Origin of the sequence: Hungatella sp. SL.1.14 (assembly GCF_024460495.1) — a bacterium.
GTDB lineage: Bacteria > Bacillota > Clostridia > Lachnospirales > Lachnospiraceae > Hungatella > Hungatella hathewayi.
In genome coordinates this window covers 1-102,338 of sequence record NZ_JANFYJ010000027.1, presented here as the reverse complement: position 1 = coordinate 102,338, position 102,338 = coordinate 1, and the positions used below count along the sequence as shown (strand labels likewise).

The 102,338-nt window shown below is 48.5% G+C and carries 87 protein-coding genes, 3 pseudogenes and 1 riboswitch; of the genes and pseudogenes, 17 read left to right on the top strand and 73 right to left on the bottom strand.

The features are described from left to right. Positions 1-277, top strand: a pseudogene (locus tag NE473_RS24390) (IS1634 family transposase); the annotation flags it as partial. A gap of 208 nt (positions 278-485) precedes the next feature. On the opposite strand, the gene nox reads toward NE473_RS24390, so the two are convergent. The 3 genes from nox to NE473_RS24375 all read right to left on the bottom strand — a co-directional run bounded on the left by nox (position 486) and on the right by NE473_RS24375 (position 4,330). After that, complete coding sequence (nox, locus tag NE473_RS24385) at positions 486-1,823, bottom strand: H2O-forming NADH oxidase (protein WP_006771004.1); 1,338 nt, start codon at positions 1,821-1,823, stop codon at positions 486-488. A gap of 302 nt (positions 1,824-2,125) precedes the next feature. Continuing rightward, entirely contained in the window at positions 2,126-2,944 is an 819-nt protein-coding gene (locus tag NE473_RS24380; protein ID WP_006771002.1) for an alpha/beta hydrolase, read from the bottom strand. A gap of 21 nt (positions 2,945-2,965) precedes the next feature. After that, complete coding sequence (locus NE473_RS24375; RefSeq protein ID WP_055651301.1) at positions 2,966-4,330, bottom strand: GntP family permease; 1,365 nt, start codon at positions 4,328-4,330, stop codon at positions 2,966-2,968. Between the two features lie 306 nt (positions 4,331-4,636). On the opposite strand from NE473_RS24375, the gene NE473_RS24370 reads away from it, so the two are divergent. Together NE473_RS24370 and ilvD are read left to right on the top strand one after the other, a co-directional pair. Beyond that, positions 4,637-5,347 (top strand): FadR/GntR family transcriptional regulator, encoded by a 711-nt coding sequence (locus NE473_RS24370; RefSeq protein ID WP_006770999.1) that lies wholly within the window; start codon positions 4,637-4,639, stop codon positions 5,345-5,347. A 161-nt stretch (positions 5,348-5,508) separates the two neighbouring features. After that, positions 5,509-7,230 (top strand): dihydroxy-acid dehydratase, encoded by a 1,722-nt coding sequence (gene ilvD, locus NE473_RS24365; protein WP_055651260.1) that lies wholly within the window; start codon positions 5,509-5,511, stop codon positions 7,228-7,230. A 281-nt stretch (positions 7,231-7,511) separates the two neighbouring features. Here ilvD and NE473_RS24360 read toward each other — a convergent pair whose 3' ends face one another. The 8 genes from NE473_RS24360 to NE473_RS24325 all read right to left on the bottom strand — a co-directional run bounded on the left by NE473_RS24360 (position 7,512) and on the right by NE473_RS24325 (position 17,565). Beyond that, positions 7,512-9,176 carry a DUF4091 domain-containing protein gene (locus NE473_RS24360; RefSeq protein WP_055651261.1) on the bottom strand — a complete coding sequence of 555 codons (1,665 nt, stop codon included), beginning with the start codon at positions 9,174-9,176 and terminating at the stop codon, positions 7,512-7,514. A 13-nt stretch (positions 9,177-9,189) separates the two neighbouring features. After that, positions 9,190-10,005 (bottom strand): carbohydrate ABC transporter permease, encoded by an 816-nt coding sequence (locus NE473_RS24355; protein WP_006770996.1) that lies wholly within the window; start codon positions 10,003-10,005, stop codon positions 9,190-9,192. Positions 10,006-10,007: 2 nt separating this feature from the next. Further along, positions 10,008-10,892 carry a carbohydrate ABC transporter permease gene (locus tag NE473_RS24350; protein ID WP_022031291.1) on the bottom strand — a complete coding sequence of 295 codons (885 nt, stop codon included), beginning with the start codon at positions 10,890-10,892 and terminating at the stop codon, positions 10,008-10,010. Positions 10,893-10,973: 81 nt separating this feature from the next. Continuing rightward, complete coding sequence (locus tag NE473_RS24345; RefSeq protein ID WP_055651262.1) at positions 10,974-12,335, bottom strand: ABC transporter substrate-binding protein; 1,362 nt, start codon at positions 12,333-12,335, stop codon at positions 10,974-10,976. 225 nt (positions 12,336-12,560) lie between these two features. Next, positions 12,561-14,783: a helix-turn-helix domain-containing protein gene (locus tag NE473_RS24340; RefSeq protein WP_055651263.1), complete on the bottom strand. Its 2,223-nt coding sequence runs from the start codon at positions 14,781-14,783 to the stop codon at positions 12,561-12,563. 21 nt (positions 14,784-14,804) lie between these two features. Further along, positions 14,805-15,260, bottom strand: a complete 456-nt coding sequence (rpiB, locus tag NE473_RS24335; protein WP_006770992.1) for a ribose 5-phosphate isomerase B — start codon at positions 15,258-15,260, stop codon at positions 14,805-14,807. 33 nt (positions 15,261-15,293) lie between these two features. After that, positions 15,294-16,412 (bottom strand): chorismate synthase, encoded by a 1,119-nt coding sequence (gene aroC / locus NE473_RS24330; protein ID WP_055651264.1) that lies wholly within the window; start codon positions 16,410-16,412, stop codon positions 15,294-15,296. Between the two features lie 94 nt (positions 16,413-16,506). Then, positions 16,507-17,565 carry a lactonase family protein gene (locus tag NE473_RS24325; protein ID WP_055651265.1) on the bottom strand — a complete coding sequence of 353 codons (1,059 nt, stop codon included), beginning with the start codon at positions 17,563-17,565 and terminating at the stop codon, positions 16,507-16,509. 209 nt (positions 17,566-17,774) lie between these two features. Here NE473_RS24325 and NE473_RS24320 point away from each other — a divergent pair, with 209 nt between their 5' ends. Genes NE473_RS24320 through NE473_RS24295 form a run of 6 tightly spaced genes read left to right on the top strand, consistent with a single transcriptional unit; the run spans position 17,775 to position 22,496 of the window. Next, complete coding sequence (locus tag NE473_RS24320) at positions 17,775-18,308, top strand: helix-turn-helix domain-containing protein (protein WP_006770989.1); 534 nt, start codon at positions 17,775-17,777, stop codon at positions 18,306-18,308. A gap of 21 nt (positions 18,309-18,329) precedes the next feature. Beyond that, positions 18,330-19,406 (top strand): ABC transporter ATP-binding protein, encoded by a 1,077-nt coding sequence (locus NE473_RS24315; protein ID WP_006770988.1) that lies wholly within the window; start codon positions 18,330-18,332, stop codon positions 19,404-19,406. After that, positions 19,399-20,211, top strand: coding sequence for an ABC transporter permease (locus NE473_RS24310; RefSeq protein WP_022031296.1), 813 nt, complete (start codon positions 19,399-19,401; stop codon positions 20,209-20,211). The genes NE473_RS24315 and NE473_RS24310 overlap by 8 nt, the downstream gene beginning before the upstream one ends. Next, positions 20,208-21,002, top strand: coding sequence for an ABC transporter permease (locus NE473_RS24305; RefSeq protein WP_006774396.1), 795 nt, complete (start codon positions 20,208-20,210; stop codon positions 21,000-21,002). The genes NE473_RS24310 and NE473_RS24305 overlap by 4 nt, the downstream gene beginning before the upstream one ends. 24 nt (positions 21,003-21,026) lie before the next feature. Then, positions 21,027-22,124, top strand: a complete 1,098-nt coding sequence (locus NE473_RS24300; RefSeq protein ID WP_022031297.1) for an ABC transporter substrate-binding protein — start codon at positions 21,027-21,029, stop codon at positions 22,122-22,124. Positions 22,125-22,175: 51 nt separating this feature from the next. Next, positions 22,176-22,496 carry a DUF1622 domain-containing protein gene (locus NE473_RS24295; RefSeq protein ID WP_006774394.1) on the top strand — a complete coding sequence of 107 codons (321 nt, stop codon included), beginning with the start codon at positions 22,176-22,178 and terminating at the stop codon, positions 22,494-22,496. A 108-nt stretch (positions 22,497-22,604) separates the two neighbouring features. On the opposite strand, the gene NE473_RS24290 is transcribed toward NE473_RS24295, so the two are convergent. The 19 genes and pseudogenes from NE473_RS24290 to NE473_RS24200 form a co-directional block, all read right to left on the bottom strand. Further along, positions 22,605-23,372 carry a GntR family transcriptional regulator gene (locus tag NE473_RS24290; RefSeq protein WP_022031298.1) on the bottom strand — a complete coding sequence of 256 codons (768 nt, stop codon included), beginning with the start codon at positions 23,370-23,372 and terminating at the stop codon, positions 22,605-22,607. 51 nt (positions 23,373-23,423) lie between these two features. Beyond that, positions 23,424-24,716, bottom strand: a complete 1,293-nt coding sequence (locus tag NE473_RS24285; protein WP_006774392.1) for a uracil-xanthine permease family protein — start codon at positions 24,714-24,716, stop codon at positions 23,424-23,426. A 14-nt stretch (positions 24,717-24,730) separates the two neighbouring features. Beyond that, a complete protein-coding gene (locus tag NE473_RS24280; protein WP_006774391.1) occupies positions 24,731-25,213 on the bottom strand; it encodes a nucleoside deaminase in 483 nt (160 codons plus the stop codon). A 316-nt stretch (positions 25,214-25,529) separates the two neighbouring features. Beyond that, on the bottom strand, positions 25,530-26,231 hold the full coding sequence (locus tag NE473_RS24275) for a hypothetical protein (RefSeq protein WP_155560963.1): 702 nt from the start codon (positions 26,229-26,231) through the stop codon (positions 25,530-25,532). 27 nt (positions 26,232-26,258) lie between these two features. Beyond that, the gene (locus tag NE473_RS24270; RefSeq protein WP_055651266.1) at positions 26,259-26,978 is read right to left on the bottom strand and encodes a DUF5058 family protein; all 720 of its coding nucleotides are present in this window, start codon (positions 26,976-26,978) and stop codon (positions 26,259-26,261) included. Between the two features lie 41 nt (positions 26,979-27,019). Next, the gene (locus tag NE473_RS24265) at positions 27,020-28,453 is read right to left on the bottom strand and encodes an amidohydrolase (RefSeq protein ID WP_055651267.1); all 1,434 of its coding nucleotides are present in this window, start codon (positions 28,451-28,453) and stop codon (positions 27,020-27,022) included. 172 nt (positions 28,454-28,625) lie between these two features. After that, on the bottom strand, positions 28,626-29,516 hold the full coding sequence (locus NE473_RS24260; RefSeq protein ID WP_006774386.1) for a LysR family transcriptional regulator: 891 nt from the start codon (positions 29,514-29,516) through the stop codon (positions 28,626-28,628). Positions 29,517-29,529: 13 nt separating this feature from the next. Continuing rightward, positions 29,530-32,730: an alpha-mannosidase gene (locus tag NE473_RS24255; RefSeq protein WP_055651268.1), complete on the bottom strand. Its 3,201-nt coding sequence runs from the start codon at positions 32,728-32,730 to the stop codon at positions 29,530-29,532. Positions 32,731-32,849: 119 nt separating this feature from the next. Further along, the gene (locus NE473_RS24250; protein ID WP_006774383.1) at positions 32,850-33,866 is read right to left on the bottom strand and encodes a LacI family DNA-binding transcriptional regulator; all 1,017 of its coding nucleotides are present in this window, start codon (positions 33,864-33,866) and stop codon (positions 32,850-32,852) included. Further along, on the bottom strand, positions 33,863-34,957 hold the full coding sequence (locus NE473_RS24245) for an aldose epimerase family protein (RefSeq protein ID WP_055651304.1): 1,095 nt from the start codon (positions 34,955-34,957) through the stop codon (positions 33,863-33,865). The genes NE473_RS24250 and NE473_RS24245 overlap by 4 nt, the downstream gene beginning before the upstream one ends. A 57-nt stretch (positions 34,958-35,014) precedes the next feature. Then, positions 35,015-35,287 (bottom strand): annotated as a pseudogene (locus NE473_RS24240) (PD-(D/E)XK nuclease domain-containing protein); the annotation flags it as partial. Positions 35,288-35,566: 279 nt separating this feature from the next. Then, positions 35,567-35,770 carry a 2-hydroxymuconate tautomerase gene (gene thmT / locus NE473_RS24235; RefSeq protein ID WP_006774379.1) on the bottom strand — a complete coding sequence of 68 codons (204 nt, stop codon included), beginning with the start codon at positions 35,768-35,770 and terminating at the stop codon, positions 35,567-35,569. A gap of 2 nt (positions 35,771-35,772) precedes the next feature. Beyond that, entirely contained in the window at positions 35,773-36,480 is a 708-nt protein-coding gene (locus NE473_RS24230; protein WP_055651269.1) for an RraA family protein, read from the bottom strand. A 2-nt stretch (positions 36,481-36,482) separates the two neighbouring features. Then, positions 36,483-38,357 carry a TRAP transporter permease gene (locus NE473_RS24225; RefSeq protein WP_055651270.1) on the bottom strand — a complete coding sequence of 625 codons (1,875 nt, stop codon included), beginning with the start codon at positions 38,355-38,357 and terminating at the stop codon, positions 36,483-36,485. 27 nt (positions 38,358-38,384) lie between these two features. After that, entirely contained in the window at positions 38,385-39,413 is a 1,029-nt protein-coding gene (locus NE473_RS24220) for a TAXI family TRAP transporter solute-binding subunit (RefSeq protein ID WP_006774376.1), read from the bottom strand. Positions 39,414-39,460: 47 nt separating this feature from the next. Next, positions 39,461-40,357, bottom strand: coding sequence for a DUF6282 family protein (locus tag NE473_RS24215; RefSeq protein ID WP_006774375.1), 897 nt, complete (start codon positions 40,355-40,357; stop codon positions 39,461-39,463). 115 nt (positions 40,358-40,472) lie between these two features. Then, entirely contained in the window at positions 40,473-41,339 is an 867-nt protein-coding gene (locus NE473_RS24210) for a fumarate hydratase (protein WP_055651271.1), read from the bottom strand. 9 nt (positions 41,340-41,348) lie between these two features. Continuing rightward, positions 41,349-41,864, bottom strand: a complete 516-nt coding sequence (locus NE473_RS24205) for a fumarate hydratase C-terminal domain-containing protein (protein WP_006774373.1) — start codon at positions 41,862-41,864, stop codon at positions 41,349-41,351. Positions 41,865-41,895: 31 nt separating this feature from the next. Beyond that, entirely contained in the window at positions 41,896-42,765 is an 870-nt protein-coding gene (locus NE473_RS24200; protein ID WP_006774372.1) for an NAD(P)-dependent oxidoreductase, read from the bottom strand. Between the two features lie 143 nt (positions 42,766-42,908). Here NE473_RS24200 and NE473_RS24195 point away from each other — a divergent pair, with 143 nt between their 5' ends. Further along, positions 42,909-43,892, top strand: coding sequence for a LysR family transcriptional regulator (locus tag NE473_RS24195; protein WP_055651272.1), 984 nt, complete (start codon positions 42,909-42,911; stop codon positions 43,890-43,892). Between the two features lie 284 nt (positions 43,893-44,176). Here the strand turns inward: NE473_RS24195 and arfA are convergent, their stop codons facing one another. The 5 genes from arfA to NE473_RS24170 all read right to left on the bottom strand — a co-directional run bounded on the left by arfA (position 44,177) and on the right by NE473_RS24170 (position 51,392). After that, positions 44,177-45,682 (bottom strand): arabinosylfuranosidase ArfA, encoded by a 1,506-nt coding sequence (gene arfA / locus NE473_RS24190; protein ID WP_055651273.1) that lies wholly within the window; start codon positions 45,680-45,682, stop codon positions 44,177-44,179. Positions 45,683-45,685: 3 nt separating this feature from the next. Next, entirely contained in the window at positions 45,686-47,665 is a 1,980-nt protein-coding gene (locus tag NE473_RS24185) for a glutaminase domain-containing protein (protein ID WP_055651274.1), read from the bottom strand. A 28-nt stretch (positions 47,666-47,693) separates the two neighbouring features. Further along, positions 47,694-48,581 (bottom strand): carbohydrate ABC transporter permease, encoded by an 888-nt coding sequence (locus NE473_RS24180; RefSeq protein ID WP_006773455.1) that lies wholly within the window; start codon positions 48,579-48,581, stop codon positions 47,694-47,696. Positions 48,582-48,593: 12 nt separating this feature from the next. Beyond that, a complete protein-coding gene (locus NE473_RS24175) occupies positions 48,594-49,535 on the bottom strand; it encodes an ABC transporter permease (protein WP_256265401.1) in 942 nt (313 codons plus the stop codon). A gap of 114 nt (positions 49,536-49,649) precedes the next feature. Further along, positions 49,650-51,392 (bottom strand): type 2 periplasmic-binding domain-containing protein, encoded by a 1,743-nt coding sequence (locus NE473_RS24170; protein WP_256265400.1) that lies wholly within the window; start codon positions 51,390-51,392, stop codon positions 49,650-49,652. 223 nt (positions 51,393-51,615) lie between these two features. Here NE473_RS24170 and NE473_RS24165 point away from each other — a divergent pair, with 223 nt between their 5' ends. Both NE473_RS24165 and NE473_RS24160 read left to right on the top strand, forming a co-directional pair. After that, the gene (locus tag NE473_RS24165; protein ID WP_039891554.1) at positions 51,616-53,103 is read left to right on the top strand and encodes a helix-turn-helix domain-containing protein; all 1,488 of its coding nucleotides are present in this window, start codon (positions 51,616-51,618) and stop codon (positions 53,101-53,103) included. Further along, on the top strand, positions 53,103-54,854 hold the full coding sequence (locus tag NE473_RS24160; protein WP_055651275.1) for a sensor histidine kinase: 1,752 nt from the start codon (positions 53,103-53,105) through the stop codon (positions 54,852-54,854). Before NE473_RS24165 ends, NE473_RS24160 begins: the two co-directional genes overlap by 1 nt. A 29-nt stretch (positions 54,855-54,883) precedes the next feature. Here the strand turns inward: NE473_RS24160 and NE473_RS24155 are convergent, their stop codons facing one another. The 5 genes from NE473_RS24155 to NE473_RS24135 form a co-directional block, all read right to left on the bottom strand. Next, on the bottom strand, positions 54,884-56,965 hold the full coding sequence (locus NE473_RS24155; RefSeq protein ID WP_055651276.1) for a pyruvate formate lyase family protein: 2,082 nt from the start codon (positions 56,963-56,965) through the stop codon (positions 54,884-54,886). Next, entirely contained in the window at positions 56,962-57,807 is an 846-nt protein-coding gene (locus NE473_RS24150) for a glycyl-radical enzyme activating protein (protein ID WP_055651277.1), read from the bottom strand. Before NE473_RS24150 ends, NE473_RS24155 begins: the two co-directional genes overlap by 4 nt. Positions 57,808-57,944: 137 nt before the next feature. Beyond that, positions 57,945-58,814 carry a Dam family site-specific DNA-(adenine-N6)-methyltransferase gene (locus tag NE473_RS24145; RefSeq protein WP_055651278.1) on the bottom strand — a complete coding sequence of 290 codons (870 nt, stop codon included), beginning with the start codon at positions 58,812-58,814 and terminating at the stop codon, positions 57,945-57,947. Beyond that, complete coding sequence (locus tag NE473_RS24140) at positions 58,805-59,854, bottom strand: DNA adenine methylase (RefSeq protein WP_055651279.1); 1,050 nt, start codon at positions 59,852-59,854, stop codon at positions 58,805-58,807. The genes NE473_RS24145 and NE473_RS24140 overlap by 10 nt, the downstream gene beginning before the upstream one ends. Before the next feature lie 299 nt (positions 59,855-60,153). After that, the gene (locus tag NE473_RS24135) at positions 60,154-60,657 is read right to left on the bottom strand and encodes a CarD family transcriptional regulator (RefSeq protein WP_022031409.1); all 504 of its coding nucleotides are present in this window, start codon (positions 60,655-60,657) and stop codon (positions 60,154-60,156) included. 370 nt (positions 60,658-61,027) lie between these two features. Between NE473_RS24135 and NE473_RS24130 the strand changes: the two are divergent. Beyond that, positions 61,028-61,585: pseudogene (locus tag NE473_RS24130) on the top strand (thioester domain-containing protein); the annotation flags it as partial. 553 nt (positions 61,586-62,138) lie between these two features. Here the strand turns inward: NE473_RS24130 and NE473_RS24125 are convergent. The 23 genes from NE473_RS24125 to NE473_RS24015 all read right to left on the bottom strand — a co-directional run bounded on the left by NE473_RS24125 (position 62,139) and on the right by NE473_RS24015 (position 86,358). Beyond that, a complete protein-coding gene (locus NE473_RS24125) occupies positions 62,139-62,864 on the bottom strand; it encodes a hypothetical protein (protein ID WP_055651282.1) in 726 nt (241 codons plus the stop codon). A 264-nt stretch (positions 62,865-63,128) separates the two neighbouring features. After that, positions 63,129-63,368, bottom strand: coding sequence for a hypothetical protein (locus NE473_RS24120; protein WP_006773439.1), 240 nt, complete (start codon positions 63,366-63,368; stop codon positions 63,129-63,131). Between the two features lie 186 nt (positions 63,369-63,554). After that, the gene (locus tag NE473_RS24115) at positions 63,555-64,943 is read right to left on the bottom strand and encodes an L-fucose/L-arabinose isomerase family protein (RefSeq protein ID WP_055651283.1); all 1,389 of its coding nucleotides are present in this window, start codon (positions 64,941-64,943) and stop codon (positions 63,555-63,557) included. A 9-nt stretch (positions 64,944-64,952) separates the two neighbouring features. Then, positions 64,953-65,456 (bottom strand): ureidoglycolate lyase, encoded by a 504-nt coding sequence (locus tag NE473_RS24110; RefSeq protein ID WP_006773437.1) that lies wholly within the window; start codon positions 65,454-65,456, stop codon positions 64,953-64,955. Positions 65,457-65,469: 13 nt separating this feature from the next. Continuing rightward, positions 65,470-66,603, bottom strand: a complete 1,134-nt coding sequence (locus NE473_RS24105; protein WP_055651284.1) for an alpha/beta hydrolase — start codon at positions 66,601-66,603, stop codon at positions 65,470-65,472. A 14-nt stretch (positions 66,604-66,617) separates the two neighbouring features. Continuing rightward, positions 66,618-67,010 (bottom strand): VOC family protein, encoded by a 393-nt coding sequence (locus NE473_RS24100; RefSeq protein ID WP_055651285.1) that lies wholly within the window; start codon positions 67,008-67,010, stop codon positions 66,618-66,620. A gap of 12 nt (positions 67,011-67,022) precedes the next feature. Next, a complete protein-coding gene (locus NE473_RS24095; RefSeq protein WP_055651286.1) occupies positions 67,023-67,994 on the bottom strand; it encodes a carbohydrate kinase family protein in 972 nt (323 codons plus the stop codon). 12 nt (positions 67,995-68,006) lie between these two features. Next, on the bottom strand, positions 68,007-68,852 hold the full coding sequence (locus NE473_RS24090; protein ID WP_055651287.1) for a class II fructose-bisphosphate aldolase: 846 nt from the start codon (positions 68,850-68,852) through the stop codon (positions 68,007-68,009). Positions 68,853-68,871: 19 nt separating this feature from the next. Continuing rightward, positions 68,872-70,362: an L-fucose/L-arabinose isomerase family protein gene (locus NE473_RS24085; RefSeq protein ID WP_055651305.1), complete on the bottom strand. Its 1,491-nt coding sequence runs from the start codon at positions 70,360-70,362 to the stop codon at positions 68,872-68,874. A gap of 60 nt (positions 70,363-70,422) precedes the next feature. Beyond that, entirely contained in the window at positions 70,423-71,424 is a 1,002-nt protein-coding gene (gene mglC / locus NE473_RS24080) for a galactose/methyl galactoside ABC transporter permease MglC (protein ID WP_022031231.1), read from the bottom strand. Between the two features lie 63 nt (positions 71,425-71,487). Next, positions 71,488-73,002, bottom strand: a complete 1,515-nt coding sequence (locus NE473_RS24075; protein ID WP_022031232.1) for a sugar ABC transporter ATP-binding protein — start codon at positions 73,000-73,002, stop codon at positions 71,488-71,490. Between the two features lie 159 nt (positions 73,003-73,161). Then, positions 73,162-74,280 carry a galactose ABC transporter substrate-binding protein gene (locus NE473_RS24070; protein ID WP_022031233.1) on the bottom strand — a complete coding sequence of 373 codons (1,119 nt, stop codon included), beginning with the start codon at positions 74,278-74,280 and terminating at the stop codon, positions 73,162-73,164. Positions 74,281-74,295: 15 nt separating this feature from the next. Then, on the bottom strand, positions 74,296-75,249 hold the full coding sequence (locus tag NE473_RS24065; protein WP_055651288.1) for an aldo/keto reductase: 954 nt from the start codon (positions 75,247-75,249) through the stop codon (positions 74,296-74,298). A 56-nt stretch (positions 75,250-75,305) separates the two neighbouring features. Further along, entirely contained in the window at positions 75,306-76,571 is a 1,266-nt protein-coding gene (locus tag NE473_RS24060) for an ROK family transcriptional regulator (protein ID WP_055651289.1), read from the bottom strand. 17 nt (positions 76,572-76,588) lie between these two features. Beyond that, complete coding sequence (locus tag NE473_RS24055) at positions 76,589-77,623, bottom strand: aldose epimerase family protein (protein WP_055651290.1); 1,035 nt, start codon at positions 77,621-77,623, stop codon at positions 76,589-76,591. Position 77,624: 1 nt separating this feature from the next. After that, positions 77,625-78,791 (bottom strand): MFS transporter, encoded by a 1,167-nt coding sequence (locus tag NE473_RS24050; RefSeq protein ID WP_055651291.1) that lies wholly within the window; start codon positions 78,789-78,791, stop codon positions 77,625-77,627. Between the two features lie 130 nt (positions 78,792-78,921). Next, positions 78,922-79,623: a LytR/AlgR family response regulator transcription factor gene (locus tag NE473_RS24045; protein ID WP_006774635.1), complete on the bottom strand. Its 702-nt coding sequence runs from the start codon at positions 79,621-79,623 to the stop codon at positions 78,922-78,924. Beyond that, positions 79,601-79,996: a hypothetical protein gene (locus tag NE473_RS24040; RefSeq protein WP_006774636.1), complete on the bottom strand. Its 396-nt coding sequence runs from the start codon at positions 79,994-79,996 to the stop codon at positions 79,601-79,603. Before NE473_RS24040 ends, NE473_RS24045 begins: the two co-directional genes overlap by 23 nt. A 501-nt stretch (positions 79,997-80,497) precedes the next feature. Beyond that, on the bottom strand, positions 80,498-81,808 hold the full coding sequence (locus NE473_RS24035) for an MFS transporter (RefSeq protein ID WP_055651292.1): 1,311 nt from the start codon (positions 81,806-81,808) through the stop codon (positions 80,498-80,500). A gap of 88 nt (positions 81,809-81,896) precedes the next feature. Next, a complete protein-coding gene (locus NE473_RS24030) occupies positions 81,897-82,796 on the bottom strand; it encodes a phosphate acyltransferase (RefSeq protein WP_055651293.1) in 900 nt (299 codons plus the stop codon). Positions 82,797-82,808: 12 nt separating this feature from the next. Next, on the bottom strand, positions 82,809-84,260 hold the full coding sequence (gene nhaC / locus NE473_RS24025; RefSeq protein WP_242866197.1) for a Na+/H+ antiporter NhaC: 1,452 nt from the start codon (positions 84,258-84,260) through the stop codon (positions 82,809-82,811). Positions 84,261-84,281: 21 nt separating this feature from the next. After that, positions 84,282-85,343 carry a butyrate kinase gene (buk, locus tag NE473_RS24020; protein WP_055651306.1) on the bottom strand — a complete coding sequence of 354 codons (1,062 nt, stop codon included), beginning with the start codon at positions 85,341-85,343 and terminating at the stop codon, positions 84,282-84,284. Positions 85,344-85,593: 250 nt separating this feature from the next. Further along, positions 85,594-86,358 carry an IclR family transcriptional regulator gene (locus tag NE473_RS24015; RefSeq protein ID WP_055651295.1) on the bottom strand — a complete coding sequence of 255 codons (765 nt, stop codon included), beginning with the start codon at positions 86,356-86,358 and terminating at the stop codon, positions 85,594-85,596. Between the two features lie 303 nt (positions 86,359-86,661). Between NE473_RS24015 and NE473_RS24010 the strand changes: the two genes are divergently transcribed. Genes NE473_RS24010 through NE473_RS23995 form a run of 4 tightly spaced genes read left to right on the top strand, consistent with a single transcriptional unit; the run spans position 86,662 to position 89,263 of the window. Then, positions 86,662-86,880 carry a 4Fe-4S dicluster domain-containing protein gene (locus NE473_RS24010; RefSeq protein ID WP_006774643.1) on the top strand — a complete coding sequence of 73 codons (219 nt, stop codon included), beginning with the start codon at positions 86,662-86,664 and terminating at the stop codon, positions 86,878-86,880. A gap of 1 nt (position 86,881) precedes the next feature. Further along, positions 86,882-87,943, top strand: coding sequence for a keto/oxoacid ferredoxin oxidoreductase subunit beta (locus NE473_RS24005; protein WP_022031242.1), 1,062 nt, complete (start codon positions 86,882-86,884; stop codon positions 87,941-87,943). 1 nt (position 87,944) lies between these two features. Next, on the top strand, positions 87,945-88,697 hold the full coding sequence (locus tag NE473_RS24000; protein WP_022031243.1) for a thiamine pyrophosphate-dependent enzyme: 753 nt from the start codon (positions 87,945-87,947) through the stop codon (positions 88,695-88,697). A gap of 2 nt (positions 88,698-88,699) precedes the next feature. Beyond that, positions 88,700-89,263: a 2-oxoacid:ferredoxin oxidoreductase subunit gamma family protein gene (locus NE473_RS23995; protein ID WP_006774646.1), complete on the top strand. Its 564-nt coding sequence runs from the start codon at positions 88,700-88,702 to the stop codon at positions 89,261-89,263. Positions 89,264-89,434: 171 nt separating this feature from the next. Here the strand turns inward: NE473_RS23995 and NE473_RS23990 are convergent, their stop codons facing one another. The 10 genes from NE473_RS23990 to NE473_RS23945 all read right to left on the bottom strand — a co-directional run bounded on the left by NE473_RS23990 (position 89,435) and on the right by NE473_RS23945 (position 102,180). Next, a complete protein-coding gene (locus NE473_RS23990) occupies positions 89,435-91,237 on the bottom strand; it encodes an ABC transporter ATP-binding protein (RefSeq protein WP_055651296.1) in 1,803 nt (600 codons plus the stop codon). Then, a complete protein-coding gene (locus NE473_RS23985) occupies positions 91,234-92,964 on the bottom strand; it encodes an ABC transporter ATP-binding protein (protein ID WP_006774648.1) in 1,731 nt (576 codons plus the stop codon). The genes NE473_RS23990 and NE473_RS23985 overlap by 4 nt, the downstream gene beginning before the upstream one ends. Positions 92,965-93,009: 45 nt before the next feature. Beyond that, complete coding sequence (locus tag NE473_RS23980) at positions 93,010-93,438, bottom strand: MarR family winged helix-turn-helix transcriptional regulator (RefSeq protein ID WP_022031246.1); 429 nt, start codon at positions 93,436-93,438, stop codon at positions 93,010-93,012. Positions 93,439-93,625: 187 nt separating this feature from the next. Further along, positions 93,626-94,810, bottom strand: coding sequence for a cation:proton antiporter (locus NE473_RS23975; protein WP_039892014.1), 1,185 nt, complete (start codon positions 94,808-94,810; stop codon positions 93,626-93,628). An 81-nt stretch (positions 94,811-94,891) separates the two neighbouring features. Next, positions 94,892-94,973: riboswitch (Fluoride riboswitch) on the bottom strand. A gap of 41 nt (positions 94,974-95,014) precedes the next feature. After that, entirely contained in the window at positions 95,015-96,352 is a 1,338-nt protein-coding gene (locus tag NE473_RS23970; protein ID WP_055651297.1) for a sulfatase family protein, read from the bottom strand. 10 nt (positions 96,353-96,362) lie between these two features. Further along, on the bottom strand, positions 96,363-97,196 hold the full coding sequence (locus tag NE473_RS23965; RefSeq protein WP_006771279.1) for a carbohydrate ABC transporter permease: 834 nt from the start codon (positions 97,194-97,196) through the stop codon (positions 96,363-96,365). Positions 97,197-97,207: 11 nt separating this feature from the next. Then, on the bottom strand, positions 97,208-98,095 hold the full coding sequence (locus tag NE473_RS23960; protein ID WP_006771278.1) for a carbohydrate ABC transporter permease: 888 nt from the start codon (positions 98,093-98,095) through the stop codon (positions 97,208-97,210). Positions 98,096-98,221: 126 nt separating this feature from the next. Beyond that, complete coding sequence (locus NE473_RS23955; protein WP_055651298.1) at positions 98,222-99,607, bottom strand: ABC transporter substrate-binding protein; 1,386 nt, start codon at positions 99,605-99,607, stop codon at positions 98,222-98,224. 157 nt (positions 99,608-99,764) lie between these two features. Then, positions 99,765-100,481, bottom strand: a complete 717-nt coding sequence (locus NE473_RS23950; protein WP_055651299.1) for a response regulator transcription factor — start codon at positions 100,479-100,481, stop codon at positions 99,765-99,767. Beyond that, the gene (locus NE473_RS23945; protein ID WP_055651300.1) at positions 100,459-102,180 is read right to left on the bottom strand and encodes a sensor histidine kinase; all 1,722 of its coding nucleotides are present in this window, start codon (positions 102,178-102,180) and stop codon (positions 100,459-100,461) included. Before NE473_RS23945 ends, NE473_RS23950 begins: the two co-directional genes overlap by 23 nt. Positions 102,181-102,338: the final 158 nt, after the last annotated feature.

The window sequence follows — 102,338 nt, the reverse complement described above, 5'->3', positions numbered from 1 at the left end:
GGACCGGATCAAAGCCCATTTCCTAATCTGCTTCATATCGCTGCTGGTCTACCGTCTGTTAGAAAAGAAACTGGAAAAGAAATATACCTGCAGCGAGATTCTGGAAACGCTCAGAAAATTTCAATTTACAGATGTTGGCGGACAAGGATTCATGCCACTGTACAAAAGGACAAAGCTGACGGATGCGCTCCATAGTACCAGCGGGATTGAGACAGACTTTGAATTCATCACAAAGAGCAAAATGAAGGAGATCCAGAAGAAAAGCAAACTTAGATAAGCTGCCAATTGAGATGGGACAGCGCTGGTACAAGAATTTAACTGCAAATGGCTAGAAACCAGGAAAATACCAAACTTTAAAACGAAGCAACACCGCTGTGAAACCCGCATAGAATCGGACTTTCAGCGGTGTTTTATTTTGTTTGACTGTCAAAGACGGGATTTTAACACGAGCCATGTCTGTTGTAAATTCCGGATTTTCAGTTCTCTTACTTCGCGCCCAGCGCCGCCATGGTAATATAGTTGTAAGGTTTATTAAAGTGGGGAAGGAAAAATGCATCAAACAGCTTCAGCTTATCGATGGTCACCTGCTCTTCAATCGCCATCGAGAATAAGTGGATAACCATGGAAATATCGTAGTCGGAACTGAGCTGTGCGCCCAGGATCACCCTCGTGTTCTTATCATAAACAATGCGCAGCTTCACCTTATAATTTCCATTTTCCATGAACTCTGCCTTCTGCCAGTCCTCAAAATCTGTCACAAGCGCATCAATTCCCAGCTTTTCGGCTTTGGCCAGGCTGATTCCCGTGCTCACCATGTTAAGCCCCCAGATGCTGATGCCGTTGGAGCCCTGGACACCCACGGATTCCAGCTTCGTACCGCAGGCATTGTGAGCCGCAATAATCCCGGAGCGGACTGCGTTTGTAGCCAGCGCAATATAGTCCGTAGCCTGAATGGCATTATTGTAAACCGTTGCACAGTCGCCAACCGCATAGACTCCCGGAACGCTTGTCTCCTGACACAAATCCGTTAAAAACGCACCATTCCGGAACAGCTTAATCCGGTCTCCGCCCAGTGCGGTATTGGGTTTAAAGCCGATTCCAAACACTACCATGTCGGCATCATAGCTTCCCTTATCCGTAATCACCTTCTGTACGCGAACGGAACCCTCCAGCTTTTTCACGGTCTCTCCAAAAGCCAGGGTAACTCCGTGCTCTTTTAAATGATCCGCCATCTGATCGGAGAATTCTCTGTCATAATAGCCTGCAAGGCAGGTATCCGCACAGTCGATCAGCACCACTTCTCTGCCGTTTCTCTTAAATGCCTCTGCCAGCTCCACACCGATATAACCGGCGCCGACCACTGCGACCCGCTTTACGCTTTCATCCTTCAGGCGTTCGATCACATCCTGAGCATTCTGGAACAGCTTTACAAACTGCACATTTTCCAGATCCATCCCCTCGATGGCCGGACGAATCGGAAGCGAACCGGTTGCCAGAATCAGTTTGTCGAAGTGCTGCTCATACGTATTCCCCTCGCGGTCGGATGCATAGACGATCTTTTTGTCGTAATCGACAGAAGTCACCGGTGTCTCCATGTATATTTTGGCGCCCTTTGCCTCAAAGGCCGCCTTGTCGGAGTAAAACAGTCCTTCCGGTCCCGATATCTGTCTGCCGATCCAGAGCGCCATCCCGCAGCCCAGGAAGCTGATGTTGCTGTTGGAATCAAAGGCGATTACCTCTTTATCCTTATAATTATCCAGGATGGTGTTAAGCGCCGCCGTTCCAGCATGATTTGCCCCGATTACTACAATAGTTTCTTTCATGTGAATATCCTCCTATCATGATTTGGCTGAGTAAATCCCAGTTCTTAAAATATGCTGCAGATAACTAGAGTATTTCCAAGATGGTCTCATTATATCACACTGTTAAACTAATAACAATAACTATTATTAAAAAATTAATAATTTTTTCACAATCCATGACAGGCTCCTATTATCCTTAATTAAGCGGACAGGTCCGCGTCTTCGGCCGGCGGCTGGCCATGAACGCAAAATGAGAGTATCCAAGCGCCGGCTGCCGCTAAATTGGGCTATCGCGCTTGGATACTCTCATTTCAATTTGACGTTCAGGTGCCAGACTTGTCCTGGCTGGCCGGAATCAGCCCGAAATATTCCAGTATACATTTCAGCTGGGGATTCCAGAAGCCCCAATTGTGACTGCCGTCGCATTCACAGTAATGGTAATCCAGCTCCGGGCACTCCGTTTCCATAAACTGCTTAAATTCCACATTCAGGCCGTATAGCGGATCCTGTTTTCCACAGCTGTGATAGATCTTCAGCCCGCTTCCTGCGGACGATGCCGCCTGCTTTGCCAGATACTCCAGATCCTCCTTGGACCCCTTATACTCCGCCTCGTCACCGAAAATCCGGTACACATTGTCCATAAAGTCCGGAACAGAGAACATCGGTCCCGCCGCCTTCATGGCTCCAAACGGGCTGTTGGCCGCCGACATTGCAGCCACTCCGGCATACTGTTCCGGGCAGGACAGCGCCGCCTTCAGCGCGCCATAGCCGCCCATGGACAAGCCTCCGATGTAGGTGTCCTCCCTCCTGGCAGATGCCGGGAAGAAATTGCCCACAATGACAGGAAGCTCCTTTGTAATGTAATCAAAATACAGATGGCCGTACCTGCCGTTTGTGTAAAAGCTTCTGTGTGCCGACGGCATGACAACGATGAGATCGTGATCCCTGACCAGCAGCTCTAAATCACTCTTTCTGATCCATGCGGTGTTGTCGTCCGCATGACCGTGCAGCAGGTAGAGCACGGGATACTTTTTGTCAGGAGCCGCCTCCGGCTTTCTCCCTCTTTTTTCGGGAAGAAGAACGGTCAGAGGGGAATCCATACCGAGATAATATGAGTAAAAATCTACATTTAAAAGTGCCATATGTATACTCCTTTCTAAATCTTATGCCCAGATAAAGCTGATGGCATATAAGACAATAAATGACAGGATGGAGCAGAAGCCTCCATACAGGGTCCAGGATTTAAACGCCGTCTTTAAATCAATTCCCATATACTCTTTTGTCAGCCAGAAACCGGAATCGTTGACATGGGAGAAGCTGGTCGCTCCGAACATGGCAGACATACCGATACAGGCCAGATACATCGGAGAGTAGGTGGATATCTGAGGAAATGAAGCAACAATTCCCAAAGTCATCGTCAGCGCTACCGTGGTGGAGCCCACGCCGATTCTCATCAGTGTGGAAATAATATAAGCCACAAGAATGATGGAGAGATTGGCATTCTGCAGGGCATTGCCGATTAACGTACCCATTCCGGAATAGTCCAGAACGTAGCGCAGCACTCCGCCGGCCGAGGTAACCAGGACAATCATGGCTACAGGCTGAAGGGATTTCGCAAGAACGGATTCCACCGTCTCCATGGTAATTCCCTTGCGCACACATAAGAATATGATTCCTGCCACATTGGCAATGATCAGCGCAAGATAAGGCTGACCGATAAACACACAGAAATCCAGAAAATTCTGCATGCCGGCGCTGTCCGCTGTCATCATACCTGCCGACGCACTGACCAGAATCAAAAGAATCGGCAGAAGCACAATGGAGATAACCAGACCAAAGGAGGGCCCGCCCGCAGCGCCTTCTTTCTTCTCAGGAGCCAACACTGCATTTTCGGGAACCGGAACATAAAGCCTCTTTGCAAATGGTACCGCTACCGCATAACTGATCAGATATTTCGGGATAACAAGCACGAGAGCCAGGATAGTGACCGTTCCCAGGTCTACAGGGAGACTTCCCGTGATCAGCATGGGAGCCGGTGTCGGAGGAATGGCGGATCCGATGCCGAGACCTGCAGTCATTGGAAGCACATAATACAGTAAAGATTTATTTGTCTTTTTGGCTATGGAGTAAACAATCGGCATAAGAATGATGAAAGCCGGATCGAAGAACACCGGAATACCGATGATAACGCCTGCAAGCCCCAGGGCAAACGCAGAATTCTTTTCGCCGAATACCTTGACCAGCTTGTCAGCAATCGCCTGCGCCGCACCGCTTACCTCCAGGATTCCTCCAAACATGGAACCGAGTCCGACGATCAGCGCGATCCCCTTTAACGTGTTGCCCATGCCGTCTGTAACCGCCTGAGTGACAAGCGAAAACGGCATTCCGCTTCCGACTCCGATGATGACTCCCGCGATAAGAACCGAAAGAAGCGCATGAAGCCTCAGCTTAATAATCAGGAACAAAAGCACCACAAACCCTACCAGTGTGGCAGTTATCAACTGCGCCGGATTAGCTACATAATCCATAATAAAAATACCTCCCTGTTTCATTTTTTCATCTCTTCATAATACGTATGATGTCTTTTCTCCTATAAATTATCATTACTGCCGATATATGTCAAGTATTATTCCTATATTTTCATCTTTTGCACAAATACAGCAATACCGTTTTGTGCAATTTTGCCCAATATACGTATGATCTATTTCGATCTTGTGTTTTTTATGACATCTGTACGCCCCCAATTGCCTTTTGCTTCATTTTCCGTGTCCATCTGGTGACAAACGACCGGCAATGTGTTAAAATAAATTCAATTCAGCAGGGAGGTAGAAAGCTTGAACAGTTTAGAGTTTTATAACGGGAAACCGCTGGCGGAGCAGGTCGCCGATTACATTTTAAACTATATTATTGATAACAGTCTGGAAGTAGGAGCCAAGATTCCCAATGAATTTGAGCTCGGCAAGATGATAAACGTCAGTCGTACGACCATTCGCGAGGCTATCAAGATCCTGGTATCCCGGCAGATCCTGGAGATCCGGCGCGGAGCCGGCACCTTTGTCTCCGAGAGGCAGGGGATCACCGACGATCCGCTTGGCCTTACCTTTGTAAAAGACAAGACCAAGCTGGCGCTGGATTTAGTCAGCGTACGTCTGATGTTAGAACCGGAGATCGCCATGATGGCGGCAGACCACGCGACGCCGGAACAGATCGAGGAGATGAGGCTCCAGTGCAGCCAGATCGAAGAACTGATCCAATCCGGCCGGGATCATATGGAAGCAGACATCCGCCTTCATACACTGATTGCCTCCTGCAGCGGCAACAGCGTGGTGGAAAAGCTGGTTCCGGTCATCAACTCTTCCATCGCCGTATTTGTCGATGTCACCAACCGGGCGCTGGGCCAGGAAACCATCGAGACCCACCGCGAGATCGTAAACTGCATCGCAGAGCGCGACGCGGAAGGCGCTAAATGCGCGATGTACATGCATTTAATCTATAACCGGAGAGTCTTCCGGCAGCTTGAGAAAGAGGAGAAGACACTCCGTTAGAGCTGCAATGTGCGGCGAACCGCAGCTCCGGGCAGGGGCACCTGATATATTTTTCCAATGGCTTGTTGACTTTGCGCTGTGAGTATGGTATTTTGTACTTATAAAATACATCATACGTATTATGCCTTTGTTCGAAAAATATAAAATCAGGAGGAACCGCAATGAAACTGAAAAGTCAGGAAGTCCGTGCGCTGGCGCCGGAGATGGATCCGCTGCGCATGGGAATGGGCTGGAAAGCAGAGGATCTGTCAAAGCCTCAGATTATAGTAGAAAGCACATTTGGAGACAGCCATCCGGGCAGCGCTCATTTATTAGGGCTCGTAGAAGAGTCTGTGAAAGGAATTAATCACAGCGGAGGCAAGGGAGCGCGGTATTTTGCCACGGACATCTGCGACGGCATGGCTCAGGGCCACGACGGAATCAACTACTCTCTCGCCTCCCGCGACACCATATGCAGCATGATCGAAATTCACGCAAACGCCACCACCTTCGACGCCGGTGTTTTTATTGCCAGCTGCGACAAAGCAGTTCCGGCTCATTTAATGGCAATCGGCAGACTGAAGATTCCGTCAATCGTCGTGACCGGAGGCGTCATGGATGCCGGCCCCGATCTCCTCACCCTGGAACAGATCGGAATGTACAGCGCCAAATGCCAGAGAGGCGAAATCACAGAGGAACAGCTGACCTGGTACAAACAGCACGCCTGTCCTTCCTGCGGCGCCTGCTCTTTTATGGGAACGGCTTCCACCATGCAGATTATGGCGGAGGCGCTGGGACTGATGCTTCCGGGCACCGCCCTGATGCCGGCCACCTGCGAAGATTTGAAGAAGGCGGCCTATGACGCCGGAGTACAGTCGGTAAAGCTGGCGCAGACGGGGCTGAAATCCACCGATATTGTAACGATGAAGTCCTTTGAAAATGCCATCATGGTGCACGCTGCCATATCCGGATCCAGCAATTCCCTGCTTCACATTCCGGCCGCAGCCCATGAGTTCGGTTATGAACTCGATGCGGACTATTTCGACCGTATGCACCGGAATGCCCACTATCTGCTGGACATCCGGCCCGCAGGCAAATGGCCGGCCCAGTATTTCTATTACGCCGGCGGGGTTCCCAGAATTATGGAAGAGATTAAGAGCATGCTTCATCTCGACGTCTTAACCGTCACCGGCAAGACGCTGGGAGAGAATCTGGAAGACTTAAAGAGCAGCGGTTACTATGAGAAATGTGATGAATATCTGGCAAAGGCCGGCCGGAAATGCACCGACATTATTCGAAGCTTCCAGACTCCCATCGGAGACAACGGCACCATCGCAGTTCTTCGCGGCAATCTGGCTCCCGAGGGCGCAGAGGTGAAGCATTCCGCCGTTCCAAAGGAAATGTTCCAGGCTGTGTTAAAGGCGAAGCCCTTCGACTGTGAGGAAGAAGCCATTGCAGCCGTATTAAACAAAACCATCCGGCCCGGCGACGCCGTTATCATCCGCTATGAAGGGCCAAAGGGAAGCGGTATGCCGGAGATGTTCTACACCACGGAGGCCATCTCCTCCGATGAGGAGCTGTCGAAGAGCATTGCCCTCATCACTGACGGACGTTTTTCCGGTGCTTCCAAAGGGCCTGCCATCGGCCATGTATCGCCCGAAGCCGCAGACGGCGGACCGATCGCCCTGATTGAAGAGGATGACTTAATAGAAATCGATATTCCCGCGAGAATTCTGCGGATTGTCGGAGTCCGGGGAGAGAGAAAAACAGCGGACGAAATCGACGCCATACTGGCCGGGCGCCGGAAGAACTGGACGCCGAAGCCTGCAAAGTATACCTCCGGCGTGCTGAAGATCTTCTCTGAACATGCCGTATCGCCGATGAAGGGCGGATATATGGAATAAAAGACAGGAAAACCGGGTGCCTCATAAATTTGAGGTTCTTTCTCGGCTCTGGGTGTGGGGCCGTGCCGAAGGGCTTGATATCCCAGTGTGCCGCCATCTGGATACGAACCGCAAAAATGAACGTGACTGGCGAACACATGGGCTTTGTGTCCGACAGTCACGTTCATTTCTGTGGTGAGTAGGAAGCCAGGCGGACACGGGATATCAAGCCCTTCGGCACGGCCCCACACCCAGAGCCGAGGAAGAACCGAATTTGAGATACCCGGTTTTCCTGTCTTTTTCTAATGGTTCATCCTCTCATCAATCGCCCGGTTCACCTTTTCCCTCAGGCGCAGCAGATATTCGGCTTCTTTCGGATACTTCTTAAACGTAATCCGATACTCCAGCCCCTCATGAATCAGGCGCTCTGTGTAATCCCGGCCGGCCAGTTCCTCCAGCCTTTCCAATGCCCTTAAATCATACATTGCCTCTGTAAGAACCATAAAGCGCAGCGAGTCATGGGGAGTCCCGTCTTCCGACGGATAGACGACAAACGGATCCCCCGACGGAAAGCCGCCGCCTGCATCTGTGACCAGATACGGATTAACCGCCGATACGGAATGCTGGGAGTTATAAAAATTATATCCCCAGTGAAGGAATCCCTTTATGTGGTACAAATACAGCTGAACTCCCAGAATCCTGTTTCTGGCGGAAGGCATGGCCATAAACTGATTGCTCACCTCGTATCCCTGAACGCAGCAGTAATACGTCCAGAGATCTTTAACTCCGGCTTCAAGAAACGGTTCCAGGCAGTCACTGCAGACAATGGGGTGTTCCACCACCCCCGCCTGGTAGATGAAAAAGCTGCTCAGGGCGTCAATTACGCGGCAGTCGGCCAGCAAGGACCGGATACTCTCCTTCGCCGCGCGGTAGCTTTCCATCTGTTCCCCGTGAGGTTCATCGGAAATATGAAAATACGTCTGTTCAAACATGTCCTCTTCCTTAAGAACGCGTTTCAGCTCCGGCAGAAAAGCGCTTAAGAATCCGCGATATGCCTCCCCCGCCGCCTCTGTATCCCAGCCAAAGATCTGTCTTTCTTCCCCGTCCACGAGGGCGATCACTTTGGGGGCATGCTTGGCACCCCACTGGGTAAACAGATGGGAAATTTCCAGATATTTGATCCCATTTCTCCTGCACACGGCAATGAAACGGCGCAGAAGCGAAAAATCAAAGGTATAACCGCTTTCCTCTTTCTTGACGCCCACCAGCTGTACTGTGGTCCTCTCGCCGCCCACCTTCGTATCCAGAGGCGGGGTAAAGACCGGAGTTAAAAGCATGTTCACCCCATGCTCCGCCGCCGTATGGATGAACCGCTCCAGAATCTCCCAGTGCGTTTCTGAAAATGGTTTCACCCTGTAATAATCCGCCAGGCAGTCCGCGTGCAGCCATTCCGTGTAGATCAGCCGCTGCTCCGGCAGAACGCTGCGAACCACCTTAAGCGTAACAGTCTCAGACCAGAGAAGCTCCGTCCCTCTTTTTACAGCCACAGTGACCGGATAAGAGCCACCGCACATTTCCGGAGTGACCGAAAGATCGATCCACGCGGCTCTCCACTGGGAGGCGTAGGGCCTCAGAATCCCTCCCTGCACCGGCGTCAGAAGGTCCGGACAGAGGCACGGATCCGTGAATAAATAATTGTCATCCAGCTGTTCCCGATACGCTGCCAGCGCAGCCGGTACCAGGTCAACCCTTCTCATACGGATGCGGTCTGCCACAGCCGAGTCAAAGGTAACCGTAATCTCCTGTTCGTTCAGTTCGCAGCCATCGTACTCCATATAATAAGCCAGCTGCAGGGAAATCCGCTCTCCGCCCAGAGCGCTGATCGTTTTGCAAAGACGCCGTTTGGGCCGTCTGCCCGGAAACACCTTTTCCAGGCTGTCTGTCAGTATAAATTCGTAATTCTCCATAGATTTTCCTTTCTCAGCCCTTCACGCCGCTCAGGGCAATTCCTTCTACAAACTCCTTCTGAAGGAAGATATACAGAATAAAGGGCGGCATAAATGTCAGGGTGGCCCCCGCCATGACCAGGCCGTAATTCGTTGCATAATTCCCCTGAAGGGAAGCCAGCGCCAGCGTCAGGGTACTCCGGTTCGTATTCGTAATGGCAATTAACGGCCACACAAAGTCATTCCAGGTGGTGATAAATGTAAACACGGTCAGCGATACCAGAACCGGTTTGATGAGCGGAACGACGATGGAGTAAAAGATCCGGAATTCTCTGCAGCCGTCGATCCGCGCGGCTTCAATGAGGTCATCCGGCACGCTGGTGATAAACTGCCGGATCAGGAACACGCCAAAGGCATTGACCACCGGAAGCGCCAGAATTAAATAGGTGTTAAGCAGATGGAGCTTCTGTGCAATCCGGAATAACGGGATTAAGATTACCTGGGAGGGCACCATGAGAGTGGCCAGATAGACGGCAAAGAGAAGCTCACTTCCCACAAATTTCTTTTTTTCAAAACCATAGGCAGCCGCAGAGGAGATCACCGCATTGAGAACGCAGGCAATGACCACGACAGACACACTGTTGTATAAATATTTTCCAAATTCAAAATTTTTGAAAATGGTCGAATAGTTTCTAAGATTTAGTCCCGACAGCCCCAGATTCAGTTCCATCGAATACGTCTGACGCATGGATGTCAGTATCATATATACGAACGGGAACAAGGCAGCCAGTGCAAGCACTGCAAGGAGAACCGTCTCGGCCCAGAGGACAGGCTGTATTTTCTTTTCCATTTTTACTCTCCTCCTTTTCCACTGAACACCTTCTTCTGAAGGATCGAGATCAGAATGACAATCAGGAACAGAACAAACGCCATGGCGCTGGCATACCCCATCTTATACTGCTTAAATCCGGACTGATAGATGGACATAACCATGGTGATCGTCGCCGTTCCGGGACCGCCTCCGGTCATGGTGTAAACCAGGTCGAACACCTGGAAGGACCAGATGGTCCCCAGCGTTACCACCAGGTACGTAATCGGCTTCAGCGCCGGGACCGTAATATAGAAAAACTGCTGAAGGGAAGACGCGCCGTCCACTTTTGCGGCCTCGTAATGACTCCTCGGCACATCCATAAGCCCTGCATAATAGATAACCAGGAAGTAACCTACATTTTTCCAGATCGCCACAATACTGACACTGATCAGCGCCAGATTATATCTTCCCAGCCAGTTTACCTTTCCAATCCCCACAAGGGCCAGAATGTTATTGATGATTCCTCCTTCTGTGGCAAGCATGAACTTCCAGACCGTGCCGACCAGAACCATGGATGAGATGACCGGGATAAACAGGGTACTCTTAAAAAAGTTGCCGAGCTTCCCCCGGAACCGGGAGGCCAGCAGATTGGCAATCACCAGTGACAGTACGGTCTGTATCGGAACCGTAACAAGCGTATAGATTACCGTATTGCGGATTGCCGGACGGAAAAACGGATCGCCGGCCATGCTTTTATAATTATCCAGACCGATCCACACCGGCGGCTTCAGCACGCTGTATTCCGTAAAGCTGAAGTATCCGGTCATGCACAGCGGAATCAGAGAAAACAGCACCAGCAGCAGAAAGCTGGGCAGCACATATAAAAAACCATTGTTCTTTTTGATAAATTCCTGTATCCCCTTCAAACAGATGATCCCCTTTCTAAAACGATGCCGCGGAACATGTTCCTGGGAATGGTTCTGCGGCACCGTGACGTTTTTCTTTACTTACTTATTCTGCGACAGCGTATTATTCGCATAGTCAGCTGCATTTTTCAATGCCTCCTCAGGCGTCATCTGCCCAAGCATCATAAGCTGAAGGTTCTTGTATAAATTATCATAGACGGCTGCGGATCCCTGAACGGCGGGAAGCGTAATGAGAGCATCCTGATTGTCCTCATATACCGCTTTAAACGCCGGGTCGTCGTGGTACTCCTCATCCTTTGCTACAGGCGGAAATGCCGCCATCTCATGGAACTTTGTCATAGAGGGACCGCTCAGCATATATTTCACCATTTTCACCGCCAGGTCTTTGTTCTTGCTGGCGCTGATCAGCACCAGGGAATCGGCTGACGCAAATGTTCCCATTCTCTGATCTTTCAGTGAGGTGAAAAAGCCCCAGTCGATACCGGCCTCTTTAAATGCACTTCCCTGATTCGTGGGACTTACGACAAACGCCGTATTACCCGCCTTAAATTCTGCAAACACCTGATCCTCTGACATGGAGGTGATGGATTCCGGCATAATTCCATCCTTAAACCGTAAATCCGCCAGGAACTGGGCCGCCTTAACGCCTGCTTCACTGTCAAATGCCGCTTTTGTACCATCTTCGCTGAAGATTTCTCCGCCTGCCTGCCATAAATACGGGAAGAAGATGGAATTCATGGCACCCTTGGACTTGTCTCCCCACTGCTGAAGCATCGGAGTCTTGCCGATGGCCGCCACCTTCCGGCATGCGTCTTCAAATTCCTCCCACGTCTGAGGAACCGTTTCTACGCCGGCTTCTTTTAATATTGCCTTGTTATAGAACATCACACGGGCGCTTCCTACTACAATCGGCATGGCGTACTGTTTTCCGTCGATGACGCCTTTATCAAGATAGTAGTAATTATCCCTGTCTTCCGCCGTAAGATACTCATCGAACGGTGTGATGGCACCTGCTTTTATGTAGTCGTTGATCATTTCCATATACATATAGCCAACATCAGGCCCCTGCCCCGAGGAAATTCCGGTCAGATACTTTTCTTCGTAATTACTCCACGGAATAATCTCTATGGAAACCTGGGCGTTATTCTCCTCCTCAAACGGCTTTAAGATCTCTCCCCACACTTCCTTATCAAGGGACTCTTCCGTTCCAAACGGCGGCATCCAGAGCACCAGCTTCGTTTTCTCCCCTCCGGCTGTCTCCCCTCCCGCTTTCTGTTCAGCGGCATCACTGATACCGGTCTCCTTTGCGGTTCCTGTTGTCCCACTGCCGTCTCCGGCGGCCGTTCCTTCCTTCCCTCCGTTTGCTCCGCAGCCTGTGGCCAGCATCCCGGCCATCGCCCCTGCAAGCACAAGACTCAGACATTTCTTCATTCTCTTTTTCATTGTTTTTGCCTCCTTTTCCTATCTGTTTGGTGATGGCCTTATCATAGCATTGAAACCCCCGTCCTGTATATTTTCTATTTTTGTGCTGTTTTTCTAATTTGCAAATACATAATATTGATATTTCGAGGCACTGTGATATACATTTTTTTCACTGATTTTCAATTTTTTAGGTCAAAATCAAAAAAACTGATTAAAATATCACCATTTTAATCAGTTTTTTATGCATTATTTTTTCTTGTAACGGCCTGGAGTCGTGTTTTCAAACTGCTTAAACACCCGGATAAAGGCGGCGTCACTGGAAAATCCCACAGACAGCGCGATTTCCTTGATGTTCTCGTCCGTATTCACAATGAGGCGTTTGGCCTTTTCGATCCTCAGGCTGTTGATATACTGGGCGATGCCGATTCCGTATTTTTTCTTGAAGGTGGTAGATAAGTAGGTATTGCTCACTCCAAGCATATCGGAAATACTGTAAAGTCCGATCATGGGGTCTTCGAAGTTTAAATTAATATACTGCCTGGCCCGTTCCGCAATATTCTCCTTTTGATCCAGCTGACGCTTCTGCTGCCACCGGATCAGATACCCGAAGCCTTCATGGAGAAGCTTCAGCAGCTTCTGTCCATCCTTTGCCTCGGAAAGACTGCCGATGTACTCTTCCATGTGATACCCGGTACGGTCATCCGCATGGTGTTCCAGCGCCATCAGTACGGGATTGATCACCGCATATTTTTTCGCCCTGCTGGTGTAGACATTGCGGTCATTTCCAATATACTGGTTGAAAAGGAGATCCAGCAGGCGGTCGGCCTCCTCAAACTTCTCTTCCAGCATGGCCATCTCATACTCCGGCATGACGCTCACGTATACGTCATTCTCCTGTCTTCCCACCATCGTTTCATCGTAGAAGAACACGCGGCCCCTGTCATTCTCACAGAATTCGGCAACCATCTGGGCCTGATGGAAACTGGTTATGATATTGGACATGGAATCATAGATACCGCCCAGCATAATTCTGCATTCCACCAGGGAATGAAGACTGTTTAGAATTTCTGCCGCAATATCCCGCATCTCTGCCTTTCCGTATTCCGGTTCCATATGAAACAGAAGTGCCAGACTTCCGTCAAACTCGGCAGTTATGACTGCGATATCCTCTCTTCCCTTCAGCACACTGCGGATTCTCATGTCCGCGTCATGGATCTCTTCCTGACTGAATCCCATGGGATTCCGGATCAGCCCGACCTGAAACAGGGAGTATTCCATCTGGATTCCGAACTTCTGCATGGAAGCAAATATTACGGAATTATTGCGCTCCTCGCTGCTTAAAAGATTGCAGAGGAACAGCCCCTCGATGGCCTCCCTCTGTTCCTCCAGCTTCCGGGTGCTCTCCACATTGGTTTTCAGCATCTGGCTGATTCCGCTGTCAATCAGGTCGTAATCGTCCAGAAAACGTCCGCCCTCATCCGTCTTATTCGCCAGCTTGTCCAGTATGTCCTTAAGCGGCTTTGCATTGCGGCGTCCCAGAAGCACGAATAAGCCCGCGCCGAATATCATACACAGGCCGATGGACACATAGGCGATGTTCCGGATAAAGTAACCGGAATCCAGCAGCTTTCGCCGTTCTATTAAGGTGACGTATTGGATTCCGTAATAATCCGATTTCATAACGGAACCGTAATTGCCCTGCAGCTTAAATAATGGCTTTCCTCCGTTTTCCCGCATGCTTTCCTTCAGCTCTGCAGGAGAGATCCCCGACCCAAAGCTGGCATAGACAGAATCATCCCCGGCAACGACCGCCGTCATGGTATTCCCCATCCCCTCGTTTGCATTCCGGAGAATCGATTCCACCTCCGATTTGTTGATGAGGATCACCAAAACAGCCGATTTGTCACTGGATAAATCGTAGGGGAGCTGCCGGAACAGGCACAGTTCCAGGCTGCCGTCGCTCTGCGCCATGAAGCTGTAGCCGTCTCGCTTCTGACCGCCGGCAATCTCCAGCCACTCCTCATATCCGTCCAGCTTTAAATCATTTTTCAGCAGATAGTATTTCTCCGCTCCGAAGTTTCCCAGATCGCCTACTACATAGTTTAAATGAGGGTAATAGACGTAAATTTCCTTAATAAAGGTGTTGGAAAGCTTGTAATCATAGAGCTGGCGCGAAAACTGGATCAGAAAATCCTTATCGATCTCACTCAGTTCCTTTGATCGGCTCAGCTTCAGGTTCACAGCGTTCATCTGGAGCTGGGCAGCAAAGCTGTCGATGTCATTCAACCGTATATCAATGCTGGTCTGAAGCACGGAAGTCAGACCGTGGTTCAGCTCCTCGATCTCTCCGGAGAACTCTTTTACCATCCAGGTGGTGAGCGCCACCAGCATGCCGATCATTACGACGGATACGATGATAAAGGACCGCACCCACAGGTAGAGACTCTTGGTAATCTTTCCTTTTTTCATCCATTCATCCCATGCGCCTGACTACCGCGCGTTCTGGTTACGTCTCTCGATATCCATCACCTGATCCACGCGTCTCTGGTGCCTTCCGCCTTCGTATTTGGCATTCAGCCATTCTTCCGTAATCATTTTTGCCATCTCCACGCCGATGACTCTGGCGCCAAAGGCGAGGACGTTGGAGTCGTTGTGCATTCTGGAAAGCTTTGCTGTATACGGCTCACTGCAGACGCAGCAGCGGATTCCCTTTACCTTGTTGCAGGCCAGAGAGATGCCTACTCCGGTTCCGCAGATGGCGAGCCCTAAGTCCGCCTCTCCGCCGGCCACCGCGTTCCCCACTTTTTCACCGTAAACCGGGTAGTCGCAGCTCTCCGTGGAATTTGTGCCGTAATCGATTACTTCGTATCCCTTTTCCTCCAGAAATTTCTTCATCTCATTCTTCATTTCCAGTGCTGTATGATCATTTCCTATTGCGATTTTCATTGTATTCACTCCTGTTTCTGTCGATTGTCTGATTTATGATTTAGCTTCCTGTCTGCCAAAAAACGCCTGGATCCGGTCCAGTCTGGAGGTCATGGAGCAGAGCAGCAGATCCGCTGTCGTCAGCGCTGCCATAGCTTCCACCACGACCACCGCGCGCGGCACGATGATAGGGTCGTGACGGCCTTTGATCACAAGTTCCGTCTCCTCCAGCCCGCGTGTCACGCTTCTTTGCGGCTGTGCAATGGAGGGCGTGGGCTTGAAGGCTGCCCGCAGCACAACCCGGCTTCCGTCACTGATGCCTCCCAGGATTCCTCCCGCGTGATTCGTCTCCTTCTGTACCTTCCCGGACTCATCGACCCGGAAAGCGTCGTTGTTTTCCGATCCCACCGACTTTGCCGCCTGGAATCCGTCTCCGATCTCAAAGCCCTTTACGGCTCCGATCGACAGGATGGCCTTTGCCAGCGACGCGTCGTACTTTTCGAAAACCGGATCTCCGATTCCGGCCGGGAGTCCGTCGATCACACATTCCACCACGCCGCCGACCGAATTGCATTCCGCCATCATACGGTCTAAATACGCTTCCGCCAAAGCGGCGGTGCCTGCATCCGGCATATAGAGACGGTTTCTGTGCATCTCTTCCATATTAAACTGGCCAGGATCCGCCTCATACGGCCCTACCGCCTTCGTGTAGGCGCATACCGTGATGCCCAGACTCGCAAGCAGCTTTGCCGCAATGGCTCCCGCAGCCACACGGCCGATGGTCTCCCGGCCGGAGGAACGGCCGCCGCCCCGGTAATCCCGGAATCCATACTTTTCATCGAAGGTGTAATCCGCATGGCCGGGACGGTAGACCTCCATGATGTTTCCGTAATCCCTCGATCTCTGGTCCGTGTTCATCACCGCCATGGAAATCGGGGTCCCCGTTGTCCTTCCCTCAAAGACACCGGAAAGAATTTCCACCCGGTCCGCCTCCTGGCGTTTGGTCGTAAAGCGGCTCTGCCCCGGTTTTCTGCGGTCTAAGTACGCCTGAATGTCTTCCTCCGTAAGCGGAAGTCCCGCCGGGCAGCCGTCCACCACGACACCGATCCCCTTTCCATGCGATTCTCCCCAGGTTGTTATCTTAAATATGGTCCCCAGTGTTGATCCTGCCATGTATGATTTCTCCTTATCTCAGTTCTCAAAACCGGGGCCCTCGTCCATCATGCAGACGAACGGGTCCCCGGCTTTTAAATACCATTTTCTGCAATTAGTCGCTGACCTTTACAATCACGCAGCTGTTGGGTTCATTGACTCTGATTTCCTTGCCGTTCATGATCAGCAGACCCTTCTTGTAGTCTACGGAGAAGAATGTGATGCTGCCGTTCTCATGGTTAATCGATGCGATGTGCCTGTCATCCGGGAATACGCAGATGTCTTTCGGATAACTGCCGCTGATGGGCAGACAGCAGATATAATCCAGCAGGCCGGTCTTCGGATCGCGGTCGTAGACGGTTATCGTGTTATCGCCGGCATTGCCGCAGAACATGTGCTTCTCATCGGTAGAAAAACGCAGGGAACTGGCGGCGGTCAGCTGGGACAACGCCTTCGGCCCGGTCGTGGAGATGGTCTGTATCTTCTCAATCTTCGGCTGGCGCTCGCCTGTCTCATAGGTGTAAACGTCGATCACGTTTTTTAGCTCATATAAAAGGTAGAAAAATCTTCCATCCGAGCTGAAACGGAAGCATCTCGGAGCAGATTCCCGCTCGCAGCGAAGCGCATCCACCAGTATCAGCTTCTCCTCTTTTTCATCGAACCGGTAAATCTTTACCTGATCGATCCCCAGATCCGCCACCATGACAAATCTGCCATCCGGCGTTCTCCTCGTACAGCTTACATGCGGACGGAAGTTTCTCTCCGCCACGCTGCCCAGTCCCTTGTGGAACACTCCGTCTACGATATCTCCCACCGTTCCATCCGGGTTCAGCCGCAGTACGGTGGACTTCCCGTCGTGATATCCGGATACAAATATATACTTGTCCTCTGCGTCCGTAGACAGATGGCAGCCCCTCATCCCCTTAATGTTGGCGGAATTGAGTCTTGTAATCGCCCCGTTCTCATGAATCCTGAATGATACGACGCCTTCGTCCGCGATAGAGTACAGGGTCTTTCCGTCATTCGATGCTATTAAATAGGAAGAATTGTCCACTTCCACCTCGCATCTCGGTATAAAACGGCCTTTGGCCACGTCCACATCGTACACCGTAATCCCTTTTGCCTGGCCGTTGTAGGAGTAGGAACCTACGTATGCCATATACTTTCCTTTCATATTCGCGTCCTCCTGGATTGTTCCTTGTATAAACTAAAAATATCATATCATAAAAAAGTATATTTGTTAAGGAGAAACTATTGACATACGGATAAAATCGGGTATAATGTATTTTGCCGTGTGTTTATTATTACTAAACTTTTTAATTATTATTATCATCAGTTAGTATAACTAAACTCCAGGCTTATATTTATTAAAAGGAGGAGCGTATGGATATCGGTGCGAAATTAAAAGAACTGCGGATCTTAAAAGGCCTAACCCAGGAAGAGCTGGCAGACCGTGCGGAGCTGTCAAAGGGATTCATTTCCCAGCTGGAAAGGGACTTAACTTCCCCCTCCATCGCGACTCTCATGGACATCCTGCAGTGTCTTGGGACCTCCATCGGAGAGTTCTTTAACGAGACTCCGGAGGAACAGATCGTCTTCGGGAAAACGGATTACTTTGAAAAGCACGATCAGGAATTGAAAAATGAGATCAAATGGATCATTCCCAACGCGCAGAAAAATATGATGGAGCCTATTCTCCTGACACTGGAGCCGGGCGGGGAAACCTACCCCGACAATCCCCATGAGGGAGAAGAGTTCGGCTACGTCCTGCAGGGCAACATTTCCATTCATATAGGAAGCAAGACATATAAAGCAAAAAAAGGGGAATCCTTTTACTTTGTTTCTGATAAAAAACACTATTTGAGCAGCAAGGCAGGCGCCGTCTTAATCTGGGTGAGCTCTCCGCCGAGCTTTTAATTTCAAGGAGGATAAAGGGTCATGGGTCAGCCATTAATTGATTTAAAGAACATTACGAAGACATTTGACGGCACGGTCGTGCTGGATGATTTAAATCTTTCCGTAAAGGAAAATACTTTTGTTACACTGCTTGGACCCAGCGGCTGCGGAAAAACCACAACGCTCCGGATAATCGGCGGATTTGAACGGCCTGATCAGGGCACGGTCATCTTTGACGGACAGGATATCACCAGCCTTCCGCCAAACAAACGCCAGCTGAACACAGTATTTCAGAAATACGCGCTGTTTACCCACATGTCGATTGCGGAAAACATCGCATTTGGACTTAAGATCAAAAATAAACCAAAAACATATATCCAGGATAAGATTAAGTATGCCTTAAAGCTGGTTAATTTAGACGGCTTCGAAAACCGTACCGTGGATTCTTTGAGCGGCGGCCAGCAGCAGCGTATCGCCATTGCACGGGCCATTGTCAATGAACCCCGTGTTCTGCTCCTCGACGAACCGCTGGGCGCGCTGGATTTAAAGCTTCGCCAGGATATGCAGTATGAGCTGATCCGGTTAAAAAATGAACTGGGCATCACGTTTATCTACGTAACCCATGACCAGGAGGAGGCCCTTACCATGTCTGACACCATCGTCGTCATGAACCAGGGATATATCCAGCAGATGGGATCTCCTGAGAGCATTTATAATGAACCTGAAAATGCTTTTGTAGCCGATTTTATCGGGGAAAGCAATATCGTACCGGGTATTATGATCCGGGACGAGCTGGTAGAAATCTTTGGCGCCAGGTTCGTCTGCGTCGATAAGGGGTTTGGAAACAACAAGCCGGTGGACGTGGTGATCCGGCCGGAGGATATCGATCTGGTGCCTCCGGGAAACGGCTCTATTTCAGGCGTAGTCACTCATTTAATCTTTAAAGGCGTTCACTACGAGATGGAAGTTACCACTCCGGATGGCTTTGAATGGCTTGTACACAGCACGGACATGTTCCCGGTCGGACAGGAAGTGGATATCCATGTGGATCCATTTGACATTCAGATCATGAACAAGCCGGCTTCAGAGGATGAGGAGGCCGTGGGAGTCAATGAGTAAAAAATTATTATCCGGTCCGTATCTCATGTGGATGATCGGCTTTACCATCATTCCGCTGGCTCTGATTGTATTTTACGGTCTGACAGACAGAAGCGGGGCCTTCACCATGGCAAACGTCCTGTCCATCGCCACGGCGGAACACTCCAAGGCACTGTGGCTGTCCCTTGGCCTTTCCTTAATCAGCACGGTCATCTGTTTTATTCTCGCCTATCCGCTGGCCTTGATTTTACGGGCGCGGGGCATCGGCCAGGGCAGCTTTATCGTCTTCATCTTCATCCTTCCGATGTGGATGAATTTCCTGCTGCGCACGCTGGCATGGCAGACGCTTCTGGAGAAGAACGGCGTCATCAACGGAGTTTTATCGGCGCTCCATCTGCCGCCCCAGGGCTTAATCAACACACCGGGCGCCATTATCCTCGGCATGGTGTACAACTTCCTGCCGTTTATGGTTCTGCCTATTTATAATGTACTGTCCAAGATCGACGACAATGTGATCAATGCCGCCCAGGATCTGGGGGCCAACTTTTTTCAGATCCTGTTCCGTATCCTGCTTCCCTTAAGCATCCCGGGAATCGTCAGCGGAATCACGATGGTATTCGTACCGGCTCTCACCACCTTCGTTATCTCCAACTTACTGGGCGGAAGCAAGATTCTCTTAATCGGCAACGTCATCGAGCAGGAGTTTACCAAGGGCAGCAACTGGAATCTGGGATCCGGCCTCTCCCTTGTCATGATGATCTTTATCTTAATCAGTATGGCGCTGATCGCCAAATACGATAAAAACGGGGAGGGGACTGCATTTTGACGGGCAAAAAAACAGGTTTACTCAAACGTTTTGTTCAGGACTTTTATCTGGTCCTGATCCTGGTATTTTTATACGCTCCCATCGCTACCATGGCGGTGCTGTCTTTTAACAGCTCCAAGTCCAGGACTCAGTGGGGCGGGTTTACCACGCGGTGGTACACGGAACTGTTTTCCAGCAGTACCATCATGACGGCGCTCTATAATACGCTGCTGATTGCATTTTTATCTTCCATCATCGCAGTCATCATCGGCACGGCAGCGGCGATCGCTATCAATAACATGAAACGGGTTCCCCGCACAATTGTGATGGGAATCACCAATATCCCCATGCTGAACGCGGATATTGTGACCGGCATCTCCCTGATGCTGGCATTTATCGCCTTTGGAATCTCCCTCGGGTTTAAAACGATTCTGATTGCACATATTACTTTTAACATTCCGTATGTCATTTTAAGTGTCATGCCGAAGTTAAAACAAACGGATAAGAGTACTTACGAGGCCGCCATGGATTTAGGCGCAACTCCGGTCTATGCCTTCTTCAAGGTCGTATTTCCGGATATCCTTCCGGGTGTTCTCTCCGGTTTCCTGCTGGCCTTTACCATGTCGCTGGATGATTTCATCATCACCCATTTTACCCGCGGCGCCGGCATCAACACCTTATCCACGTTAATATACAGTGAAGTACGACGCGGCATCAAGCCGTCCATGTATGCGCTGTCCACCATCATCTTCTTAACGGTGCTGATTCTCTTACTGATTACAAACTTTGCACCGAAGCGGAAGAAACACTGAGATTATTTTATAAGGAGACAGATTATGAAAAAGAGGTATTGTTCCATCATGGCCGTTATGGCTGTGGCCGCATTATCCGCCGTCACCATGAGCGGCTGCGGCAAATCTGCCGATAAGGCGGGAAGCGCCGGCGAAGTTTACGTTTACAACTGGGGCGAGTATATTGACGAGGATGTGAAAGCGGAGTTTGAGGAAGAGACTGGAATTAAGGTCATCTATGATATGTTTGAGACGAATGAAGAGATGTATCCGGTCATCGAAGCGGGCGGCGTGAAATACGACGCGGTCTGCCCTTCCGATTATATGATTCAGAAGATGATCGAGAATCAGATGCTTGCTGAAATCAATTTTGACAATATTCCTAATATAAAAGAGATTGATCCCAAGTATATGGATATGTCCAAAAGCTTTGATCCGGATAATAAATATTCCGTTCCGTACTGCTGGGGTACCGTTGGTATCCTCTATAACACCAGCATGGTAGCCCCGGAGGATGCGCCGACTAAGTGGTCCGATTTGTGGGACGAGAAATTTAAGGATAATATCCTGATGCAGGACAGCGTCCGCGACGCATTCATGGTGGCTTTAAAATCTCTGGGTTACTCGATGAACACCACCAATGAAGCGGAAATCGCCGAGGCGAGAGATTTGCTGATCAAGCAGAAACCTCTGGTCCAGGCATATGTCATCGATCAGGTCCGCGATAAGATGATCGGCGGCGAAGCCGCCATGGGCGTCATCTATTCCGGTGAGATGCTTTACATTCAGCAGGAGGTGGCTGATCTCGGACTGGATTACTCGCTGGAATATGTGATCCCCGAGGAGGGAACCAATCTCTGGCTGGATTCCTGGGTAATCCCGGCTAACGCTCCAAACAAGGAGAATGCGGAGAAATGGATTAATTTCCTCTGCCGCCCGGATATCGCGAAGAAGAATTTTGAATACATCACATACCCCACTCCGAACAAGGGAGCCTTTGATTTGCTCGATGCGGATCTTCAGAACAACAAGGCTGTATTCCCGGACACGGATTCTCTGAAGAACTGTGAAGTCTTTCAGTACCTTGGAACCGATGTAGATTCTATTTATAATGAATACTGGAAAGAAGTGAAATCGAATTAGGGCTGCATCACTTACGCATGACAGTACCAACAGCAGTCAGGAGGACGCATCGTGGTAAATGCATTAGAAACACTATTACAGCAGGTAGTCGATATCACCATTCTCCTGTTTGAATTTATGGGAGTTCTGGTCATCATCGCGGCAGGACTCCGCGGGATTTATGATTACGTGAAGAGGAATCCCTCCATTCGTCTGAATCTGGCTCAGGGCATGGCACTGGGGCTGGAATTTAAGCTGGGAAGCGAGATTCTCCGTACCGTAGTGGTCCGTCAGCTGTCGGAAGTGGCCGTGGTGGCTGCGATTATCGCCTTAAGGGCGGCGCTGACATTCCTGATTCACTGGGAAATCAAGGTGGAACGGGAATCTGAATAAGTGAGGATGTAAAAGAGGACGTTCAGCTCATGAAACGGAGCTGGAAGTCCTCTTTTTTGTTAACCTGTCTGCGAAATCATACGGTTATCCGTATTTACCTGCCGTCTTTCAGTACCTTATGTTCTTCTGCCGGATCATATTAAACTTTATAATGGCCGTGTTGATATACTCGTTGGCATGAATCAGAGGCCGGTCAGAGGAGCTGTAGTTTATTCCTTTTAAGTACAGAAAAGGTTTGCAGCCCAGCTGATTGATATCTACATACTGGTCCAGCCCCTCAATCTCTGTCGTCAGAATGGTATCGATTTCCACTTTGTCCCATTCAATTTTCTCACCGGAAAGATTGTAGATGTATTGAAAAATAGAATTCTCGTATTTGCTGAATTCACAAAACGCCTCCTCCCCTCCGATCAGAGATAAACTAAAATAATCACGGCAGAACGCGCATACCAGGTCATCGGCCAGAAACATCTTCTCTGCTACGACGAGCTGTTCGCTGCTCTCCATCTGCAGCTGCTGGCAGATGGCTTCATCCCGGTCAATTTTCTGAATGTTCAGCAGCCGGACGGAAGGTGTATATCCGCTGTTCTCAATCATTTGGGTAAATTCCATACAGGGGTTGAATTTGACCTTGATATTGAGAGAATCTACGTTTACAAAGGTACCTTTTCCCTGGCGGCGGAAGATAATGCCTTCTGAGGCCAGGTCATTTAACGCCTGTCGGATGGTGATACGGCTGACACCGATCATCTCAGCCAGCACTTCTTCTCTGGGAAGCTTATTATTACGGGAAAGATCCATGTTCTTGATGTATTTATGTATTTCACGCTTTGCCTGCTCGGAAAGCGTCAGTGTATTCAGCTTCTGGTATTCCATATGATAGCCTCCTGCCTTTTTCTTTAATCATAGTTGGTAGGAGGCTCTTTGTCAACGTTTCAAACCCTTGCTTCCATTTAAAAGAAGATTTAGAAGAATGGCGCTGGCACTTACCATAAAAAGTCCATTGCTGCAGATCATGCTGAGCGTGGAGGGAAGACCTGCAAAGATATCGGAGGCAAAGGTGGCACCGACACCGATGGCAATACTGGTTCCCACAATTGTGAAATTATTGTTTTCAAAGAAATTCAGCTTTGACAATATGGAGATGCCTGACGAGGTAATGACGCCAAACAGAGCCAGGGTAGCTCCTCCCAGTACAGCTTTCGGAACCACTGTTATCACCGCGGATACCTTGGGAAATATGCCCAGAAGGAGCATCATTACCCCAGCCGTCGCAATGACAGAGCGGCTTTTTATTTTTGTAAGGTCGATCAGGCTGACATTTTCATTAAACATGGTAGAAGGTACGGAGTTAAATGCGCCTGTTATCACCTGCGAAACTGCCTGCGCCTTGATTCCTTTAATCTTGGTGGCATTGTCTGTATGCGTTCCGGCAATCTCATCCAGTACAGAGAAGACTCCAATACATTGAATCATATTAATGATACAGAAAATGGTCATGATCAATATGGAACCCGCTTCAAACTGCGGAGCGCCAAAGTAAAAGGGCGTCACCAGCCGGAATGCACTTGCCTCCTGAATAGGGGTGATATCCACCATTCCCATGAAAGCGCCGACCAGAGTTCCGCCGATAATTCCCAGCAGAAGGGACATGGCGCGCCAGATTCCTTTGCCGAATTTCTCCACCAGGATGATAAAAATCAAGACTCCAAATCCCAGCAGAAGATTCTGCACCGACCCATACGTACTGCTGCCGGTACCGCCGGCCAGATCCTGGATAGCCGTAGGCGCCAGACTGACACCGATCAGTGTAACGAAAGTCCCAACGACCACCGGCGGAAACAGCATCAGAATCTTATCCAGAAAAAAGGAAAGAATGAAGATCAGTACACCGGATACCATAATGGCTCCAAACAGGGTGGGAAGGCCGTAAGTATTTCCAATCATAATCATGGGAGCCAACGGCGCAAAGGAGGATCCCAGAATGATAGGATATCTGGAACCTATGTATTTGCTCAATCCAAATACCTGGATCAGAATAGCGATTCCGCTGGTAAAAAGGTTGGCAGATACCAGAAACGCGGTGGTCCTGGCGTCCAGCCCCATGGCGCCGCTCAGGATCAGAGGAACCGCTATCGTTCCGGGGCACATGGCCAGCACATGCTGGAAACCTACCAGCAGATTCTTGCCAGGGCTTATTTTCTCAGAAAACGTATCCATATCAGGCCCTCCTGTCAATCCCAATAACCTTCATGAACTTTGGCTGCATCTACTTCCACTTCCGTGACAGGTCCCACCACCTCAATTGCCTTTTGTCCCCGGGAAAATACTTCACGGCAGGGGAGGTCAAAGGTCGGGTTTTGCTCATTGCTGCCAGTCAGCTCCAACAGACGGCGCTCTGTCATGCCATAAACTACACGGCCGATATTGGCCCAGTAGATGGCGCCGGCGCACATGGCACATGGCTCTGCCGTAGTATATAAGGTGCAGTCCCAGAGATAATCTTTTGTAAATTCATGGGAAGCACGTGCTGCCAGCGTTGCCTCTGCATGACCGGTACAGATTTTATCTGTGATCTCGATATTTCCCTGCTCCATCACGATGTCCCCGTCCTTATTTACTAAAAGCGCTCCGAAGGGGGTGTTGCCCGCAGCACGGGCCTCTTTTGATATCTCGATTGCACGTCTTAAATAGTATTCATGGCTCTGGTAACTCATATAAAATCCTCCTGCATAATAGTATTAGGTAATAGGTATTACCTTTTGTTTGAATCCATCATAACACGGATAAGATATGATGTCTATGTGAAGGATTTACGATAAGAAGCTGCAATAATTGTACAATATATACAAAACTTTGGTTTTCATCAATGGCTGTTGACTCTTATATCCACCGCACACCGTGTGCTGCGAGAGATGAAATTCCATTGCAAAAAGAGGACTTTCACCCATGAACCTGAGTGGAAAGTCCTCTTTTTTCATTAGAGTAACAGGGATATCTTCTGCATTTCCATTAATTTTTCTTTCGGGCCTTTCATTTGCTCTTCCGTGTCATTTTAATGATCCCCGCCTTATACATTACCAGGGCACAGATTACCGTAACTCCCATACAAAGAAGTACTACAAATCCCTCTTTTCCGGTCAGCGGATAGAACGCGTTGATTACAAATACCAGAATCAGCGGAAGAATCATGGTTAGTGATTTGCCCTTTGCCTCATATTCTCCGCAGTCATCATTGACAAAGCTCAGAAGAATTCCGCCGAACAGCGCGGGAAGCAGATACTGAGTTGCAGTCTGAACGGCCGGACTTGTCAGTACCGGACGAAGCGGTACCAGAAGGACGACTCCCAGCGCAATGATCAGCGTCGTCACAATAGATGAAACCGCCACGCCAATGGTCGCGATGGTGTCCCCCTCATCCGTCCCCTGAGAGGTATCTGTCAGCACCTGCGCATTGATAACCACCGGTATCTTCAGATTCATGACATTTCCGGTTAAAAAGGTTAAGTAAGCGGAGGATCCCAGGATGGGAGTATAGCTCAATACTTCCGCGATATTCGTGGGCAGAAAGACCGCAAGCAGGCCTCCGCCCACGGCGAAAATCTGTCCGATGCTCTCCGGCCATACGTCATAGACGGCTGACAGAATGGTTGGAATTCCCAGCATAAATACTATTGCTATGATGACGCCGATGCGCCCGGTCCGGTGGATGCTCGTCTCGTATTTTTTATCCATAATCATACCTTCCTTTCCTTTTCCCCATTAACCAAGTATTCTGACCCACAAAAGTGACGACGCCATACCTAACAGCAGCGTATCCGCCATAACAAAGTTCCGCAGCCAGAGTATCTTAAATTTCTTTATAACTGCCATATGGATTACCACAATCACACAGGAGGTAACGACTACGGCCAGATAGACCGGTCCTTTCATAATCTGGATCGGTAAGAATGCTTCGATAATCGCCAGTGACAGAACGCCTGTCAGCAGGGCTCCCAACGCACCATGAGTATTTTTCGCCTTTTGTAAGCTGGTCTGCACCTTTTTGCCGAAGATCAGAACTCCCACGATCCCGCCGAGAATACAGATACTCATAACAAACATCACGGTGCCTACGATAGAGGTATCTCCCGCGGCATTTAAAGCGGCGATGGATTCGTAGCCCGCGCCTGTGGCAACCATGTCGGCCGCCATCAGTTCATACGTTACAGACCCTACCACGGACAGTCGGAACCATGACCACGGCACCCCCAGAACCGCTGCTAAACTGAACAAACCGATAACAATGGAGATGGAGGGGACGATGGAATAGATGGCTGACGAGGTAATGGCTGTCTTTAATTTGTCTTTCGTCAGGCCGATTTCCAGACCGTGACGGTATGCCTTTCTCATGGTAATGACACAGAATATCAGGATATATACGATTCCGGCTCCGACTAGCGCATAGAGAAGCGGACTGTTCATTATTTCATTAAATGTCATGATTCTTTTCTCCTTCTTGTATGATAGAGCGGTTCACTGTTTTATGAAATATCTCCCGGCAGTATGCCCTCTGGTATTGGAGAGGTATAGACGCCTCCGGTTTCCTCCTCCAGCTCTTTCTTTGCAGTATCGAGTATCTCCGGTTTCCCGTAGATTTTCACGCAGGCCAGGGCAATGGCACGCGCAACCGCCTGACTGGCTTTGTCACCGATCGAAGTTCCCACCTGCGCCGTCATCTGCCATGTATGAACACCGGTCTCAGGGATTCCGACAGCCGCTGTAATCTGGGCAGTCGGCACCTGATAGCTCACATCACCCACGTCGCTGGAGCCGGTCATCACCCGGTTTCTCATTGCAGGCGTATAAGGTACAATGAAGGTGTTCAGTGGACGTTCTGCAAATTCTGCCTCGCTGATTCCATTCTGTCTGGCTCCGTTTTTTACCACCCGTTTCCTCTGTTCCTCTGGCATGGCATTCAGGAACTCTCTTGCAATGGCAAATTCCTCTTCTCCAAAATCAGGGGCTCCGGCTTCCAGGTACGCATCGGATAAGAGACTGGAAAGCGTCGGATTGGGAATCGTATCGCTCAGCCCGCCCAGAACCTTGATGGTCACACTTGTCTCCGTCATCAGCGCCGCGCCTTCCGCAATCTTTTTGATCCGTTCTAATATCTCTCCACTCTGGGTAAGCTTGGGAGCCCGGATAAAATACAGCAGGGAGGCGTGATCCGGCACGATATTGGGGGCCTCTCCGCCGCAGTCTAAATACGCATAGTGGACACGGGCGTCTGAGATTATATGCTCGCGCAGGTAGTTGACCCCCACATTCATCAGCTCGCAGGCATCCAGAGCGCTCCGCCCCAGCTCCGGGGCCGCTCCGGCATGGGCTGTTCTCCCCTTAAAATCAAAACGGACCTTATAATAAGCCACTGTCCTGACTGACATGGACATATTGCTGTCCATTGGATGCCAGCAAAATGCCGCGTCTATTCCATCAAAACAGTGTTCCTTTATCATAAACGCTTTGCCAAATCCGGTCTCCTCTGCCGGACATCCGTATAATTCCACGGTTCCCGTCACCCCGGTTCTCTGCAGGTACTCCTTCACCGCGATCGCAGTCCCGGCAGCCCCGGCTCCCAATGCGCTGTGTCCGCATCCGTGACCGTATTTTTTACCCTCAATAGGACACGGCTTCGCACAGCCGGCCTTCTGGCTCAGATCCGGCAGGGCGTCATATTCCGCCAAAATGGCGATGACGGGCTTTCCCGTTCCGAACCGGCCCACAAAAGCAGTTGAAATACCAGCCAGTCCCTCCTCTACCTCAAAACCTTCCTGTCTTAAAACTGCTTTCATCTTTTCCGCGCTCTGTTTTTCCTGATAACCAAATTCTGCATAATCCCATACAGCCCGGTTAATTTCGGAAATGGTATCTGCCTTTTCCATCACAATCTCATGAATCATTTGCTTTTCTTCCATCTTTCCCTCTCCTTCTGTGCATTTATTATAGATAATAGTATCAGATAGCCGGGGGATAAAGGAAATATGTTTCACTTATAGAGATATATAAAGAATTTATATGGCGATATTCTACAATGAGTTTCCTGTTACAGAAAAAACGCTGGCGGAATCTCTCCGCACAGCGCTTTTATCATAAAAAACTGATCCGTTCTTTAAAATATTCCAGATATTCTTTTGCAAAATTACTCAGACCGCGGTCGGTGGAATAGAGATACCCCAGCTCCAGCTGACGGCTGTCAAAGGGAATACTGACCACGTGATGAAGGCGGTTATACTCCTCCGAATGAGGGAGCACAATACTGAAGGCCTGAGAATTGGAGACCAGGGATACCCGTGATGAAGTGGACTGGACGCAGATCAACCGGTTCGGGTTGACAATGTCCTGCCAGGGCATCCAGTTAGCATCTCTCTCATAGAGATCCGAAAACGCCACATAGGGATAATTTTTCAGTTCTTCAATCTTAAATTCCGGTTTTTGAAGCAGCGGATGATCTTCAGCCAGCTGGACATAGAAACAGGCATCCTTCAGTTTCACAAATTTTACATGAAGATCAGAGCAGAGTCTTGCAAAACCGGACGATCCTGTGTCCAGATAAATCACCAGGTCACAAAGATTTCTGTAGAGTGCCTCAACCTGCTTCTCACCGTCACCGATGTAACAGGAAAAGTGGAGGTGTGCCATCTCCTGATACTCTGTACATAAATCCCAGAATGCTTCAAAGGCAGGCACATAGCGGGGATAGACGAGCCGGAACAGGCAGTCTTCTTCCTCACTTATTCCACTGGTGATCTCCTGAATGTCCGCCATGATGGAGGCGGCCTTCTTCGCCAGCTTCATACCGCTGGCCGTCAGCTGCATCCCCATGGGCGTGCGCTCAAATATGGTAATTCCCAGTTCATTTTCCAGGTTCTTGATGGCATTGCTTAAGTTTGGCTGAGAAAGGAAAAGCGTTTTAGCAGCTTTCGATACAGAGCCGGTCCTGCTGATTTCCATTACATACTGGAGCTGCTGAATGGTCATGAGATACCTCCTGTTATTTTAACTCAATCCTTACTGTTTTGATCTCAAATGCCCTGAAGTCCAGAATCACAGCCCCGTCCGTCACACAGACTTCCTCTTCCTTATTTTCCAGCATGTCGCACAGCCATGCCGCTTTCACAGGGAGATTGATCTTTACAGCGGTGGAATCTATCCGCTTCTTACACTCATACAGGCGGAAAATCAGATCTCCGCTTCCGTCTTCGGCCAGCTTCACCGCCTCAATGACTATGTGGTCGGATCCGGTGTCTGCCAGCGAGAAGGTATCTGTGATTCCGTTGATTACAAGGGGCGGCACATTGATCTCATACCCCTGTTTCACCACATCGCTCTCCTGGAAGCTTCCGTTCCACGCCGCCGCGCCATACGTAAAGGTATGAATCCGGTTATCCGCCTGCATATCGGGGCAGGCGCCGGCGCGCAGAAGCGTCAGCTCCAATGCCCCGTCTTCCATGCTGATTCCGTACTTGCAGTCATTCAGGACAGCAAAGCCGTTGCCGCCGTCACATACGGCGCTGTACCGGTGGTTGCATACCTCAAACCGCTCTTTCTCATATGCCCTGGACCGGTGCATGGGACGTTCCACATATCCGAACTGCATCTCATTGATCCCGTACTCACCATATAAAATGGTGGGGAAGCTGACCTTTAACAGTCTGTGAAGCTCGCGCCAGTCGATCTCTGTCCTGAATTCTACTCTGCTCTCTCCCACTGCCAGCGTGATGTCCTGGCAAAAGGAAGAACTGCCGATCTTTCCCGTCGCTCTCAGCGCTGCCCTGGCGCCTGCGGCGCAGATAATCTCCACCTTTACATCGAAGGCACCTTCGATCTCCTGCTCTCTGTAATTAGAATCAATATCCCAGGCATCAAACTTTCTCGGCACATCCTTAAACAGGCGGAAATGATTCATCGGTGTTTCGGCAAATTCTCTTCCGTTCTCCTTCAGTACATAGGAGGTAATCTCGGCGTTGGAGGCAACCGTCACCCGAAGCCTGTCATTCTCCATCACGAAACCGTCTCCTTCCGCTTTAACTACAGCAGGAGGCAGAGTCAATCCTGTCTCTTTCACAGCCTCGGGCGCAGTCTCCCCGTCTCCGCACGGAACCACGGTAACCGCTCCCAGCGGCGGAACCATAATTCTGGCGGTAACCGTTTTACCATCGGTATACACAGGAACTGTCTCCCCGTCCAGAGTCCTTGCCCCCGTTCCGTAATTCTCCGGAACATCAATCAGGCAGACGCGCGGGAAAGAAAGCGAGTTGAATACAGTCAATCCCTCGCCCTCTTGTATCAGGCTTGTGACTGCGTCTCTGCAGAATTTCCCGGCCTCTTCACAGACGCGGCCAAGGGAACTTTCTGCCTCCTCATATACCCGGTGGATACTGGAACCGGGAAGAATATCATGGAACTGGTTCAGCAGCGTTTCCTTCCACAGGCGCTCCGTCTCCTCTGCAGGATACCGGTATCCGCTGCCTGCGGCGTTCTCTCCATCGGGAACCATACCGCTGCCCGCAGGCATGGAGGCGGCGGCGGAAGCCCACAGTTCTAAATCTCTCATGGCAAATTCCGCCCTCCGGTTCCATCTCTTGACCGCGGCCTGTGAGGTATAGGTGCCGCGGTGAGCCGTAAAATACAGTTCTCCCACATACGTATTGGATGGACCGCCCCGGCTCTCCATGCGCTCAAAGTAGTCGACCGGGTTCTCCATTTCAATGCGTACGCCGCCCTCTAAATTCTTCTGACGTTCTATAAACTCAATGTGATCTCTCGTCGGGCCTCCGCCTCCGTCTCCATACCCAAATGGAATCAGAAATGTATCCAGACTGCGCTTCTGAACACGATTTTTCCACACTGTGTTCATCTCTTCCGGGGACGTATAATACGTATAATTGGTAGGAAGGAACGCATCGATCTCACTGCCGTCCATCCCTCTCCAGGTAAAATAATGGTAGGGGAACTGTTCTCCCTCGTTGTAGGACCAGAAAATCTTCTGGGTAACCAGATAATCGACACCGCATTTTTTAAGGATCTGAGGAAGCGCTGCGGTGTAGCCAAAGGTATCCGGCAGCCAGAGCATCCTGCTGTCCACCGCAAACATTTTCTTATAATATGCCTTGCCGTACAGCAGCTGGCGGACCAGCGCCTCACCACCCGCCATGTTTGTATCCGGCTCCACCCACATGGCGCCTTCGGCGATCCATTGGCCCTTTTTAACTGCCTTTCTGATTTCCTCAAACAGCTCCGGATAGTATTTCCGGCACATCTCATAGCAGGCCGGCTGGCTCTGGATAAATTTATAGTCTTGATACTCCTCCATCAGACGCAGCTGCGCCGCAAATGTCCTGGCAGTCTTCCGGTACGTCTCCGCCATAGGCCACAGCCAGGCCAGATCCAGATGGGCGTTTCCAATCGCGGAAAATACCGGGGTCGTTGAACCGTTCACCGCGGAAAGCACAGGCTCCAGCGCAGCGCGGGCCTTCCGGTAATCTCTGCTCCTGGCCTCTTTCTCCTGCTCAAAGTCCACAATCAGCGTGAACTGCTCCAGCGCTTCGGCGACTCTGGCCGCACGCAGGGAATCTTCATCCAGGATCTTAAGCAGGCTGGAGAGTGTCTCCACATCCATAAAAAGCTGGTATGCATCTTCATCCCAGATTCCATAGGTCCCTTCCCCCAGCGTCCTTCTCGCCCCTTCGGTCAGTTCATCCCTGTAAAGACCGGGAAGAACGGGACCGGTGGCACAGCCGCTGTCCTGGGCTTCCGCATAGAAATGGCCGGCGTACGTCTCCATGCAGATATCGAATACCTCTCCCGGCTTCGCCTCCCGGGTCAGCGTATTATCCACCAGGAAATGATGGGGCTGCTTCACCCAGTCCGCCCGGTATGTTCCAAACGCGGCTCCATTCACAAACACCGTGGATTCTCCGCCCGGACATAAGTCCAGTACAACTCTCTTTCCCGCGGTTTCTTCCGGCAGTGAAAGTGTGGTGCGAAACCACGCATATTCGTAAGTCTTCCCCCATGTATATCCCGGTTCCACTCTCTTGTACGTTCCTGCGCCGGCTTCCTCGTAACTCAGCTGCTCCATGGTCTTGAATACTTCCCAGTTAAGGGTTCCCACCGGAGTATAAAAATCTTCTTTCAGGGTCCTGATCCAATGATTGATTCTGTCTCTGTATTCCGAATGCATAATCCCCATTTATTTATCCTCGTCTGCTTATATTCGTTTTATTTCTGCTTATTTATTTCTTCCCTCTTTGCTTCTGCCTGTTTTACTTCTGCCCGTTCACCCGTCCCTGTTTCCCTGTTCCTTGTATATCATATTCTCTCCGGCTTTCTGACCGTCTCTCCCGCTGCAATCGCCGTATCGATGACGACCTGCCTGATCCCTGTATTGCCCCGTATCTGTTCTACAAGTATCTCAGCCGCACAGACAGACATTCTTCCCTTGTAGGAACTGACGGAAGTCAGGCCGAGCGGCAGCTTTAAGCGCGACTCAATATGGTCGAACCCTATGATCGAGCAGTCTTTCGGCACCATTTTCCCGCGTTTTAACAGGCAGCACCATGCCTCCCAGGCCAGCATATCACTGAACGCAAAAATGGCAGTGTACTCCTGTCCCTCCTTCTCCAGTGCCGTTAAGACGGCCTCGCAGCCATCAGAAACCACCGGAACCTGACAGATCAGCCGCTCGTTCACAGGCAGGCCAGCCTCCCGAAACGCTCTGCAGTAGCCCTCCAGACGCTCTCTGGCACTGGATATGTAAGTGGCTCCATGAAGGAGCAGAATATCCCTGTGGCCTGCGGCCAGCAGTTCCTTCGTCGCCTGGAAGCCGCCCAGCTCATCATTGCAGACCACATAGCTGTAAGCCTCGTCCCGGCGCCCGATCAGCACGAATGGCACTCCAGACTCTTTTAAATAAATTAAATTGTCCGGTGTTTTCTGAGCCGGGCAGATGATAATGCCATCTACATTTTTATTGAGAGCCGACTGAATCGCCGCCAGCTCCAGCTCCTCATTTTCATTTGTATTAAACAGAATGGAGGTATACCCGGCCTTCCACGCATAGCCTTCGATTTCCTTCATCATGATTGAAAAATGAGGGTTGGAAATGTCTCCTAAAATAACGGCTATGGTGTTCGTATAGCCCAGGCGCAGGGAGGCCGCCAGCGTATTGCTCACATGCCCCATCTCCCGCGCGGTTCTCTGGATCATCTCTCTCGTTTCAACGGCGATATCATCTTTGTCCCTCAAGGCCCTTGAAACCGTATTAACGCTGTAACCGGTCTTCGCTGCAATATCCTTTAACGTGACGGCCGGCCTTCTCTTCTTCATCTGTCTTCTCCGCCCTGTTTTAACCCCCGGCTCTTAAAGCGGTATACCGTCTTCGTGACACAAGGTTCATTGGCTTTTATGATGGGAGACTCAAACGCCGGTTCATTGGCTGCATTGGGGAAATACTGGGTCTCAAGACAGAATCCGCATCGTTTGCCGTATTTTACCCCGTCCTTTCCGGGCTCCTCGTTCAGGAAATTACCCGCATACAGCTGGACACCAGGTCTGTCCGTCTCTACTTCCATGGAAATCCCGCTCTCCGGACTCGTGACAACAGCAGCTTTGCTCAGACCCATGCGGCTGCCTGAACCAGCACTCTGGCTGATAACAAAATTATGATCATATCCCCCGGTAAACTGAAGCTGTTCATAATCAGCATCAATCTCGGCTCCGATTGCTTTTCCCTGTCGGAAATCCATGGGTGTGCCTGTCACATCCGCCGTCTCGCCCGTAGGAATCGAAGCAGAATCCCTGACCGGCGTATAGAAATCTGCCATCAGCGTCAGGACATGGTTCAAAATCGTACCGCTGTCATGGCCATTCAAATTAAAATAGCTGTGATTCGTCGGATTAAAGACAGTCTCTGCATCCGATACGCCTTTATAGGTAATGCAGATCTCATTGTCCTCTGTCAGCGCGTATGTAACGGACAGTTCCAGATTTCCTGGAAATCCCTGGTCACCGTCCGGGCTTTCCAGAACAAACGTAACTTCATTCCTGCCTTCTGCCGGCTCTTTCACGTTCCATAAACGGATCTGATATCCATCAGGGCCGCTGTGAAGATTGTTCTTCCCCTCATTAGGAGTCATGCAAAAGACTTTCCCCTCCAGGGTGACCGCGGCGCCTTCCAGCCGGTTACCATTTCTCCCTATCGTTGATCCGAAATAGGTACTTGTATTCTTCCGGTACTCATTGGCGCTTCCATATCCCAATACCACGTCGCGCGGCTGGCCCTCCTGATCCGGTACAATCACTCTGGTCAAAACGGCTCCCAGATCCGACACGGTGATTTCCATGCCGTTTCTGTTCTTCAGTGTAAAAAGGCTGACCTCTTTTTCTCCATCTACTACTCCAAATACGGTTCTGTTCATGATGCTCTTCCTTTCCATTAACGTTAATGTCAGTATAGCTTTTTTTATACGGTGCGTCAAGTAAAAAGCGATACCATAGAAGAGAACTTCTGTATATCCCTCCTCTGGCAGACTGGAATCATACGCCTTCTCTTCAATCTGCCTGATTGCCATATCACAGGTACTTTCCATGTTTTTATAAGTTGGTAATACCTTAAGTTCCATAATAACTGGTGTTTTTGACACGTTGCTGCTGCATACTAAAATATCCAGTCGGCCAGTTACACTCTCCCGGTTCGATTTTACGAGATAATCTCTTAAATTATTTAGAACCCCAATCATGATTCCGTGACAGCACTTTTCGCCTCAAGATTATAGTCTTGCAACATACGATCAGATTCTTGTTGATTGAAACCAAAGTACTCATCATAAGAGCGGCTTAATATTGTAATAATATCCTGTTCCATGTGGAAACACAAGGACAGAGTCATTATTCCAGCCGAAACAGACAAATTTAATTGCACTGTCCATAAAAAAGGAAAAACCGGTACTCAATCATGAGTCCGGCTTATTTCCTCCTTCCAACAGCATACCAGTTTCTGTTATCAGGGCAAAAAATTATTTCCGTCATTAAATCGGAGGCTTCACCTCTCTGTCGCACCATAACAGACCACCGTGTGCCAGTTGGTCTTCCTCCACCTCCAGCATAATGAGTGAAATACGCTCCTGTGATATTCCAAGCGCTTCAGACGCTGCTTCTGTTACCCCTTTAGCAAGTCGTCGTTTTTGCTCTGCTGTTCGCCCCTTAAGCATTTGAATCTGAATCCGCGGCATTATTACGCCTCCTGTTTCTGCTCCATCATTTCTTTAACCCATGCAGGTGTTAAATCCGGCAAAACAGAACCTTCTGTCCTGCATTTCCTGTACTCACTGATAGCAGCTACCCGTTTTTCCTCGTAAGCAACTTTTACTTCTGCTGCCTCTAATACTTCTTTTATTTTTTCTCTCGGTACAACCACCACTCCGTCATAATCTCCAACAATTAAATCTCCCGGATTTACCAGGACAGAGCCACATTCGACTGGAATATTCAATCCTCCTGGTCCCTTTTTTGCCGGACTCGCCGGCTTATAACCTCTGCTGAACATCGGCATTCCGATTTCATCAAGACCGGTCTTGTCACGTATATATCCGTCCACGATAATTCCCGACACACCGATTGCCTCCGCCGCGCCGCCCATCAGATCACCCATATATGCTCTCTCTTCAAAGGCCTTCCCACTCACAACAATTACATATCCGGGCCTGCAGTTATAAATTGCAACATGTAACGGCAGATTGTCACCATCTTTTGTTTCCACGGTACAAGCGGTTCCCACAACACTCATCTTATCTGAAACCGGTTTAATCTGTCCGCTCATACAGCGGCCTGCGAGAAGTCCAAGTTTGCTTAAGCCATCGCAAATATTTGCAGAACTAAGCTTAGATGCGCGTTCAATAAGATCTTCAGAAATTAATTCCGGCAATTCATAATAATTTTCCATAATTAATATACCCCCTCAGTTTTTATATTCTTTTGATTTGTTTTTAAAACCGTAACTATTACGATAACGGCAAGCGCCAAACCTGCCAGGTTAATCCATAACGGATTTGAAATAATCATACACACTCCCGCAACCAGCAAAAGCAGTCTTGTTCCTACATTCAAATTATGTATTAGCCATCCCGACACCGCCACTGACAAAATCATGCAGCCTATGACTGCGGTTACTACTGCAATTACAATCATTACCGGGGTTCCCATCAAAAGCAGACTATTATCAAAGGCAAAGATAAATGGAATAATAAATCCGGTTAGAGCAAGTTTCAGTGCATCCCAGCCAGTTTCCCATACCCCCGCACCTGATATCCCGGAGGCAGCAAATACCGACAGTGCGACAGGAGGTGTAATTGTAGAAATCGCGCCGAAATACAGCAAGAATAAATGTGCCGCCATTTTACTCACTCCAAGGTTCAGTAATACCGGAGCGACCAATACCGCCAATACCATATATGCCGCTGATGTCGGGAGTCCCATGCCAAGCAGAAGACTGGCCACCATGGAAAGCAATAGTGCAAACAATAAATTTCCTCCGGATATCATTTCGATCAAACTGCTGATCTTAAGTCCAAAACCGGTAAGACTCATAGATCCCATGATAATACCTGCCAATATACATGCAGCAGCTACCGGGGCGATACTTTTTACCGAATTTTCGCAGGCCCTTAATATATTTCCAACAGTCATATTCCTACGATTTTTCATAAAACCAACAATTAATGTTACGATAATACTGTAAAACGCAGATAATTGAACACTCATGCCTGAAATGATAAGTGCCACCAGTACCAGCAGAGGAACCATAAACAACCAGCCTTCTTTCAATACTTCACGCGGTTTTTTGATATCCTCCGGATTACCGGCCGCTATATTATCTTTGCGGGCAATCAGATATACTGACACTGACAATGTCATATAATAAAGAATTGCCGGAACCAACGCCGCCAATGCAATCTTAGCATAGTTGATCCCTGTCATCTCAGCCATCAGAAATGCCACGGCCCCCATAACCGGCGGCATAATCTGACCGCCAGACGATGCAACTGCCTCTATCGCACCCGCGGTACTCGGCCGAATACCAATTTTCTTCATCAGCGGGATGGTAAAGGTACCTGTCGTTACTACATTTGCGGCCCCTGAACCATTAATAGTTCCCATCAGCATACTGGAATAAATCGCGGCCTGTGCCGGACCACCTCTCGCCTTCCCCACAAACGCAAATGCCAGATCCACGAAAAATGCGCCGGCTCCCGTAAGTTCCAGAATGCTCCCGAATAAAATGAACAGGAATATATACTTCGCACTCACGTACAGGGTCTGTCCAAAGATTCCATCACTGGATGTATAGATAAAAATCGCAATTCGGTTCACTGTAAACCTGGTTGTCTTCATCAGTCCCGGTACCATATTTCCAAAATAGCAGTACAGAAGAAACGCAACTCCGATCAAGGGAAGAATCTTCCCTACAGCCCGCCGTCCGACTTCCAGCACAAGCAGTACAGCTATCACCGCTACAATAATATCCTCTGTGGTATAAAGTCCTGCCTGTGTGACAAGACGCTCCTGCATGGCAACCTGATGGTAACAGGCATAGATCGTCAGTATAATAATAACGGCATCGTACACTGGTCCGATATACTTAAGTTTTGTGGGCTTTCTAAGCACAATATAACTCCCAATAAAACCCCAGTGCACCGCCGCCAGGACGTAGGAGGTCCAGGTTCCATAAGAGGCAGAAAACATATGAAACAGGCAAAGTATTACAGACATGCCAAGTGCGATCATATCTACCATCTTCTGATATTTTAATTTTTCTGTCATAAACAATTCCTTTCGCAAGTTCAATCTCTAGTCAATCAATCCCAACTCCCTGTAGTAACGCGCCGCACCAGGATGCAGTTTGGCCGCAGCAGAGGCTGCCGTCTCCGCATTGATTTCCTGACATGCCACATGTGCGTCTACATAATCAGGCTGTCCCTCCAAAGCCCCTTTCACAAATTGATAGACCGCCTCTTCAGGAACATCTCCGGATGCAATGATTTCCGTATATATTTTCAGTGTATTCACGGAATTCATATTTGGATATGCCCCTTCTTTTGTAGCCGCAGCGGTATAGTATGGATACTTCTCTACTACCTGCTTAAGGATCTCCTCTCCTGCATCAACAAACTTTAAATCAGAGGTAGCAGAAGCGCTTGTAAGACCCGATGCCGGTGCCGAGGCGACAAAAAATGTAGCATCAATCACACCATCAGTCAGTTTCTCAAGTCCCTCGTCAATTGAGTAGTAAACCGCTTTGATATCCGAATCAGGATTGATACCGTAAGCTTCTAAAATTGCTATAGACATAGCAGGAATCGTACTGCTTGGCGGTCCAAGACAAACTGTCTTGCCCCTTAAATCCTCATACGTCTCGATACCTGAATTTGCCGTTGTAATCATATGTCCCTGGCTCTCATACAGACGCATAACGCCTTTTACATTGCCTGGTTCTGCATAGATTTCATAAAAACCACTGCCGCCTCCATGCGATGACCAGTAGGCAGCATCTGCATTTGTCATGCCAAGATCCATCTCTCCTGACATACAAAGGTTTACATTCTCCACTCCTCCATTTGTAGTCTGTGCCACAACCGTTAAGTCTGGATTCTTTGTATTGACCTCATTAGCAATTGCAGCTCCGACAACATAATAAGTACCGGTACTGGCCGCGGTTCCCAGTGTCAGGTCATAATGTGTTCCTCCGCTTGAAGCACCTTCGGCCGCCGTACTGCCGGAATTCCCCGTTGTACTGTTTACATCTGTCGGGCTGCATGCCGCAGTCATGAAAACAGCTGCCAACAAAAGCATTGCCAAACCTGTATTTTTTCTCTTCATTTGAAACCCCCTGTTTTTTCTGTGATAAATATTGCGAGTGATGTCAGCTATGCTTTTCCCAGCAGTATCCGCTGATTATGACTTGTCATTTTCTTAATATCCCCTTCTGAAATACCCCGATCATACAGGCTTGTCACAAACTGTTCCAGACCTTCATCCGGATATATTCCTGTTTTCTGTCCTAAATCCGTAGAGAGAATAATATGGCTGGCTCCAATGGCACGTATCTGTTCCAACACTACTTCAAAGTCTACTTTTCCAGAATTGTATGTAACAAAACAATGTTCCATATAAGCACCGCAGCGCAGCAGTTCTAATTGTTCTTCCACCGTATAAAATGTGGTTGGGAAGTCCACATGTGTAATAATAATATGCTCTACCCGGTGTTCTTTCGCCGCCTTTACAAGCGCAAATGTCTCCTCATGTGAAAGATGCGACGTTGCCAGGATCATCTGATGTCCTGCAATCACCTCCAGAACCTGATGCGTTGCTTCTGTCAGCCTCCCGTCTTCACCGACCACGCGGATAACCGGATTGTCAATTCCCTCTTCACGCATCTGCAAAACCACCTGTGCCCAGTACGGAAGTTTTTTATCCGGATTCCGATCTCCTCCAAGTGTAAGATTTTGCTCATGTGCTGAATCACTGGTTGGAAACCAGACAAGCTTCGTACCAGCGCGTGCTGCCATCTCCACAGCTGCAGGATTGATTCCCCCTACCGATCCATTGAGTGTAATTGTCCCCACCGCATCGCATTCAGGATAAAGCTTCCTGGTCATTGCAGCGCGTTCTCCCGTACAAAAGTAATGAGACTTCATTGCAAATCCAGCCATCCCACTGTCCATTACCCGCTGTGCCATCTCGAAATCGTCGAGTCTTCTTGGCAGTACATCTGGGGCTGTATGCACATGAAGATCATATGCCCCCTGAATTAATTCTCTCATACTCTTCTCCTTGTTATGAGCACTTAGCGGCTGTCTTTTAGCCGCTTACGTGCGATACATGTCACTGGCACTTAGTGAGGTCTTTCACGAGCTTAGTGCAGTAACTTTGTTTCCGTTATAATACAGTCTCCCATTCACAGGAGGCTTTACGAATCTCCATACAGCAGTTCGGGCGCATCGAAACCACCCGGAAACCGCTCGCACGCATATCTCCGATTTTAATAAATGTAGCAAGCACCGAACTGGCACCACCCAAGCCGATCGGTCCAATCCCCTTTCCATTGACTGCATCCGTGATACGTTTCTCCATCTCACTCTGCACGTCATAACATCCATCCTTCATTGCCTCAAGAGAAAGCGAAGAGGCTTCCACCGCAGTACGCCCAAGGCCAAATGACAGCGTACACGGCTGGCAGCCAAGCGCTGCTACCTGTGGAACCGCCCATTCTATCATCTCCTCAACAACATGATCCAGAGAATGCATGTGAAATAAAGCCTGTGTTCTGCTCCTGATCTCTGGTCCTCCTCCAAGCATCAGGATAGTGAGACGAATTCTACTTCCCGCCATACGGCGGATTTGTGTAGGAGCGGGTTTTAACATCCCAGGCTCGTCATATAGGCCTTTGCACTGTGAAATACGCTCTAATTCGTCTCCGCGTACTCCCATCGGACGCGCCGGCAGGTCATTTAATCCCTTTCTGATCCCATCTTCCATTGCCGCCAAAAATCCAGCCGGAAGGACGGCCTCATCTCCAATTTCCAGAAACGGGTGCGGCGTCCCTGTATCATCGCACAATGCACAATGTTTTTTATCTGCAACAGCTGCATTTTTTATAAAATTTTCCATTGCCCATTTTGCGTGTGGAATCTCTTCCTCTGCACATGCCTGTTTCCAGCAGGCAACCTGATCGTCTCTCCAGTGAGAGCTTGCATCTACAACCGTCTGAGCGACATCTTCTGTCACTTTATTTAAAAACACCATATGTCCCCCCTAATTCGAAAAAACACTTTCACCGTCAGCCACTGCAACAATTGCCGGAAAATCTTTTACCGTAATCTCATAGAATGCTTCCATCCCAAATTCCGGATGCAGTACCGCGCGGCACTCACTCATCGAAGCCGTCAGTAATGCCGATACCGGCGGAGTAATCAAAAAATACGCCCCATTCTTTTTTAATCCCTCAATGGTCTCGGGAAGGAGCCTGCCTTTTCCAAGATGGAACATAGCTCCTTTTTCTGATAAAGGTATCATTGATCCCTCAATTTCCGGCTTACTCGTAGTAGTTGGAGCTATGCCGGCGCAGCTTACCGCAGTATGAAAAATCACAGCCCCGTCCAGTTCAATACCATGCTCCGATAACTCCCCCTTCTTTGCCAGCTCCACGACATACGGGAGTACCGCATCACGGCCGCAATATATTTTTCCGCTCATCTCAATCAGATCACCAGCTTTGAGCCTGCATTCTTTGTCTCTAAACGGAACATTAATCTTTATCAAATCTCTCACTTCTCCTTTTTAACACGTTTACCGGTATGTGTTACAGCTTCCAGCCCTCCAATACCTTTTTCCAATCACGGGCAACACCGGATTCAAAGTTATCCTTCACATGATGATCGGCCAGCCACTGCAGCTTTGTCCGAGTAGCTTCGGCCATTGTATACGGCAGCATCTCACTCTGTAAGAAATCAACAACATTCTTCAGTTCATGTTCACGCCGTTCCGCATGAATGATCGCTCCCGAGACATATCCATTGATAATTCCAATAAAGTCTGGTCCAAAAGTATCCACAAACGAGTCTACAATCGTCTGCTCCACGCCGAACCGCTGTGCCGCCTGCAGAGATTCAATCAGCAGGCAGCTAAGTCCTTTTGCTGTAATACTGCGTATGAACTTAATACTCGTCGCAGTCCCTGCCTCCCCTTCCACAACTTCCAGGCACATATGGTATGGCTCCATTTTATCCCGAAAGGCTTTCGCTCCATCGCCGCTCAACAACATCGGCACCTGATGCTTACTCTTTAGCAATGCCCCCATCATCGCTCCGTCAATAAGCAGGCCTCCCCTGGCCTTCACCATCTCACTGATCTTTTTCTTTTCTATTGGTGTCGCTGTAGACACATCCAGAAAAAGCTGTCCTTCTTTGATTCCCGCCGCTGCGTCTTCAGCAGCGGCTACCGCATAGTTGGAAGGAACCGCCGAAATCACCACATCCGCTTTCTGGCATACCTCTGCAGCACTCTCCACTTTTTCTCCCTGACAGGCTGCTACTCTCTCCTTCATGATTTCACTCATACGTTCATCATCCTGCATGGCATCATAGCACACTATTCTGTCGATACCTTCTCCGCGCAGACCCAGCGCGATTGACGATGCCGCTTCGCCAAAACCGATAAAACCGACTATCATAATCTTCTCCTTCTCATTCTCTTGTTATCAACAAAAATTTTTATTGTATTTCCATTATAATTCGTTTAAAATTAAAAGAAAATATTGTTTTTTTTGTCAAAGTCACAATAAAAAACTTGTCTTTATGCAAGGAGAACCTAATTATGAATATGACCGATATTCAATGCTTTATCAAGGTGACGGAACTAATGAGCTTTACAAAGGCAGCTGAAGCTCTTTATACATCTCAGCAGGCAGTAAGTCTTCACATCAAGCATCTCGAAAGTACCTATAAGGTACAACTGTTTGAACGTAAACCATCTCTGAAGCTGACGCCCTCCGGTCAGATGCTTTTAGAGGCAGCACGAGATATTATCGACCGGGAAAATCAGCTGCTGAACCAGTTTATTACCATGCAGGACGAATTTGTCGGCGAAATTACCATTGGACTGCCGCCAAACAGGTCGACAGCATTTGTCTGCGAATTTACTCCGCATTTTTCCAGCGAATATCCGAACATGACCATACATCTGGTTGAAAAAACATCTCCTGATTTATCTGCGGCTGTTAAAAATAACGAGATTGACCTTGCACTCCCACTCGTCTCAAAATATGAGTATTTTGATTCAGATTTATGTGAAATCGTTCCTTTGGAAACGGAAGATCTATATCTGATTATCTCGGATGGACTGCTCCGCAAATATTTCAGTGATCAATATCCAGCCTGTAAGACAGCCTTTATGGAGGGTGTGTCTGTAACCGATTTTTCCCATGTTCCAATGTTTTTACATCCTGCCTCCAGCCGCCTGCACGAAGCGATCGTGTCAAAGCTCGTCCAGAATGGTACACCGCCGTTTATGCGCATAAAAACATCACTGACCAGCTCTCTTGTATCTCTCTGTGCGGAAGGATATGGTGTATTTTTCAGTACCCCCATGCTTTTAAAGCACTTATACGATACTCAGCCAAAATGTTTTGAATCACTGCATGTGTTTCCTGTCATGGAATTTCAGGGAACCAGAAAAACACTCCTGCTCTATCACAAAAATAAGTATCTGAGCAAACCATTATCCAGCAGTATTCATATTATTCAACAGATATACAAAGAGCATAAATGTGTGATGGACAGAATTCAGGCGGAGAGATAAAAAGCAGTTTTCTGTATTCCGGTATCATAACTATACCATACAGAAGACCGCTTTTTTTCGTTTTGCCGGGATATCCATTTTTTACCATTCATTATCAATTAATCAGAAAATGCGCGTCTGTTCCAACATTTGGATATGAAAGAAATTTTCTCACAGTGAAATTCAAAATGAACGTTTAGAACTATCTGGAATAGATAGGATAATTTACAAAGGCGGCAGAACCAATTATATGAATATGGTACTGCCGCCTTTGTAAATTATGATATTGCTTCAATTTATTAAATCTATCTCCCCACTCTCACCCTCACAACATTCCAGGAATACGCTGAGAACTTAATCGTAAGGCAGTCTCCCTCCATCTCATAGGCACTGGAGGACTGCGGAATCACTCGATCCGGCTGGTCCGCCGTATTATACTGCTTTAAATCGTATCCCGCCATGGTGATGAACTCTTCCACACAGCATCCTGGATAATCCCGCAGACAGCAGGTAACTTCCAGATCCTCCTCGCCGCGGTTCATGGCAAATATGGTTACATACGCTCCGTCCTCGCTCTCCACTGCGATGCTCTCGAGAGCCGGCACATCAGTGTACTCGTTACAGTCGTACTTAGGAGCATCCACCAGCACATTTAAGGCTGTTCCTCTGCCGTAGAGAGAAGCGTGAAGGTAGGGGTAGTAGATGGTCTGTTTCCAGATCCTGCCGCCGTTTTCCGTCATGATCGGCGCGATGACATTGACCAGCTGAGCCATACAGGCGACCTTTACCCTGTCGGCGTGCTTTAAGAGCGTGATCATCATGCCGCCCACCAAAAGGGCATCCTCGAAGTTATACTGATCCTCATTGTACGCCGGTTTTTCTTTCCATTTCTCCGCTTTGGCATTGTCCGCAAATGCGTGATACCAGACATTCCACTCGTCAAAGGAGATGTTCAGAACCTTTTTGGAGCGTTTCTTCGCCTGTATGTAATCGCAGACAGAGACGATGTGGTTGATAAAACGGTCCATATCCATGGTATTGGCCAGGAAACTGGGCGTATCATTCTTCTCATTTCCGTAGTACTGGTGCATGGAAACGTAATCTACAAAGTCATAGGTATGATCCAGCACCGCAGCCTCCCATTCGTAGCACGTGTTCATACCAGAATTGGAGCTGCCGCAGGCCACCAGTTCGATCGACGGGTCCACCCATTTCATGACCTTGGCCGTCTCGCAGGCCGCGCGTCCGTACTCTTCTGCCGTTTTGTGGCCGATCTGCCACGGGCCGTCCATTTCATTCCCCAGATTCCAGAGTTTTACACCATGAGGATCACGATAACCGTTTTTGATTCGCAGATCGCTCCAGTAGGTGCCTCCCGGAAAATTACAGTATTCTACCAGATTACGTGCGGCATCCGCGCCTCTCGTTCCTAAGTTCACCGCCATCATCACATCCGTATCCGCACGGCGGCTCCACTCACAGAATTCATCCGTCCCCACCTGGTTGTCCTCGATGGCAAACCATGCCAGTTCCGTTCTCCTCGGCCGCAGCTCCTTCGGTCCGATTCCGTCCTCCCAGTTGTAGCCGGAGACAAAATTGCCGCCCGGATACCGCACAATGGGAACCTTTAGTTCCTTTGTGAGCGCGATCACATCCTTTCGAAATCCCATATCATCCGCCAGCGGATGGCCCGGATCATAGATTCCCCCATAGACCGCTCTGCCAATGTGCTCGATGAAATTACCGTAGATCCGGTTGTCGATCGGGCCGATTTTATAATCTTTGTCAATCTTAATTACCGCTTTTTTCATGCTTTAAGCCTCCTGTTTAATCTTCCTCTTCTCTATCAGCATCGGCATATATATGCCTCCCTGAACGCTTCTTCCTATAAAATGACAGTATCTCCCGCTCTCCGCATCATACCAGTCAGAAAACGGTACCCGGTCTTCTGTGGACCTTGCATACTCCGCTACCGGAGCCATCAGACGGTATAATGCGTCTCGATCGGGTGCAAATGCGGCACACCAGAGAATCCAGTCGCTTTTCGTATACGTCTTCCGGCTGTCTAACGGCACGCCGAAGGTGCCGCTCTTCTTTAAATAAAATGCGGTTTCTTTCTCAAATACCTCCGGTTTAAAGAGACCGCTTCCGAAGAAATGATCCCACACCAGATTGTATTTCAGGCTCCAGGACTCTTCACAGTCAAAGGTCAGGCGGTAGTGATCGCCGGCGTCACTGCGCGTCTCCCAACTCTGTGCCATCCTCACGGCTGCCTCATGGTACCGTTTCGCCTCCTCTTCCTTTCCAAGGCAGGCGGAGATTCTGCTGAATGCCTCGATTCCCATAACCGCCTTGGCCGACAGATTTACGTTGTGAGCCAGATGGCCGGCAAAATCATCGGTACAGAGCTGTTCTCCCGGATCTTCACCGTATGCGAGTAAATACCCAGCCCATGTTTTCAGCACCTCGTAATACGGCGAGGCAAATGCTCCCGAACGTTCCAGTTCACACACTGCCGCCGTTAAAATCATCATATTGCCGGATTCCTCCACCGGCATCTGGTCCCTCACATCATAGACGGACAGTCCCGCGGGATACTCGTAGTAAAATGGGAAAATAGCACCGTTATCGCAGCAAAATTCCCGGTTTTCTCCTTCTTTGCTAAGCCCGTAGACCTGGCCTGCCGCGTACGGATAGCGGCCCACATCATGCGGCGCAAAGTCGTACTCCCACACCGGGCAGCCTGCAAAACGGAAGACAGGCCGCAGCATGGCCTTCACGTAATCCGGATTAAAGAGCAGGAACATGGGGGCAGATGGATAGCTGATATCGACGGTCCCCGTACACCCGTTAGAATCATTTTCTTTGGAAAGGAAGACGAGATTCCCCTCCTGGTCCGCGATCAGCTTATGGGCTGCCATGACCTGGCGGTAGGAGATGCTGCATAGAAACGCGTAGTCGTCCCCGCCTGTATTCCTGGCCTGTTCCTCCAGACTCCGGTCAAATGCCTGCGCCTTTTCAGTCACCTCTTCCCGATCGCGGAAGCTTTCTCCAATCGCATCGAAAATGGTTTCATACGTCGTCGTCCAATAGGCCTTCTGCCAGGAACCGAAGTAAAAAATCGAGAGCAGATCATCATAGGCGGCGATCACCGTACACGCCATCTGATCGGTACCCAACTCCGCAGATGCCTTCAGCAGGCTGTACTCCGGATCGAAGAAGACTGTGACAGCCTCGTCCTCTGAAGCCAGAATCATGTCGCCCCAGTCTATGGTGATCCGGTCCCCACTGTGGCCTAAAGGCGTCTGGAATGCCTTTCTCATAGTACCGTAATGGAAATGATACGTCTCATTTTCATGGCTTCCGCCAATGATTTTTCCCGGCGTATCGAAGACCAGATCGCCGGTAACAGTAAAATCGATCTTCACGGAGACCTCCTGTTTCCTGCTTACGGTAAAATCAACGTAGGTACACGGTCTGGAGACCAGAACCGGATCCTCAGGCAGAAGCGGTGACAGGAAACGGACGAAAAGCCTCAGCTTCTCATTTTCAAAGGTATATGTGGTCGCAGTCGGTGTGACCTCCAGGCTTGTCTGGGGAATGACCGGATAACCGTCCTCACCGCCCAGGAAACGGAACCGTTCTCCGTCCGCGGTAATATGGCCATAAAGTCTTTTTTCCTTTCCGCTCCAGTGTGCCGTGTCCACATCATAAAGACAGTCGGCCGATGACCAGATGGAAAAATAGGGGTCGTGCACCAGCAGGGGCACGCTTGCCATGCGATTGATTCTCATATGATTAAATCTCCTTTATTTGATAATCCTACTCTTTCACTGACCCCAGCGTCAGGCCGGAGACGAAGAATTTCTGCATAAATGGATAGAATATTACGATCGGCAGGGACGCCACGACAATCTTTGCTGCGTTAAACGTTTTAAGCGAGGTAAGCGCTTCAATTTCCGCCGGAGTTAATGAGGAACTCATGACGCTGACCGTCGTATTGGTCAAAGTCTGGATATAGGTCTGCAAAGGCATATTGCTGGGCGTATTCATCAGCAGAAGGCCATCGAAGAAGTTGTTCCAGTGGAACACCACGGAAAATACGGTCACAGTGGCGATCGCCGGTTTGGCTAACGGCACGAAGATACGCATCATCATCTGGAATGGAGTGATTCCGTCCAGCATGGCCGACTCCTTGATCTCCTTGGGAAGATTTCTGAAGAAGTTCATCAGGAGAATGGTGTTGTAAACCGGAAGTGCTCCGGGAATTACCAGCGCCCATATGGTATCCATAAGCCCGGTCGCCTTGATAACGAAGTACCATGGGACGAGACTCGCACCGAACAGCATGGCGAAGATCATGAACCACATATACACTTTTCTGGCCGGGAAATCCGTTTCGTCCTGGGAAAGGGCAAATGCAGTGATAACCGTCAGAACCAGGTTGATCGCACCGCCTAAGACTACCCGCTGTACAGAAATCCACATGGCCTGCATAAACTTGTGATCAGTCATTAAGACCTTGTACGGTGTAAAGGTCAGCTCCACCGGCCAGAGTGTCACCTTCCCCGACAGGGCAGCCGTTTTGCTGCTGAGTGACAGTGCAATGACATGCAAAAGAGGGATTAAACAGCTGAGCCCCAGGATAAGCAGAAGCAGAAAGACACAGAAGTCAAACAGCCGGTTCTGCCACGTATTATATTTTTTCATGGTTTATCCCCCCTAAAAGATCTGATAATTGGCAAATTTCTTTGCCAGCTTATGCGCCGTGACAATCATAATGAAGCTGATCGCCGACTTTAAGAGCCCAATGGCGGTGGCCAGTGAGTACTGGGCGTTGACGAAGCTCAACCGGTATACGTATGTATCGATAATATCTCCGCTCTGGTACACAACCGGACTGTACATGTTATAGATCTGGTCGAAGCCAGCGTTTAAGATATTGGCGATATTTAAGGTAGCTACCATGACAATGGTGACGCGGATGCTGGGCAGCGTAATATGCCATATTTTCGCCAGTCTGCCTGCGCCGTCCACCGAGGCCGCTTCATAGAGTTCCGGGTTGATGCCCATGAGGGCTGCAATGAAGATAATGGCCCCGTAGCCGAACTCCTTCCACACATCTGTGCTGATCACCACGCCCTGAAACAGTTTATTGGATCCGAGGAACATTAACGGTTCTTTTAAGATTCCGAGGCTCATAAGGCCCTGATTTAAGATTCCTCCTGTGTCCAGAAGATTCTTGAATATCGTCGCCAGAATTACCCATGACAGGAAATGCGGCAAAAAACAGATAGTCTGAACCGATTTCTTAAACTTTACGCTGGTGATCTCATTTAAAAGAATGGCGAAGAATATGGACAGCACCATCGTGAGTACCAGTTTCCCCACTGCGATGGTGAACGAGTTCCGGAATATTCTGGCCGTATCGGGCAACAGCAGCATGTGCTTGAAATTGGCAAGCCCCACCCATTTGGACTTTAAAAATCCCATAATCGGCTGATAATTCTGAAATGCCATGATATTTCCGAAAAACGGAATAATCGTATAAATAAACAATAGAGCAAAGCCCGGCAGCATCAGCAGATGATATTGGTATGTCTGCCTTATGGTTACGTGTCTCCCTTCCTTTCTTCTTCTCTTCCTTCCTGCTACTTTTCCCATACGAAACTTCCTTCCTTTTTGAACTCCCTGTAATTGGGAATGCCTGCTCTTCCCGATTTTGAAAACCGGAGGTTTTTGACCTCCGGTTTTCCATTCCTCATTTGCTGAGATCTCCTAGTTGGCGCCAGCCAGTTCTGACATTTCCTGCGTAATGGTATCACCACCCAGTGCCTTCCACTGGCTGACAAATTTATCAAATTCGTCAATCGTTGTGTTTCCAGTGAGGACTTGTAAATAAAATTCATCTTCCTGCGTCTCTAAGGTTGCCCATAAGGATTCCATAGAAGGAGAATCCGCATAGCTGGCCGCATACTGAAGATTTAGCTTATCCGCCTGACTCTGTACGGTCCAGGCACCATTGGCCCATCCCCAGCCATTCGCAGTAGAAATATTTTTCTCTACAGTCTTTCTGAAGCCGTCTTTCTGAACTGCGGTATATCCGTTGTACCATGTCTTTCCATCGCCGCTTAAATCATCGTAAGCCACTTTTCCGTCAATACAGTCCATCACAGACTGAATCTGTTTTTCCTTGGCATCATAATCACAGTGAAGAACATTGATGGGATAATAGTGCCAGGAGAATGGGGAATCCATACCATTAGGCCGGACATTCTCTGCCTGAGACTGATCTAAATCATACTGATAATTAATCGTCTTTACGACCGCTTCCTTGATATCTTCTGAACAGCCTTTCTTTACTACAATGTAGGTAGTGGTTGGACTCTTCATGGGGACGTTCAGTTTGCCTTCCGCATTTAAAGGAGCTACGTAAGAATTCCATTTTACAGAATCATCCGCACCTTCCAGCATGGATACCACCGGCCACTGGTTCGACCACCATGCGCCAAAGAAAATACCCGCCTGGCCATTGCTGATCATTTCCACACACTGTTCGGAGTCTCTGACTGCAAAAGAAGGATCGATAACCCCCTCTTCCACCAGCGTTCTGATCTCTCCAAGAGCTGTCTTAGCCTCTTCTGTGATGGAACCGTATACCACAGAGCCATCATCCTGTTTGATCCACATCTTCGGATAGGCATCAAATAAGGTAAACAGTCCATTTATATGCCACGTTCCTCCGTTCTTCTGAACCAGTTTTTTATCGGAAGAAAGCCCTACCGCAATTCCATCTGTCACATTGCCACCTGGATTCTTCTCCATAAAGGTTTTTGCAATGTTCACAATGTCGTCCAATGATTTTGGCTCTTCCAGCCCCAATTCTTCCATCCAGTCCTCCCGGATATAAACAAGAGGTACACTGTCCATACCTGGCTGAATATCAGGAATTGCCATCAGTTTTCCGTCAAAGGTCGCAAGACCTTCCGACATACCATTAGTGGAATCAAAACATTTTTTCAATGCATCGGAGCGGTAAGTTGCAAACGCTTCCGTCATATCCTCCACCGCACCGGCATTGACCAGCTGAACCAGCTGAGTGTATGTTACATTCATGACGTCCGGCATGTCTCCCGATGCGATGGCCATAGCGACCTTTGTTGGATACGAGGCGTCATCTACGGAAAAATCATATATGTATTCTGTATTTAATTGATCCTGAAGATATTTTACAATATAGTTGTTATGGGAATCCTCACCGTCCGGATACGTAACATTGGCTGACTCCGCTCTTCCCACATGAATCACAGTTGTCTCCTCATTTACCGGACCGTAAGGATCTACCTCCTCTGTGACAGCGGCCGACTGAACATTCGACTCTTTCGCAGCATCTTTCGTTGTTGATTCAGTCTTGACAGAAGAATCTTCTGGTGCCTTCGTATTTCCTCCACAACCAGCCATACAGCCCCCTGCCATACATGCGGTCACGAGCAGTGATACTAATTTTTTCCTTCTTTTCATGGTAACCTCCATTATAATTAGTTTTCAACCCCTGCTGCTTACGGCGCCTTAAGCAGCGATTTATTTCATGTCTTTATTATATCCTCTGGTATTTTCCCTGTATATACAAGGTTTTTCGCATTCCTATCACAAAATTACCCTTTTATGGCCTTCCACTGTTATCCTGCTGGAAAATCTGCTAGAATAAATTTATAGATTTACATGAATGGAAGGAGTGTTAGCCATGTATCAGATTTTAGTCGTCGATGATTCCGTTCTCGATGTTGACTGCATCACATTTCTTATTAATAAATACGAACTGCCTCTTGAGGTTGCCACCGCGGTAAATGGCCAGGAGGCTCTGGGACTCTTTCAGAACCCTGAAAATCATTTTGATATTCTTTTTACGGATATTCGTATGCCATTTCTCGATGGCCTGGGACTGTCCAAAGAGGTGAGAAAGCTTTCACCGAATACAAGAATCGTCATTTTCAGCGGCTTTAATGATTTTGAATATGCCAAAACCGCCATCACCATTGGCGTAGAAGATTATCTGATGAAACCGGTCATTCCTGATGAATTCGTTTCTGTCATGACTCGCGTTATTAACGGAGTAGAGGAGACTAACCGCCAGATCCAGACACGCCGCAGTGAGACCAGACTTTTAAAAAATCATATGCTATGGCTGGCTGTCAATGGAAAAAATGGTACGCCTGCAGACAGTTCTTCATTTTTTAAGGATCGTTATACCGGCCTTATGCTAATCGAATGCAGCAATGAATTTTTCAGTCTGGAAGGCATATCCTTTCAGGAAAAACTGGAAGGCATCCTCACTGTCCCTTTTGACTATCTGAATCTTGATCCAGCCCGAAGCATTCTGTTCTTTAAGGAGGAGGCATTTCTCTTTCCTTGTGCACAGGCTGTATGTTTATGTGCTGAAAAAGAATTCAATCAGAAATGCTGTGTGGCGTTTCAGGATCTCCCTGACAACAGTTCCATAAGCCAGATTTATACACAGCTGGAAAAACGGTTGGAGAATCACTTTTTCTTTCCAGAACAAAACATTTTTCTGCCGGATGGTCCGGATCACCCTTACGCTGCCTCCGGTCATATTTCCATTGATATCGTATCCGATGATCTGCGCCTGAAGGATTATGACTCCCTGATGCATCATTTGGAGGATCTCTTTGAATCTTTAAAGCATGAGAAAACCCACTCCCTGATTTTCGTCAAGTACTGTTTCACCGAGTTGATGAAAGAAATAATCCATTACCTTCCAGACGATCAAAAGCCGGATTTAAACAAAGTGGCAGAAAAAATCTATAGTTCTGCAAACATCGTGGAACTGATGGACATGACCTGCAGTCAGGCCAAAAAACTGCTCAGCCAGACGCAGAAAAATCAGGGAAGCTGTCTGAAATCAGATAAGATCCGGCAGTATATCTATCAGAATTACACCCAGCCATTGTCTCTAAATGATATCTCCAGCCATTTTTACATAAGTCCCAATTATCTTTGCTCCGTATTTAAAAAAGAGACGGGATGTAATCTGATGAAATTTATCAATGAATACCGACTGGAACAGGCCGCAAAACTGCTTTTGGAGACAGAGATGAAAGTCAACAAAATAGCTGAAACCGTGGGATTCTCCAATCCCTCCTACTTTTCCCAGCGTTTCCGCGACTACTATGGAGAAAGTCCGGAAAATTACCGCCAGAAGGAGACTTACTAATGGTAAATACTCTAAAACGAATCAGAAGGGGCTTTCTGGACATGGGGATCCGCAGAAAAGTCCTGATCGTCTTTCTGCTGGTAGGTGCACTTCCGTTCCTGTGCTATATCATCCTTTCCAATCGCTATACCAACCGGATCATCCTGGAAAGAGAGCGGTCCCTGACCGAACTTGCACTGGAGCAGGCAGTCAGTTCTGTAGACAATAAGCTAATCACTTATAATAATCTTTCTAATTTCATGTTTAATAATAATGCTATTATGAAGGTATTAAATACCAGCTATCATGACGATTATTTCCAAATGTACAAGGCTTATTCCGACACCATTGAACCTCTTTTTCTCACCTACTATGCCCTGTATCCGGATCTGGAGGCTATCACAATTTACTCTTCCGGTGATATTCATCCTTATAATAATTATATTTTGGGTCTGGACAGCCTGTATCAGAAGGAATGGTTTCCCCAGGTACATAACCAGTATATTCCTACCTGGGTCTCTGCCGTGGAAGACGGCAAACCATATCTTTACTCCACCAGACTAATTGGAGATATCAGGCAGTACAAGAGTTCAAATTACCTCTCCTTCCGAATTAATTATGATATGTTCTTTGAACCGTTTTTATCTCTCTCGGAGGACAAATACGATGTTGCAGTTACGGCTCAGGATGGAAGTCTGATCTTTTCCACCTCTGATCTTCCCAGGGAGGAACTGACAGCATTTCTAACTGATTTATCTGATACCCGGTACTTAAAACTGACTTCCTCCATACCGGAGACAGGCTGGAATATCTGTTACTATAAGACTTACACCTCCATCCACAGTGCAGTCAATGCGATTACCCGCGGTACTTATGCCTTTGGCTGGATTATCCTTCTGTTCCTCGGAGTCATGGTCTTAATCATCTCAGTTTCTATCGTCACCCCCATCGAAAATCTGACTGAGAAGATCGACGAGGTGCGTACCGGAGATATGAATGATCTGTCGGTTTCCCTGGGTAGTTCACGCCACGATGAGATCGGCACGCTTTTTCAAACATTTTCACGTATGATGGGGGAAATCAATCACTATATTATGGTAAACTTAAAACACGAGCTGGAAAAGAAGAATTATCAACAAAAAATTCTGTATGCACAGATTAATCCACATTTTCTTTATAATTCCTTATCACTTATCAACAGCCGTGCGATTCTGTCCGGGCAGAACGATATCAGCGAAATGGTCATTCTCCTGTCCACGTTTTACCGCACTGCGCTGAATAAAGGAAAAGATATCACTACACTTGAAAATGAACTGATGAATATTCAGGCCTATGTAAAGATTCAGCTCTTCTCCTACAGCGAGTCCATCGAAGTTGTTTACAACATCGAGGAGGCCTTAGCCGGCGTTCCATTTCCCAATTTCATTCTCCAGCCACTGGTGGAAAATGCGCTGGACCATGGCTTAAAGAACAGTCTGAAGAAGGACAAAAAGCTGACTGTCACCGTAAAAAAAGAAGAGTACATGGCAGTAGATTTTATCTCTATTTGGATTGAGGATAACGGCTGTGGCATGGAAAAGGAAGCTGTAGAACATCTGTTTTCCGTACAGACGAGCGGCTATGGCATGAAAAATGTCAACGACAGGCTGCGACTGCTCTATGGAGACAAGTATACCCTTACGATTACCAGCAAACCAGACAGAGGAACTACAGCATTTGTCAGACTTCCCTGTGATATAGGGCAAAAAAATGAATCGGTAAGAAATGCGTAAAGAACAGCAGCTATCTGGCAGCTTTCCTCCTAAACAGCCAGCATCAGCTCCATCCGCTGGATAATATGATCCTGATACTCCTTATCCAATTCCACAAAATAGCCGCTCCAGCCCCACACCCGTACAATCAGGTTCTTATAATTTTCAGGATGTTTTTGCGCTTCCAACATAGTGTCCCGGTTCACGGAATTCAATTGAAGCTGATGGCCTCCCAGATCCATAAAAGACTTTACCAGCACCGCGACCTTGGCACAGCTTTCCTCTGTTCGGAACACGGTGTCATGAAGTTCCAGCGTCAGAGGTCCTCCGTTAATTACCCGTTTCAAATCCGGTTTGGTAAAAGACTGGATAATCGACACAGGACCTCTGCATCTGGAAAACAGGCTGGGTGAGTAATTTGCACCAAACCCCTCTCCTTTGCGCCTTCCATCCGGAGTCGCTGGCAGATTCTCGGCATGACGAATATAGTACATGGCAGATCCTGTTCCCGCTCGGTAAATACCGCCTCTGTCATTGCTTCTTCCCTTTAAGGAATCTGCAAAAATGTTCAGCAGCCGGACCGCGATCCCATCTACGTAATCATTATCATTTCCCATCTTGGGAGATTCATAGCGCAGCCGGTTACAAAGCAGCTCGTCGCTCTCAAAATCATTCTTAAGGGCCTTAACCAGACTGAGGGCATCCGTGCTCTTTTCCTCATACACAAATTTTTTCACGGCTGCCATGGAATCTGCCGCTGTGGCGATTCCTGTTCCATGGAACCCGTAATTGTTATATTTACATCCGAGGGACACATCAATTCCTTTTTCACAACAGCCTTCCATCATCAGGGATAAAAACGGCGCTGGATATAGATAGACCCCATTCACTTGTTTACATAATGCTTCAACCTGACTATTAATCTTGTTTCTTACCGCCTCCTCAAACTCTTCATAGGAGCGGCACTGCTCCAGTTTCTCCATGACAGCGTCGGAGACAGCCTTTGTGAAAGAAAGAGCTTCGATATTAGGAATATCCATGGCTGTGCCTGGAATGATAAATTCCCAGCAGGCGGCTACTACATAGCGGTAAGCATCCTTTTTCTCATACCCCAGCTCCATAAGCCCCGGAATCACCACATCGTCATTGGAATACTGCGGGAATCCAAGCCCCTGCTTTGTCAGCTGTGTCCCCAATATATATGTATCCAGCGGAGTCTTTTCGTGCACTCGCAGATTGATTTTAGGATCAATCACCTTCAGCTCCAGGCTGGCTTTTAAACACAATTCCGACAAGAGATTGTAGCTGTCTGTACCATCTTCATTTAATCCTCCGAGCACCAGACTCTGTCCGTTATCCCCCTGCTGCATGCCCGGATATAAATCACTGTCCCGGTTAAAGGTTAAAAAGAATTCTTCCAGCAGTTCCAGCGCGCTCTCCTTCGTATGTATCCCCTTATCCAGATCAGCCTTTAAGTATGGATAAATATACTGATCAAACCGGCCCACTGTGTTGTGGTAGTTCCTCCCGCACCACATGGTAAAATGGATAATCCGAAACATAGAAAGCGCCTCCAGAAAACTCTGCGGTGCGTGTGCAGGAACAGACAGCAGCGTTTTGGCAACCACTTCATTCCCCCTCTGTTCAGCCAATTTCTGATATCTGGATGCAAGGGAAAGTACGTGATCCAGAATATCAATCTGCAGCTGAAGATAATGAGCTTTTTCTCTCTCACCACGCTGGAAAAATTCTTCCCTAAGAGCTTCCAGCTCCGTCTTCTTTGCATAAAATCCCTGATTCAGCAGTTTCGTATAGTCGACACTGATATTGCACACATCACCCTTCTCATGGATCCAGTGTGTCTTTTTTAAATCTCTCATCTCCTCTTCTGTAAAGATCTCCGGTATCGTCGTCACCGTTCTGGTAAACGCGATCCGCTCTCCCTCAAATAAGACGGGCTCTTCTTTATCCAGTACATAAATCAGCCTCCTGGCTGCCCGATCCACATCCGGTATCTGTTCTGCCGCAAACTGTTCTGCTAAAATATAAGGGTCCTCCGGTTCTTGCCACATGGCCTTCTGTCCCTTATCCACTACAAAAAACTGACGCATTTTTTCAATATTCTCTGTCATAATACCTCGCTCCTTATTCCATATTCTTCAAATACTTTCTGCGACACCCAAACAGTTTGTTCCGGATCAAACGCCGGCCGGTATTCTTTCTTTACCATAGCATACTTAGCGCCTGCTGTCTTATGGTATGGCAGAAGCTCTACCTTTATAAGCGCCTTTGCCCCTGCGATCCACTTGGCAGTACTCCTGAAATTCTCCTCGTTGTCATTCACTCCCGGAATCAGAGGGATACGGATGACAAACGGAATCTCTCCCGCACAGAGAATCCGGGCATTCCCCAAAATTTTTTTATTATCCACTCCTGTATACTTTTTGTGAAGAACCGCATCAAACATCTTAATGTCCATCATCACGTAATCCAGATGGGCGATCACCTTCCGAAAAACGTCTTCTTCACAGTATCCAGAGGTTTCTACCGCCCGGTGTACCTCTGGAATCCCGCTTAAAACTTCCGTTAAAAATTCCGCCTGCATAAGCGGCTCTCCACCCGAAAATGTAACTCCGCCTCCATACCTGGCATAGTAATCACTGCTCTTTCGGATCCTGAGGATCAGCTCCTCTGATGTCATCTTCTCTCCGGCAATCCGTCTCAGATGCAGGGGACACACCGGAATGCATTCCCCGCAGCTAATACACGTCTTATGTCTGCACACCTCCCTGCACTTCCCACATCCGGTGCAGGACGCCGTACCTACCATCAACTGGGGAACCCCACTCAGCCCCTCCGGGTTATGACACCAGCTGCATCTTAACGGGCATCCTTTTAAAAACACAGTCTGCCGAAGGCCTGGACCATCGAAAACAGTAAACTCCTCTACATCGAAAACGACTCCTTCTCTCATTTTCACTCCTTTTACATTAACGTTAATGTTATCGTTAATGTAATTATAGAAGACAACACAGGAAATGTCAATAGAAAAAGCGCCGCTTTGATTATCCATGCCTGATTCTACGGCTCAGCTAATCAAAGTGACGCTTTCTATTCCTCCATGCCTTCCGGCACATAATTAGTAATCAGCACCTCCACAGTCACCGCATCTCTGTCCTTAAAATGGTAGTTACAGTTGGCGTAGCTCTTATCGATGCAGGTGATATGGTATTTTTTACTCCAGTCGATGAGAAGATCGTTGGAAAGTCCCTTATGATACAGAACGTTGGAGAGTGCAAATCTCGTTCCCTGCTCATTTAACCGGTCCAGAAGTGTTAAGAGAGCCTCCTCCTCCTCCTCGTGCCAGTCTTTAAACCCGCGGTTCCCGTCATTGTAGGAGCCAGTGGAAATCAGATAAGGCGGATCACAGTATATTAAATCATTTTCTCCCAAAAAATCCAGATTCATCTCGCGGAAATCTGTGGTATAAAAGGAAATATTCTTTTCCTTTAAGGCCCTGCAGAATGCTGTTAAATTTTTTTCGATCGTTCCATTAAAGGAGCTCCTGTTTTTTCCAAAGGGAGAGTTAAATTCATGGCTGTTATTAAAACGAATCTGATGGTTAAACGCATAGCAGGTCAAAACAAACAGCTCTGTCAAATCCCTGCTCTCATTATAATGCCGTCTCAGCGCATAATAGCCTTCCTTATTCTGCTGAGTCAGCTGATACGAACCGATCAGGCTGCGGATTCTTGTAAGAAGCACCTCCGTATCCGTCTTCCGGAACATATCGTACATACCGATTAAGTAAGTAATCTGGTCATTGCAGAAAATACGGTCCGCTTCCACATTAATTCCTACATTAAAGCCCCCGGCAAATAAATCCACAAAGCTGCCGATCTGCCGCGGAAATGCGCCCAGAACCGGTTTTAATATTTTATATTTGCCTCCGGTATAGTTTAGCGGGCTCTTTATATACATGGTTCCACCTGCTTTTCTACATATACAATCAGCTCTTTTAAGCGCTCTGTCTCTTTGACCTTTCTGCTCTTATATCTCCGGTACGGAATTTCATAAATGTGAAAGGTCTCCGGCTTTCCATACATCTTCATTATTCTTTCAATATCCTCAGTCGTCATCAGACCGTCCGTGCTGTAGCTTAAGATAATATGCTGAAAACGTGCATTGCTGATGAGCCGTTCAAAGGCATCGGTCACATTCTTCTTCATACAGAATTCCGACTTCTGATTCTCATAGGGCCGCTGTCCCGTGACGCCGGTCACCTCCGGATAGTCATACCTGGCCGCAGTCTCCAGAACATGGTAATTCGGAAGATACTGACGTTCGTTGTAAGGCGGGTCAATGTATAGGATGTCCCCCTGCAGCCGCTTTAACAGTTCGGCCCCATCCTCGTTATAACAGCGGTTTTCTTTGTGATTCGTCGTCACCTCCAGCTGGAACAGCTGGTATCTCTTATAGCTGCGCCGTTCCCAGCTCTTATGATACGCACCGTACGTACCGGAGGTATTGGATACAAATGGGATTCCCTCCACGATACAGGCTACAAGATAGTAGTATTCATTCTCATTCAGCAGTCCTGCAGTCTTCCAGTCCTCCACGATACATCTGGCATAATCAATGCGCAGGGCATTGTCATCATTTAGATACATGCGGCCGCCGGTGGGCGCGTACGTATTCTGAAAAAAACGTCTCTTCTGCTCTAAGCTCTCCATATCCCGGGTTTCTTTTCCGTTAAAGTACTCCACCGGATCCGTAATCCCCAGTTCTTCCTTCAGCCGGTCAAATTCCGGTATACTGTCATTCTCTATGGTGGCACGCTGCAGTACGTATGAAAAATACAACAGATCGTTGGAATACACCTCATACCACTGTTTAAAATATCTCGCCACAGCTGCTGTTCCCGAAAAAATATCACAGAAGCTCCGGGCGTCCGGCGCCTTCTCCTCTGCAACCGCTCTGATATGATCCAGCAGCAATGTCTTGCTTCCGATAAACCTCATTGTTCTTGTCCCTCTGTTTCGACTTTTGTTGATTCCCGCATAAGCGGCGGCCCCTGTGGGCATACAAGCATGTTCCCGGCAGCCATTTGCAGTGTCAAATCCCCCGCAGCTTACTGCGAGGCGTCTGACTGCACACAATTATTCTTATTTTACCATGCCTTTCGCTTTTTTGCCATTAAAAAAGTTGACAGAAATTGTTTTTCTGTAACAGTTCAGCCTTCACTGCCGGCAGCCAATCCGATACAGAATATTTTATCAAAAAGAAACGCGGCTGTCATTCAGCAGACAGCCGCATTATCTCAGCCCAGTTGTTTTACCCTGTCTGATATAATTGATTCCACATCTTCCTTTTTAACCTTCAGCGCAGCCGCCAGTTCCCGGAACAGAAAGTCCTCGGCAAGCCGTAAATAGATATCATCCTTTGCTGTATACCGCTTTCCTTCCGCCAACCGTTTCCTGTTTTTTAGATATATGGTTTTTATGATTCTGCTCCAGCCACTGCACTCATTCGTTCTCATAATTTCTCTATATGCCTGTTCCGCTCTTTTCTCATCTGCAACCTGTATCATCTCCTGTGCCTGTATCCCATCGATCAGTTTCCATGCCTCCTGTTCCGTTATCGCACATCGCATGGAATCTTCTTTATCCACCGGGGTATAGATCGTATTTTTCTCCGAATACAGCGGTTCCAGCGTATAGTAAAGCCGGTCTTTCACTACAGAATCCATCTCCAGACTTCCTATCGCTTTCACCACACAGATCCCATAGTTTCCATAGACAACATGATCATTTACCTGAAACATTTTAACCTCCTTTGAAACAAACCAACAGATACCGCCAAATCGATTATTCAGAGACAGCATTGCGTCTGAGAACAAAAAAAAGACGCTTCAGAAGAGAATGCATCCAAAGCATCAATTTTGATTTATCTCTATTATAACACATTCCAATGGCTTTTGACAGTCTTTTTCATGGTATTTAAATTTATGCCATTGGAATGAGTTTTTTGCCCAACCCCTGCCCGGGGCGCCGCAGTCCCACCGGACGCTTCCGGTTACGGACTTTCGAAAGCCCAAAACCAATACCGGAACATACTGGAAGAGCCTGTCATACTCTATAATATGCAGGACAAATCCCTGCAGGCTCATATTCCATTGATAAGGAGGATATAGAATGAGTAATACAGATATCTCCCCGGCTGCCCCCAACTCACCGGGCACACAGATCGCAGTGACAGGACCGTCCGGTACCGTCACGCCTTCTTCACGGCCGTTTATTTTATATACAGGAACCGATTTGACGGGAACCGCTACCGGAGATCCCGAAGTACGAAGTTACTGTGCGCTTCCGGACACGGAAGCTTCCAGATATCGGTTAAACCGCGACGATCACAATCAGATTTTCAGATTTACGTTCACAGCTAACGGAACCACCGGACCAGCCTACTGCCTTGATAAATTTAAAGATGGACCATACGGTGACGTGCCGTACCGGAGTCAAACTTTTGAGACCCTGTTTCCGGATGCCACGGAGCGCCAGAAACAGATGCTCGCATGGATTCTGGCAAATGCCTATCCGACGGTTTCCGCCTCCCAGACCTTTAACCTGGTCGGAGTCGATGATACGGCGGCTCCACCTCTGGACAACAACGATGCCTACGCAGCCGTTCAGGTAGCCATCTGGGTGCTTTTAGGCCAGATCTCACCGTCTGAAGCAGTATTTTTGAATTGTTCTGACGGTGCTGCTCATCCAAAATCCGACAGGCTGAATCAGACTGTACTGCGTCTGATCGAAATGGCGGGTAATTTTGCCGATACAGCTGCCCAGCCCACCTACTCCTATCCTCCGGGGACCGGCGCCTCCTGCTGCCGTCAGGAATTTATTTATTGCTGCAACACCGGAACCATTCCCTCCAATCCGTCAGAATCGTATCTCGTTTTCCACGGCTGTCCCAGTGAGATACGAAATGTCTGCGGACGGCTGCTCGTAGGACCGTTCTCTTTGAGATCCAGCCTTACAGGCACTCCCGTTTTAACGATTGAAACCTTCTGTGACTGCGGCGAGGATTTTTCTGCAAGCTTTATGGATTTTTGCGGAAATCCCATTACGTCCCCAGCCGTTGGTCAGGAATTTTATATTGCACTGCGCCTGGTTCATAACGCAATGTGCTTCCGTGTCAATGCCTCTCTTTCCGGCACTGTTACCCGCGTTGTTCTTATGGATCCGACTGCCGAGACCACGCTTAACTATCAGCCAATCGGAGCTACGTTAGAAGATTACCCGGTCACAACAACCGCCTCCATATGTGTATGCATCGTAAATCCCAGTATGCACAATTCCGGTTCTTCAGGAAAGGGAGGAATTTGTATAACAAATAATAACAGCAATAGTACAAACAATAATAACAATAATAATAATAACAACAATAACAATAATAATAACAATAACAGCAGCAACAACGGTGGCGGAAACAATGGCTTCCCATGGTTTCCTCCCTGTTTTTGGGGAATGCCACCCTATCCCGGCTGGCCATTTCCTCCGGTAGGTCCGTGGCCGTCGTATCCACCGCAGCCTCCACAACCGCCTTATCCGCCGGAACCGCCATGGCCTCCACAACCGCCATGGCCTCCGCAACCGCCATGGCCTCCGCAACCGCCGTGGCCTCCGCAACCACCGTGGCCTCCGCAACCGCCGTGGCCTCCGCAACCGCCGTGGCCTCCGCAACCGCCGTGGCCTCCGCAACCACCTTATCCCCCAGAGCCTCCATGCCCGCCGCAGCCTCCGTGGCCTCCACAGCCTCCGTGGCCGCCGCAGCCTCCATGCCCTCCACAGCCTCCTTGTCCGCCGCAGCCCCCATGCCCGCCGCAGCCTCCATGCCCGCCGCAGCCTCCGTGGCCGCCGCAGCCCCCATGCCCGCCGCAGCCTCCATGTTCTCCGCAGTGGCCATGTAACCAGGATCCCTCGTGTCCTCCGGGGCAGCCATGCAGTCCGCCCCAATCATGGTTTCCATGTCAGCCTGAATCCTCCTGCTGCCACACCTCAGGGGGACAGCAGGGAGACTGCCACTTTCATTTTCCATGCCTGCCCGTTCCATTTTGCTGCAGGTGCTGCCGAAACAAAAGAAATTCCTAAAACCGATATCATAAAGCTCTGTTCCTCCAAATAAAACAGAGAGCGTGAAGGGGGTGATGCAAAACCAGCTTACGTCAGTTTTGCATCACCCCCATACTTTATACTTGGTTCAGTCATGAATGCAGCATTTCCCAACCGTTTTCTATTCTCCATCCCGCATAAAACGCAATAAGCGCTCTACATCCGCAGGATCTGAGGCAACCAGCTGCAGCTCCCTTACAAATTCCGCATCCAACAGCCGTACCATGGAAATATATTGGGACAGTCTTGATTTTAGATTAATTCTGTCACCCTCCGTGGACACAAGTTCAACGGTTCCGGTGCACTCATCTCTTATAATCTGAAAAAGCTTCTCTACATTTTGGATATTTTCGAATTTCACTCTTATCTCCTTTGTTTCAATCCACGCTCGATAATTTCACAGAGTGCAACTACATCTTATAGATACGCGGCTTGACTTCATGTCAATGGGGGATACCGATTTTTCTCCGCCCGCCACTGCCGTTAAACTTGTTTTTGGCGTTTCATCCCTCCACCTATAGAGGCGGGAGAATTCTCGCTTATTTTGTTAAAGACTGCTTACTCCCGGTACCGATGCGTCGTCAAATATGATCCCCAGATAGCGTGCTGCTTCCCGGAGTACTTCCTTATAAGAACCGTATGCACAGCCCAGATGATGGATATAAGGACCAAACATCAGTTTTTCTTCCCAGCGCTTCCAGTCATCTACCTCCAAATACGTATAGGTTCCGTTTGTCTCCGGCCCTCTGGTTGTATCACCTTCTCCTGCAAACAGATAGTACCGGCCCTCCGCGTCATCGAAGCGGCAGGTTGTTATATGCCCCTGCTTCAGTTCAAAGCGCTCCTGCCCATCCACCAGCCGCGCTTTGCTCTCCTCCGCCTTAAGAGAATATGGAAATGGGCCGCAGTGCCAGAGAAGCTCGGCATTGTCATTCTCCGGATGACGAATTGTCAAATCTGCAAGGAACGGCGGTTCTTTATAAAGATTACAGGCCTGGAGAATTGCCAGAGTAACCGCTCCATTGATGTCATTCTCACACGCAAGCGGGTAACCTTCGTCTGCCATTTCTCCCAGCACGACACAGGGACAAACTCCGATCAGGGAGGGAAAGGCGGACCAGCATTCAAATGCCCCGGCAGTACAGTTACTTTCCTTCATAACCTCCAAAAGAGCGGGCTTCATGGCCGCGGAAAGCTTTACCTCCTCCGCGTTCATCGCACTGGCATCCATTCTGGAAGTCAGGTCTCCATAATACTGTAAAAACGCGGTTCCACTCTCTTCAGCAATCTTCCTGGCCCGTGCACTTACGTCTGCCGGCGACACCGGAATCACGGTCACGCCCAGGCGTCGGAGAAGCTCTGCTTCATTTGTCATCACACTCATAAACGGTACAGGACGGTTTCCGATCTTAGCAATACGGAGATTTCTAAGAGCCTTCAGCACTGCTGCCACACGGATAAACCGGTCGTACCCCTGACGGAACTCATCGCTTTCCGTCTCACAGTTAACGATGTAACTGTATGTCACCCCATGCCTTCTCAACACTTTTGTCGCTGCAAACATACCGCACTGCGTATCCCTGCCGCGGCTGGTATCGCTGTTTGGCCTCTCATCTCTCGCTCCCCATATCAGCACAGGCAGATGAAATCCGGACGCAATCGCTGCGGCCACCTGTTCTTCTCCAAAATCACAAAACGGGATAAACAGAGCGTCAATTCCGGCGGTCCGGAATTTTTCTATGATTCTGCGCGTCTCATCCATATTCCAGCAGATTCCATTCTCACTGATATCATCAATATCCACAATTTCTACAGAATCAGAGAGAGTATTTCTGATCACCGCCATAAAACGCTCTTTCTGGCGAACCGCTTCTTCCATGCTCAGAAAGCTTCTCTTTGTCGGTGCCACTCCTAAAATGATTTTTTTCTTCTGCATTTTATCCTCCTATAGAATCAGGACGCCCTTTTCTTCCTCTTTTTCAATTTTACGGAATACCATATCATTGTTAAATGTCCGGCCCGGCAGCATGCAGATCAAATGGGCCTCCTCTTTATGAACGGGGTACTGTCCTCCATGAATAATCATTGGATTAAACTTGACAAACGTATGCATCGGTACATAGAAGGCTTCCAGATTCTCTATCTTCAATTCGCCCATATCCGGCGTCCCCACATAAATCACCACATCGTCATCCAGTGCGATCAGTCCCTCACACGTACAGGTATGGTACTCCATAAAATCCACCACCATCTGTTCCTGCCGAAACACATGACAGCAGGATATGGTCGGCAGAGTCGTCTGTGCAAAGTCCAGAGTCAGTAAATCCGGATAAAAGCTTCCGCAGGGTATCACCCTGCTTTTCATCTGCTCATTGTCTGTCAGACTCTGATACATACCGTACTTTCGAAATGCTTCCTCATTTAATTGCTGTACTTTAATTTCTCTCATGCTTTTCCTCTCCTTATAAGGATTCGAAATCTTTCGCCATCTCCATCAGCATATCTTCCACCTGCGGCGCATAGCCCAGGCGGTCGAACGTCCCGTGGACAATCCCTCCATAGCGGATATGACGTACATGAACTCCGGCATCCCTAAGCTTTTTTGTAAACAGCTCGCACTCCGGCCGCAGATAGTCATACTCCGCAGTCATCACCAGCGTCTTCGGAAATCCTGTAAAATCACCTTCCACGGGATTTAAATATGGAGTATGAAGATTCTCTCCCTCCTTCAGATACCAGTCTGCTGCCTCTTTCTTCAGCTTTCCCGTCGTTTCAATCTGCTCTTTGATATACTGGTTGTCTTCCGGGTTATCAAACATCTCCTTCTTCCATACAGAATAGGTTCCGTTCCTGTCCGGCCCCCAGACTATGGAGGGATAGATAAGCCCCGCGTAGGCCAGACGCTTACTCCCTTCAAAACGATCCCATAAGGTTACCGCTACCGCCATGGTTCCCCCTGCGCTGTCTCCGGAAATCCCGATTTTCTTTCTGTCGATCCCCAGGTGCGTGGCCTGCTCCCATACCCAGCTCACAGTCTCGCAGCACATGTGAAACGCGACTGGATATTTCGTTTCCGGTGATAATGGATAATCAATGGAAATGACCACCGCATCCGCCAGTTCTGCAAAGCGTTTGCACTGGTTCTCCACGGTCAGCGTATCCCCTCCGAAAAAGCCGCCGCCATGGATATAGATCAGGCATGGTCTATCCTCTTTTCTGGTCTTTGGCTTGTAGATCCATCTGGTTCCCTCACAGCCGTCCACCAGGAATGTTTCATATCTCGTCTCAATTCCTTTACTCCTGTCCAGTGTTCTCCAGCCAAACTGGTATCTCAGCTGCTCCAGCAGACTGTGTCCTTCCGGGTTATCCATACCCAGAAGCTTGTCCTGATTCCTCGTAAGCTCCGGATCAATCTCCCCTGCTCTCGTCTCGAAGTCTTCCCGCGTCACAGAGGCAGCCGCCTCAGTCCTCGGATCGAGATGGCCTGGAATCCGGTCAAAACAGTCCCGCACCGCTATCTCTGCACCTCCGGCATCAATCCGGTATTCCCCAGCCGCCAGGCTTCTCAGCAATCTCTGATATAACTCCTGCTCCATGTTACCACCCTCTCTCAATATTCCGCGATCTCCAGCCGCTCTCCATCTGGGCCCCGAAAAAAGGCAAATTTCATACCGTTCTCCCAGAACTCCTTCATAAACAGCTTTTCCGTTTCAAATTGAATCCCCTCACGGATAAGCCTCCGGTAACTCTCATCAAAATCTGCTACTCTCATACAAACGTGATTCCAGGGCCCATCCCTGCCGGCTTCATAATTGACGTCTTCTACAAACTCCAGCTGAAACTGCTCCGGCAGTTCAACAAATCCTATTCTCGTTCCATTTTCCAGTTCGATTCGGCTAACTGGACGAAAGCCTAAATGTACCTCATAAAAGGCCATGCTTCTGTCCAGATCACGGACATTTAAACCCACATGGGAACTGCGGATATTCTTTTCTGCACTCATGGCTGCCTTCTCCTATACAAATTTCATCACATTCCGGTAGAATTCCCTTCTGGGCTCTATATCGGAATAATCAATCGTGTGATCCTTCAGGAACTGCTCTACCATCTTCCGATTCGGTATGCCCACTCTTCCTCCAAGGCTGGTACAGTTGATATAGGAGACGGCGCTTGCAAACTTTGCACAGTATTCCAGTTCCCAGCCCTGACTGTGGGCATAGAGGAATCCACCGTGGAAAACATCTCCCGCTCCCGTCGTGTCGACAATCTTATGGCCCTCAAACGGAGGAAGCTGAAACGCGGCTCCTCCCCGTTTTGCACCGGCGCAGCCCTTTGCGCCCAGCGTCACAATCACAATCTGCGGACCTTGCTCCGTCAGCTTCCTGCAGTTTTCCATGTAGCTGTCATCTGTGAACACAGTGCTGTAAAACTCTTCAGAGATAATCAGAATATCGGAATTACCGATCACAAAATCTGCCTCGTCCGTATAAGCGCCGCCGTCCACAGATACTAAAACGCCGTGTTTTCTTGCATATTCAATCGCCTTTTTCTTAGCGGAACACTCGATCATGCTGGTATGGATATAGCGGGCGCCCGCGATGAAAGCTTCATCCACCTGTTCATCGTCCAGCGCACCGTTAACTCCCATTTTACCCAGAAAGCTTCTGCCTTTTGTCTCTTCCTCCGCCAGACAGACGGTAAAGGTGGTGTCCCCCTCCTGCGTATATAAATGGGAGACATCCACACCATGGCGGATCATATCGTCGCGGCAGAATGCTCCAAACGCATCGTTTCCCACGACGCCAAGCATACTGCACCGGGCGCCAAGACGGGCAAGTGCTGCAATTGCAGAGGAAGCATTTCCCCCGGACTGCCAGAGATAATCGTACATCACGCTCATAGAATCCGTTCTCGGCAGTCGGTCGATACTGACGGCAAAATCCATGATCGGATTTTCCACTCCGATTACATCATAAACCTTCTCCATGGCAGACTCCTTCTACAGTGTGATTTTGGACAGCTCCAGACGGCCCGCGATGTACTCTGTCAGCTTCGGCTGAATGTATTCCGGAAATCCGAACGGGTCGCACTTCGTAAAATCCTGAGCGTAAAATTCCTGATTCAGCTTCGTATTCAGGTTGAAAAATTCCGTACCGATATTAATCTTGTTAATGCCGTTGGCAAAGGCCAATGCAAGCTGGTCATCCGGAATTCCGGTTCCGCCGTGCAGTACCAGCGGAGTGTCGGTCGCAGCGCTTAAGACCTTTAAATGGTCAATATCCAGCTTTGGCGTACTCTTATACAAACCATGGGCGCTGCCAAAAGAGACTGCCAGGGACGTTACTTTTGTTCTCTCCACAAACTCCTTTACCTCATCCGGTCTGGTAAAAAATTCCTTGCGGCTGAATTCATCGGAATCCGCAGCCGTTCCCACGTGGCCAAGTTCGCCTTCCACATCCACATCAAAATTTCTGGCAACCTCGACAACCTTTCTGGTAAAGGCCACATTCTCCTCAAAGGGAAGCACAGAACCATCCGCCATTACCGATGAAAAGCCCTCATGTATCGCTTCCATTATCATATCAAAGTCACTGCAGTGGTCTAAATGCAGTCCCACCGGCACACTGGCACGCTCCGCGTAATACTTCGTTGTCTCAGCGAATACTCCAAACGGCATAATATTTCTCATTCCGGGATAGAGCATTACCATAACCGGCTTTCCTGCCGCTTCCGCGCCTTTAATCACTGATTTGATCATGTTTCCATCCGCGGCGTCAAAAGCCAGCACACACGCGTTATTTTTCTTTCCCATCTCCAGCAGATCTTTTACTCTAACAAATGACATAAGAAACCTCCTTCTCCCTCTACATCTCTTCAACAGGCTCAACGCTGTCATGCGTCACAGGCCCTAAGTATTTACACGCTTCTTTCAGCACTTTTGCGAAGTGGCCGTGAATACCGCTCACATGGTGGATATATGGCCCGTACATCAGCTTCTTTTCCCATTTCACCCAGTCGTTTACTTTAAACCACACGTAGTTTCCTGTAGTCTTCGGCCCCTCAGTACCCTCTCCCTCATCAGCCAGAAGAAGGTAATTGCCGTCGTCCTGGTCAAACCTTACGACTGTCAGCGGTCCGCCCTCAATCTCATACATGCCCTTACACTCTTTGACAGCAGGAATCACGCCCTTCTTCACCAGTGATTTTGCAAATGGACCGCAGTGCCACAACAGCTCTGCATTGTCATCCTCCGGATGGCGAATGGTCACATCGGCAATAAAGGCCGGGGAAGAATACCTTGAGGCTGCCTGCAGAAGCACGGCGCCGACCGCCGCATGAATATCCGTCTCGCACGCTGCCGGAAGACCTCTGTCAAAGAGTTCTCCCAGTACGAAGCAGCTTGGAATCCCATATGCATCCTGGGAAAATCCCCAGCAGTCCACCGCTGCCGCCTGGCACTGGTGTATCTTCGCCAGATCCATAATGGCCACTTCTAAGTAAGCCATCGTCTCTACCGCCCCGTGTCCCACAGCAGACCAGTCCACGGAAGATTCGATCTCCGCTGCAACTGAAGCAATTCTCGGATCAGGCAGGAGCCCCTTAAGCGGCGGAAGCGGAGGCTGTCCCATGGGAAGCTCACAGCCTTCCGGAGACGGTGGCAGGCCTCTTTTCAGCTTTTCAATCATTCGCTTTACCTCTTCCGGCCATATTGGAACAATCTCAATACCGAATTTGGACAGCAGCTCCGACTCATTGACCTTCACTGATAAGAACTGTCTCGGTCTCGATCCGATCTGGGCGATCCTCATGCCGCGGAAAGCCTTTACCACGGAGACCACACGGATAAAATCGTCAAACCCCTGATCCAGCACCGGACTGTCAAGCCAACAGTTTTCTATGTAGGTATACGGAAGATGGTACCGCTTTAATGCCCGGGAGGTCGCAAACATTCCGCACTGGGTATCAAAGTCTCTCGGTCCTGTCTTTCCGGACTTGTCAGTCTCCGGAGACGGATCCCGCGGCCCCCAGAGCAGTACCGGCTTCCCTATTTCCGCAGCCACCTTAGCAACCACTTCCTCCTGTCCGAAGTTGCAGTGAGGAAACGCAATGGCGTCCACCTTTTTTGCTCTGAACAGTTCCACAACCCGGTCTGCATCGCGTAAATCCCACAGCATTCCGCCATCCACCGTATCGTCGATGGTTACCAGCTCCACATCCCCGCATTTTTCCGCCATCTCATCAAATCTGGCCTTTACCCTGCTCTTTAATTCAGATGCCGGTCCGGAGGGAAACATATCTCTGCGCACCGGAACGTAACCGAGCACAACCGTTCTGTCCTGTGTATATCGAATCATAATCTTTTCCTTTCTGTATACCGTCTGCAAGTACCGCCCTGTCTCTCTCAGTCACATAACCTACCGTTTCCTGGCATACTTACGAACGTCAATTGCCACTGCTATGACGATGATTGCTCCCTTTACGACATTCTGCCAGTATGGATTGATCCCCACGAAGGTCATCCCGTACTGGATTACAGTAAACACCGTAACACCGATGGCCACGCCCGGAACCGCACCGACACCGCCTGCCACAGAACAGCCGCCGACCACACAGGCCGCGATCGCATCCAGCTCATAGCCCTGACCGTAGTTGTTGGTGGCGCCGCCGGTTCTCGCTGCCTCCAGCGCTCCGGTCAGTCCGTAAAATGCTCCGGCAATGATATACACGACCATAATGATCTTCTGGACGTTGATCCCGGAGACTCTGGCCGCCTCCTGGTTGCCGCCTACTGCAAACAGTGTTTTTCCGAACCGATGATAGTTCAATACGATATGACAGGCAATCATCAGAATAACCGCGATGATTAAAATGTACGGAATTCCGAAAAAAGACCCGGTTCCCAGTTTAGAATATGTCTTTAGGAAACCGCCTAACGGCTGGGAGCGGTTAGGCTCCATATTATAGTAAATAGAGATTCCGCCGTAAATGATGAGCTGAACGCCCAGCGTACCAATAAAAGCGGGAACATTTAATTTTGCTACGACGATACCGTTCAACAGTCCCATGGCCATCCCCATCAGAAGACAGGCTATGATCGGAACGATAATTGGAAGCTCTGCCAGGTTAGGGAAAAACTTATTGGCGTATGTGGACATCTGTGCAAGAGATCCGGCCAGCACAGCCGCTGCTCCCAGCATACGGCCGCCGGATAAATCAGCACCTCCGGACAGAATAACAAACATACACCCCATGGCCATGATCAGTCTCGTTGAAGACTGCATCAAAATATCCCGGAATACACGGAGGGACAGAAATGCCGGATTCTTTACTGTTATCATGATAATAATTGCAATTAAAACGAGATAGATCGCATTGTTCTGCGCCCATTTTTTTATATCAAACTGCTTCGTCTGCATGATATGAACCAATCCTTTCTTTTTACCCGGACCTGGACGGATCTGCCGCAGGTCCCGGCAGATTTAACTCACCTTGCTGGCAAACTGCATAATCTTGGAATCATCAATGTCCTTCCCTTCCAGAAAACCGGTCACATGTCCTTCGCACATGATCATCACCCGGTTTGACATTCCCATAAGCTCCGGCATCTCCGAGGAAATCATAATGATGGATTTTCCCTCTTTTGCCAGATTCAGCATGATGGTATAAATTTCGTATTTGGCGCCGACATCAATTCCCCGTGTCGGCTCATCGAGAATCAGAATATCCGGGTTTGTCAAAAGCCATCTGGCAAGGAGCACCTTCTGCTGGTTTCCGCCTGATAAGTCTGCAATTCTCGTATCCCTGGTCGGAGTTTTTATATTCATGGTCTTAATATACTCGTCCGTATCCTGGCGGCACTTTTTCAAATCCAGCATTCCCAGGACATTGCTGTATTCTCCCAGCTTTGCTATCACCGTATTATCCAGCACGCTGGCTCCCGGTATAATTCCTGTCGCCCTTCGTTCTTCTGTCAGAAGCCCGATTTTATTGGCAATGGCATCCGCCGATGATTTGATGGTGATCTTCTTTCCATCCTTATAGACCTCGCCCGATTTGATACTGCGGATTCCAAACAGCGCCTCCATTAACTCCGTTCTCTGTGCTCCCACCAGTCCTCCCAGGCCCAGGATCTCCCCGCGCCGCAGCTGAAAGGAGCAGTCCTGAAATGACATGGGATTGGGAGAGGTGAAATTTTTGACCTCCAGAACCACTTCTCCCGGCTTATTGTCAAGCTCCGGGAACCAGTTATCCATCTGGCGGCCTACCATTCGGTTTACAATCAGTTCCTCAGTCAGTTCCTCTGCCGGCCATGTTCCGATCCTGCAGCCGTCACGCATAATTGTCACTTCATCCGATATCTTGAGAATCTCATCGATTTTATGAGATATGTATACAATTGCAATTCCTTCTGAGGTCAGCTTATGAATCACTTCGAAAAGTGTAGCAGTCTCCGTCTCTGTCAGCGATGATGTGGGCTCATCCATAATAATGACCTTCGCCCCATAAGAAATCGAGCGCGCGATCTCACCCAGCTGCAGCACCGAGGCGGAAAGTTCAATCGCCTGTGTCCTGGGATCTGCCTCCATATGAAGCTGATCGAAAAGGCGTCTCGTTTCCTCGTACATTTTCTTATGGTCGATAAACGAGAGGCCTGCGATCTTCTTCTCCGGCATCCGTCCCACCCAGATATTTTCCGCAATACTCCTTCTGCGGATCGGGTTCAGTTCCTGGTGGATCATGGAGATCCCTGCTTCCAGCCCCTGCCGCGGATTATCGAAGTGTACCTGGCTTCCGTTAAAATACACCTCACCTTCATCCGGATCATACAGGCCGAACGCGCACTTCATCAAAGTCGATTTTCCCGCACCGTTTTCTCCCATCAGAGCGTGTACCGTTCCCCGCCTTAAAGTAAAAGAGACGCTGTTTAGTGCTTTTACGCCCGGAAAGCTTTTGCTGATGTTTTTCATTTCCAATATGATACTCTTATCTTCCATACTGTCTTCTCCTGTTTCTGTTATACGGTCATTCCCTTCACAGCAGTGGCCGGATCGATATGCAGGCAGCTCCACCCGGATCATGGCCTGCTGAAATAACCGAGGCAATGATTGCAGGCCGGTATGAACGATACCGGCCCGCCAAAAAAGGACTGGTGACTATTCGTATTTTGAAAGATCCGCGTCTTCAAGGTTATCTTTAGTTATCGCAACATAATCCAGCCATACCCGTTTGTGGTCGTCAATATCATATCCCAGATTCTCTGATGTAATCTCTTCTCCGGCTTCCAGAAGTTCCAGAATCTTATAGATACATTTTCCCATGGTTACCGGGTTGTTTAACGAGGTAGCCAGCATCGTTCCGTCCTCCAGCGCCTGAAGGCCCACCTTGGTTGCATCAACACCCAGGACCGGAATGTAATTACTTTCGTCGGTAAAATATCCGGCTGCCTTCAGAGCCTCAATCGCTCCGAGAGCCATATCATCATTGTTGGCAAATACAATATCAATATCATCCGCATTGGCAGAAATTACAGATGCCATCTGATCCTGTGCCTTCGCCCTCTGCCATTCGCAGACAACCTCCAGCAGACAGTTGGTTTCCACACCGGCTTCTTTGACCGTGTCGATGGAATACTTGGTTCTCATCTCCGTATCATAGTTTCCAATCTGCCCCATCAGCATGACGTAGTCCATCTTGCCATTGCCATTACGGTCTGCTTCCGGGTGCTCTTTCCAGTATTTAGCCGCAGCCTCTCCCTGTACAACACCGGACTGCTCGGCCGCAGAGCTGACGAAATAGCAGGGGCCGTAAGAATCCATCTCTTCATCGGAAGGAGAATCTGTGTTCCAGAAAATGATGGGAAGATCTGCTTTCCGCGCAACGTCAATTACCTGATCCTTTGCATTCGTATTAATATTGTTGATTACCAGGTATTTGCAGCCCTTTGTCACAAACGCATCCATGGCGTTCATCTGGAGGCCCACGTCAAACTGGGAATCGGACGTTTCAACTGCCACAGTACCTGTTTCTGCCGCTTTTAGTACGGTATTGCGCACATTGGCAATATGGGTGTCCGAGTACATATAACACGTCATTCCCGCTACCGGACGTTCCCCGTTCGATTTGTTTTCCGCTGCTGCCGCTTCTGCAGCCGTCGTTCCCGTACCGCCTCCGTCTGCAGCGGGGGATGTCTCCGCCGTCTTCTGGGTGCACGCCGTCATACATAATACTGCCGTCAGTGATAATGCAAATGCCTTTTTAACTGTTCTCTTCATATGCTTCCTCCCAATTTAAACCCCTATGTTTAGTCTTGCCAGTTCCTTATCCAAAACCGTAATTTCATCCTCGGTCAGACTCCACTCAAACGCCTTACAGTTCTGGAGTGCCTCCTGCTCATTTCTCACACCGCAGAGCGCCGTTCCCACAAATTCCTTCTGTGTACTCCAGTTAAGCGCAACCTGTGCCACCGGGACGCCGTGATCTTCTGCAATCCGATCCATAGTCTTTAAAAATTCCATAATTTTTGAAAATACCGGTTCACGGAAAAAATCATAAAAGGTCAGTCTCATATCGCCCGGCTCAAAATCAGGCATCGTACGAATCGCACCCGTCAGTATACCGGAGCCAAGGGAACCATAGGTCATGGAATCAATCCCTTTTTCATACCCCCATTTCATCAAATCGGTAAATTTCTGATTAACCATGGAATATGGGGGCTGCTGAACATCAATCTGTGCATACTCCTCTGCCGCCAGAATCTGTTCCCTGCTGAAATTGGACACACCGATAAACCGTATTTTCCCCTGTTTTTTCAGTGTGTTTAATGCTGCCATGGTCTCATCAATGGGTGTGTTCACATCCGGCCAGTGAACGTAGTAGAAATCAATGTAATCCGTCTCCAGATTCATCAGAGAACTTTCCACCTCGCGCATAACGCTCTTATAACCGGCATGTTTGATGTATTCGCCGGAATAAACGTCTGTGATCAGGCCAAACTTTGTGGAAATAAGAATCTGATCTCTCGGAATCCCCCGGAGCGCCTCTCCCACAATCTTCTCCGATGCGCCATTACCATAGCATGGAGCCGTGTCAACTAAGTTGACGCCCTGGTCAATCATGGTTCGTATGGCTCGTACCGAATCACTCCGGTTGACCTGGCCGTAATTCTGGCCGCCGATTGCCCAGGTGCCCACCGCCAATGCTGAGACGGATACACCGGCGTTTTTAAAATGCTTGTACCTCATAACTGTCTCCTCCTTTGTCTTTTATATAAATTTTAATAAACCCCTGTTTTTCTCTGTCACGCTTTGTCCAGAAGATATTTGTCACCAAACAGACAGCTGTTCAGCGCGTACAGCGCCGCCCCGGTTATAAAGCCTTCGTCTGAATCGTTAATCTTTGAATAAGTGACCAGCCCCGTGTCCGCATTGCCATAGGAGGGAAAAATTCTTACCAGATCGTTCAGTTTCTTTTCCAGATACTCTCCTCCATATGCCAGCAGTCCCTGCAAAATAATCTGCTGCGGATCATACATCAGTACAATATTATAAATAGCCCTCGCCATATAGACAGCAAACTCATCCACCACAGCCCCGGCCAGCAGATTACCGCTGTTGGCCTCCAGGAAGACTTCCCGGATATCGCCCGCCTTCCGGCTGTCCAGAGCATTATGCGGATACGCAGCCTCATACTTTTTCCAGATGGAGCGTAAGGATTCTGGTGACATCATGCTCTCCAGACAGCCATCGTTTCCACAGACGCACCGCCGGCCTTGATTCGTCTCCACCAGAAGGTGGCCAAACTCTCCCTGGTATCCATGCCTGCCGTACAAAAGTTCTCCCTTCTCTATCACACAGCCTCCCACGCTGCCTGTGGAATGCATAAATAATGCAGCCACTGTCTTGTGATTCAGGGACGGATCCTCCAGCAGCTCTGCATATCCCAGAAAACGTCCCACATTATCAATCATAATTGGAAATGAAAATTGAAGTTTTGCCCGTAGAAATTCGCAAACGGGAAAATCATTCATACGCTTCGTTCCTATGGGGAACATGCATACACCTCTTTTTCTGTCAACAACGCCCCCACATGCCACTACCATCATACATATCTGCTCTTTGCGGATACCGCTCTCTTTCAACAGAAGTTTTACTTCATCCACGGTAACCTCCATCGCCAGATTCCAGCCATTCCATCTGCCAAGATCTGAGAGTTCCCGCACTCTTCTCTGAATAACCCTGCACTTCATATTGGAAATATTACAGCTGATAAAATCGTTCCCAATGATTACAATAATTGTGTAGCGAAAGGAGGCATTCATGGAAAAGACTCTGGGAGGCTTCCCACCCGCCGTCGTAGAATCTCTGGTTCCCACTTTTTTCAGCACCTTTTCTCTGCACAGTTCGTTTACAATCTGAGTCGCCGACGTCCGGCTCAGTTCCAGCCTGTCCGCAATCTCCGGAATGGTCATCTCTGCGCTGTTCTGAAGCAGTGCTACAATTGCCTTCTGATTTCTTCGTTTTATATTCCTGGGTTTTTCCGCTTTTACTTTTCTTGCATCCAACATGGCAAACCATCCTCACTTTACTTTCCGGCCACCAGCTGCGGTTCCATATGGAACCGGTATGTCGTCCTGGAAGTAAACACGGTGTTCTTTCTGACAATGCATCCTGGAAAATGGCTGCGGTTGACTGCATCGGGGAATCCCTGTGTTTCGAAGCAGATGCCTGCGTACCTCTGATAATGTACGCCGCCTTTACAGGCGAGACTGCCGTCAAAATGATTGCCTGTATAAATCTGAATCCCCGGCTGATCTGTATAGACCTCCATCCGTCTTCCGCTCTCCACATGCCGCAGTTCTGCTGCTTTCCGGTATCCAGAGCCGCGTAGAACGTAGTTATGATCAAGGCCAAACGTCTCACTCAGTACCTCGCTCAGCTTTCTCCTCCCGGTAAAGTCCAGGCTCGTCCCCTCCACCTTCCGGATCTCTCCTGTTGGAATCATATCCGGGGCTGCCGGCGTATAGAAATCAGCCATTAATCTCAGTTCATGGTTCAAAACATCGGCATCCCTTCCGCCGGACAGATTAAAATAAGCATGATTGGTCAGATTCACCGGGGTGTCCTCTTCCGGCACCAGCCGGTAACGGATATCGAGTGCATCATCCTCCGTTACCCGGTAAGTGACCTCCAGCGAGACACTGCCCGGAAACCCTTCTGCTGCCGAATCCTTCCAGTACAATGTAACCCAGTCATCTCCGCCAGCCGCTATATGAAAATTCTTTGTTGCGTAGCCCGCGCTTCCGCTGTGAAGGCAGTTGCCCCGGTCATTGCGTTCAAGCCAGTAACCCCTTCCGTTCACATGAAATTCTCCGCCCCTAATCCGGTTGGCTACCCGTCCTATAACGGCCGCACTGCAGGAGGGATTCCTTCTGTATTCTTCCAGTGTATCCTGCCCCAGCACTACATCGTCTGCTTTTCCATTCTCCCCCGGGACATACAGATTCTTTATAACAGCACCGTAGGTCATAATGCTGGCCGTCATGCCAGATCCGTTCTCAATCATCACTTCCAGAACATCGGAACAATCAGGAAGTGTTCCCAATCTTTTCATCTTCATCTCACGATCTTCTCCATCCTGCCGTTATCCCTGCCGCAGCCGTCACGGCCAGCAGCAAAAAGGCTATAATCAAAAATCCTTCTCTTATTCCATACGCACTGGCCAGAACACCTCCCAGCAGGCTGCCGCTCAGACTTCCTGCCCCCATCTGGACAACTGCCAGTGTGCTCTGGCCCCGGGAGATCTTCCCGGGCATCACCATACGGTTGATATAGGTTACACAGACAAAGTAACATACCATATACGAAGGTCCCTGCAAAAGCTGGGCTGCGGCCATCAGCGGTACGTTCCCTGCGGACAGCAGTATCAGTCTTAAAGCCATACAGCCTACGGCTGCAGTCAGCAGCGCCGTTTCCTTAAACCGGCGTGACAGCCGGTGAATCAGAAGCAGTACCGGAATTTCACTGAGCGCCGAGATACAGTTCAGCACCCCAAGAAGCGACTGACTGTATCCCAGTTCCAGAAGATACACCCCCAGAAAGGCCGAGTAATAGTTGATTCCAAACTGCATGGCAAAAGCGAATACAAGGACCGGATAAATTTCCTTTGATTTGAAAATGGGGCCTTTGTCTGCCTTTGCTTTAAATTTACCGGTATCCGGATTCTTTGTGTCCGGTTCCTGCACCTTCCAGGTTTTTCTGTCCCCGGGCAGCGTCAGACAAAGCAGTGCAAACACCAGAAAACAGGCGCTGTTTCCATAAAACATAAGGTTGATCCGTTTTTTCAAATAAAAACCCATACCCAAAACTATGACCGCATAACTGATCGTCCCGCACATCCTGATCCATGCAAAATTAATTCGTTTTTCTTCCGCCTGATTCACTACCAGAGCGTCACAGACCGGGAGAACCGCGCTGTTAAATAACGCATAACAGATAACCGCCCCCAGAATTTCACGAAAGGATTCCGTTCCCGGAAAGAGCAGAACCGCCGCGGAACAGCACAGGTTCAGCAGAATCAGGACACAGCGCCTCTTTCCCGTCCGGTCCGCCAGTGCCGCCCATAAAGGCTGTACCGTCAGAGATGCAACAGGAAGGACCGCAGACAGAATTCCAACCTGCATGGAATTCATTCCTCTTTGTGAAAAATACATGGATATAAAAGGCAGATACAGTGATGCTGTAATCCAGTACAGCCCATTGATCAGGTACAGATTCAGCCCCTTCATGTCGATCCTCGCTTTTTAGTAAGTAAACTTTATTTACTAACCTTGGTAAACTTTATTCTGTTGTCATTATAAATCCTGAACTTTTTATATGGGGGATTTTGCAAAATCGAGGGCGGAACCATCATTTTTACTATTCCGCTTCTGCAAGAAGGCTGTTTTTGATATGCTTATAATATTTTTGGCTGACCGGAATCCACTCTTCTTCTCCTTCCAGCCGTATCCGGTACATCTCCAGCTGCCGGACATAATTCAGATTAATCAGATAACTCTTATGACAGTGAAGAAAGTACGGCGGAAGCCTGTCCAGCAGATCGTCCAGCTTCCCATACGACCGGATCTCCTCTTCCCATGTTTTTACACACAGCTGATGCCCCATGCTCTCCACATACAAAATCTTCTGGTAAGGGATGCGGTAGATCTTTCCCTTTGTCACCAGAGTCAGGCACCGCTTGTATTCCTGCTGTGCCATCTGTTCCAGACGGAGAATGGTCCTCTGGAACTCATCTTTATCCAGAGGAGAAAAGAGCAGGGAATCCGGCTGAAGATCGAATAAATGCTCCGGCCAGTCCATACGGTCAACCACCAGAACAAGCTTCAGATGATGAATCTTCTTTTTACAGGTTCTGGCAACCCCTGTCCCCTTTTCTTTCTGATGAACCAGATCTACAATCAGGATTTCTGCGTCCTCGTTCACCTCTTCTAAGTAGAACATCAGCTGGTCTTTGTCCGTAAATGTATGTAAGGCTCTGTAATCTGCCGCGTCGCCGGCAGACAGCGCCCATTCCAGGCCAGCGAACCGTTTTTCCGGATCATACAGTAGAATCTTTCCCATCCTGCTCAACCATCTTTCGTATCTCGTCCGCACACGGAAAACAGAGATCCTCCTGAACTGCCGCATCTGCTTCCATGACTGCTTTATAGTATCGGTTTACTGTGTCATTCGCTGAAATAATAATATATTTACGCTTTATCTGTCTTACCGCCTCTTCAAACTTCTGCCCTCCGTTCATCTCCAGCCGGTCTTTGATCTGCATATAATACAGGATCAGATGCTCCCGCTTCTCTCCCGGAATCAGCTCTTCCAGCAGTTCTCCTACCTTATCCCTGTGTTTCGCACCGTAGACGAAATAATGACGCAGCACTTCTTCATCCCGCTTTCTCCGTTCTTCCTTACCAGGAATAAAAACTCCCAATATTCTTACCATAAATGCACCCCTGTATGTATATAGATCTGTTAATGTATGATCAGAATATCAGGTTTTTAATTTTGTGTCAATATTTTATATATTATATATTTTATCTGATTACACTTTATTTATAAGTAATTATTACTTTTCATGATTTTACTGCTCAATTTTCACTTTATGTACTGAGTAAACCGATTCGGCATGGCAGGAGCTCTTTTTTCCTTCTGCTTACATCCTGTAGCCTCTTTATTTTTTTACACAGAAAGGCTTCGGCTAAAGATAAGTTTCTATTCCATTTTCCACCATGATTCTGTCTAATACCGAATCACAGATATCCATACACTCTGAAAGATACCGCGGCAAATTTGGTTTCGTGCTAAAATCCATCTTTGACAATTGAGTAAAAATAGGATTTTACCCAAAAAAAGAAGAACGCTTCCATTTTCGATACCTGAAAGCGTTCTTGTTTCATTTATAAAATCTCCATTTAATAATAAGTCAAATATGCCGGATGGCTTCTCATGATGCCCGGTCCCCGTCTGATCCGCCTTCTACAGGTACCCGGCCTGTAACTACATATTTCTTTTTATAGAAAGCCGTAGCAATACCATTAACAACACCAATCAGCATGATAATGATAATATATATAAATATCCTTGTGTACCCTGCATTTCCGTAGGTATCCATCCAGTGTCCATACATGGCGGCCTGGAACAGGTCCGGGCAGAAACCGATGGCACAGACAAAGCCAGCTGTAGAAGCCGCATAGCGGCATGGTATTTTTACCTCTGAAGGAACTGCAAACATGCCGCCCCTTGCTATATGTACCATAAATCCGATGACCAGAGTCATAGCGGTCAGAAGAACAGACGGTACTCCGGCAGGCATAAACATAAAAATAAGGGTAATGACTGCTGCAAATGCCAACACAGTCGAGATTACGGTGGATACTGAGTGTATTCTGTCACCCATATATCCTCCCAGTGGAGCTCCAATAATACGTATCCCATATGTCCTGATAATGGCAATTGCACCGGATCCAATTACAGTGGCACCCAGGACATTCGTAAAATATGGTGTAAAGTAGGACAGCGTCTGATATGTAGAATATGTGGCAAATACGGCAATACCTGCAAACCATGTACGCGGATCTTTAAATACCCCGATCCACTCTTTTACAGAAAGCTTTGTCTCTTCGCCTCCATCGGCAGATGATCCCGCTTTTTCAGGATTGGGAAGCAGGAAAATTAAAGCAACAGTTGCCAGCAGGCCAACTGCACCGTAGCTTATGATAACTGCCTTCAGTCCGGCCACGCCTCCCATGGCCCCGACAGCTACCTTAGCATAAAGCCCCAGAGCTACGAAATTAATGATAACGCTGGCAAGACCGCAGGCCGATTCGGTGAAACCAAAAATGGTTCCCTGGCTCTCCTCGTCCCCTACCAGGCGAACCAGTTTGGTGTGGGCAGGAAAGTATAGGATCAGGCCGGCCACTGCCAGCCCTGCCCATATAAAAACAGCAAATGCATAGCTCATTTTCATGGCCAGAAGAAAATCCAGTGCACAGGTAATAAACATCCCCAGTAAATAGACCTTCTTCGTATTAAATTTATCACTAAGCGCACCTCCCAAAGGCGCCAGCAGATTACCAATGCCAAAGATCGCGATCAGAAACCCCAGTTGGGTGTTACTAGCATGCAGAGCACCTGCAAGATCATCATAAAATACATATTGTACAAATGGTGTTGCATACACCACGGCAAAGGCAAGCCCCATAAAAAATACAATCAACAGTTGTCTGCCAGTGATGGATACTTTTGAATTAGACATAAAAGCCCTCCTCTCCGCTGTCCAGGCAGCGGTACTTTTTACTTTTTATTCACTTTATAGTAACTCATTCTTACTGATACGACTCTGTTCAAGTTTGAGCCGCCAGACATGCTAAAGCAATCGAGTTCATTTTAATTTCTGCAGTATCCGAGCGAGATCCAAGAATAACCGGATTAGATGCGCCCAATACAATCCCGGCCCAGGAGCTGTGACACAGATGGATCCAGGACTTTCCCATGATATTACCTGCCTCAATGTTAGGAAATATCACAAGATCCACATCCCCGGTGATCTTACTGTCAATCTTCTTATGAGCTGCCGCCTGGGGATCAAATGCAACATCAAAGGCAATCGGACCTTCTATGATACAGGGAAGAAAACCGTCTTCTGTTTTGACTGCTTCCACAAGTCCAGCTGCATCCATGGTGGAAGGTACTTTTGGATCTACCATCTCATTGGCAGTGAGGACTGCCACTTTTGGGGTATGGATTCCCATGTTTTCCACTGCATATAAAAGGTTTTTTAATATATCCTTCTTCTGCTCCAGACCGGGAGCAACATTGATCCCGCTGTCTGAGCAAAATAACAGCTTATGATATCCCGGCGCTTCATAGGCCGCCATCATGGAAAGCAGACGGCCTGTGCGAAGTCCCCACTCACGGTTAAGAATCCCCCGCATATAAATGCTTGTGTTGACAAGTCCCTTCATAAGAACCTGTGCATTACCATTATGGACTTCTCGAACAGCACGTTCCACTGCCTCTGTTTCCGTTTCAGCTCCCAATATCTCCGTTGGTACAAGATTTATCTGACGGCAGATATCTTCTATTTTCTCTTTATCACCAGTAAGAACCGGCTGGATAAAACCATCATCTACTGCCGCCTTTACCGCCAGAAGCAGTTCCGTATCAGCTGCTGCTGCCACACTGGCAACCAGAGGCCTGGAAGATTTAACCCGTTCCCGTAATTCCTTAAAATTTTTTATCATGTCCCATTCTCCTTAACCTAATTTATGTCTTTTACTCAGTCTGTGATCTATACTTTTACGTTCTTCATCCCCTATCCGCATAATGTATATCCCGAACATCGCCAATACAATAGACAGGAGGGGATTTACATAATTGAAAATTGCATATTTCCAATATTGAGACACGCTCATTCCCAACGTAGAAAGGATAAATACACCGCTAGTTGACCAGGGGATAAACACTTGAGTCAGTGTTCCCCCTTCTTCCAAAAGCCGGGATAACATTTCCGGTTTCAGTCCTCGTTTCTTAAAAGCGTCTTTATAGAGACTTCCGTTTATGACGATGGAAAGAAACACCTCCCCCATAGTCAGGGTACCAAGTGTGGTACTGGCTATAACCACCGGCACCATCATCTTATCACGCTTTACCTTATGGATCACTACTTCTATAATGCAGGGCAAATATCCCACATGTTCCATGACGCCTCCAAATGCAATAGCGATACAAGACAAGGAAAATGTATACATCATACTTTGTATGCCGCCGCGAAGCAGTAATTTATCGACCAGTTCTACTCCTGTAGGTTCTGTATATCCATAATTCAGCCCTGCAATAACCTCTTTTAAAGGATATCCCTGGTAGAATACTGCCACCAGAACTGCCAGAACTGTACCGATGGCCATACTTGGCACCGCCGGATATTTTCTCAAATTCAGTATCAGCAGTACAGCCATGGGAACGAGAACCAATGGACTGATGTGAAAGCGTCCGCCTATGGCTGCCAGAAATAACTCCACTGTATCCATGCTAAAATTTCCTCCCCGATAGGACAACCCAAGCACGGTAAACGCTATCAGAGTGATTATATAGGAAGGGAGGGTGGTTTTCCACATTGCACCTATATGAGCATACAAAGTAGTCTCCACAGCTGCCGGTGCCAGGTTTGTACTGTCAGAAATCGAAGACATTTTATCTCCGAAAAATGCTCCAGATATAACCATGCCTGCTGTAAGAGGGGCTGGTATTCCCAAACCGGTACCGATTCCCATCATAGCCAGGCCCATAGTGCCTACGGTTCCCCAGGATGTACCTATGGAAATTGATGTCAGGCTGCACAGAAGGAGACCTATCGGCAGAAAATAATCAGGGATGATGTACTGAAGTCCATAATAAATCAAAGCCGGTACTGTGCCTGAGAATATCAGGGAACTGATGATAACACCTATAAATATAAATATAATCATAGCCGCCAGCGCCTGCCCCAGTGATTTCTTCATACAGCCTACCAGATCCATGAAACTGTATCCCAGGGGGACGGATGCCAGGCATACGATTGCCAGCGCACAGAGCAGCATAATATGTATATCGTAGTCCAACAGGACAACACCAACCAACAGGACTGCTATGGCTGCTCCAAATACCACCATGGACATCCCTATACCGGGCTGTAGTTTTTCCTTATGGTTTTCATTCAATCCATACACCCTCTTCCCCTTTTATGCACCCTATTCATATTCTTTCGGTACTTCTTCTCCCCTGAGTACCCTTAATCCTCCAAGAGCAAGGGCTGTCATCTCAAATTCCCCTGCCACTACCTCTATAGGAGCCATAAAGCCAGTCATACGTCTGACTTCATTTACTACATACTCGGAATGGGCAATACCACCGGTTAGAACGATACAATCTACTTTGCCATCAAAAACGGCTCCGTAAGAACAGATTTCCTTTGCCACATTATATACAAATGCTTCATATACCAGTTTTGCTTTTTCATCTCCCTGGCTTATCCTGCGTTCCACTTCCTCGGCATCTTTTGTGCCCAGATAATCATAGATACCACCGGTACTGCTGATCTTATCTACCATCTCCTCATGAGTATATTTACCGGAATAACACAGTTCCACCAGGGGGTAGGTGGGAAGTCCGCCGCTCCGTTCCGGTGAAAAGGGGCCATTCGTACGCCCGCCGCTTCCGTCTACCATCTTTCCCTCTTTGTGAGCTACAATAGAATTTCCTGATCCAAGGTGGGCAACTATGAGATTGCTCTCCTCATATTTCTTACCGATGCGTTCTGCCGCCCAACGAGCGACCGCTTTCTGGTTCAGGGCATGAAACCAGCTGGGACGTTCCAGTTCTTCTATACCGGATATTCTGGCTACAGGCATAAGTTCATCCACTGATACAGGGTCTACGACAAAAGATGGAATTCCGATCTCGTCACCGATACTCTTAGCCAGGGCAGATCCCAGATTAGACGGGTGCTCACCATGAACAGCGTTTCGCAGATCCTCTACCATTTTGTTACTGACCCTGTACGTTCCTCCGGGGATTGGATTCATAAGTCCTCCCCTGCCCACTACACAGGACAGGTCACTGATCTCAATTCCTTCCTGACTGAGTGCATCCAGAATTAATTTTCTTCTATAATCAAATTGATCAAATACTCGTTTATATTCGCTCAGTTCCTCCTGGGTATGAGTAATGTTTAACTTCAGTATTTGTTTTTCATCTTCAAATACAGCAATCTTCGTGGATGTACCTCCAGGGTTGATGATTAACAGTTTCATTAAAAGTTTCATGACACAATTACCTCTCTTTCCATATTGGTGATCAATGTTGTTCTATTGTTCGGAACACCGTTCTATAAAAGAGATAAAAAGAAAGGAAACTTTTTCTGTTCCCTTCTTCAAATGTATTCATTCACTCACAGTAATGTTTATAATGAGCATAATAGCATAGCTTTATTCAATTGTCAAACACTATTTGTGCACATTCACCTTTTAGTATAACACTCCCTATTATGGTTCGTCATTTCTCCTAAAAATTGTTGGAAATTTCCTTGGCGATATTGCAGACTGCCTCGATCCTGTCCTCAATGTCGGAAGAAGTGATGCGGCTGGTTGGACCGGACAGACTGATAGCTGCCACTGCCTTCATATTCTGATCGAGAATAGGCGCGCCAATACAGGTAAGCCCTAATTCCTGTTCCTCGTGATCCATTGCATACCCTCTTCTCTTTACCTTAACCAGTTCCTCTTTCAGCTCATCGAGAGATGTAATCGTATTTGGTGTATAGCGGGTCAGCACTTTACCTTCGTAAAGAGACAGGTCAACCTTGTCTCCAAAGGCCAGCAGACATTTTCCCACAGAAGAACAGTGGCATTCACTAAGAGAACCTACTGGCGGGTTTACTGTCAGCATTTGCCTGTCATTCATCTCTTTCAATATAATAACACTATGGTATACATCTCCTGGATTATATTCCAGTATGGACACATTGACTACCTCATGAAATTTCTGATGCAGTCTGTGCGCATAGGGACGGATCACCTCCGGAATTCCCATCTTATTCTCCACACTTTTCCCTAGTATAAACAGCTGACTTCCCAACCAGTACTTCTCTGTCTCTGGATTCCTTTTGACGAATCCCTTTGCTTCCAGAGTTGACAGTGTACGGTAAATCGTACTCTTATACACTCCCATATCTGAGGCAATCTGTGTAATCCCTACCTCCTTCCCCTTTTTATTCAGATAAATCAGTAATTCTAACGCCCGATCCAACGCCTGAATTGTATCAGCCATTTTCTGTTTCCTCCTGTATCTCAGATCACACATTATGTGCAAAATTACCATTAGTCATATAATATTAAATACTATTTCTTCTGCCATGTCAAGGTTTATAGCCATCGCCCCGGTTAACAATGTTTCCCCCCGGTCTGCAGTTTTCTTCCCTCCTGTCTTTGTGCATTTATCACATATTTTCATCTGCATTTTTAGCGAAAAAGGATGTGGACATTTAAAATCAATCGGATATATAATTCTATACATCGGAACACCGTTCTATTGTATGGAACACTCAAAAAATTTTAAACAGGAGGTTTTTTTATGAAGGTCATTGTTAATAAAGACCGGTGCAAGGAATGTGGGTTGTGTATCCATCACTGTCCCAAACAGGCCATCAGTAAATGTAATACTCTGAACGCAGGCGGTTATTATCCTGTCCAGGTGGATGATGAGGCGTGTATCGCCTGTGGAATGTGCTATATCACATGTCCAGACGGTGTATTCTACATATCAGGAGATATAGAAGAGGAGGTTCAATGAAATGGCAGATATGATGAAAGGCAATGAAGCCATTGCAGAAGCAGCTGTAAGAGCTGGCGTTAAATTTTATGCAGGTTATCCTATTACCCCCTCCAGTGAAATCATGGAGTACCTGTCCTGGAGACTTCCAGAAACAGGCGGCAGTTTTGTTCAGGCAGAAAGTGAACTGGCCGGCATTAACATGGTAATCGGAGCCGCAGCATCCGGAGTCAGAGCATTGACTGCCTCCTCCGGACCAGGCATATCACTAAAACAGGAAGGAGTCTCTACCCTGTCCGATGAAGGGCTCTCTGCAGTGGTAATCACTCAAGTCCGGTATGGCAACGGACTTGGAACCCTGCTTTCCGCGCAGTGTGATTACAACCGTGAGACCAGAGGAGGCGGACACGGAGACTACAGATGTCTTGTGTTTGCACCATCTTCCGTTCAGGAGTTCGTAGATTTGATGCGTCCTGCCTATGAACTGGCCGAAAAATACCGGGTAGTATCTGTTATGATGGGAGAAGCAACGCTTGGACAGATGATGGAACCTGTGACGCTGCCGGAGTTTGTAGAACCAGAACGCACGCCCTGGGCGCTCAATGGGCATTATACATTTAAAAAAATCGGCATTTTCCAACGAGATTCCATGCAAGAGGCAGTTGAACTGGTTGAAAAATATAATACCATCAGAGAAAACGAGCAACGCTGGGCAGATGAGGGAATAGAGGATGCAGATTATGTATTCGTATCCTACGGCGTACCTGGCCGCAGTACCCTTGGGGCTGTCCGCGAACTGCGGGCCCAGGGTGAGAAGGTCGGAATTATTCGGCCCATCACCGTATGGCCGTTCCCGGAGAAAGCATTTCATAAGATTAATCCTGAAGTTAAGGGCATTATTACCGTTGAAGCCAATGCCACTGGACAATTAGTAGATGACGCGGCCCTCTATACAAAAAAAGCCCTGAAAGAACGCAATATTCCAGCTTATGCGCTTACATATGTATTTGGTACTCCGACAATCCGCAATATTAAAAAGGATTATTATGAAATTAAATCAGGCAATAAAAAGGAGGTATATTAAAATGTCAGCTTCCAAGAAAGAAAAAAAGGTTCCTGCACTGGTAGACAAACCAATGGACTTTTGTCCCGGTTGCGGTCATGGTATTATTAGCCGGCTGATCATGGAATGTCTGGATGAATTGAATCAGAATGATAATATCATCTTTCCTATTGGCGTGGGTTGTTCTTCGAATCTGGGTGCAGGCTTGGAATGTGACCGTCTTCATTGCTCACATGGCCGCGCAGGCGCCGTAGCAACAGGTATGAAACGAGTAAACCCGGACGTGTTGATCGTCTCCTATCAGGGTGACGGTGATGCGTATAATATTGGTATTGCAGAGACCTTCAACGCAGCATACCGTAATGAAAATATCACTGTGGTGGTAGTCAATAACACCAACTTTGGTATGACGGGAGGCCAGATGAGTCTGACTACCATGGAAGGCCAAAAGACTTCAACCAGCATATATGGACGTGACTGCAGCGTAACCGGTTATCCGCTGCGCTTCCCGGAAATGGTTGCCAGAGAATTCCCAAATGCTGCATATGCCGCCCGAGGTACCGTCACCAGTCCAGCTAAGATTAATCAGTTAAAAGGATATATAAAGAACGGCTTAATGGCACAAATGAATCACGAAGGCTATTCTGTCATAGAGGTACTATCCCCATGCCCGGTAAACTGGGGACTGACTCCAATCAAGGCTATGGAGCGTATTGAAAATGAGCTTGTTCCTTACTATCCTTTAGGTGAATTTAAAAAGAGAGAGGTGAAATAAACATGAAGGAAATCGTATTTGCAGGTTCCGGCGGTCAGGGTGTATTAACAGCCGGCCTGATTATCTCTGATATCGCCGCCAAAGAAGGCCTCAATGTAACCTGGGTACCTTCTTACGGCTCCGCCATGCGCGGCGGCACTGCCAACTGTACTGTGAAATACTGTGAAAATACCATATACAATCCATCCCAGGAAGAGCCTGACGTCCTTCTGGCCATGAACAATCCTTCTTTTAAGAAGTTTCTTCCCCTGGTTACTCCGGGCGGTATTGTTGTCATTGGTGATCTGGTTGATATTCCGGAGGATGCCAGAAAGGATGTCATCTATGTACGGGTACCCGCCACAGAGATATCCACTGACCAGGGGAATCCAAAGAGTGCCAATATCGTCATGACCGGGGCTATTGTCAAACTTATGGGAGACTTTTCAAAGGAAGCCGCCATAACAGCTATGAACCATATGTTTGAGAAAAAAGGAAAATCCCAATTCAGGGAAGCAAATGAAAAGGCTTTCGATGCGGGCTATGACGCTGTAGAGGTTATGGTACAGGATTCTTGTGTAAGATAATCTGTCAGCTGATCTTTCTATTCAGACAGGCATTAATTAATTTTTCTCTCCTAATTTGTGGATGCTTTATCTAGTAAAAAAATAAAAGCCCCCTTCAGGCCGGACCGCCATTTCCGGCCTGAAGGGGGTTTTTATTTTTTCCTGTTATTCATAGTCAGTACTGCAGACCACCTATCCCGCATTCTCCGCGGCAAACTGGCTGTTATACAAGGCCGCATAGTAGCCGCCCTTTGCCAGAAGCTCCTTATGGTTTCCTACCTCCTTGATATCTCCATGTTCCATATATACAATCAGTTCCGCGTCCTTAATCGTGGATAAACGGTGGGCGATGACGAAGCTGGTCCGTCCCTCCATCAGTTTGTTCATGGCCTTCTGGATTGCCACCTCAGTCCTTGTATCCACAGATGAGGTTGCCTCATCCAGAATCAGGATCTCCGGGTCAGACAGGAAGGCGCGGGCAATAGTAAGAAGCTGTCGCTGCCCCTGCGCGATATTGGAAGCGCCCTCATGAAGCTGCATCTCATAGCCTCCCGGCATGGACATGATAAATCCATGCGCGTGAGCAGCCCTGGCAGCGGCGATAACCTCCTCGTCGGTTGCCTCCAGTCTTCCGTAGCGTATATTATCTTTTATGGTACCAGCAAAAAGCCATGTATCCTGCAGCACCATGCCAATCATGGACCGAAGGGCCTCACGCTTCATATCCCGCACATCCACTCCGTCGATGGTAATGCTCCCTCCCTTTACATCGTAAAAGCGGAGAATCAGATTGACCAGCGTGGTCTTTCCTGCCCCGGTGGGGCCTACTATCGCAATCTTGTCGCCTGCCTGTACATGCAGATCCAAATCATGAATCAGGGTCTGCCCTTCTGTATAGCCAAACCGTACATGGCTGAAATCCACACAGCCTTCCGGGTTCTGGGGGAATTTAATATCTTCTGCCTCCGGCACCTCCTCCTGTTCATCCAGGAATTCAAAGACCCTTTGAGCTGCAGCCATAGTCGCCTGCATGATGTTGGCAATGTTGGATATCTGGTTGATGGGCTGGGAAAACTGCCGCAGATACTGGATAAAGGACTGAATCATCCCTATGCTTAACCTGCCGTTGATGCAGAGCCAGCCGCTGACCACCGCCACCCCCACATAGCCGATGTTGGTCAGCGCCTGTGTCAAGGGCATGATAATGCTGGAAGAAAACTGCGCTTTCCAGCCATTGTCGTAGAGACGGTTATTGATATCCTCAAAATTTGTAATGATATCTTCCTCTTTTCCGAAAGCGGCAATAACGTTCTGGCCGTTGTACATCTCCTCCACATAGCCGGTGAGATCCCCCAGCGCGGACTGCTGTCCCCGGAAATACCGCTGGGAATGCTTTACTACCTTCATACTCACCAGACCGCAAACCGGGATAACACAAACGCCGATCAGGGTCAGGATCGGGCTGACTACCAGCATCATCACAAAGATGAATACCATGGTACAGACCGCCGTGATAACCTGGCTGATGCTCTGCTGAAGAGAGGTATCTATGGTATCCACATCATTGGTGACGCGGCTCAGCACATCGCCGAACGTATTGCTGTCAAAATAGGCCAGGGGCAGACGGCGGATTTTCTTGTCCACTGCCATACGCAAATCATGCATGGTACGCTCTGCCACCCCTGCCACGATGTATTGGCCGGAATAGTTGAATAGAAAGGCCAGCAGATACACACAGCCCAATTGCAGCAGCACGGTGAGGAATGCCTGAAATCCCTGAAGGACACCTGCATCGTTCACCACCACGGCCACCAGCGCATCCATGGCCCGGCCAAGGGTATATGGTCCCTGGGTGGTAAACACGGCTCCCATGACCAGACAGACCACCATGAGAATGATTCTGATTCGATACGGTTTCATAAAACGGAACAGACGGCCCAAAGTTCCCCTGGTGTTGATTTTTTTATCTGTTTTACTGACAGTTCCCTGTTTCATGCACTCATCTCCTCCTCTGACAACTGGCTTCGGACGATTTCCTGATAGGTCTCACAGGTATTTAAAAGCTCCCTGTGCGTTCCGATTCCCATAACCTTCCCTTCATCCATGACGATAATCCGATCTGCATTCATGATCGTGCTGACACGCTGTGCCACGATTACCACGGTGGCGTTCTCCGTTTCCCTGGCCAAAGCCTGGCGCAGGGCTGAGTCCGTCTTGAAATCCAGCGCGGAAAAGCTGTCATCAAATACGTAAATCTCCGGTTTCCTGACAATGGCCCTGGCGATTGCCAGGCGCTGGCGCTGGCCGCCTGAAACATTGCTTCCGCCCTGAGCTATAAACGAGTCAAATCCCTCCGGTTTATCCTCGATGAAATCCGTGGATTGTGCAATGGCTGCAGCCTCCTTCACCCGCTCATCACTGGCCGAATCATCGCCGAAACGAATGTTTTCCATAATTGTTCCCTTAAACAGCAAGGCTTTCTGAGGTACATAACCAATTTTTTTGCGAAGGGTCTTGCGGTCATAGTCCTTTACATTGACTCCATCCACCAGGACCTCGCCCTCCTGCACATCATAAAAACGGGGAATCAATCCCACCAGAGCAGTCTTGCCGCTGCCCGTACTTCCGATGATGGCAGTTGTCTCTCCCGGCTTTGCCTCAAAACTGACATGGCTGACAGCCGGTTCCTTTGCCCCCGGGAAATAAAAGCTTACATCGCGGAAGGTCAGATAACCTCTCTGCCCCTCTGATGTTTTGGGAGCTTCCGGGTCCCCGATGGAATTTTCTGTATCCAGCACCTCACAGATACGGTCCGCCGAGGCGGCACATCTGGGGTACATAACGAAAATCATGGAAAGCATGGTAACAGACATCATGATCTGCATGACATACTGGATAATAGCCAGAATATCTCCCGGCATCACCGGCTCTGTGCCGGCTCCCTGGCCAGCACGCCACAGAAGTCCCACAACGGTCAGGTTTAATATCAGGATCAGGGATGGACCCATCAGTGACATGGCATGCATCATTTTCATGGCATTGTTCATCAGGTCCTTGTTGGCGCCGTCAAAACGCTTTTCTTCGTAATCCTCTGTCCCGAATGCCCGGATCACGCGGATGCCGGTAAGTTTTTCCCGCATGATCAGGTTGATCCGGTCAATCCTGGTCTGCATCTTTCTGGAAAGAGGCATCGCCCTCCTGCCTATCAGGCTGATGATCAGCACCATCACCGGCATGGATACCACAAGGATACTGGACATTTTCGGATTTTTGCTGTAAGCCAGTATGATGCCCATCACGCACATGATGGGAGCGGTCAGGATCACGCGCAGAAACATGACCATAAAATTCTGTACCTGGGTAATGTCATTGTTGGTACGGGTAATCAAAGACGCGGTTGAAAATGTGTCAATTTCTGCCTGGGAAAAGTATTCCACCTTGGAAAAAATCCGGCTCCTCACATTCCGCCCTAATCCCAGCGCAATTCTGGATGCAAAAAATCCTGTGGTGATATTGCATACCATACCCAGAATGGCAATTCCCAGCATGATGATGCCGGTGTGAAGAATATAATTCATATCCTTGTCCGCGATTCCCCTGTTAATGATGTCTGACAGATAGGTAGGAAGCCCCAGCGTGGCCCCTACTCCGGCTGCTACACTGACCAGCACGCACAGGAGTTCCAGCCGGAATGCTTTCAGTTCTGCAAATATTTTCTTCATGTTTTACCTCCTTGTTATTGCAAATAAAAATATCCGGAAAAGTGATCAGCTCTGCAAATACTTTTCCAGACATTTTAATCCCTTTAAAATAGTCTCCAGATCTTCCCTGCTCATGGTATCCTTCTCAGAATGGCTCCCCATCTGTTCCATCATGCTCTGAACCAGTGCCCGGCCTTTTTCGGTAAGAACCACATCTATAAAGCGGGCGTCCTTCTCATTCCTGGTCATTGTTATATGACCGGCCCGTTCCAGACGGCGGCAGAACATGGAGCAGTTTCCTTTCGTCACATGCAGACTCCGGCTCAGCTGGGTCAGATTCACCTGCCCATCTGCCAAAAAGAGATGATTGAGAACCCGTCCCTGCTCCGGGGTAATGCCAAATGGTCTGCACTTCTCCTCCACGCCTTCCCGGACAAGCCAGTTTACCTTGCGCAGCTCCTGAAACCACTGATCCTTAAAATTAATAAACGGCATATGGCCCCTTCCTCCTGATTCTTTCTTTTTATTCAGCCGGATATAGTTTATATGTAAACTATTATAGGATACCATTCCTGCTACAAAAAATATAGGGTGTGTTTATTAAATAAATATAAAAATTTAATAAATTTGCGCCGCTCACCTTACCTCTTCTGATCCCGGTTCCGGTTCTTCATCATACCGTTCACGGACAGTCGGCCTTCAAAAGCCGCTTATAGGTCCGTTCCATGCCAAACGCCCCTAACGGCGCAGTGATCAGAATCGCAAGCACAGCCACCGTAAGAACAATCTTTCCGCAGCCGAGCCCCATCGCCAGCGGCACTCCGCCGATAGCTGCCTGAACCGTCGCCTTCGGCATATATGCAATCATGCAGAAAAAACGTTCCTTCCGGTTCAGTTCCGTCTTCAGCAGACAACAGAATACGCCCGCCATACGGAAAATCAGCACGCCGAATATCAGGATCACGGCAGCCGCGCCTGCTTCCCATGCGTAACGGATATCCACGGTGGCACCCACCAAAACAAACAGAAGCACCTCAGCCGCTACCCACAGCTTGGAGTATTTGACCGAAAGACGCGCCGCCGCCTCATGCCGTTTTCTCTGCAGGGCAATTCCGATGCTCATAACAGCCAGCAGCCCTGAAAATGGCAGGCAGCCCTTCAGCCGGTTTTCCAGATCAATCATCAGGAACGAAATGCTTAAGAGAATTACTACCTTTGCAGAATCCCGGATATGGATCTTTTGAAAGAATCGCGCGAGTAAAACTCCGGTCACGCCTCCGACCGCAATTCCCGTTCCGATAGAAACCGGGATGGAGAGAACGCTGCCCGCAGAGAACCTTCCGCCCTGTGCCAGACCGGTAAATGCCGTAAACATGACAATGACAAATACGTCATCCACCGATGCACCTGCAAGAATCATCTGTGGAATACTCTTCCTGACTCCGTACCCCTTCTCCATCAGATTCAGCATCTTCGGAACAATCACGGCCGGGGACACTGCTCCTACCACCGCTCCCATAACAGCCGCATCCAGCATGGAGATTCCCAGAAGGCGGGGTGCCAAAAGAACCATCCCCACAATTTCAAAGCAGGCCGGAACAAAGCACATCAGTATGGCCGGCCGCCCTACTTTTTTTAAGTCCTGAATGTCCAGGGACAGACCTGCGCGCGTCAGGATAATGATCAGCGCAATCTGACGCAAATCCGCGGAAATTCCTAAAATAGAAGCATCCAGCATGTTTAAGGCATACGGCCCCAAAATCATGCCCGTCAGCAGCATTCCCAGCAGCCCGGGAAGTCTGATTTTCTGAAACGCCTGGCTCAGCAGCATCCCCAGAAGAAAAACCAGTGACAAACTTGTAAGCATAACAATATAACCTCCAAATCCCTTATTTTTATTTGCAGGACAGAACCGCGCTTTTGTAATACAAAAAGCTGATAACTCCTGCACAATGCAGAAGCCATCAGCTGTAATAAGCGGTTCTGGTAACATGTTCACTACCACGGGAGACCTCATTCCCGGGATATAGTATATCAAAGGGATGGCGGAAATGCAAGTATAAAATCCTGGCTAGCCTTCCACTGCAAAGGATTCTCCTGCCTCCTCTCCAAAACGGATCAGCCGTTCCTTCAGCCCTCTCCTGATCTCCTCATAATCCCTGTCATTGACAAGATTCACCGTTTCCAGCGGGTCACTGGCCAGATCAAAAAGATACTTTTCCTTATAAACCGTACTTCCGCTCTCCTTCCACGGATCACAGTCAGGAGCGTGAACCACGTATTTATACCGGTTTGTGCGCAGTGCGCGGCCCACAAAGCTCTCGCTGATCTGAATATAGACAGCCTCCTCCCAGTCGGGCTCTTCCGTCTCTGAGAGCGGCCGTCCCTGAAGCCCCAAAGGCGCCGTATCGTATCCGGCGGCGGACAGAATCGTCTTCGGCAAGTCTATCAGGCTCACCACCTTCTCCTCCCGCTTCCCTTTTTCAAATCCGTTCCCTTTAATCAGCAGCGGGACGTGTATGGTTCCCTCGAAGCTGTTGCGTTTATAGTCATCGTATCCACCTTTTTCGACCTCATCCGCGTGGGTGCGGAAATGGCAGCCATGGTCACTGCCGTAAATCACCATGGTATCCTCATAGATGCCCCGCGCTTTCAGCGCATCTACGACACGGCCGAAATTCCAGTCCAGGGCGTGGCAGCACCCCAGATAATCAGGGTAGAATTGCTCCCAGTCTCCCTTCCCCGGCGTTAAATCAGGAGGCGGAACAAAACCGGCGAACTGTTCTCTGCTGCCGTCCGGCCCCTCATAATCCCCCCTGTCATTCTGATGGTGCGGTTCAATATGGGAAATCATCAGAAAAAACGGTTTCTCATCTTCATATTCCTCGATATAACGCACCGCATAATCGGTCAGACAGTCGGTCCGGTAGCCGGTAAAATCCAGCTTATTCCCGTCCTTGTCAAAGATGTATCCGCCATACCCGTGGGAAGTGAATTCCAGCACATCGGCCGCCATCCAGTAGTCGTCGTAACCACCGCGCCTCTCGGCCGGAACCGCAATCGTCTCATAATGGTTCTCCTCTTCATCGGAAGCCAGATGCCATTTTCCTACGTAAGCCACCCGGTACCCCGCCTCCCGCAGATACCTTGCCAGAGTCTTCTGGTTCAGGGGCAGGGAAACCGCATTGCGGTAGCAGCCGGTCTGTGTGGGGTACAGTCCGGTCTGAAGCATGGCTCTGGCCGGCCCGCATACCGGCTGGGGTGTAAATGCACTTGCAAAATTCACCGCATCCTCACAGGCAAACCGGTCCAGTCTCGGCGTTACCGGAAGAGGCTGGCCGTTGCAGCCCAGCGTATCCGCCCGCTGCTGGTCCGAAAAGAAAAATACGATATTCTGTCTCTGTTTCATACACTGCCTCCTATTCTTTTACCGCACCGGCCGTCAGACCGGCAATCATATACTTCTGAAGAAAAATAAAGATAATGAGGATCGGAACTGCTGCCCCCACGGCAGCAGCCATCACACGGCCCCAGTCGTAGTTATACTCGCCTAAATACGTCATGGCGATACCGGAAGCCAGCGTCCTCATCTCCGTCTTATTCACAAGGGTTAAACCCCACAGGAAATCTTCCCAGGAAATCAGGAAGGAATAAAGGCCCACAGCCAGAATTCCGGGTTTGACCAGCGGAAGAATCACCTGTACCAGGGTTCTTCCCTTGGAACAGCCGTCAATGTAGGCCGCTTCCTCCAGAGACTTGGAAATCGTATCAAAAAAGCCTTTCAGGATCCACACCGACATGGGCAGCGCATTGGTAGAGCAGGCCAGAACCAGCGCCGTATACGTATTTAACAGCCCCAGGCGGAAATACATGTTGTAAAGAGCAATTAAAAGCGTCATGGCCGGAAACATCTGTGTGGAGAGAAACAGCATCATCACGAACTTGTCGCCCTTAAACCGGTACCGGGAAAATGCATAGGCTGCCAGCACTGCCAGCGTCAGCGTCACCAGCGTGGTGATGCCCGAGACGATAATATTATTCTTATAAAAAATCAGGAATTTTCCATCAGTCAGGATTCCTTTATAATTGGCCAGAGTCGCATTTACCGGCAGAAACTGAGGCGGCAGGCGCAAAATCGCCTCATTGGGTTTTAAGGATGTGAGAAGCATCCAGTAAATGGGAAATACGAAGCAGAGCGTGGCGGCCAGAATCGCCGCGTACATAAGAATTTTCCGATAAGTTTTCTTCTTCATTCGCCCACCTCCTAATATTCCACTTCTTTGGAAGAAAGAACCCTGTTATAAATGGTAGAAAAAATCACCAGGAACACAAGCCAGCAGACTCCGATGGCCGCGCCTTTTCCCAGATTGAAGCCCGAGAACGCCGTCTCATACGTATACAGCGGCAGTGTGGTGGTCGCGCGGACCGGACCGCCTCCCGTCATGGTAAAGAACAAGACGAACATCTGGAAATTGGAGACAATGGAGGTCAGCGTCACGGTCTTCACCACCGGCATGATGCACGGAACCGTAATACACCAGAATTTCTGTACTCCTGTGGCACCGTCGATCTCCGCAGCCTCCTTTAAATCTTCCGGTACGGTCTGAAGCCCTGAGAGAAGCATGATCATCATCAGGGGCATCTGTTTCCACACTGCGGAAATGATAACGCCCAGCATGGCCGTCTTCGGGCTTCCCAGGACACTGTAGTCTCCCAGCCCCAGTAAGTAATTGACAATGCCGTACTGCGGCTGGAAGATGAACATCCAGGTAACCGCCACCACCAGCGACGGGATCGTCCACGGAAGGAACAAAAGGCTCCGGAACACCTTTCTCCCCTTTAAGCTTCCGCTGTTTAACAGCAGAGCCACCCCCAGACCTATAAAAAACTGGGCAAATACCGTACCGCACACATAGACCAGCGTTCTTCCAAAGGTCCGTATAAACTCAGCATCGGAAAAGACCGCTTTGTAATTTGAAAAATGATTCCATTTAATATTGCCCATATCCAGCAGATTGTAATGAAAGAAGCTCATTCCAACCACGACAAAGACCGGGATGATGATGGTGACTGTCAGCATGGCCAGGGCGGGCACTAAAAGCATCACCATAAACCAGTTTATTTTTTTCTTTTTCCTCGTATTTTCACCCATATTGCAACCTCCAATAGATACAAAGGGAGCGGATGCAGGATGATCTGCAGCCGCTCCTGATTATCACGGTGACTCGTGCGCAGAGCGTGCGAGTGATCGTTCAGACTGATGAGTTCTGTTCCATTCTTATTGTCCGTACATTTCTTTGATCGTCTTATTGGTCTCTTCCAGCACGGTCTTAATATCTTCATTATTGACAACGATTCGCTCAATCGCCTTTGTCACTTCATTCATGGCATTGTCAAACATCGCGTTGGTAGCCGGAAGCGGGCTGGCAGTCTCAGACTGTTTGTTGAACACTTCCATGAAGGAATCCTCGTTCATCTCCGGAAGAGTCGCAATGGATTTTCTTGCAGACAGAACTGCATTGGATTTATGGTATTTCACCATGGCATCCTTGCTGATTAAGTATTCGACCAGACGGACAGCCGCTTCTTTATGCTCTGATTTTGCAAATACGCCAAGCTGGTGCTCCGTATAAACGGTCTCACTGCGTCCGGTCTTTCCCGTCGGAATTACAGCGATTCCCATCTTTTTATCAAATTCCTCGCCCAGTCCGCTGCTGCTTCTGAAAGCGCCGCGTCCCATGTCGCCGTCGAAGATGATACCGATCTGGCCTGATGCAAATAAACCTCTTAAATCCTTAATTTCCAGACCTGCCGGAATCACTTTTTCATCTACCAGCTGTTTGGTCCAGGTAAGCGCCTCCACATTGCCCTCGTTATTCAAATCAACGTTTTTGTTCTCATCAACGAAGTGACCGCCGTACGTATAGAAAATACCGTTAAATACGGTACCGGTATGGGCTACCTTGCCGGTTGGAATTCCCAGGCCGTAGAGCGTGTTGCCCGCTTCGTCCTTTCCGAGTTTGGCAATGGCTCTCGCCGCCTCCGTCATCTCATCCCACGTTGCAGGTGCCTTCTCCGGATCTAAACCGGCTTTCGTAAATAAGTCCTTATTGTAATACATGGCAATGGGATGGGGTGCCCAGGACAATGCTTTTACTTTTCCGTCATAGGTCGTTCCTGATAAATAACCAGGGTAAATATCGTCGAGCACTTCCTTCGATGCCAGATCGTCGAGTTCCGCCAGAATTCCCGCTCCGTTAAAGGCGCTCATCATCTGGGAATTTCCCATAATGACATCGGCCGCATTGCCGGAGGTTCCTGCGATCAGGACCTGATCCTTATACTGGTTGAACGGGATTGCCTGAGATTCTACCTTAATATCCGGATTGGCTGCCATAAAATCATCCAGCAGTTCTTTAAAAATAGCGGATGTGGCATCCTCTGCCTCCAGCCAGTTGCTTATGGTGATCGTCACCTGTTCCCCGGCTGGGGCTTCGCCTTTAGTCTCTTCTCCCTTTGTCTCTTCTTTTTTTGTCTCTGCCGGTGCGGCAGTCGTCTCCTTCGGCGCGGCGGTTGTGACTGATGCACTGTTTCCTCCGCATCCACTTAAAGCTAATCCACTGACCATAACGGCCGACAGTACAACAGCAAGCGTTTTTTTCATATTAAATCCTCCTTTTTTCTATTTCGGTCTGTTTCATTCCGCTTAACTTTTATACTCTCATTATAACAGAGGCTGATCAAAAGAGAAGGGACCCAAATTTTTGTTTTAGTGCTGTTTTTATAGTTTTTCATTATATCTCACGTATTTATTGTGCACATTATCTTTCTCCATTGGGTGTGACTCCGTATTTCTCCTTATAGATTCGTGCAAAATGCTTCGTACTGCTGTATCCTACCATCTCTGCGATATTCACTATTTTTAAATCCGTATTGAGAATCAGCTTTCTCGCCTTTTCCATGCGTAAGTCCGTTACGTAATCAATGTACTTCTTACCCGTCTGCTTCTTAAACAGCGTGGAAAAATAGGCGGTATTCATATGAACCACCTGACTGACCTCCTCCAGACTGATGTTGCGGTAAAAATTATTTTCGATATACTGAACTGCCCTGCCGATGCTTCCGCTCTCCTCCGGCGACGTTTTCTTCTCTTCCTCTACCTCCTCCGGCTCCTTAATGCCCAGGAGGCGCGACACGCAGTCTGTCAGTTCAAAACGGTTCACCGGCTTTAGAATGTATTCCCGGACTCCGCACCGGATTGCTGTCCTGGCATACTCAAAATCCCGGTAAGCGCTGATCACCACATACTGTGCCGTGATTCCGTCGGCCTGGGCCTTCTCAATCATGGCCAGCCCATCTAACACCGGCATGCGGATATCCGTGATTACCGCGTCCGGATTCCACACCGCCATGGTCTTATACCCCTCCATACCGTCACTGCATTCCCGTATCTCCATATCCCTGTAACAGGTTTCCAGAATTTTTCTGATTCCCTGCCGTATGATGGCCTCGTCGTCACAAATCAAAATCTTTCTCATCGTTCTCTTCCCCCTCTTTTCGCAGTGGAATTCTCAATGAAACAATCGTTCCAATGCCTTTCCCCGAGCGCAGCGTCACCCGGCTGTTTTCCCCAAACAGAAGCTTAAGACGCCTGCTTAAATTCCTGAGAGCAAAACAATCCAGCGTCTCCTCCTGGTTATCCGGCATCAGCAGCTCCCGTATTCTGGCAATTCGCTCCGCCGGAACCGCCATACCATCGTTAAATATTCTGATAACGAGAAATCCCCGCCGTTTCAGAACAGAAACCAGGAGACGCTTGTGCTCCGGCGTGTCCTCGAATCCATGCTTAAATGCATTTTCCACCAGCGGCTGCATGGTCAGCCTCGGTATCTTTTCCGCCATACACTCCTCATCGATGGAGTACTCCACCAGAAAACGGTCCGGGAAACGGATTTTCTGTATGGTCACAAAATTCCGCACATTCTCGACCTCTTCTCTGACCGCCACAAGAGTGGACGGCTCCATGGAATACCGCATCATCAGGGAAAATGCCTGTGCCATATCTACAATCTCATAATGATCCCGAATCAGGGCCAGCATGGAGATGCTCTCCAGCGTATTGTAGATAAAATGAGGGTTAATCTGACTCTGAAGCGCCCTTAAGGTGGCCTGCTGGCTCTCGATTTTAACCAGATATTCGCTTTCAATCAGACGCTTCATATCCTTTACCATAGTATTTAAGCTCTGCACCAGTTCCCCGATCTCATCGGGATGATCATCACAGACAACCACGTCTAAATTCCCCTTGGCGATCTCCCTCGTCGCATCACGCAGCGTGATGATTCTCCTGGAAAACCAGTCTGCCAGCAGCTTGTCAATGAGATAGATCAGGATAATAAGTACCACCATACCGATCAGAAAGTAAACCAGGGCTGCGCCATAGCCTCTCTGCAGCTCCTTTAACTGCAGTCTGAACTCCACATTCTGCCCCAGCGCCGTGGAAAAAGAGTACAGCGGAACAAAATGGCCGCCCTCCCTGTAGGCATCAGATACAATCTCCTGTCCATTACAGATGATCTCATCTCCGCTGCCCTCCACCAGATTGTAAAACGGCTGAATCATCTTCTTTTTATCCAGCTCCACATAGACCAGCCCCTGGACCTCTCCGTTTTTGACGCTGACAATATTGGACGCCAGAATCCAGACGGGCCGCCCGTCCTGCAGGGAGTTCCCATCCTCGCGGACAAAGGACGCCTCCCCTGACAGCAGCGCTTCAAACCAGGGAGCACCGGAGCAGGCCAGCCCTAAATCCTGATCGGAAAAGTCTCTGGAAAAGGTCTGATTGGCATCCTTGATATAAATGGATATCGTACCCGTTCGTCTGCCCACCGTACTCATATTGGTCAGGCGGTTTCTGATAAAATCCCTTAAATCCAGTTTTTCCTTATAGGTCCCGGTCACGTAATTATCGATGGCATTCTGTACATTAATATCCGTCACCATCAAATTCATGCCTTCCTGCGCCTGCGCGAAATACGAATCCAGTTCCTCCACCGTCTTATCTAAAAGCATCTGTGACTGGCGTTTTGAATTCTCCACACTGACATTTGTGAACACGAAAAAAACAATGGCAAATATAATCATAATCGGTATAATTGCCACCACCCATGTCGACAGCGTAAGTTTTTTCTGAATGGACGCGTCACGATAGCGCCCCATTTTCCAGATCTTTTTCATAAAATTTCGGCTCATTTCTTTCATGGTTTCTATTATATCATCTCGGGCTGGAAAAGACAATTTACCCGGTGTATCACGGCCGTGAAGCTGAAAAGAGCCGGGTATCCTGAATACAGCATACCCGGCTCCTGTAAAGTTCCATATTCTATTTTTTCTTC

Coding starts and splice junctions, on each gene's coding strand:
- nox (WP_006771004.1), bottom strand. CDS start 1,823: ATGAAAGAAACTATTGTAGTAATCGGGGCAAATCATGCTGGAACGGCG.
- NE473_RS24380 (WP_006771002.1), bottom strand. CDS start 2,944: ATGGCACTTTTAAATGTAGATTTTTACTCATATTATCTCGGTATGGAT.
- NE473_RS24375 (WP_055651301.1), bottom strand. CDS start 4,330: ATGGATTATGTAGCTAATCCGGCGCAGTTGATAACTGCCACACTGGTA.
- ilvD (WP_055651260.1), top strand. CDS start 5,509: ATGAAACTGAAAAGTCAGGAAGTCCGTGCGCTGGCGCCGGAGATGGAT.
- NE473_RS24360 (WP_055651261.1), bottom strand. CDS start 9,176: ATGGAGAATTACGAATTTATACTGACAGACAGCCTGGAAAAGGTGTTT.
- NE473_RS24355 (WP_006770996.1), bottom strand. CDS start 10,005: ATGGAAAAGAAAATACAGCCTGTCCTCTGGGCCGAGACGGTTCTCCTT.
- NE473_RS24345 (WP_055651262.1), bottom strand. CDS start 12,335: ATGAAAAAGAGAATGAAGAAATGTCTGAGTCTTGTGCTTGCAGGGGCG.
- NE473_RS24340 (WP_055651263.1), bottom strand. CDS start 14,783: ATGAAAAAAGGAAAGATTACCAAGAGTCTCTACCTGTGGGTGCGGTCC.
- rpiB (WP_006770992.1), bottom strand. CDS start 15,260: ATGAAAATCGCAATAGGAAATGATCATACAGCACTGGAAATGAAGAAT.
- aroC (WP_055651264.1), bottom strand. CDS start 16,412: ATGGCAGGATCAACACTGGGGACCATATTTAAGATAACAACCTGGGGA.
- NE473_RS24325 (WP_055651265.1), bottom strand. CDS start 17,565: ATGAAAGGAAAGTATATGGCATACGTAGGTTCCTACTCCTACAACGGC.
- NE473_RS24320 (WP_006770989.1), top strand. CDS start 17,775: ATGGATATCGGTGCGAAATTAAAAGAACTGCGGATCTTAAAAGGCCTA.
- NE473_RS24315 (WP_006770988.1), top strand. CDS start 18,330: ATGGGTCAGCCATTAATTGATTTAAAGAACATTACGAAGACATTTGAC.
- NE473_RS24310 (WP_022031296.1), top strand. CDS start 19,399: ATGAGTAAAAAATTATTATCCGGTCCGTATCTCATGTGGATGATCGGC.
- NE473_RS24300 (WP_022031297.1), top strand. CDS start 21,027: ATGAAAAAGAGGTATTGTTCCATCATGGCCGTTATGGCTGTGGCCGCA.
- NE473_RS24290 (WP_022031298.1), bottom strand. CDS start 23,372: ATGGAATACCAGAAGCTGAATACACTGACGCTTTCCGAGCAGGCAAAG.
- NE473_RS24285 (WP_006774392.1), bottom strand. CDS start 24,716: ATGGATACGTTTTCTGAGAAAATAAGCCCTGGCAAGAATCTGCTGGTA.
- NE473_RS24280 (WP_006774391.1), bottom strand. CDS start 25,213: ATGAGTTACCAGAGCCATGAATACTATTTAAGACGTGCAATCGAGATA.
- NE473_RS24275 (WP_155560963.1), bottom strand. CDS start 26,231: ATGGATAAAAAATACGAGACGAGCATCCACCGGACCGGGCGCATCGGC.
- NE473_RS24270 (WP_055651266.1), bottom strand. CDS start 26,978: ATGACATTTAATGAAATAATGAACAGTCCGCTTCTCTATGCGCTAGTC.
- NE473_RS24265 (WP_055651267.1), bottom strand. CDS start 28,453: ATGGAAGAAAAGCAAATGATTCATGAGATTGTGATGGAAAAGGCAGAT.
- NE473_RS24260 (WP_006774386.1), bottom strand. CDS start 29,516: ATGACCATTCAGCAGCTCCAGTATGTAATGGAAATCAGCAGGACCGGC.
- NE473_RS24255 (WP_055651268.1), bottom strand. CDS start 32,730: ATGGGGATTATGCATTCGGAATACAGAGACAGAATCAATCATTGGATC.
- NE473_RS24250 (WP_006774383.1), bottom strand. CDS start 33,866: ATGAAGAAGAGAAGGCCGGCCGTCACGTTAAAGGATATTGCAGCGAAG.
- NE473_RS24245 (WP_055651304.1), bottom strand. CDS start 34,957: ATGAACAGAACCGTATTTGGAGTAGTAGATGGAGAAAAAGAGGTCAGC.
- thmT (WP_006774379.1), bottom strand. CDS start 35,770: ATGCCGCGGATTCAGATTCAAATGCTTAAGGGGCGAACAGCAGAGCAA.
- NE473_RS24230 (WP_055651269.1), bottom strand. CDS start 36,480: ATGGAAAATTATTATGAATTGCCGGAATTAATTTCTGAAGATCTTATT.
- NE473_RS24225 (WP_055651270.1), bottom strand. CDS start 38,357: ATGACAGAAAAATTAAAATATCAGAAGATGGTAGATATGATCGCACTT.
- NE473_RS24220 (WP_006774376.1), bottom strand. CDS start 39,413: ATGAAGAGAAAAAATACAGGTTTGGCAATGCTTTTGTTGGCAGCTGTT.
- NE473_RS24215 (WP_006774375.1), bottom strand. CDS start 40,357: ATGAGAGAATTAATTCAGGGGGCATATGATCTTCATGTGCATACAGCC.
- NE473_RS24210 (WP_055651271.1), bottom strand. CDS start 41,339: ATGGTGTTTTTAAATAAAGTGACAGAAGATGTCGCTCAGACGGTTGTA.
- NE473_RS24200 (WP_006774372.1), bottom strand. CDS start 42,765: ATGATAGTCGGTTTTATCGGTTTTGGCGAAGCGGCATCGTCAATCGCG.
- NE473_RS24195 (WP_055651272.1), top strand. CDS start 42,909: ATGAATATGACCGATATTCAATGCTTTATCAAGGTGACGGAACTAATG.
- arfA (WP_055651273.1), bottom strand. CDS start 45,682: ATGAAAAAAGCGGTAATTAAGATTGACAAAGATTATAAAATCGGCCCG.
- NE473_RS24185 (WP_055651274.1), bottom strand. CDS start 47,665: ATGAGAATCAATCGCATGGCAAGCGTGCCCCTGCTGGTGCACGACCCC.
- NE473_RS24180 (WP_006773455.1), bottom strand. CDS start 48,581: ATGAAAAAATATAATACGTGGCAGAACCGGCTGTTTGACTTCTGTGTC.
- NE473_RS24175 (WP_256265401.1), bottom strand. CDS start 49,535: ATGGGAAAAGTAGCAGGAAGGAAGAGAAGAAGAAAGGAAGGGAGACAC.
- NE473_RS24170 (WP_256265400.1), bottom strand. CDS start 51,392: ATGAAAAGAAGGAAAAAATTAGTATCACTGCTCGTGACCGCATGTATG.
- NE473_RS24165 (WP_039891554.1), top strand. CDS start 51,616: ATGTATCAGATTTTAGTCGTCGATGATTCCGTTCTCGATGTTGACTGC.
- NE473_RS24160 (WP_055651275.1), top strand. CDS start 53,103: ATGGTAAATACTCTAAAACGAATCAGAAGGGGCTTTCTGGACATGGGG.
- NE473_RS24155 (WP_055651276.1), bottom strand. CDS start 56,965: ATGACAGAGAATATTGAAAAAATGCGTCAGTTTTTTGTAGTGGATAAG.
- NE473_RS24150 (WP_055651277.1), bottom strand. CDS start 57,807: ATGAGAGAAGGAGTCGTTTTCGATGTAGAGGAGTTTACTGTTTTCGAT.
- NE473_RS24145 (WP_055651278.1), bottom strand. CDS start 58,814: ATGTATATAAAGAGCCCGCTAAACTATACCGGAGGCAAATATAAAATA.
- NE473_RS24140 (WP_055651279.1), bottom strand. CDS start 59,854: ATGAGGTTTATCGGAAGCAAGACATTGCTGCTGGATCATATCAGAGCG.
- NE473_RS24135 (WP_022031409.1), bottom strand. CDS start 60,657: ATGTTTCAGGTAAATGATCATGTTGTCTATGGAAACTATGGGATCTGT.
- NE473_RS24125 (WP_055651282.1), bottom strand. CDS start 62,864: ATGGAAACCATGATTGGGGCGGACTGCATGGCTGCCCCGGAGGACACG.
- NE473_RS24115 (WP_055651283.1), bottom strand. CDS start 64,943: ATGCAGAAGAAAAAAATCATTTTAGGAGTGGCACCGACAAAGAGAAGC.
- NE473_RS24110 (WP_006773437.1), bottom strand. CDS start 65,456: ATGAGAGAAATTAAAGTACAGCAATTAAATGAGGAAGCATTTCGAAAG.
- NE473_RS24105 (WP_055651284.1), bottom strand. CDS start 66,603: ATGGAGCAGGAGTTATATCAGAGATTGCTGAGAAGCCTGGCGGCTGGG.
- NE473_RS24100 (WP_055651285.1), bottom strand. CDS start 67,010: ATGAGTGCAGAAAAGAATATCCGCAGTTCCCATGTGGGTTTAAATGTC.
- NE473_RS24095 (WP_055651286.1), bottom strand. CDS start 67,994: ATGGAGAAGGTTTATGATGTAATCGGAGTGGAAAATCCGATCATGGAT.
- NE473_RS24090 (WP_055651287.1), bottom strand. CDS start 68,852: ATGTCATTTGTTAGAGTAAAAGATCTGCTGGAGATGGGAAAGAAAAAT.
- NE473_RS24085 (WP_055651305.1), bottom strand. CDS start 70,362: ATGATTCGATATACACAGGACAGAACGGTTGTGCTCGGTTACGTTCCG.
- mglC (WP_022031231.1), bottom strand. CDS start 71,424: ATGCAGACGAAGCAGTTTGATATAAAAAAATGGGCGCAGAACAATGCG.
- NE473_RS24075 (WP_022031232.1), bottom strand. CDS start 73,002: ATGGAAGATAAGAGTATCATATTGGAAATGAAAAACATCAGCAAAAGC.
- NE473_RS24070 (WP_022031233.1), bottom strand. CDS start 74,280: ATGAAGAGAACAGTTAAAAAGGCATTTGCATTATCACTGACGGCAGTA.
- NE473_RS24065 (WP_055651288.1), bottom strand. CDS start 75,249: ATGAGGTACAAGCATTTTAAAAACGCCGGTGTATCCGTCTCAGCATTG.
- NE473_RS24060 (WP_055651289.1), bottom strand. CDS start 76,571: ATGTTGGATGCAAGAAAAGTAAAAGCGGAAAAACCCAGGAATATAAAA.
- NE473_RS24055 (WP_055651290.1), bottom strand. CDS start 77,623: ATGAAGATGAAAAGATTGGGAACACTTCCTGATTGTTCCGATGTTCTG.
- NE473_RS24050 (WP_055651291.1), bottom strand. CDS start 78,791: ATGAAGGGGCTGAATCTGTACCTGATCAATGGGCTGTACTGGATTACA.
- NE473_RS24045 (WP_006774635.1), bottom strand. CDS start 79,623: ATGGGAAAGATTCTACTGTATGATCCGGAAAAACGGTTCGCTGGCCTG.
- NE473_RS24040 (WP_006774636.1), bottom strand. CDS start 79,996: ATGGTAAGAATATTGGGAGTTTTTATTCCTGGTAAGGAAGAACGGAGA.
- NE473_RS24035 (WP_055651292.1), bottom strand. CDS start 81,808: ATGTCTAATTCAAAAGTATCCATCACTGGCAGACAACTGTTGATTGTA.
- NE473_RS24030 (WP_055651293.1), bottom strand. CDS start 82,796: ATGATAAAAAATTTTAAGGAATTACGGGAACGGGTTAAATCTTCCAGG.
- buk (WP_055651306.1), bottom strand. CDS start 85,343: ATGAAACTGTTAATCATCAACCCTGGAGGTACATCCACGAAGATTGCT.
- NE473_RS24015 (WP_055651295.1), bottom strand. CDS start 86,358: ATGGCTGATACAATTCAGGCGTTGGATCGGGCGTTAGAATTACTGATT.
- NE473_RS24010 (WP_006774643.1), top strand. CDS start 86,662: ATGAAGGTCATTGTTAATAAAGACCGGTGCAAGGAATGTGGGTTGTGT.
- NE473_RS24005 (WP_022031242.1), top strand. CDS start 86,882: ATGGCAGATATGATGAAAGGCAATGAAGCCATTGCAGAAGCAGCTGTA.
- NE473_RS24000 (WP_022031243.1), top strand. CDS start 87,945: ATGTCAGCTTCCAAGAAAGAAAAAAAGGTTCCTGCACTGGTAGACAAA.
- NE473_RS23995 (WP_006774646.1), top strand. CDS start 88,700: ATGAAGGAAATCGTATTTGCAGGTTCCGGCGGTCAGGGTGTATTAACA.
- NE473_RS23990 (WP_055651296.1), bottom strand. CDS start 91,237: ATGAAACAGGGAACTGTCAGTAAAACAGATAAAAAAATCAACACCAGG.
- NE473_RS23985 (WP_006774648.1), bottom strand. CDS start 92,964: ATGAAGAAAATATTTGCAGAACTGAAAGCATTCCGGCTGGAACTCCTG.
- NE473_RS23980 (WP_022031246.1), bottom strand. CDS start 93,438: ATGCCGTTTATTAATTTTAAGGATCAGTGGTTTCAGGAGCTGCGCAAG.
- NE473_RS23975 (WP_039892014.1), bottom strand. CDS start 94,810: ATGCTTACAAGTTTGTCACTGGTTTTTCTTCTGGGGATGCTGCTGAGC.
- NE473_RS23970 (WP_055651297.1), bottom strand. CDS start 96,352: ATGAAACAGAGACAGAATATCGTATTTTTCTTTTCGGACCAGCAGCGG.
- NE473_RS23965 (WP_006771279.1), bottom strand. CDS start 97,196: ATGAAGAAGAAAACTTATCGGAAAATTCTTATGTACGCGGCGATTCTG.
- NE473_RS23960 (WP_006771278.1), bottom strand. CDS start 98,095: ATGGGTGAAAATACGAGGAAAAAGAAAAAAATAAACTGGTTTATGGTG.
- NE473_RS23955 (WP_055651298.1), bottom strand. CDS start 99,607: ATGAAAAAAACGCTTGCTGTTGTACTGTCGGCCGTTATGGTCAGTGGA.
- NE473_RS23950 (WP_055651299.1), bottom strand. CDS start 100,481: ATGAGAAAGATTTTGATTTGTGACGACGAGGCCATCATACGGCAGGGA.
- NE473_RS23945 (WP_055651300.1), bottom strand. CDS start 102,180: ATGAAAAAGATCTGGAAAATGGGGCGCTATCGTGACGCGTCCATTCAG.